Origin of the sequence: Neptunomonas sp., assembly GCF_016744175.1 — a bacterium.
In the GTDB taxonomy this organism is placed as follows: Bacteria; Pseudomonadota; Gammaproteobacteria; order Pseudomonadales; family Balneatricaceae; genus Neptunomonas.
On sequence record NZ_JADGEV010000003.1, the window covers coordinates 1 to 115,343 of the forward strand.

Annotated in this window: 99 protein-coding genes and 1 pseudogene (1 of these 100 running past the window's edge); 59 read left to right on the plus strand and 41 right to left on the minus strand. The window is 43.3% G+C overall.

The window, feature by feature from the left end:
- From QZZ55_RS01785 to QZZ55_RS01815, 7 genes are all read left to right on the plus strand, one after another.
- A partial coding sequence (locus QZZ55_RS01785) for a hypothetical protein (protein ID WP_293264689.1) occupies positions 1-370 on the plus strand: 370 nt, incomplete at its 5' end.
- A 114-nt stretch (positions 371-484) separates the two neighbouring features.
- Positions 485-901 carry a GFA family protein gene (locus tag QZZ55_RS01790; RefSeq protein WP_293264691.1) on the plus strand — a complete coding sequence of 139 codons (417 nt, stop codon included), beginning with the start codon at positions 485-487 and terminating at the stop codon, positions 899-901.
- Positions 902-1,038: 137 nt separating this feature from the next.
- Positions 1,039-1,962, plus strand: a complete 924-nt coding sequence (locus QZZ55_RS01795) for a DMT family transporter (protein WP_293264693.1) — start codon at positions 1,039-1,041, stop codon at positions 1,960-1,962.
- A gap of 274 nt (positions 1,963-2,236) precedes the next feature.
- Positions 2,237-3,262 (plus strand): HD-GYP domain-containing protein, encoded by a 1,026-nt coding sequence (locus QZZ55_RS01800; protein ID WP_293264695.1) that lies wholly within the window; start codon positions 2,237-2,239, stop codon positions 3,260-3,262.
- Positions 3,263-3,558: 296 nt separating this feature from the next.
- Positions 3,559-5,190 (plus strand): methyl-accepting chemotaxis protein, encoded by a 1,632-nt coding sequence (locus QZZ55_RS01805; protein WP_293264697.1) that lies wholly within the window; start codon positions 3,559-3,561, stop codon positions 5,188-5,190.
- Between the two features lie 269 nt (positions 5,191-5,459).
- Positions 5,460-6,389, plus strand: a complete 930-nt coding sequence (locus QZZ55_RS01810; protein WP_293264699.1) for a DMT family transporter — start codon at positions 5,460-5,462, stop codon at positions 6,387-6,389.
- Positions 6,390-6,841: 452 nt separating this feature from the next.
- On the plus strand, positions 6,842-7,681 hold the full coding sequence (locus tag QZZ55_RS01815) for an SPFH domain-containing protein (RefSeq protein WP_293264701.1): 840 nt from the start codon (positions 6,842-6,844) through the stop codon (positions 7,679-7,681).
- 151 nt (positions 7,682-7,832) lie between these two features.
- Here QZZ55_RS01815 and QZZ55_RS01820 read toward each other — a convergent pair whose 3' ends face one another.
- Positions 7,833-9,560 (minus strand): bifunctional protein tyrosine phosphatase family protein/NAD(P)/FAD-dependent oxidoreductase, encoded by a 1,728-nt coding sequence (locus QZZ55_RS01820; RefSeq protein ID WP_293264703.1) that lies wholly within the window; start codon positions 9,558-9,560, stop codon positions 7,833-7,835.
- A 45-nt stretch (positions 9,561-9,605) separates the two neighbouring features.
- Complete coding sequence (locus tag QZZ55_RS01825; protein WP_293264705.1) at positions 9,606-10,469, minus strand: MBL fold metallo-hydrolase; 864 nt, start codon at positions 10,467-10,469, stop codon at positions 9,606-9,608.
- Positions 10,470-10,772: 303 nt separating this feature from the next.
- Here QZZ55_RS01825 and QZZ55_RS01830 point away from each other — a divergent pair, with 303 nt between their 5' ends.
- From QZZ55_RS01830 to QZZ55_RS01860, 7 genes are all read left to right on the plus strand, one after another.
- Positions 10,773-11,711: a MoxR family ATPase gene (locus QZZ55_RS01830; protein ID WP_366512294.1), complete on the plus strand. Its 939-nt coding sequence runs from the start codon at positions 10,773-10,775 to the stop codon at positions 11,709-11,711.
- A 24-nt stretch (positions 11,712-11,735) separates the two neighbouring features.
- Positions 11,736-13,118 carry a VWA domain-containing protein gene (locus QZZ55_RS01835; RefSeq protein ID WP_293264709.1) on the plus strand — a complete coding sequence of 461 codons (1,383 nt, stop codon included), beginning with the start codon at positions 11,736-11,738 and terminating at the stop codon, positions 13,116-13,118.
- Positions 13,119-13,646: 528 nt separating this feature from the next.
- Entirely contained in the window at positions 13,647-14,390 is a 744-nt protein-coding gene (locus QZZ55_RS01840; RefSeq protein WP_293264711.1) for a transporter substrate-binding domain-containing protein, read from the plus strand.
- 46 nt (positions 14,391-14,436) lie between these two features.
- Complete coding sequence (locus tag QZZ55_RS01845; protein WP_293264713.1) at positions 14,437-16,857, plus strand: GGDEF and EAL domain-containing protein; 2,421 nt, start codon at positions 14,437-14,439, stop codon at positions 16,855-16,857.
- 131 nt (positions 16,858-16,988) lie between these two features.
- A complete protein-coding gene (locus QZZ55_RS01850; protein ID WP_293264715.1) occupies positions 16,989-17,663 on the plus strand; it encodes a TetR/AcrR family transcriptional regulator in 675 nt (224 codons plus the stop codon).
- Positions 17,660-18,763, plus strand: a complete 1,104-nt coding sequence (locus QZZ55_RS01855) for an efflux RND transporter periplasmic adaptor subunit (RefSeq protein WP_293264717.1) — start codon at positions 17,660-17,662, stop codon at positions 18,761-18,763. The genes QZZ55_RS01850 and QZZ55_RS01855 overlap by 4 nt, the downstream gene beginning before the upstream one ends.
- Before the next feature lie 3 nt (positions 18,764-18,766).
- Complete coding sequence (locus QZZ55_RS01860; protein WP_293264719.1) at positions 18,767-21,898, plus strand: efflux RND transporter permease subunit; 3,132 nt, start codon at positions 18,767-18,769, stop codon at positions 21,896-21,898.
- 54 nt (positions 21,899-21,952) lie between these two features.
- On the opposite strand, the gene QZZ55_RS01865 is transcribed toward QZZ55_RS01860, so the two are convergent.
- Complete coding sequence (locus QZZ55_RS01865) at positions 21,953-22,795, minus strand: LysR family transcriptional regulator (protein WP_293264721.1); 843 nt, start codon at positions 22,793-22,795, stop codon at positions 21,953-21,955.
- 103 nt (positions 22,796-22,898) lie between these two features.
- Between QZZ55_RS01865 and QZZ55_RS01870 the strand changes: the two genes are divergently transcribed.
- The 5 genes from QZZ55_RS01870 (at position 22,899) to QZZ55_RS01890 (ending at position 27,721) form a co-directional block, all read left to right on the plus strand.
- Positions 22,899-24,098: a YbfB/YjiJ family MFS transporter gene (locus QZZ55_RS01870; protein WP_293264723.1), complete on the plus strand. Its 1,200-nt coding sequence runs from the start codon at positions 22,899-22,901 to the stop codon at positions 24,096-24,098.
- A 192-nt stretch (positions 24,099-24,290) separates the two neighbouring features.
- Positions 24,291-25,364: a low specificity L-threonine aldolase gene (locus QZZ55_RS01875; RefSeq protein ID WP_293264725.1), complete on the plus strand. Its 1,074-nt coding sequence runs from the start codon at positions 24,291-24,293 to the stop codon at positions 25,362-25,364.
- Positions 25,365-25,442: 78 nt separating this feature from the next.
- A complete protein-coding gene (locus tag QZZ55_RS01880) occupies positions 25,443-26,252 on the plus strand; it encodes an AraC family transcriptional regulator (protein WP_293264727.1) in 810 nt (269 codons plus the stop codon).
- A 149-nt stretch (positions 26,253-26,401) separates the two neighbouring features.
- On the plus strand, positions 26,402-27,121 hold the full coding sequence (locus QZZ55_RS01885; protein WP_293264729.1) for a UTRA domain-containing protein: 720 nt from the start codon (positions 26,402-26,404) through the stop codon (positions 27,119-27,121).
- Positions 27,122-27,721, plus strand: coding sequence for an ABC transporter six-transmembrane domain-containing protein (locus tag QZZ55_RS01890; RefSeq protein WP_293264731.1), 600 nt, complete (start codon positions 27,122-27,124; stop codon positions 27,719-27,721).
- Positions 27,722-27,802: 81 nt separating this feature from the next.
- Here QZZ55_RS01890 and QZZ55_RS01895 read toward each other — a convergent pair whose 3' ends face one another.
- Entirely contained in the window at positions 27,803-28,675 is an 873-nt protein-coding gene (locus QZZ55_RS01895) for a phytanoyl-CoA dioxygenase family protein (protein ID WP_293264733.1), read from the minus strand.
- Between the two features lie 30 nt (positions 28,676-28,705).
- Positions 28,706-29,257 carry an HD domain-containing protein gene (locus QZZ55_RS01900; protein WP_293264735.1) on the minus strand — a complete coding sequence of 184 codons (552 nt, stop codon included), beginning with the start codon at positions 29,255-29,257 and terminating at the stop codon, positions 28,706-28,708.
- A 194-nt stretch (positions 29,258-29,451) separates the two neighbouring features.
- On the opposite strand from QZZ55_RS01900, the gene QZZ55_RS01905 reads away from it, so the two are divergent.
- On the plus strand, positions 29,452-30,111 hold the full coding sequence (locus QZZ55_RS01905) for a glutathione S-transferase family protein (protein WP_293264737.1): 660 nt from the start codon (positions 29,452-29,454) through the stop codon (positions 30,109-30,111).
- 58 nt (positions 30,112-30,169) lie between these two features.
- On the opposite strand, the gene QZZ55_RS01910 is transcribed toward QZZ55_RS01905, so the two are convergent.
- From QZZ55_RS01910 to QZZ55_RS01920, 3 genes are read right to left on the minus strand one after another with little or no spacing between them, the layout of a single operon-like run.
- Positions 30,170-30,841: a haloacid dehalogenase type II gene (locus tag QZZ55_RS01910; protein WP_293264739.1), complete on the minus strand. Its 672-nt coding sequence runs from the start codon at positions 30,839-30,841 to the stop codon at positions 30,170-30,172.
- A 13-nt stretch (positions 30,842-30,854) separates the two neighbouring features.
- On the minus strand, positions 30,855-31,208 hold the full coding sequence (locus tag QZZ55_RS01915) for a YkgJ family cysteine cluster protein (RefSeq protein ID WP_293264741.1): 354 nt from the start codon (positions 31,206-31,208) through the stop codon (positions 30,855-30,857).
- A 31-nt stretch (positions 31,209-31,239) separates the two neighbouring features.
- Positions 31,240-32,979, minus strand: coding sequence for an ABC transporter transmembrane domain-containing protein (locus tag QZZ55_RS01920; RefSeq protein ID WP_293264941.1), 1,740 nt, complete (start codon positions 32,977-32,979; stop codon positions 31,240-31,242).
- Between the two features lie 118 nt (positions 32,980-33,097).
- Between QZZ55_RS01920 and QZZ55_RS01925 the strand changes: the two genes are divergently transcribed.
- The gene (locus tag QZZ55_RS01925; protein WP_293264743.1) at positions 33,098-34,855 is read left to right on the plus strand and encodes a M10 family metallopeptidase C-terminal domain-containing protein; all 1,758 of its coding nucleotides are present in this window, start codon (positions 33,098-33,100) and stop codon (positions 34,853-34,855) included.
- Between the two features lie 62 nt (positions 34,856-34,917).
- A complete protein-coding gene (locus QZZ55_RS01930; RefSeq protein WP_293264745.1) occupies positions 34,918-35,664 on the plus strand; it encodes a sulfite exporter TauE/SafE family protein in 747 nt (248 codons plus the stop codon).
- Here QZZ55_RS01930 and QZZ55_RS01935 read toward each other — a convergent pair.
- Positions 35,661-36,548 (minus strand): LysR family transcriptional regulator, encoded by an 888-nt coding sequence (locus tag QZZ55_RS01935; protein ID WP_293264747.1) that lies wholly within the window; start codon positions 36,546-36,548, stop codon positions 35,661-35,663. The two genes, QZZ55_RS01930 and QZZ55_RS01935, sit on opposite strands and share 4 nt — an antisense overlap.
- A gap of 129 nt (positions 36,549-36,677) precedes the next feature.
- Between QZZ55_RS01935 and QZZ55_RS01940 the strand changes: the two genes are divergently transcribed.
- A complete protein-coding gene (locus QZZ55_RS01940; protein ID WP_293264749.1) occupies positions 36,678-37,565 on the plus strand; it encodes a DMT family transporter in 888 nt (295 codons plus the stop codon).
- Here QZZ55_RS01940 and QZZ55_RS01945 read toward each other — a convergent pair.
- The gene (locus tag QZZ55_RS01945; protein WP_293264751.1) at positions 37,552-38,061 is read right to left on the minus strand and encodes an HPP family protein; all 510 of its coding nucleotides are present in this window, start codon (positions 38,059-38,061) and stop codon (positions 37,552-37,554) included. The two genes, QZZ55_RS01940 and QZZ55_RS01945, sit on opposite strands and share 14 nt — an antisense overlap.
- Positions 38,062-38,221: 160 nt before the next feature.
- Between QZZ55_RS01945 and QZZ55_RS01950 the strand changes: the two genes are divergently transcribed.
- On the plus strand, positions 38,222-38,794 hold the full coding sequence (locus QZZ55_RS01950) for a TetR/AcrR family transcriptional regulator (protein ID WP_293264753.1): 573 nt from the start codon (positions 38,222-38,224) through the stop codon (positions 38,792-38,794).
- On the opposite strand, the gene QZZ55_RS01955 is transcribed toward QZZ55_RS01950, so the two are convergent.
- Positions 38,795-39,184, minus strand: coding sequence for a DUF6858 family protein (locus QZZ55_RS01955; RefSeq protein WP_293264755.1), 390 nt, complete (start codon positions 39,182-39,184; stop codon positions 38,795-38,797).
- Between the two features lie 104 nt (positions 39,185-39,288).
- Positions 39,289-40,278 (minus strand): AraC family transcriptional regulator, encoded by a 990-nt coding sequence (locus tag QZZ55_RS01960; protein WP_293264757.1) that lies wholly within the window; start codon positions 40,276-40,278, stop codon positions 39,289-39,291.
- Between the two features lie 123 nt (positions 40,279-40,401).
- Here QZZ55_RS01960 and QZZ55_RS01965 point away from each other — a divergent pair, with 123 nt between their 5' ends.
- The 3 genes from QZZ55_RS01965 to nrtS are packed head-to-tail and all read left to right on the plus strand — an operon-like array spanning position 40,402 to position 42,393.
- Positions 40,402-40,689, plus strand: coding sequence for a glutaredoxin (locus tag QZZ55_RS01965; RefSeq protein WP_293264759.1), 288 nt, complete (start codon positions 40,402-40,404; stop codon positions 40,687-40,689).
- Positions 40,690-40,744: 55 nt separating this feature from the next.
- On the plus strand, positions 40,745-42,187 hold the full coding sequence (locus QZZ55_RS01970) for a dihydrolipoyl dehydrogenase (protein WP_293264761.1): 1,443 nt from the start codon (positions 40,745-40,747) through the stop codon (positions 42,185-42,187).
- A gap of 2 nt (positions 42,188-42,189) precedes the next feature.
- Positions 42,190-42,393 carry a nitrate/nitrite transporter NrtS gene (gene nrtS / locus QZZ55_RS01975; protein ID WP_293264763.1) on the plus strand — a complete coding sequence of 68 codons (204 nt, stop codon included), beginning with the start codon at positions 42,190-42,192 and terminating at the stop codon, positions 42,391-42,393.
- 41 nt (positions 42,394-42,434) lie between these two features.
- On the opposite strand, the gene hmpA is transcribed toward nrtS, so the two are convergent.
- Positions 42,435-43,637, minus strand: a complete 1,203-nt coding sequence (gene hmpA / locus QZZ55_RS01980; protein WP_293264765.1) for an NO-inducible flavohemoprotein — start codon at positions 43,635-43,637, stop codon at positions 42,435-42,437.
- Between the two features lie 199 nt (positions 43,638-43,836).
- On the opposite strand from hmpA, the gene QZZ55_RS01985 reads away from it, so the two are divergent.
- Positions 43,837-44,073 carry a hypothetical protein gene (locus QZZ55_RS01985; RefSeq protein WP_293264767.1) on the plus strand — a complete coding sequence of 79 codons (237 nt, stop codon included), beginning with the start codon at positions 43,837-43,839 and terminating at the stop codon, positions 44,071-44,073.
- 1 nt (position 44,074) lies between these two features.
- Here the strand turns inward: QZZ55_RS01985 and QZZ55_RS01990 are convergent, their stop codons facing one another.
- The 13 genes from QZZ55_RS01990 to QZZ55_RS02050 form a co-directional block, all read right to left on the minus strand.
- Positions 44,075-44,938, minus strand: coding sequence for a prepilin-type N-terminal cleavage/methylation domain-containing protein (locus QZZ55_RS01990; RefSeq protein ID WP_293264769.1), 864 nt, complete (start codon positions 44,936-44,938; stop codon positions 44,075-44,077).
- The gene (locus QZZ55_RS01995; protein WP_293264771.1) at positions 44,935-45,630 is read right to left on the minus strand and encodes a prepilin-type N-terminal cleavage/methylation domain-containing protein; all 696 of its coding nucleotides are present in this window, start codon (positions 45,628-45,630) and stop codon (positions 44,935-44,937) included. Before QZZ55_RS01995 ends, QZZ55_RS01990 begins: the two co-directional genes overlap by 4 nt.
- Positions 45,627-46,970: an ATPase, T2SS/T4P/T4SS family gene (locus QZZ55_RS02000; protein ID WP_293264773.1), complete on the minus strand. Its 1,344-nt coding sequence runs from the start codon at positions 46,968-46,970 to the stop codon at positions 45,627-45,629. Before QZZ55_RS02000 ends, QZZ55_RS01995 begins: the two co-directional genes overlap by 4 nt.
- Positions 46,971-46,980: 10 nt before the next feature.
- A complete protein-coding gene (locus QZZ55_RS02005; RefSeq protein ID WP_293264775.1) occupies positions 46,981-48,210 on the minus strand; it encodes a type II secretion system F family protein in 1,230 nt (409 codons plus the stop codon).
- 102 nt (positions 48,211-48,312) lie between these two features.
- On the minus strand, positions 48,313-49,917 hold the full coding sequence (locus tag QZZ55_RS02010) for a GspE/PulE family protein (RefSeq protein ID WP_293264777.1): 1,605 nt from the start codon (positions 49,915-49,917) through the stop codon (positions 48,313-48,315).
- Positions 49,918-49,919: 2 nt separating this feature from the next.
- On the minus strand, positions 49,920-50,990 hold the full coding sequence (locus QZZ55_RS02015; protein WP_293264779.1) for a PilT/PilU family type 4a pilus ATPase: 1,071 nt from the start codon (positions 50,988-50,990) through the stop codon (positions 49,920-49,922).
- A gap of 10 nt (positions 50,991-51,000) precedes the next feature.
- Positions 51,001-51,630 carry a hypothetical protein gene (locus QZZ55_RS02020; protein WP_293264781.1) on the minus strand — a complete coding sequence of 210 codons (630 nt, stop codon included), beginning with the start codon at positions 51,628-51,630 and terminating at the stop codon, positions 51,001-51,003.
- Entirely contained in the window at positions 51,611-53,608 is a 1,998-nt protein-coding gene (locus QZZ55_RS02025) for a hypothetical protein (protein WP_293264783.1), read from the minus strand. Before QZZ55_RS02025 ends, QZZ55_RS02020 begins: the two co-directional genes overlap by 20 nt.
- Positions 53,609-53,619: 11 nt before the next feature.
- The gene (locus QZZ55_RS02030) at positions 53,620-54,129 is read right to left on the minus strand and encodes a hypothetical protein (protein WP_293264785.1); all 510 of its coding nucleotides are present in this window, start codon (positions 54,127-54,129) and stop codon (positions 53,620-53,622) included.
- 87 nt (positions 54,130-54,216) lie between these two features.
- On the minus strand, positions 54,217-55,254 hold the full coding sequence (locus tag QZZ55_RS02035; protein WP_293264787.1) for a prepilin-type N-terminal cleavage/methylation domain-containing protein: 1,038 nt from the start codon (positions 55,252-55,254) through the stop codon (positions 54,217-54,219).
- A gap of 193 nt (positions 55,255-55,447) precedes the next feature.
- Entirely contained in the window at positions 55,448-55,711 is a 264-nt protein-coding gene (locus tag QZZ55_RS02040) for a hypothetical protein (protein WP_293264789.1), read from the minus strand.
- Positions 55,712-55,799: 88 nt separating this feature from the next.
- Positions 55,800-57,995: a hypothetical protein gene (locus QZZ55_RS02045; protein WP_293264791.1), complete on the minus strand. Its 2,196-nt coding sequence runs from the start codon at positions 57,993-57,995 to the stop codon at positions 55,800-55,802.
- 2 nt (positions 57,996-57,997) lie between these two features.
- A complete protein-coding gene (locus QZZ55_RS02050) occupies positions 57,998-58,549 on the minus strand; it encodes a hypothetical protein (protein ID WP_293264793.1) in 552 nt (183 codons plus the stop codon).
- Positions 58,550-58,671: 122 nt separating this feature from the next.
- On the opposite strand from QZZ55_RS02050, the gene QZZ55_RS02055 reads away from it, so the two are divergent.
- The 6 genes from QZZ55_RS02055 to QZZ55_RS02080 all read left to right on the plus strand — a co-directional run bounded on the left by QZZ55_RS02055 (position 58,672) and on the right by QZZ55_RS02080 (position 65,625).
- Positions 58,672-58,860 carry a hypothetical protein gene (locus tag QZZ55_RS02055; protein WP_293264795.1) on the plus strand — a complete coding sequence of 63 codons (189 nt, stop codon included), beginning with the start codon at positions 58,672-58,674 and terminating at the stop codon, positions 58,858-58,860.
- Positions 58,861-58,958: 98 nt separating this feature from the next.
- Entirely contained in the window at positions 58,959-60,482 is a 1,524-nt protein-coding gene (locus QZZ55_RS02060) for a di-heme oxidoredictase family protein (RefSeq protein ID WP_293264797.1), read from the plus strand.
- A gap of 60 nt (positions 60,483-60,542) precedes the next feature.
- The gene (locus QZZ55_RS02065; protein WP_293264799.1) at positions 60,543-61,490 is read left to right on the plus strand and encodes an AAA family ATPase; all 948 of its coding nucleotides are present in this window, start codon (positions 60,543-60,545) and stop codon (positions 61,488-61,490) included.
- On the plus strand, positions 61,487-62,353 hold the full coding sequence (locus QZZ55_RS02070; RefSeq protein ID WP_293264801.1) for a DUF58 domain-containing protein: 867 nt from the start codon (positions 61,487-61,489) through the stop codon (positions 62,351-62,353). Before QZZ55_RS02065 ends, QZZ55_RS02070 begins: the two co-directional genes overlap by 4 nt.
- Positions 62,350-64,446, plus strand: coding sequence for a DUF3488 and transglutaminase-like domain-containing protein (locus QZZ55_RS02075; protein ID WP_293264803.1), 2,097 nt, complete (start codon positions 62,350-62,352; stop codon positions 64,444-64,446). Before QZZ55_RS02070 ends, QZZ55_RS02075 begins: the two co-directional genes overlap by 4 nt.
- 3 nt (positions 64,447-64,449) lie before the next feature.
- Positions 64,450-65,625 carry an FTR1 family protein gene (locus tag QZZ55_RS02080; protein ID WP_293264805.1) on the plus strand — a complete coding sequence of 392 codons (1,176 nt, stop codon included), beginning with the start codon at positions 64,450-64,452 and terminating at the stop codon, positions 65,623-65,625.
- A 170-nt stretch (positions 65,626-65,795) separates the two neighbouring features.
- On the opposite strand, the gene QZZ55_RS02085 is transcribed toward QZZ55_RS02080, so the two are convergent.
- Together QZZ55_RS02085 and QZZ55_RS02090 are read right to left on the minus strand one after the other, a co-directional pair.
- The gene (locus QZZ55_RS02085; RefSeq protein WP_293264807.1) at positions 65,796-67,463 is read right to left on the minus strand and encodes a BCCT family transporter; all 1,668 of its coding nucleotides are present in this window, start codon (positions 67,461-67,463) and stop codon (positions 65,796-65,798) included.
- A gap of 487 nt (positions 67,464-67,950) precedes the next feature.
- Positions 67,951-68,081 (minus strand): annotated as a pseudogene (locus tag QZZ55_RS02090) (glyoxalase); the annotation flags it as partial.
- Positions 68,082-68,802: 721 nt separating this feature from the next.
- On the opposite strand from QZZ55_RS02090, the gene QZZ55_RS02095 reads away from it, so the two are divergent.
- From QZZ55_RS02095 to QZZ55_RS02110, 4 genes are all read left to right on the plus strand, one after another.
- Positions 68,803-69,294 (plus strand): metal-dependent hydrolase, encoded by a 492-nt coding sequence (locus QZZ55_RS02095; RefSeq protein ID WP_293264809.1) that lies wholly within the window; start codon positions 68,803-68,805, stop codon positions 69,292-69,294.
- A 45-nt stretch (positions 69,295-69,339) separates the two neighbouring features.
- The gene (locus QZZ55_RS02100) at positions 69,340-69,669 is read left to right on the plus strand and encodes a phosphotyrosine protein phosphatase (protein ID WP_293264811.1); all 330 of its coding nucleotides are present in this window, start codon (positions 69,340-69,342) and stop codon (positions 69,667-69,669) included.
- An 84-nt stretch (positions 69,670-69,753) separates the two neighbouring features.
- The gene (locus QZZ55_RS02105; protein WP_293264813.1) at positions 69,754-70,350 is read left to right on the plus strand and encodes a GNAT family N-acetyltransferase; all 597 of its coding nucleotides are present in this window, start codon (positions 69,754-69,756) and stop codon (positions 70,348-70,350) included.
- A gap of 409 nt (positions 70,351-70,759) precedes the next feature.
- A complete protein-coding gene (locus tag QZZ55_RS02110) occupies positions 70,760-71,110 on the plus strand; it encodes a RidA family protein (protein WP_293264815.1) in 351 nt (116 codons plus the stop codon).
- Positions 71,111-71,157: 47 nt separating this feature from the next.
- On the opposite strand, the gene QZZ55_RS02115 is transcribed toward QZZ55_RS02110, so the two are convergent.
- From QZZ55_RS02115 to QZZ55_RS02125, 3 genes are read right to left on the minus strand one after another with little or no spacing between them, the layout of a single operon-like run.
- The gene (locus QZZ55_RS02115) at positions 71,158-71,832 is read right to left on the minus strand and encodes an ATP-binding cassette domain-containing protein (protein ID WP_293264817.1); all 675 of its coding nucleotides are present in this window, start codon (positions 71,830-71,832) and stop codon (positions 71,158-71,160) included.
- The gene (locus QZZ55_RS02120) at positions 71,825-72,586 is read right to left on the minus strand and encodes an ABC transporter permease (protein ID WP_293264819.1); all 762 of its coding nucleotides are present in this window, start codon (positions 72,584-72,586) and stop codon (positions 71,825-71,827) included. Before QZZ55_RS02120 ends, QZZ55_RS02115 begins: the two co-directional genes overlap by 8 nt.
- Positions 72,583-73,593 carry an ABC transporter substrate-binding protein gene (locus QZZ55_RS02125; RefSeq protein ID WP_293264821.1) on the minus strand — a complete coding sequence of 337 codons (1,011 nt, stop codon included), beginning with the start codon at positions 73,591-73,593 and terminating at the stop codon, positions 72,583-72,585. The genes QZZ55_RS02120 and QZZ55_RS02125 overlap by 4 nt, the downstream gene beginning before the upstream one ends.
- Before the next feature lie 227 nt (positions 73,594-73,820).
- Between QZZ55_RS02125 and QZZ55_RS02130 the strand changes: the two genes are divergently transcribed.
- From QZZ55_RS02130 to QZZ55_RS02140, 3 genes are all read left to right on the plus strand, one after another.
- Positions 73,821-74,225, plus strand: coding sequence for a GFA family protein (locus QZZ55_RS02130; protein ID WP_293264823.1), 405 nt, complete (start codon positions 73,821-73,823; stop codon positions 74,223-74,225).
- Positions 74,226-74,408: 183 nt separating this feature from the next.
- Complete coding sequence (locus QZZ55_RS02135) at positions 74,409-74,852, plus strand: hypothetical protein (protein WP_293264824.1); 444 nt, start codon at positions 74,409-74,411, stop codon at positions 74,850-74,852.
- 145 nt (positions 74,853-74,997) lie between these two features.
- Positions 74,998-75,720, plus strand: coding sequence for a transporter substrate-binding domain-containing protein (locus tag QZZ55_RS02140; RefSeq protein WP_293264825.1), 723 nt, complete (start codon positions 74,998-75,000; stop codon positions 75,718-75,720).
- Between the two features lie 67 nt (positions 75,721-75,787).
- Here the strand turns inward: QZZ55_RS02140 and QZZ55_RS02145 are convergent, their stop codons facing one another.
- The gene (locus QZZ55_RS02145) at positions 75,788-76,189 is read right to left on the minus strand and encodes a YbaN family protein (RefSeq protein ID WP_293264827.1); all 402 of its coding nucleotides are present in this window, start codon (positions 76,187-76,189) and stop codon (positions 75,788-75,790) included.
- A 226-nt stretch (positions 76,190-76,415) separates the two neighbouring features.
- Between QZZ55_RS02145 and QZZ55_RS02150 the strand changes: the two genes are divergently transcribed.
- Genes QZZ55_RS02150 through glcF form a run of 3 tightly spaced genes read left to right on the plus strand, consistent with a single transcriptional unit; the run spans position 76,416 to position 80,216 of the window.
- Positions 76,416-77,882 carry an FAD-linked oxidase C-terminal domain-containing protein gene (locus QZZ55_RS02150; RefSeq protein WP_293264829.1) on the plus strand — a complete coding sequence of 489 codons (1,467 nt, stop codon included), beginning with the start codon at positions 76,416-76,418 and terminating at the stop codon, positions 77,880-77,882.
- Positions 77,875-78,978, plus strand: a complete 1,104-nt coding sequence (gene glcE, locus QZZ55_RS02155; RefSeq protein WP_293264831.1) for a glycolate oxidase subunit GlcE — start codon at positions 77,875-77,877, stop codon at positions 78,976-78,978. The genes QZZ55_RS02150 and glcE overlap by 8 nt, the downstream gene beginning before the upstream one ends.
- Before the next feature lie 11 nt (positions 78,979-78,989).
- Positions 78,990-80,216: a glycolate oxidase subunit GlcF gene (glcF, locus tag QZZ55_RS02160; RefSeq protein WP_293264833.1), complete on the plus strand. Its 1,227-nt coding sequence runs from the start codon at positions 78,990-78,992 to the stop codon at positions 80,214-80,216.
- A gap of 72 nt (positions 80,217-80,288) precedes the next feature.
- Here glcF and lysA read toward each other — a convergent pair whose 3' ends face one another.
- From lysA to QZZ55_RS02185, 5 genes are read right to left on the minus strand one after another with little or no spacing between them, the layout of a single operon-like run.
- Positions 80,289-81,740: a diaminopimelate decarboxylase gene (lysA, locus tag QZZ55_RS02165; protein WP_293264835.1), complete on the minus strand. Its 1,452-nt coding sequence runs from the start codon at positions 81,738-81,740 to the stop codon at positions 80,289-80,291.
- A gap of 41 nt (positions 81,741-81,781) precedes the next feature.
- Positions 81,782-82,564: an ATP-binding cassette domain-containing protein gene (locus tag QZZ55_RS02170; protein WP_293264837.1), complete on the minus strand. Its 783-nt coding sequence runs from the start codon at positions 82,562-82,564 to the stop codon at positions 81,782-81,784.
- Complete coding sequence (locus tag QZZ55_RS02175; RefSeq protein WP_293264839.1) at positions 82,554-83,303, minus strand: ABC transporter permease; 750 nt, start codon at positions 83,301-83,303, stop codon at positions 82,554-82,556. Before QZZ55_RS02175 ends, QZZ55_RS02170 begins: the two co-directional genes overlap by 11 nt.
- A 21-nt stretch (positions 83,304-83,324) precedes the next feature.
- Positions 83,325-84,038 carry an ABC transporter permease subunit gene (locus tag QZZ55_RS02180; RefSeq protein ID WP_293264841.1) on the minus strand — a complete coding sequence of 238 codons (714 nt, stop codon included), beginning with the start codon at positions 84,036-84,038 and terminating at the stop codon, positions 83,325-83,327.
- A gap of 39 nt (positions 84,039-84,077) precedes the next feature.
- The gene (locus QZZ55_RS02185; protein WP_293264843.1) at positions 84,078-84,866 is read right to left on the minus strand and encodes an ABC transporter substrate-binding protein; all 789 of its coding nucleotides are present in this window, start codon (positions 84,864-84,866) and stop codon (positions 84,078-84,080) included.
- A gap of 188 nt (positions 84,867-85,054) precedes the next feature.
- Here QZZ55_RS02185 and QZZ55_RS02190 point away from each other — a divergent pair, with 188 nt between their 5' ends.
- On the plus strand, positions 85,055-86,005 hold the full coding sequence (locus QZZ55_RS02190) for a LysR family transcriptional regulator (protein WP_293264845.1): 951 nt from the start codon (positions 85,055-85,057) through the stop codon (positions 86,003-86,005).
- 95 nt (positions 86,006-86,100) lie between these two features.
- Here QZZ55_RS02190 and QZZ55_RS02195 read toward each other — a convergent pair whose 3' ends face one another.
- Positions 86,101-87,594, minus strand: coding sequence for an aldehyde dehydrogenase family protein (locus QZZ55_RS02195; protein ID WP_293264847.1), 1,494 nt, complete (start codon positions 87,592-87,594; stop codon positions 86,101-86,103).
- A 412-nt stretch (positions 87,595-88,006) separates the two neighbouring features.
- On the opposite strand from QZZ55_RS02195, the gene peaA (QZZ55_RS02200) reads away from it, so the two are divergent.
- The 7 genes from peaA (QZZ55_RS02200) to QZZ55_RS02230 all read left to right on the plus strand — a co-directional run bounded on the left by peaA (QZZ55_RS02200) (position 88,007) and on the right by QZZ55_RS02230 (position 97,790).
- Positions 88,007-89,599, plus strand: a complete 1,593-nt coding sequence (peaA, locus tag QZZ55_RS02200; RefSeq protein ID WP_293264849.1) for a quinohemoprotein amine dehydrogenase subunit alpha — start codon at positions 88,007-88,009, stop codon at positions 89,597-89,599.
- Positions 89,600-89,654: 55 nt separating this feature from the next.
- On the plus strand, positions 89,655-91,085 hold the full coding sequence (gene peaB, locus QZZ55_RS02205) for a quinohemoprotein amine dehydrogenase maturation protein (protein WP_293264851.1): 1,431 nt from the start codon (positions 89,655-89,657) through the stop codon (positions 91,083-91,085).
- Position 91,086: 1 nt separating this feature from the next.
- On the plus strand, positions 91,087-91,413 hold the full coding sequence (qhpC, locus tag QZZ55_RS02210; protein WP_028469489.1) for a quinohemoprotein amine dehydrogenase subunit gamma: 327 nt from the start codon (positions 91,087-91,089) through the stop codon (positions 91,411-91,413).
- A 16-nt stretch (positions 91,414-91,429) separates the two neighbouring features.
- Positions 91,430-92,569, plus strand: coding sequence for a quinohemoprotein amine dehydrogenase subunit beta (gene peaD / locus QZZ55_RS02215; protein WP_293264857.1), 1,140 nt, complete (start codon positions 91,430-91,432; stop codon positions 92,567-92,569).
- A 307-nt stretch (positions 92,570-92,876) separates the two neighbouring features.
- Positions 92,877-94,811 carry a sigma-54-dependent Fis family transcriptional regulator gene (locus QZZ55_RS02220; RefSeq protein WP_293264859.1) on the plus strand — a complete coding sequence of 645 codons (1,935 nt, stop codon included), beginning with the start codon at positions 92,877-92,879 and terminating at the stop codon, positions 94,809-94,811.
- A 166-nt stretch (positions 94,812-94,977) separates the two neighbouring features.
- The gene (locus QZZ55_RS02225) at positions 94,978-96,300 is read left to right on the plus strand and encodes a hypothetical protein (RefSeq protein ID WP_293264861.1); all 1,323 of its coding nucleotides are present in this window, start codon (positions 94,978-94,980) and stop codon (positions 96,298-96,300) included.
- A 77-nt stretch (positions 96,301-96,377) separates the two neighbouring features.
- On the plus strand, positions 96,378-97,790 hold the full coding sequence (locus tag QZZ55_RS02230) for an aldehyde dehydrogenase family protein (RefSeq protein WP_293264863.1): 1,413 nt from the start codon (positions 96,378-96,380) through the stop codon (positions 97,788-97,790).
- 88 nt (positions 97,791-97,878) lie between these two features.
- On the opposite strand, the gene QZZ55_RS02235 is transcribed toward QZZ55_RS02230, so the two are convergent.
- A complete protein-coding gene (locus tag QZZ55_RS02235) occupies positions 97,879-104,235 on the minus strand; it encodes an AAA family ATPase (RefSeq protein WP_293264865.1) in 6,357 nt (2,118 codons plus the stop codon).
- Between the two features lie 2 nt (positions 104,236-104,237).
- The gene (locus QZZ55_RS02240) at positions 104,238-104,963 is read right to left on the minus strand and encodes a response regulator (RefSeq protein ID WP_293264867.1); all 726 of its coding nucleotides are present in this window, start codon (positions 104,961-104,963) and stop codon (positions 104,238-104,240) included.
- A gap of 292 nt (positions 104,964-105,255) precedes the next feature.
- Here QZZ55_RS02240 and peaA (QZZ55_RS02245) point away from each other — a divergent pair, with 292 nt between their 5' ends.
- From peaA (QZZ55_RS02245) to QZZ55_RS02275, 7 genes are all read left to right on the plus strand, one after another.
- Entirely contained in the window at positions 105,256-106,842 is a 1,587-nt protein-coding gene (gene peaA / locus QZZ55_RS02245) for a quinohemoprotein amine dehydrogenase subunit alpha (protein WP_293264869.1), read from the plus strand.
- 78 nt (positions 106,843-106,920) lie between these two features.
- Positions 106,921-108,366: a quinohemoprotein amine dehydrogenase maturation protein gene (gene peaB, locus QZZ55_RS02250; protein WP_293264871.1), complete on the plus strand. Its 1,446-nt coding sequence runs from the start codon at positions 106,921-106,923 to the stop codon at positions 108,364-108,366.
- Positions 108,367-108,693 carry a quinohemoprotein amine dehydrogenase subunit gamma gene (qhpC, locus tag QZZ55_RS02255; RefSeq protein ID WP_293264873.1) on the plus strand — a complete coding sequence of 109 codons (327 nt, stop codon included), beginning with the start codon at positions 108,367-108,369 and terminating at the stop codon, positions 108,691-108,693.
- An 11-nt stretch (positions 108,694-108,704) separates the two neighbouring features.
- Positions 108,705-109,841, plus strand: a complete 1,137-nt coding sequence (peaD, locus tag QZZ55_RS02260; protein WP_293264875.1) for a quinohemoprotein amine dehydrogenase subunit beta — start codon at positions 108,705-108,707, stop codon at positions 109,839-109,841.
- A gap of 141 nt (positions 109,842-109,982) precedes the next feature.
- Positions 109,983-111,707, plus strand: coding sequence for an ABC transporter ATP-binding protein (locus tag QZZ55_RS02265; protein ID WP_293264877.1), 1,725 nt, complete (start codon positions 109,983-109,985; stop codon positions 111,705-111,707).
- Positions 111,704-112,432, plus strand: coding sequence for a S8 family serine peptidase (locus QZZ55_RS02270; protein WP_293264879.1), 729 nt, complete (start codon positions 111,704-111,706; stop codon positions 112,430-112,432). Before QZZ55_RS02265 ends, QZZ55_RS02270 begins: the two co-directional genes overlap by 4 nt.
- A gap of 79 nt (positions 112,433-112,511) precedes the next feature.
- A complete protein-coding gene (locus QZZ55_RS02275; RefSeq protein ID WP_293264881.1) occupies positions 112,512-113,879 on the plus strand; it encodes an FAD-dependent oxidoreductase in 1,368 nt (455 codons plus the stop codon).
- A gap of 96 nt (positions 113,880-113,975) precedes the next feature.
- Here QZZ55_RS02275 and QZZ55_RS02280 read toward each other — a convergent pair whose 3' ends face one another.
- Positions 113,976-115,343: the 3' portion of a di-heme oxidoredictase family protein gene (locus QZZ55_RS02280; protein ID WP_293264883.1), read on the minus strand. The gene runs 144 nt beyond the window's last position; 1,368 of the gene's 1,512 nt are visible here — the last part of the coding sequence; the start codon falls outside the window, past its right edge — the gene reads right to left on this strand; it ends in the stop codon at positions 113,976-113,978.

Sequence of the window (115,343 nt, forward strand, 5' to 3'; positions counted from 1 at the left end):
TTGGCTTGGTGTGTTAAAGCCTCTTGGGCTTAGCCCTGTAAATGACTTAGTTACTAATACAGTCTTTTGGCTTACTCCTGAAACTTTCATTCCATTTTTGGGGTGTTGGGAAGTTATTATTGGTGTCTGTTTAATTATTAAACCCTTCATTCGTATTGCATTGACGCTTTTATTTCTTCAATTATTTGGCACAATGCTTCCTTTAGTTATTGTTCCTGAGGTTTGTTTTGTTAAATCTCCATTTATTTTAACTCTAGAGGGACAATATATAATTAAAAATATAATTATACTAAGTGCAGCTATTGTTGTTGGCGGGGGGTTAAGTAAAGAAAAATCAGAATCTGCTGAGAAAGGGGTTAGAAACATATGACAAGGATAACAGACGGAAAAATCATAGTAGGATTTTGTTTGCTGCCCATTATTAAAGTAATAATTTTACCTCTTAATGAGGTGTTTTATACCTATAAAATAGAGTGTCATTAAAATGTCTTATTCAGAAGCAAGCTGTCTTTGTGGTGCTGTAGAAATCGTTGCTGAAGACGTTAATCCTAAGTTTACAGTGTGTCATTGCCAGTCATGCAGAACATGGGGCGGTGCTCCATTCTTTGCTGTTAAATGTGGTACAAAAGTAAAAATAAAAGGTGATGACAAGATCAAAATGTACGAATCATCATCATGGGCATCTCGTGGATTTTGTACGGAATGTGGAACTCATCTTTTCTATAAATTTAGAGCAACAGGCGAATATAATATGCCTGTAGGCCTGTTTCCAAACGTGGAAGGGTTGGAAATGGATATGCAGTATTTTAGTGATATGCGACCTAGTTATTACTGCTTTTCAAATGAAACAAAAGAAATGACTACTGCTGAAATAATGGCTTATTTTGCCGCTGAATTATAGCCAACAATACTACAACCTGCTAAATAGCTGATGATTAAAAGCATTAAGAAAATGAGAGCGCAAGAATCGGATTGTTTGTATTTTAAACTTTATCTAAGCTGGATTCACCATACATAAACACAAGAGTGCTACCCACTATGACTTCATCTATAAACACCTCAATGGGCCTTCGTGAGTGGGCGATGCTTATCGTATTGTCTGTACTGTGGGGAGGATCATTTTTCTTTGTGGGTGTTGCGGTTACTGACTTGCCTCCATTGACAATTGTTCTGCTCAGGGTAGGGCTAGCAGCCATCGCATTATGGAGTATTGCTCTGATCATGGGGTTACGTCCTCCAAAGAGCGTAGGGGTTTGGGTTGCATTTTTGGGAATGGGGCTGCTAAACAATGTTATCCCCTTCGTTCTTATCGTGTGGGGGCAAACTCAAATCGCATCTGGTCTGGCATCGATTCTTAATGCTGCCACCCCTATATTTGCCGTTGTTGTTGCAGGAATATTGCTACCCGACGAACGTGCTACTCCATTGAAACTTGCAGGTGTAGCAGTCGGTTTTATTGGCGTCGTTGTCATGATCGGGCTGCCAGCACTCGGTGGCGTTGATAGCTTGCTTGCGCAGGTAGCGATTATTGCAGCGACCTTGTCTTATGCATTTGCAGGCGTATATGGTCGTCGGTTCAAAGTAATGGCTATAAACCCCATTATTACGGCAGCGGGACAGGTGACTGCTTCGGCACTTGTATTGACCCCTATCACTTTAATGGTAGATGGGCCTCTTGATGTAGCAGGGCCCAGCATGGGCACGTGGGCTGCTATTGTTGGACTTGCTGTTCTCTCTACCGCTGTTGCCTACGTTCTTTATTTCAAAATATTAGAACGGGCAGGGGCGACTAACTTGTTACTAGTCACATTGTTGGTTCCTATCTCGGCGATATTGCTGGGCTCACTGTTCCTCAACGAGTCATTGGAGCTTGTCCACCTTGTGGGAATGGCACTTATTGCGCTGGGCTTGTCCGCTATTGACGGGCGAATGTGGAAACGCCTAATACATACGAAAGCTTAAGGAGTTGAGTATGAACAGAACAGACTTCGAAGATAAGGAGGCCAGGGATACTGATGATTGCTTTAGATGAAAATCTCTACTTTAGGCGTGGTTGTTTAACTGGCGTATTGAAAAGAAATAAAATGATTTGAATCGTATTAACTCAAAAATATTGATATTGGTCGTACTAAAGCATTTAAAATAGTGCTTCTATTTACTCTTTTATGCACTAATACGATATCTGTGCTACATATTAACTGTTGCTTATATTAAGTTTCAAGTTGAGTGGGTACGTATGGATGTTTCAGTAGACTTAATAAAGATTGGAGACTACGTTCGTTTGGGGGAGAGCCAGAGTAAGGGGTGGAAAGCTCATCCCTTTCCAAAAAATAACTTCCTGATATCAAATCAGGAACAGGTTGAGATAGTAAAAGGGTTATTTGATACCGTTGTTATTGACTGTCTTAAAAGCACTGAAAGACAAAAGGAATTGCAACAGAGCGCTAATTTCATAAGCGAAAAAGAAGAAACGTTACAAACTCAACCCTCATCTGAATGGGAGCAATTAAATTCTCCAACTGAGAAGTTATCCCAAGCACTTAACTGTACTTTACCAGCCAAAGAAAAAGCAGGGATGGTTGTTGAACATAGTGCTGAATTGATATCGCAATTACTTTCAACCCAGTTAACAAACGACTCTGTTAAGGGAACAGTCGTCGCTCTTAAAGGAATGGTAGGGAATCTCATTTCTGACCCAGAGCTATCAGATGAACTTCTAAAAATCACCTCTCATGACTATTACACTTACACTCATTCTGTAAGCGTAGGCTTCAAGGCAATGGTCTTTGCTAAACATTACTTAGGTACTACGGATCAAACCCTCCTTAAAGAGCTAGGCGTTGGTTTTTTTCTGCATGATGCAGGTAAGGCAGGCGTTGATCCTGATATATTGAATAAGCCCGGAAAGCTTAGTGCAAGCGAGTGGAGTATTATGCGAAACCACCCTGAAATGGGCGTTAAGCAATTAGCACAAGCGAACTCGTTGAGCGAAGAAATAGAAATTATCGTAGTGCAGCATCATGAAAAGTTAGATGGTTCAGGTTACCCCTATGGACTTAAAGGCAAAGAATTTCACGTGTTCGGACAGATATGTGCTTTGGCTGATATCTATGATGCGTTAACGGCTAAGCGTTCATACAAAGAAGGAATGACTAGCTTTAATGCACTGCTCATTATGCAACAAAAGATGGCTCATCACTTTGATGCGAAAGTACTTAGCTCCTTTATAAAACTATTTTGTGAAGCCCCTAAAGCTAATTAATTATACGTAATGGACCACTAAGAGGCGTTAGTGAAGCTTGTCTACTGTTTATTTTATGATCTGCATCAACATATCTGAATTTGGTTGTTAGGTATTCCTACGTACTACAGAGTGTGTTCTATACTCCTGCACCATAAGGCTTAGCTCAATGAATTTTTTGGTTTTACGAGACCATTTTTAATCACTCTCATTGATCAGGCTTTCCCTTAAGACATATTTTCTTACAGATTTGTAGGCCGTTGCAGGCATTTTTATACCTGTGATTGTTGAAGTTTTTCTATTTAAGGAGTAGTTGAGTGAGTGGAATACTAGGACAAATTCGTGTCCGAACTAAAATGCTACTGATGGTGCTAGTATCGATTTTTAGCCTAATGGGAATCGAGGCTCTCTCTCTCAATCAACTGTGGTATGACCTTAATGAAGAGCGCAAGGTAATGCTCCACGATCTTACCGATACTGCTTTTTCTTTGGTCCAGCGTCAACAGAAATTAGTCCAGTCAGGTAGTAAATCGGAAGAGGCTGGGATGGAAGAGGCATTGGCAAATCTACGTTCTTTACGTTACGCCAACGATGAGTACTTTTTTGTACTCGACACAAACCACAAATTGCTGATGCACCCAAACAAGAAAATTGATGGTACTAATGTCGCTTCTTTAGCTGATCCTAAGGGTACGCTGTTGATGCAGGAATTGGTCAGCGCAGCAAAAGCCAAAGGCGAGGGGTTTGTGAAGTACTACTGGAGCCGCTCCGCTAATTCAGAACCGGTACCTAAATTGTCATACGCACGCTATCAACCAGAATGGAAATGGGTTATAGCAACCGGTGTCTACACCGATGATATTCTTGAGGGCTTTTGGGATGAATTTTGGCACGCGGTTGGGTCATTGTTTGCTGTTTTGGCTGTTGTAGGGACCATGTCAGTGTTAATCACCCGTGCGATGGTTAATCCAGTCGAAGCCCTGACGAACGTATTGACAAAAACTTCAAAAACTCATGACTTAACGTTACGTGCTGATGCATCCAATAGAGATGAGTTTGGCCAAATGGGGCATGCTTTTAATGAGATGATGACCAGCTTCCATGATCTAATCTTAGAGCTAACCTCTGCTACATCACAAGTAGCCAGTTCAGCGGCAGAGCTGTCGACCACTACTGAGCAAACAAGTAAAGGGATGGCGCAGCAGCAAGATGAGACTACCTTGGTAGCAACGGCGATGACCGAGATGAATGCCACGGTCCATGAAGTAACACAGAATACACAGAAAACGGCTAATGCAGCACATGAAGCGGCCAATGCATCACGTGTAGGCAAGGATGTTGTTGATGAGTCGATTACTGCGGTGAAAGCCCTCTCTGATCGCTTGTCAAACTCAGCAGAGCTGACCCAAACGCTAGAAGCGGAAAGCGCTAACATAGCTGATATATTGGGAGTGATAAACAATATAGCAGCACAAACTAATCTCTTGGCTCTTAATGCTGCCATAGAAGCAGCCCGTGCAGGCGACCAAGGCAGGGGGTTTGCGGTAGTAGCGGATGAAGTACGCTCTTTATCCAGCCGAACAGCCGAATCTACCCAAAAAATCGCAGTGGTCATTGATCGCTTGCAGGCTAAAACCAAAGAAGCTGTTAATGCCATGACGACAAGTAGTACAGAAGCCGATGAAGTGGTTGAGCAAACGATGAAAGCAGGTGTCTCCTTGAGTCACATTTCTACAGCCATTTCTCAGATTGATACAATGAGCATTCAGATTGCTAGTGCCTCGGAAGAGCAGAGTGCTGTAGCTGAGGATATTAATCGGAACGTTGTGAGTATAAGTAGTGTGTCCGAGGAAAGCGCTTTAGGCGCCAGACAGATAGCTCAGTCTTGTGACGAACTAGCGCGTCTGGCTGAACATCTCAAAGAGGTATCTGAGCGCTTTACCGTTTAGTCATAATCCCACGGTTTATGAAAAAGGGGCTTTTTAGCCCCTTTCTTGTTTCTCTTCCCTCTTAAAACCACTTCTATAGATAGGCCCTAGATCAGTTTTTGATTGGCTCCTTACTCCGTGTCGTAAAAGTAAAGAAAATATGTGGATTTTTTCGAAAGTTCAGTTAGCTGAGCAACTTGTGTAAACCATTGCTTTTTTAGCTTATGTTGGTCAGGGTTCTCGTAAGATATGGTGCTAATGAGTAAGTTGTTTATAAGGATAGGGTAGTTATGGATTCACGTAAAAATATTGATGGAATGGCGATTGGCATCGTTACAGTCGTCAGTCTGATCTGGGGTTTGCAACAAGTCTTTGTAAAAGCTGTTGCTACTGAGATGTCTCCTGTATTACAGATAGCACTAAGGTCAGGTATTGCAACGGTACTTTTGGCTATTGTGATGGTCTATCGAAAGGAGGAGTTAATAAGCCGCGATACTTGGAAGGCCGGGTTGCTGGCTGGCATGCTGTTCGCGCTTGAGTTCTTTTTTGTGGGCGAAGGGCTTCGTAATACCACGGCTTCTCATATGGTTATTTTTCTTTATAGTGCGCCGATATTTGTGGCGCTGAGTTTGCATTTTAAATTCACGTCAGAACAGCTTAAACCGCTACAGTGGGTAGGTATTTTTACGGCGTTTTCAGGTATTGCGCTGACATTTTTATGGAGAGATGCTCAGGACATTAGTGCTACAGCAAGCAATATGCTTTGGGGAGACTTTCTTGCACTACTAGCAGCAATTTCTTGGGCTGCCACAACAGTACTGGTACGTAGTTCAAGCCTGGCCAGAGCACCTGCAACTCAAACGTTGTTATATCAATTAATTGTGTGTTTCATACTGGTTCTTTGTGCAGCGATTGTTATGGGTCAGACTGAGTACACTCTCACGACAGCAGTAGTCAGTAATCTTGCTTTTCAAGGAGTGGTTGTATCTTTTGTAAGCCTACTTCTGTGGTTTTGGTTGCTTCGACAGTATTCTGCATCACAGCTAGGAGTTTTTACGTTTATGACTCCGTTGTTTGGTATCGCGTTCAGTGTATGGATATTGGATGAGCCCCTTGAATCCGGTTTTATTTTTGGAGCTGTATTGGTGATGATGGGCATCTTGATGGTTAATGGGCATAGCGGAATTCAGAGAAAGCTTAAGTTGGTTTTTCAGAAATAAACTTGCAACGCAGTAATGAATATTAATCATGCTTAATAATTTCATCACCTCGTCATTTCACATAAAAAGAGGGCAGAAATTTTAAAGATAGAAAAATTAAGCCCATTACAGATTTTGAGCAGAGTTCGGTCATTGATTAACGGCTAGAGTTGACTCAAATAATGAAATTATCTAGAGTTAAAAAAAGAAAATAAATTACTAAGTTATTGATATTTCTGACTAAAAATCTATGATGTTTAAAATAGGGATTGATTGTATTGGGCAGCGGACTGGCTCTTGTTTGCAAAATTCATGTCTGTATAAATCCACTTACCTCTTTGAAGTTTAATAAATTAAGACTTATGCAGTGTTCACTTGGAACCCCAATAGGACGCCAAAGTGATAGTAAGGCATAGGATTTAAAGTAAGCGGTTAAACCCCAAACTAACATATGAATAACATAAGGACATTAAATGTTTCAAAGGAAGTCATCGGCATTCGGAAGCCTATTTGGACTTATATCAATAGGAGTTATTGTCGCATTATCGTTAACAGCATGCTCAAACCCAAATACACCTGCTGGGCATGAAGGTTATGTTTATGAGAAACCGAGAATTTTCGGTACAGGCGGGTATCGAGCTACATTAAAGGGTCCTCAAAATTATGGTGTTTCACTGTGGCGAAATCAGATCATTAATATTGATATGCGTCCGAACACATACACAGAAAGTTTTAAAATTCTTGCCAATGATGATCTAAATATTAGCTTTAATTTTCATTGCGTTATATCTATACGTCCAGATACAGTCAAATTCGTTGTAGAAAACTATGGAGGAGACAAGTGGTATCAAAGGATTGTACGAGAAACTTTTAGAACTTATGTTCGTAGCTCAGTTCAAAAGTACAACAGTCGCGACCTTAAAGCTAATCGTGAAAAGATTTCGGAAGAAGTTACTAGTAAACTTCAAAATTATTTGAAAGACACACCTTTCAGTGTCACTAAAGTAGTTGTAGGAAACATTAACTATCCTGAGATAGTTGCAAATGCTGTTGAGAAAAAACTTGCAGCACAACAGCTCCTTTCAGAGAAAGAAACACAAAAGGAAATTGCCCGTAAAGATGCTGAGATTCGTGTTGAAGAAGCAAAAGGTATAGCTCAAGCACAAAAAATAATTAACACTACATTAACAACCAACTACCTTCAGCATGAAGCAATCAATGCACAGTTAAAAATGGCTGAATCACCTAATCATACAACTGTTTACATACCGGTTGGTACAAATGGGATACCTTTGATAAAAGGTACAAAGTGAATTTAATAAGTATATATAGGCGCACTAGGAACGGAGCGCCTTATGAAAGCTTAGGTAAGGTATTAATAACCGTAGTAGGTTATTAATACCACGCCATGTGAGTGCTAAATAATAGAACTTTCTGCATAGTGTTTGAGCGTTTTCAGTCCGATTATTTTTCTTGAAAGTCGCAGGCTTCAGCTGCTTCATGCTGAGCAGGTTGGTGGGGTAGTATTTCGGGCTTGGCCAGCCATTCTCTTCCTTTTAGCATGGCATTCCAGTAAAGCCATGGAAGCATTTTTTCTTTAAGGAGCCATGCAAGGCGGGTTGGTTCCGTGCCTTTGACCAACCATTGTGGAAAGCTGGGTTGAAGCTTGCCTGCGTACCCAAATTCAGCAAGTATAATTTTGCCGCGCTCGACAGTGAGTGGACATGAACCGTAACCATCATAAATTGCTTTAGCTGGTTTTCCTTTCAGAGCACTTATTACATTCTCAGCAATGACAGGCGCTTGTTTTCTTATAGCTGCTGCTGTTTTTGCATTAGGCGTACTACTGGCATCGCCAAGTCCAAAAATATCGCCATAGCCGTTGTGTTGTAGTGTTTCAGGGTTTAGATCAACCCACCCTGCAGCATCAGCAAGCTGGCTTTCACTGATGAGTTTAGGAGCTCTCTGAGGTGGGCATACATGGAGCATATCAAAAGGTTTTTCTATTTGGCTGACCTTGCCCTCACTATCACTTACTTCAAAAAGGGCTGTTTTACTGGGTCCATCTACTTGAATTAAGTTTTGCTGAAACTTAAGATTGATATCGTACTTTTTGACATATTCCATCAATGCAGGAACATAGTCAGCAACGCCAAATAATGCAGCACCTGCTGTGTGAAATTCAACGTCAATATTGGCTAAAGCACCTGATCTATTCCAGTGATCACAAGAAAGGTACATGGCTTTTTGTGGGGCACCTGCACACTTGATTGGCATAGGAGGCTGAGTAAAAATAGCACGCCCTTTTTGTAAGCTTTGCACGAGCTCCCATGTGTAAGGAGCAAGATCGAAGAGGTAGTTTGAAGTAACACCGTTGTGGCCTAGCGTATCCTTCAATCCGGGGATGGCTTCCCAATTAAGTGCTAAGCCTGGAGCAACCACTAGAATACGATAATGAATAGCTTCGCCATCTTCTAGAATAACTTGTTGATTCTCTGGTTTGAACCCGGCAGCTGCACAGTGATACCAGTGTGCTTTTTCTGGCATCACATCTTCCATTTTCCGTACGGTATCACCCCGGTTAAATACTCCTCCGCCGACCAGTGTCCATCCTGGTTGATAGTAATGTTCTGAACGTGGTTCAATGATAGCAATATCTAAATCGGGTGCTCTTTTTAGTAGGCTCCCTGCTACGGCTTGCCCTCCCGCTCCTCCACCGAGAATGAGAACGTCATGCCGCTTAGTGACGTCAGATGACGTTGGCTGGCTTGGTTGGTTAAGTGCTTTGAGACGATTGTGTTGGGTGCTGAGGTCATATCCTGCAGATAATGACGCTTTAAGAATGGCTTCGGCATCAAGTCTAGGAGCCTCAGCTAACGCCCATAATAAAGTGCTTCGGGTGCCTGAGCGACAGTAGGCTAGTGCAGGGCCTTGACACTCATTTATTAGCTTCCTAAAGGTATTCGCATCTTCATCGGTGATTTTTCCTGAAATAACAGGTTGGTAATGCCACTGCAAACCATGTCGTTCTGCTGCCGTGCGAATATCGTTGTTATCTGGTTGGTCGTAGCTTTCTTGGTCAGGGCGGTTGCAAATAATAGTCTTAAAACCCAAAGATGCAGCCAAGCCAACATCAGTAGTACTGATTTGTGAGCTGACACTCAGAAACGGAGTTAATTGACGTACATCCATGAGACTTATCCTATTATTGTTATCGTAAGTTTAAGAGCGTATTGGTTAGAACAGATTAATAGGCACTTTCAGGTACACCTGATCATTTTCTTCTGCGGGGGGCATCTTTCCTGCTCTCATATTGACTTGTACTGAAGGGAGAATCAGCTGCGGCATTGATAACGTAGCATCTCGCTCTGTTCTCATTTTTACGAACTCGTCTTCACTGATACCATCGCGAACATGGATGTTTTCAGCCCTCTCTTCTTGTACGGACGTTTCATTGGCAAATACATCACGCCCTAATGCTTTGTAGTCATGGCACATGAAAAGACGGGTTTCAGGTGCGAGGGCGAAGATACGTTTTATTGATTGGTATAATGTTCGCGGATCTCCACCGGGAAAGTCACATCGAGCAGTACCAAAATCAGGCATAAATAATGTGTCGCCCACAAAAACAGCATCTTCAAATACATATGTTATGCATGCAGGCGTATGTCCTGGCGTATGCATGGCAACACCTGTCAGGGTGCCAATTTGAATGGTATCTCCTTCGTTAAAAAGGACATCAAACTGACTACCATCTCGCACGAATGTTGTATCAGCATTGAAAGCTGTACCAAAGGTGTCTTGTATCACCGTAATATTGGCACCAATGCCTAATTTGGCACCTGTTTTTTCTTTTAAGTAGGGCGCTGCGGATAAATGATCTGCATGAACATGGGTTTCAAGAACCCACTCTACATTCAGCGAATTATTGTTAACAAACTGTAAAATTTTATCTGCAGATTCTGTGCGGGTGCGGCCTGATGGGTAGTCAAAATTTAATACCGAATCAATGATTGCACAGTTTTTAGAGTTAGGGTCTTGAACAATATAGCTGTAGGTAAATGTAGGTTCATCAAAGAAGGCGGTAACAAGAGGAGACATACTATGACCTTATATTTCTTATTGGTATATACTTATTCTTAAAAGAAATATACTAATCTAAATAATGACTCCTGCCAATACGTTCTTAGAGCTACTTAGGTAGGGGGTTACAAATGTCAGCATTTGGCTTATTACTTTGTAAATACATAAGAGTGTTTAAGCAGAGTAAGATTTATTAGGCTTTACATACGGTATGGAAGCGCATGGTTGCTATGTACATTTGGGTGTTACCGTAAACCTTTTAATCTTCTGATGGACAGTTCTACAATATTCTAAACATGAAAAAAGAGGCCGCTGGTGATCATCCGTAATCAGGAAAAAATCAACTCACCCGAGACAATCAAGCAACAGTTTGAAGCATTGGGCTATATCTGTAGCGATGCTATTGCTACCTCCGTCTACCTGGCTTGTCATCTCCAAAAACCTATATTAGTTGAAGGGCCACCGGGTGTTGGTAAAACCGAACTTGCTAAGAAAACGTCTGAGTTATTATCAGCGCCACTTATTCGTATGCAGTGTTATGAAGGGCTCGATGAGTCTAAAGCGCTTTACGAATGGAAGTACGGTAAACAGCTACTTTATACGCAGCTATTAAAAGACCAGCTGGGTGATGTGATGCGAGGAGCGAAAGGGCTTGATGAATCCGTATCTCGTTTGCATCAGTTTGGAGATATTTTCTATTCTGATGAATTTCTCGAACCTCGACCGCTGTTGCAGGCCTTAAGGTCAGAAGGTGGTGCTGTTCTTTTAATCGATGAGATTGATAAAGCAGATCAGGAATTCGAAGCTTTCCTATTGGAACTCCTTTCCGATTATCAAATATCTATACCAGAATTAGGAACGGTCAAAGCAAAGTCCAAGCCCATTGTTCTGTTAACAAGTAATAACACCCGGGAACTTGGCGATGCTCTAAAACGACGTTGCTTACATCTATATATTCCTTTCCCTTCAAAAGCTATTGAGCAAAAGATCATTAGCGCTCAGGTTCCTGAACTAAACGACAAGCTTAGGCAGCAGTTAGTTGCTTTTATAGGCGAACTACGAGATATGTCGCTTAAAAAAGTGCCTGCCGTTAGTGAAACAATAGACTGGGCTAGGGCTTTGTTACTCTTGAATGTTGAGAGTTTGGATCATGAATGGATAAAAACTACGCTCAACCTGTTGCTAAAATTTCAGGATGACATAGAAGCTGTAGAGCCCGAGATCGACAATCTGCTAAAGGCAGCCACTAAGGAAAGTTAAACGATCGGAGGGTTGAAAGTAATCATGCAAAAAGTACTGGGCGATTTTATTCACGCGTTGCGACACGCAGGCTTGCCGATTTCATCAGCGGAAACGTTGGATGCATTAAGAGCTGCTCAACTGGTCGGTATTGATAATGCTCCATTGCTCAAGCATTCGCTTGGGATGACACTGACCAAATGTTTACAGCATCGCTTAACCTATGATCAGGTTTTTGATCAATACTTTAACAGCTATGATCAATTTAAAGAGGCAAGTTCCTCTGAAGAGACCATAAAGGCGTTAGAAGAGAAACGACAAACATCTAACAACATAGATGAAGAGCTGATAAATGCGTATGGGACTAGTTTTCAATCCCCCTTGGCTCAGCAGTTAATGGATAACGACATGTCGTCTGTGCAGGTAATGATTACCAGTGCTGCAACGGCTTCAGGTGCTAGGGAGATAGCCTTTGTTACCCAGATACCCATGGTTACTTATCGAATTATGCAGACTTTGGGTAATGGCGAGCTTCAACAGGAGCTCGCTGTGCTCGCCAGCAGCGATGAAAATAGTGCTGAGGTACAGCTGCTGCGTCAGCGAAGATTACTGCTGCAGCAGCAGGTACGAGATTATGTTGAACAGCAGTATTTGATATTCAATCAAAACGAGCCAAATAAACTACGAGAAAGTAATCTTCAAAAAATCAATTTGACCAGTGTAGATCACCGTAATTACAAGCTTATGGGTGAGCTAGTGCGTAAAGCGGCTAAGCAGCTTGCTAGTATGCACAGTCGTAGAAGGCGTATTACTAAGCGTGGTTTGCTTGATGTTAGGCGAACTATTGCCGCAAACGCTGCTTATGATGGTTTTTTGTTCCATACAAAGTGGAAATCTACTCGAGTAGATCGTCCCAAAGTTATGGTGATATGTGATGTCAGTGGTTCTGTCAGTGAGGTTGCAAGATTCTTGATGCTCTTTTTGTATTGCTTACAAGACGTGCTGCCGAAAGTCCGCTCTTTTGTTTTTTCGTCTAACATGGCGGAAGTTACTGAACTCTTTGAGCAACGAGGCATGGACCAAGCGTTGGCAGAAGTTATGCTCAAGTGGGCTAATTTACCGAGTGATTATGGTAAGGCTTTAGCAGATTTCACCAGTATAGCTCTTGATGATATTGATAACCGAACGACTGTCATTATGTTAGGAGACGCCAGAAACAATAATGAAGACGGCAATGTATCTGTCTGGGAAGAGATATATCGGCGAAGTCAGAGAGTTTTGTGGCTAAATCCTGAAGGGGAGTTCAGTTGGGATAGCGCTGATTCCATTATGAGTGAGTATGCTCCCTATTGTACCCATGTTGAAACGTGTAACTCACTTCGAGACCTTAATAGAGTTTTAGGGTCTGTATTAAAACATTCGAACTAGTGCGCGTGAGAGCCTTAGAAGAAGTACTCATTACTGCTTTATAGCTTGTATAAATTGGCCGCTCGAAATTGAATTGTGGCGTTGTTTGTACCTTCCATCCTCTATTTGTATTCAGGTATTAATTCTGGTTGTTTGGCTATCTTAGCCCCAAGAACTCTCATCCATAAGCTACAGAACAATACAATGATTCCCGTAATGATAATCCGTACTCAACTGCATTCTTGATTGTGTGATGTGGATTTTAATGTGTATTAAACAAAGGGTTAATTTCTAGTACTAAAGATCATTCACATCGGTGACTGTATGGTTTTTAAGTATGACGAAAGCTGTTGTTACTAATGCCGAAAGGAGATGTTCTTTTAGTGGATGTAAATAGCTGTGTAACGATCACTGGTTGAAAAACAACCAAATAGTGGTTGATTTTTGTGTAAAAAAGTAAAAAATGGTCTTTAATTATAATAGTATAATGCTAATTGTTTATTGCTATAACATGATAGCGCGTTCCGCGATATTTTAGAGGGATCTGAAGTGAGTTTATGCATACAAAGGTTTTTTATTGTTATTTTGTCGTTACTGCCTTTTTCAGCATTGGCAGAGCAGACGCCAATTGAACTGTTTGCATTTGATTATCCCCCTTATACCATTGTTAATGAACAGTCTCAGGTTAGCGGTATTGATGTCGATGTTGTCACTGCCGCGTTTAGTAGCGTAGGGGTTAGTATTGTATTCAAGACGGCGCCTTGGAAAAGGATTTTAAAAAATCTTGAGCATGGTTATATCGCAGGCTATACGAGCTGTGCACGACGACCAGAAAGGGAACCTTACATTTTGTTTAGCGATAAGGTTAGTGAAGCTAATCAGGTAGCCGTAGTGGCAACCAAAACAGATGTAAGAAAATTAACAAATTTGATGGACTTACAGCACTACAAAGTTACGGCAATTGATGGCTGGGCGATTCAAAAAGAGCTAACAAAAAAAGGTATTAAGCATATAAAAGCACCCGATATGGATAGTGCTATTCGATCCGTTGTATTCAGAGACATCGATGCACTTTATATTGGTGAATTAACTGCACTGTACCGTGCTCAGCAGCTAGGTTTAGAGGATAAGATAAAAACTAAGCGATTTGCTGATAAACAAAGCGCCACATTTTACCTGTGCTTAAGCAAGCTCTATCCAGGTAACCCTGAACTCTTACAGCAGTTTAATACCGGTTTAAAACGCATCAAAAAATCTGGTGAGTTTGATGCGATTTACAACAAGTATTTATAGGGAAACCTCATGACCCGTATCATTGCTGTTATTCATACCCTTTCTTATGGCGCTTAATTTCCGACATAAAATTGCGTTTAAGCAAGCCAGATCAGTCTTACTGATTTCGCTACTATTGGGGTTGATTTCGGCGGGTGGGCAGATATTTCTGGACTATAAGCAGGAACAGTTACATTTAGTCAGTGGCCTTGATCGTATTATTTTGTTACATAAGGCGACCGCTGTTCGGGCGATATATAACCTTGATGTTACGCAGGCGAAGGAGGTTACTAATACACTCATATCGTACCCAGAAATTTACCGTGCTAGATTGATCGATGACTTTTCTGAGGTACTAGCCGAACACTCTAGAGAGCAAGCAGAGCAAACAATGCTGTCATTGGTTGGTGAATATTTTTTCAAGGTAAACACCTTAATAGAAACGGATCTTAGAGTAGAGGAACAGAAGGGGCAAGCAGCCAAGTTGATCATTGATTTGGATGCAGCTTATATCGCCAGTAACTTTGCCCTTCGAGCAGTCACTAGCCTATCTTTGGGGTTGCTACATAATATAATTCTTGCCTGTATATTTCTGATGCTTTTCTATCGTTATTTGTCAAAACCTATGATGGATATTGCTAAATGGGTCAATCAGCTTCGAAATAGCGATGGTGAAACATCACTCCCTTACACTGAGCCCGATGAGATGGGTGATTTAGTATCTAGTTTTGCTAGCCTATGGCAAGAGCGAAAGGTGGTAGCTGATCAGCTAAATGACACTATTCAAAATTTATCAAAGAGTGAGTACTTTTCTCGTTCACTGATGGAGAATGCGGGCGATGCAATGTTTCTCTGCCTTCTTGACAGCACTATTGTGCAAACCAACAATCAGGCTGTTGAAACGCTTGGTGTTACCCGCGATACCCTAGAAGGGCGCAAGCTAGCAGATTTTAGTCAAAACTACTCTTGTGTAGGGCTTCAGAATCTATTTATCAGTATTGATGCTAAGCAAGCGAGTACTTTTGAGGATGTGCAAATGGGTAAGCATCGTCGGTTTCCCATTGAAGCTCGATGTATAAAGCTAACATTACAGGACACTGGTTATATTTTGATTCTTGCTAGAGATATAACAGTACGTAAAGAAGCTGAGCGTCAAATCTATAATCTAGCATTTTTTGATACGTTGACCGGGTTAGCCAACAGACGATTATTTCTAGATCGTCTGACCTCTTCTTTAGAGCTCCATCAAACCAATCATAACTATGGTGCGGTGTTGTATCTGGACTTGGATCGATTCAAAACAATTAATGATTCTTTGGGGCATGGCATTGGCGACAAGCTATTATGTGAGATATCTCAGCGTTTGGTAAGAATATTACCCGGGGAAAGTACTTGCGCACGCTTTGGGGGTGATGAGTTTGTAGTTCTACTTCCTGAAACAGGAAATTCACTAGAAATATGTGCTGAAATTACTGCGGGCGTAGCGCTTAAAATACTTGATGAAATGACGGTGTCGTTTGATATTGATGGTCATCTTCTTTATTGCACAACAAGTGTTGGTATAGCGGTATTCCCAACGACAGAAAGTGATGGGGCTCTGGAGATTCTGCGACATGCTGATACTGCTCTCTATCGAGCCAAAGCGCTGGGACGAAACGGCTTCCAATTTTTTGATCCTGAAATGCAGTCCTCGGCACAAGAACGCTTAGAGATTGAAAAAGGCCTGCATCAGGCTTTGGACAATAATGAGCTTGAGCTCTGGTATCAGCCTCAGGTCGGGGTTGAGCAGCAAATAATTGGAGCTGAGGCTCTCCTTCGTTGGCTCCATCCGGAAAAAGGCATTATCTTGCCTGGCGATTTTATTTCTATTGCTGAAGACAGCGGACAAATAATTGAGATTGGTAATAGAGTACTTTCACAGGGGTTGCAGCAACTTTCAATGTGGGTGGAACAAGGGCTACCTAAATCCTTTCGTCGTTTAGCTATTAACATTAGTCCTTTGCAGTTTATGCAGGTTGATTTTGTTGATCGTGTTTTTAGGTTGATGGATGAAACTCAGGTCCCAGGCCATATGTTAGAGTTGGAGATAACTGAGAACATGTTGCTGAATAATTTCGATATTGCTAGCAACAAAATGAAGTCACTTAAGCAAAGAGGGATTTCATTTGCGATTGATGATTTCGGAACGGGTTATTCGTCACTAAAGTATCTACGTCACTTACCGCTGGATGTTTTAAAGATCGACCGCTCGTTCGTTAAAGATCTAACACCTTCTTCGCAAGAAGCCGCTATTGTGCAAGTTATTATCGCGACCGCAGACAGGTTAGATCTTGCCGTCATTGCTGAGGGAGTTGAAACCCTTGAGGAGCGAGAAACGCTGCTTGAGCTTGGTTGTTATATTTTTCAAGGGTACCTCTATTCTAAACCGGTGCCTGCAGCAGAATTGTCCTGCCTTTTTCAACGCGAAGTTAACGCTGTTGAAGTCTAAAAACGTTACGTATGGCTAGAGAATACGAATTCAAATAAAGGTTAATTTTAGAGTTAAAATTTCTTTTATTGTTTTTTGTGACTATCGGTCATAAAATGACTATCGGTTTCTTTTTGGTGTGAACTTAGCTGATGAACGATCGTAAAGTAAGGGAGTTTGAACGCCGTGAGCGAGATATTCTTGATAGCACATTAGAGCTTTTATCAGGCGAGCATTGGGAAACGCTAAGCGTAGATAAAATTGCTCGACATACGGGTATTGGCAAAGGGACTGTCTACAAGCACTTTGAATGTAAAGATGACATCTATGCGCATCTGCTCTTGGATGATTGCCAGTTGATGCTAACTAGGTTCCAACATTTTGCGGCAGATGAGTGTTTAACTGGGGTGCAACAAATGCGTGGCATGCTGCTATATGCGTTTAAATTTCACCGAGATAACGTCGTGTATCAGCATATGTATATGTATTTTAAGCAAAAGTCTTTTCGGGAACGCATAAGTACTAATTACCTTCAGAGATTAGATAGCTGTGATGAGTATTTTACAGAGGCGTTTGGAAAAGCTGTTTGTAAAGGAATTGCAGAAGGTGAAGTGAATCCCGATATGCCTCAAGAAGTAATGATGGCAGGCATGAGCGCTACTTATGAAGGCGCTATGGTGGCTTTGCAAGAAGGTGGTAGCTGTAAGCAACAACCGTTAGAAACAACGGAACAAAAAGATACTTATATTAATCATGTGGTTGACTATATGATCGCCGCGCTTACCCGCCAGTCTGATCGGCTCGCGGAAGAACAGGGAAAAAGATGAATAAGTCAGTATTAATGGCAGTTGCTATCGTTATCGTAATGGCTGTTTGGATGGCGTCGGGCATGAGAGGAGAAACAACTCATGCTCCTGTAGAAGAGGCATCCTCTGAAGACCAGTCATTAATGAAAGTTAAGGTGAAAAACTCTAGTGCCAATAAAGTACAGCAGTTTGTACGAGTGCAAGGGCATGTAGAAGCTAAGCGAACCATTGAGATTAAAGTTGAAATCGATGGCCGTGTTGCTGCTTTAACTGCTAATGAAGGGCAGCGTTTGCAAGCCGGAGATAAATTACTGCAAATATCTCCTGATTACCGTTCAGCACAACTGGCAGAAGCAAGAGCACTACTGAAGCAACGAAAAAGTGATTTAGCAGCGAGCCTTAAATTAAAAAAACGAGGTTTGCAATCCGAGAGTCGAGTGTTTGCTGATCAGGCGGCGGTACAGGCTGCTGGAGCACAACTGGCTAGGGTTCAGCACGAGCTACGTGAGACACGGGTAACCGCTCCTTTCGACGGTGTACTGAATAAGCGAATGGTTGAATTAGGAGACTACATGCAAGCAGGTGATGTGCTGGGAGAGCTTGTAGACGATGGGACAGTTAAAGTAACCGGTCAAGTCCCGCAGCACAGCGTTGGACGCTTGGAAGAAAATCAACCTGTAGATGTGGTACTGAGTAACGGCCAAGAAATGACAGGTGAGTTAAGTTTTATTTCGCCGGTTGCTGATTCGGTCACGAGAAGTTACCGGGTTGAGGTTCAGATACCTAACCCACAACACCTACGAATTATTGGTCTGTCTGCCACTCTACTATTGCCGGCGGGAGAAGAGTTAGGGCACTTGCTGCCAGGCTCCGTGTTAGGCCTAAATGAGGCGGGTAACCTGCAGGTAAAATTAGTTAATGATAAAAACCGGGTTGTTGATGTGGTTGTTGAAATAATCCGTACTGATACTACGGGGTTCTGGCTCACAGGTTTGGATAAAGAAATTCGTATCATTACTATTGGGCAAGACTTTGTTGCTACTGGTGAGGAGGTCGAACCCATTAGCGATATTGATTTGACAATCAAGCACGTTAGTAATGTATCAGTGCAGGAGGATTGATCAATGATTGCTGCCCTTGTTGCCGCGGCGATAGACCGAAGTCGCACTAGCATTCTAATTCTGATGTTTTTTCTGGTTGGTGGTTTGGCCGCATTTCAGAGTATTCCTAAAGAAGCAGACCCTGATGTCGCAATTCCCATTATGTATGTTTCTATCGCATATGAGGGTATATCACCTGATGATGCCGTACGCTTATTAGTCCGACCTATGGAGAAAGAACTTAAGTCTATAGAAGGCATTAAAGAGATGCGTTCAGTGGGTTCAGAAGGCCATGCCTCGGTTACTCTTGAATTTGATGCTGGGTTTGATAGCGACGCTGCATTGCAAGATGTGCGTGAAAAAGTTGATATTGCTAAGGGTAAGTTACCTTCTGGTGCAGAAGAGCCACAAATACATGAAGTAAATGTAGCCTTGTTTCCTGTGTTGAATATTGCAATCTCTGGTGCTGTACCTGAACGTCTTAAGTTAAAAGTTGCTAAAGATCTGAAAGATGAAATCGAAGGTGTTACTGGTGTACTGGAAGTGGATATTGGAGGTGAGCGCGAAGAGTTGATGGAAATCATCATTGAACCTCAACTTCTTGAAAGCTACCAGTTGGACTTTGAAACTGTTCTAGATACAGTGGCGCGGAATAATCAGCTAGTAGCAGCAGGTGCTGTTGATACTGGAAACGGACGCCAAGTATTGAAAGTTCCCGGTGTTGTTGCTGAGTTAGAAGATATGCTCAACATGCCGGTAAAATCGGTAAATGGTACGGTTGTTACTGTAGGCGATATTGCAAAAATTCGTAAAACTTACAAAGATCCGGAAGGTTTTGCTCGTGTGGGTGGCGGTGATGCCATGGTGCTGGAGGTTAAGAAAAAAGTCGGCGCTAATATTATCGATACTATCGAAACGGTACAGCGTATTGTTGCAGAGCGTAGCAAGTTGTGGCCACAAGGTCTGCAGTATTCCTATATTCTGGATCAATCTACTCAGATTAAAAGTATGCTTAGGGACCTAATGAATAATGTCCTAAGTGGCATTGTTTTGGTAATGGTTGTGGTACTGGCGGCTATGGGGTTACGCACTTCATTATTAGTAGGGTTGGCAATTCCCGGCTCATTTCTTGCGAGTATCATGGTCCTAAATTTAATGGGCTTTACTCTTAATATAGTTGTCTTATTCAGTCTGATTCTAGTGGTTGGAATGTTAGTAGACGGTGCTATTGTTGTGGCAGAGCTAGCCGAACGGCGCATGAGCCAAGGGCTAAGTGCCCGAGAATCTTTTCGCTACGCTGCGTCGCGTATGGCTTGGCCCGTTATTGCTGGTACGGCAACAACCTTAGTCGTGTTTATGCCATTGATGTTTTGGCCGGGTGTTATCGGTGAATTCATGAAGTATTTACCTGCTACCGTAGTGGTTTGTCTTACCGCGTCCCTATTTATGGCGCTAATTTTCTTGCCAGTTTTAGGCGCAGTTAGTGCTCGACGAAAGCAAACTGTTAATAATACCAGTGATGAATATGCTCTGCCGCAGACGGCAGTTAATCGAGCATATACAAAGCTCATGGCAAAGTTACTGCATTATCCAATCCTAGTTTTTTTAGCGGTCCTGGTTATGATTGGCGGCAGTTATGCCTCCTACACTGTGTTTGGCAAAGGTGTTGAGTTTTTCCCAGATGTTGAGCCAGAAATGGTTTTAATTAATTTGCATGCTAGGGGAGATTTATCAATACATGAAAAAGATGTGTTGTTAAAACAAGTAGAAGAGCGAGTGATGGGAGTCGCTGGTTTTAAGTCGATATATGCTCGAAGCTTCAACCAGCCACCCAGTGATGTTGCTGAAGATGTCGTGGGTGTGATTCAGTTTCAATTGGATGACTGGGATAAGCGCGAAAAAGCTGATGATATTCTTACAATGATGCGTGAAAGAACAGCCGATTTACCTGGAATAAAAGTTGAAACCCGTAAAGCTGCCGGTGGCCCGAATGCGGGTAAACCAATCAAATTGCTAGTCAGTGGTTACGACAGCAAGGTGCTATATAACACTGTTGGTGACATCCGCCAGATGATGGAGGAGATTGGTGGTTTTTCAGGTACAGAAGATGATCGGCCACTGCCGGGTATTGAGTGGCGTATTTTAGTCGATCGAGAAGAAGCAGGTCGTTATGGTGCAAGTATTGCTTTGGTTGGCCAAGCAGTACGCTTGGTCACGAATGGCATTAAGGTGACAGATTATCGCCCGGAAACATCGGATGATGAAGTCGATATTATGATCCGTTTTCCAAAAGATAAGCGTAACCTAGATCAGTTGATGCAGATGCAACTCAATACCCGATTGGGTATGGTGCCTATGTCGAATTTTGTTGAGCTTAAGCCTGCACCCAAAACGGGATCTTTAAAGCGCGTTGATAGCCGTCGGGCGATTACTATTCAGGCTGATGCGAAAGAAGGTCAATTAGTAAATGATCTTGTTGTTGCTATGCAAGACAGACTCGCTAAGCATGAATTTGACCCTCAGATTCGTTTGACATTCAAAGGTGAAGATGAACAGCAGAAAGAAACAGGAGAGTTTCTAGCCAGCGCATTTGGTACAGCACTATTTCTGATGGCTCTCATTTTGGTGACGCAGTTCAATAGCTTATATCAAGCAGGATTGGTGTTATCAGCGATTGTATTTTCGACTGCGGGAGTACTCATTGGTTTGATGGTAACGGGGCAACCATTTGGTATTGTTATGGTAGGCGTTGGGATCATTGCTCTGGCAGGGATTGTAGTCAATAACAATATTGTACTTATTGACTGTTATAATGATCTGCGTAAGCAAGGCAGGTCACCTTATGATGCTGCACTACAGACCGGTAGTTTGCGTTTGCGGCCGGTAATACTAACGGCGGTGACAACAGTACTGGGGCTATTGCCGATGGTACTTGCGATGAATATTGATTTGCTTAATCGTGATATTAGTTTTGGTGCCCCATCTACGCAATGGTGGACACAACTGTCCAGCGCTATTGCAGGTGGCCTATCGTTTGCCACAATATTGACGCTGTTCTTGACGCCTTGCTTGTTAGTGTTGGGAGAGCGACAGTGGTTTCGCCGTAAGCAACTTGAACAACCATTAGACATTATTGCTGTGGAACCTGAGTCCTAATAACGTAAGTTATTATAGGTTCTAGAAGTACTGCCATAAAGTGAAAATGGCATGTTAGGTTTCAACGGCTGAAAATACTTCTGCTAATGAATGGATGCCCTTTATTAAAGGGTTATCCGTTCTATGGATGAGAGAAATATTAAGTACAGTTTGGCCCACGCTTATGTTCTGTACTGCAAGAGAGTTTTCGTAACGGCTGTTTTCAACCATATTTTTACCAATGACTGTATAGCCTAAACCCGCTGCTATACAGCCCAGTACACCATCAAGACTACTCATTGACATGGTTTCTTCGTGGCTTCTTCCCATGTTTTGCTGCCAAGCTAGTGCGCATTTTCGATAAGCACATCCATCTTCACGGATAAATAGAACGGGTGCATATTGTTTATCAATTGGCTCAACTATTACTAGCTCTTCATCAATAATCGGGATGGAATGAAGGTGTTGATGAGTTACATTTCCACCAACAAAAGCACAATCCACCTTGTTATTAACAACGGCCGTTGCTAGCTCCGCGCTGGTCGCAGTGTGCAATTTAGGGGAAATTTCATCACTCGTTTTTCTCAATTTTTTCAATGCTTGGGGTAAGTGAACGGCGGCAAAGGTTTCAGGAGTGCCGATGCGTAATTCATAGGCTCCTTTATTCTGGTTAATAGCAGCAATAGCTTGATACTCCAGCTGAAGTATTTTGCAGGCATATTCATATAAAAGCCTGCCTGCCGGTGTTTGTTCTAGTTTGCGGCCATTTAGCTGAAAAAGCTTTACACCAAGCTCACTCTCAAATTTTTGAATACGAATAGAAATATTTGATTGCACGGTATGCAAAGCCAGGGAAGCACCTTTAATTCCACCTTCGTCAACGACTGCTTTGAATGTTTTGAGGCTTAATATTTCCATACACTTCTCAATTATTAAACTAATACATCTGAAAAATTCAATTTTTTTAGACTATCAGATGGCATATGTTAGCACTATAGAAAATTGTGCAGCAGGAGGATTTATGCAAAAGAGCCTTACCAAAACAAAGGTATACCTAGCAGGGATATGTAGTCTGATCGTTACTGTGGGTGTGGCACGATTTTCATATACTCCTCTGTTACCTATTATGCAGGCAGAAACGGGTCTAACAGAGTCGGTAGGTGGTTGGTTGGCTACGGCAAATTTTCTGGGTTATATGTGCGGTGTCATCCTGGCTGCTAGCTTAAATAACCTCAATTCTAAATATATGCTGTATCGACTTTATCTATTACTTACGGTGCTAAGTACAGCGGCGATGATGCTTACAACGGATACAGTTATTTGGTCAATTTTACGTTTTTTTGCAGGAATCTGTTCATCAGCAGGCTTATTACTCGCATCAGGTTTGATACTGAAATGGCTAGTACATAATAATTACCGCGCTGAGTTGGGTATTCATTTTTCAGGAGTTGGAATCAGTATTATTATTACGGCTTTATTAGTTGAGTGCTTGTTAAGCTTTTCTTTTAATTGGCAGTTTCAGTGGGTTGCCTTTGCCGTACTTGCGCTGATTTTTAGTATTCCTGCTTGGTTGTGGATGCCGCATCCTGAGCATAGCCAGCCATTAGAAGGTGCTAAAGTCATCAAGGACAGGCCTCCTGGAAAAGTGTTTATTATGATAATGCTAGGGGCTTACTTTTGTGCAGGGTATGGCTATGTCGTTAGTAGCACCTTTATTGTTGACATTATAGAAGGCCTACCTGCTCTACAAGGAAAAGGGCAGTGGATATTTGTGTTGATTGGATTAGCCGCCACGCCGGCTGCATTATTATGGGATCTTATAGCAAGAAAGTTGGGTTATCTAAAGAGCTTATTTTTAGCGTATATCTTACAAGCTGTTGGCATTATTTTGCCTGCCTTCAGCGATCAGATGGCCATTATGGTATTAAGTGCTCTATTGTATGGAGGGACATTTATTGCATGTGTCAGTTTGGTGCTTAGTATGGCAGGAAAGTTCTTTCCCAGTAATCCATCAAAATTTATGGGAAAGATGACGCTAGCGTATGGGGTTGCTCAAATTGTAGCTCCTACCTGGACAGGCATTCTTGCTCAGTCGTACGGTAACTATAATCTTGGATTGTATCTGTCCGCTATTGTTATGTGTTTGGGAGCATTAATGTTAATGGTACTGATGAGAATTGAATCAAAGAACAGCCAAGAATGTAGCCCAAGCACTGGGTGATAGGCAGTGGGGCTTAGGTAGGTAGTTTTATGCTAGGTTTTATCCATTCATTATTTAAAGGTCGGTAAATAACTGAGCTTACGATATTGCTCACTGTTCTTTACTGCAATATTTTACAATCCAGATGGTTCTTAAATATGGATACTGCTGCTTAAACAAATGTTGTTTTAGACGTATTCAGGAGCGCCACACGTGAAAGCATGTAATCAGATAACTGAAAAATTGCCAGGCCTTAACGGTGGATTTACAAGTGATAATGTCGCAGGCGCCTCTGTAGAAGTGCTTAAAGCGATCGTTTCATGCAGTACAGGTGCGGCGCAGCCGTATGGTGCTGATGAACATACAGTCAACGTCGAGAAACGCCTAGCTGAAATTTTTGAGTGTGATTTAAGCGTTTTTCTTGTTCCCACCGGCTCTGCTGCGAATGGTCTTAGTTTAGCGGCACTTAATCCGCCCTGGGGCTCTATCCTATGTCATGCTGATAGCCATATAAACAATGATGAATGTGGTGCTCCTGAGTTTTTCAGTGCAGGAGCTAAGCTAGTGGCCGTGTCTGGTGATAATGCCAAGCTGAACTTGCAGGCGCTGCGTGTAGCTGCATTGCATAAAGTAGGCGATGTTCACTCAGTGCAGCCCACGAGTGTCAGTATTACTCAAGCGACCGAAACGGGCAGTGTTTATACGCTACAAGAGATCCAAAATATTAGTCAAGTTTGCCGTGAAACTGATCTTAAATTACACATGGATGGTGCGCGTTTTGCTAACGCACTCGTCTCGCTCAATTGCACCCCTGCGGAGATGACTTGGAAAGCTGGGGTTGATGTACTGTCGTTTGGCGCTACCAAAAACGGAGTTTTGGCCGCGGAAGCTGTAGTGTTGTTTGACCAAAGCTATGCTGGCGAACTTGCGTTTCGTCGTAAACGTGGTGGTCATCTATTTTCAAAAATGCGTATTCTCTCTGCTCAAATAGAGGCTTATTTGGCAAATGACTTGTGGATTAAAAATGCCCGTCATGCCAATGCAATGGCTACACGTTTATCGCAGGGGCTCAGCGTAATTAATGAGATTGAGCTGTTTGGTGTGGTTGAAGCCAATATCATTTTTTGTCGTTTTCCAAAGCACGTTATTGAAGGGTTGCTAGCGCAGGGTTTTCGTTTTTATCATGATCGCTGGGGGCCCGGTGTGGTAAGGTTGGTCACATCATTTGCTACTGAAAAAGAGGAAGTTGATGCGTTTATTCAATCCTCGCGACAGCTTTGCCAGTAAGGTATTTGCACAGTTTTTTGGAAAAAGTGAACGTGATAACTATTCACTAGAAAGTTAGAAAAAGTATGTGGAGGGTCTGTGAAGGATAGTATTCAATATCACCGAGTAGCAGACACCTCTGATCTGATTCTGAGTGAAGGGTTTTATTCGGAATTTGAGTTTCGTCCTCATTATCACTTGGATTACCACATAGGGCTTGTCGTAGAGGGTGTTCAAAAGCAGCGATTTAAAGGTCAGAGCGTTTTATTGGGGCCAGGTAGAATCTCTGTTATGCCTCCCGGTGAGATTCATGACGGCTTTGGTCATGAGCAAAGTGAGTATTGCATGCGTACATTTCGCATAGCTCCTGCTTTGCTGAACGAGTATTTTGATGAGCTTACGGGAAAAGAAACTGATCCGTTTTTTGCGGGTGCAATGGTGGAGAATGAACGGTTAGCAGCCAGCCTAGTGAAGCTATACGACAATATTCAAAGAGTTGATGATCTAACGACATTACCGGTAGAGGAGACGTGGTTTAAATTATGTGAGCCTCTATTTTCACAACTTAACGCTGTAACGCCGTTGCCAGTTTTAGGGGGATTGTCATTACATCAGTTGCAGATCGTGAAAGAGTATTGCTATGAAAACCTTAGCTGTAAAATCAGTTTGGGGCACTTGGCGGCACTGTGCGATATTAGCCGCTATCAATTCTTGCGTCGTTTTGAGCAGAGTGTAGGGGTGACTCCACATAACTGGCTGACGCAGCTGCGTTTGGAAAAAGCCTGTTTATTGTTACGCAAATCGGGCCAAAAATTGGCTCATGTAGCAGTCACTGTTGGTTTTTATGATCAGAGCCATTTTATCCATGCTTTTCGCAAGTGGTACGGAATAAATCCTTCAAAATATTGAATCCTTTAAAAGACTAGCCCTTCCAATTAAGCTTTAATCAAAAGCAGCTAACGTTATTAATTTTGTATCTCTAGAATGCCTACGCTTTTCATTGGTTAGGAGAGAGAGTAGGATTCTGAATTCAAATATCTGAGCTAGGAACTGGGCCAATGCAACGCAGTGACACGCCTGTATATCTACAGGTACGGGACCAGCTCTGGCAGTGGATTCAGAAAAATCAGTTAGGTAGCCAGGAGAGATTGCCTGCTGAGCGTGAATTGGCAAAACATTTTAATACCACTCGGGTGACTATTCGTCAGGCTTTAGGTCAACTGGAAGCGGAGGGGAGAATTTTTCGCTCTAACAGGCGTGGCTGGTATATAACCCCACGACGTCTGACATATGACCCCAGCTTAGATATCGGTTTTTACAATAACGTGACAGAGCAGGGGCTTACTCCTGGGACCGAAACGCTCAGTAAATTTCTCATTGAAGTACCGGACTGGTTGACTGAAATTAGTGGCTTAGCAGAAGGCTCTTCTATTTATTATGTATTACGGAGGCGTTCTATTGATCATCGTTGTGTTGTTGTTGAGCATAACTACATCAATCCTAAAAGCTGTCCGGGATTACTTGATCAAGATACGGACCTTTCTATCTGGCAGTTATTGCGGGAGAAGTACAACCTTGTCCCTGGGCAGCGAAACATCGAGATATTCCCTCAGGCTCTAACGGGAGATGAGGCCGACGCTCTGGGAGTCAATTCCGGTAGTGCTGGTCTTTATATGCAACGTCTCACATTAGATAAGAGCGGCGTATTTCTTGAATACGACCGAGAATATTGGTTGCATGATGCACTAAAGGTTATTGTTCAGGTAAATGAAAAATGAATGCATTCACTTGGGTTAGAGTTTGATCAGCGTAATGTATCTCTAAATGTGTCTATACGTAGTGCGAGGCTCGACATGTCACGAGAACTCGTCAGCTTTCTAGAGGATGATGTTCCCGAGTTGATCACCGGTATCACTCAAGTCATTATTTCATTGGTAATATTGGCGTCTTTCGGGTCAATACTTGCCATGAATGCTGCGGGTATGACACTGATAATGTTACTACTCTATAGTTTTTATCATCACTCATTTTTACGACTCAATCAGGCATTAAATAACCAGACTGAACGTCAAGTAACCTTGCTCGCTCGTGGAAATCATGCATGTTTGGGTAAACATCTCAACCTATTGTTTCGCTGGGAAGTGAAGCTCTCTGATCGGGAAGCGGTTCTGTATGGCCTGATTTTTTTATCGGTCACTGGTTTTATCGTTGCCAATCTATGGTTGGCAGCAGTTATACCCAACATATCTGCCGGTACTATTTTTACTATTGTTACTTACTCATGGGAGTTTGTGCAGGCTGCTTTGGTGTTACCCATGGCGCTACAAGGATTAACTCGTTTGTATGAGATAACCAAACGAATTAATGGTGATAAGTAACGTGGTTATGATATTTTTGAAAGAGCACCTGTTAGCATTAAATAAGTGCTCTGGATTTGGGTTTCCCATAAAAGGATCGTGTTAGAGCACGCTTTTCCTATGAGCAGTAGGTGTTGCAATATGAAATTTTGGGTTGTCGAATTCTTGGTGTTTCATGGTGTAGTAGGCTTCATAAAAATCTCCATCAATGAGTGGATTAAAAGTGAAAAACATCGCTCTGCGTGTGAGTAGAGAATCATTTTTCTTGGAACAGTGAGGCACATATGAATCGAACAAGACGACATCACCCGCCTTTGCAGTGATGGGCACCCAGTTTATCTGGTCACAAATTTCTTGTCGGATGTTACCGTGTGCTTTTCCTCCTTCATAACTTGGTAACACGGGTAAATCGCCAACTGGAGTAGTGACTCTACGAGTTCTTAAGCTAGCTAGTTCATGCTGGTAATTCTCAGGAAAAAATAGGCAGCCATTCTCCATAGTTGCATCGTCTAAGAAGATCGCAGCCGTCACATGATATGCCGGTGCGAACTGATCATATGCAATAATATCTTGGTGCGGCTCAAATGCACCGCCACCCGGATTCTTGGCATTGCATTTGTCTTTGAATAAAACAAAATCAGTGCCTGTCAATTTATGAATCATCTGTTGTAGTTTGGGGATTATAATATCCCTAACAGGTTGACTATAGCCTTTAATGTATTCGTACCGACAGACCTTCTGATCATTATCAAACTCAGGAACTGCTATCAGTTCAGATAGATTTTCTCGATAGAAATCACTTAGGTTTTGATTATCATCCTTTACTGCTTTTAGTAGCTCTTGCGATCGCTTATTAAGCGCTTGGCTTACTTGTTCTAGGGTGGCTGTATCTGTATGGCTAAGCGCTTGCGGAAGCACAATAAAGCCTTGCTGAATAAAGCGTTCTTTTAATTCGTTAATATTAGTATTGTTCATTATTGTCTCGTCATCCTAATTGGCGTTGACCTATAAAACGTCACATTCGGCTTTAATAAAGGAAGCGTTAAGGTGGGGTAAGTAAGTATCAAATGATTGTTGACTCAACTCCTGTATTTTACCTTCATCATCCCAGCGACGAAGCTTAAGCGATTGTTTTGCATAGCTTTCGTTAATAAACTGATGTTTTTCTATGTCGTTCATTAAACCACCTTGGTGATTAAAAGAGTCCAGAGATGCTGCGGATAAACTGTCTAGGTAGCCAGGTTCTACACTGCATAAATAACGTTTAGCTTGAGCATGTAAGCGAATGGGCTCGGTAACACTGGGTCCAAAATGTTTACTTAAAAAAATAGCACCTACGGAATCATGCTTATAGTTTCCATAAGCAATATCAGTGGTTGATATTAAGTGCCCTATATCATGTAGCAGTGCCGCACAGATTAGGTCATCTGATTCTTGAGCCAGAATGGCTAGTTCAGCGCACTGCACGGCATGTTCTGTTTGAGTTATATCCTCACCGTAGGAGTGGTGACCTTGTGCGGCAAAAAGTTGGCTGATTTGTTGAATAAAAGGATGCATTGTTTTGTTCTCATTTTTTAAAATACGACTGGTATATACCAGATGAGTGTGCAGTATTATTGTTACATTTCTATTAAGAAAACAAGTTAGCGGACAGCATTTCTGAGAAGGTCGCTATAATGAAATGCTTGGATTGCAGAACCCCGAGTAAATAAAGAAGAAAAACATCTTTCGTTTCACAAAGGATAATGAAAATGGTACTAAAATTATTCCATTGTCATGAAGCTCGCTCGATGCGTTCTTTATGGTTAATTCATGAACTCAAACTTGATGTTGAGGTAGAAACTTTTTCGTTTGGACGTGCTTTACGAACTGATGATTATTTAAGCCACCATCCGCTTGGGCGAGTGCCTTGTTTGGTCGATGGAGAGTTAACATTATTTGAGAGTGGTGCAATCGCAGAATACCTTTGTGAAACTTACGACAGTGGTTCGTTATGGCGAGGGCTCGGGCATAAAGAACGGCCCGAGTGGCTACAGTGGGTACATTATGCAGAAACGATTACTGTGCATGCAGCAAGTTTGACTCAGCAAGCTATTGCTATCAGTGATCCGCTTTTGCGTTCAGCTACCGTGCAAAAATTAGAAACTCGACGTTTAGAGAAAGCGATAGAAGTTCTGGAAAGACAACTTCAAGATCGTGATTATTTACTGGCTAGCGGGTTTTCTGCTGCAGATGTAGGTGTTGGATACAGCCTTCATGTAGGACGTTTATTTACAGATATCGAAGCCTTTCCCAAGGTAGCCGCTTATTATCAGCGCTTATCAAGCAGGGAGGCATTCAAGCAGTCTCTTCCTGCGGCAGATGCTAAGAATAAAATTTATACTCAAAGTAACTATTGGCTTACTAGTTGATAGTCACATGTTGTTGGCGTAATGAATGTTTCTGGTGATCAATGAAAAAGCTGAGTGGTTAAGTGTTGAACTGCTCAGCTAATTCAAGGAGATCTGTTACGACGATATCTGGCTTAATATCCCATGGATCAAATATCTTAGTAGCGTCTCTTTGAATCCACGCTGCTTTCATTCCCGCAGCCTTTGCACCGATCACATCCCAAGGGTTGCTTGAGACCATCCAACAGCTATCAATGTCAGATTTTGTTTTACGCATAAGATGCTTATAAACAAGAGGGCTTGGTTTAAAGGTCTTTATGTCATCCACACTAATAACATCATCTAGCTGCGATAAAATTCCTGATGTGGTCATCAGTGCGCGCACGGCAACCTCAGGACCATTAGAAAATGCTGCTAGGGTATGGCCTTGTTTTCTTAATGATATGAGCCCTGGAATTACGTCAGAAAACGCTTCCAGGTTACTGAACTCAGCTAGGAGCTGTTGTTGGGCTTTTTCAGATAAGTCGATGTTAAATACCATCATGCAATAACGTAATGCTTGATGCGTGCATACTCCAAAGTTTTCGTATTGCTCCATTAATCCACGTCGAAATGCATACTCTACTTTTTTGTCATGCCATAACTGACCAAACTCTTTTCCTCTGTCGCCAATGAGCGCTTCTAAATGGGAACCCATGTCCACTGGGTCTACTAGCGTCCCGTAAACATCAAATCCAATTGTCTGCGGCATGAGAGAACTCCTTTTATAACAAAACTTGACGTGTTTCTTTATGAAACTTCAGTACTTGGCGCTCTATCTTTGGATCAGTCATCTGTGTTGGCGCGCAAGAATTTGGGCATGGCAAACTTGGGGTTGTGCCGAATAGCCTGCAAATTAAAGGGCGTTCATCATAAACTTCACAGCCATTCTTACCCAAATAAGGGCAATTGAATTCGGCCAGCGCTTCATCATGCTCCGCATCGCTTTTCATCGGTAAGCGAGATACCTCTTCAGACGATGCTGTTACGGGCCCACAACAATCATGGCATCCGGGCTTGCAGGCGAATGATGGAATGGATTCACGAAAAACCTTAATTTTTTGACTGTTGTTTATCATCGGCAATTCCCGCGATTATTGAGTACGCATTTTATAGCTCTTTAAACTGTCTTGCTGCTAATTTTGAATAAAGGTCTGATTGGAGTAATAAGTCTGCATGTTTTCCTTGTGCAACGACTTGGCCATTATTCATTACGGCAATATTATCAGCATGAATGATGGTTGATAAACGATGGGCAATAATCACAGTAGTACGCCCTTGCATTAAATTATGTAGCGCCATTTGAATAGCGCCTTCACTCTCGGAATCGAGTGCGCTGGTGGCTTCATCAAGCAATAATATTCGAGGATTCTTCAAGATTGCCCGGGCGATAGTGATACGCTGCTTCTGCCCCCCGGATAATCTCACCCCTTTTTCGCCTAAATCGCTATAGTATTGATTGGGCAGTTGTTCGATAAAGTCGTGAATGTGAGCGGCTTTAGCGGCAGCGATAACCTCTTCTTCAGAGGCATTTTGTTTACCGTAGCGGATGTTTTCCAACACATTGCTGGTAAACAGCGCAGGCTGTTGTGCAACCACTGCCATCTGTTGGCGTAATTGGTGTGGATCGAGTTGGCGAAGGTCAGTTGTATCAAAGCATATCTGGCCAAGGCTTGGGTCGTAAAAGCGCAATAGTAATTCGAATACAGTCGATTTCCCCGCACCTGATGGCCCTACTAACGCGGTGACTTTACCTTCAGGTATCGTTAGGCTGAAGTCGGATAAGGCGGGTTTATCTGGGCGAGAAGGGTAGTTAAAAGTGACATTTTGTAAGTCTAAGCTGGCTTTTAAGTGCTGCGCATCTTGCGGGCTTTCTGGGGCTAGTATTTCGTTTTTTGCATGCAGCAATTCCATTAATCGCTCGGTAGCACCGACAGCTCGTTGAAGCTCGCCGTAGACTTCGGATAATGTGCCAGTACCCATTGCCACAATAAGCGCATAAAACACAAATGCGCCAAGTTCTCCGCCAGTCATTACACCAGAAATAACATCGTAGCCGCCTACCCATAGCATGCCAGATAATGCGCCGAACACTAATATAATCACGGTTGCCATTAACAGTGCACGCTGGCTAATACGATGCTTAGCAATACTGAAAGCGTTATCGACTTCTTTAGCAAAGCTGGTACTTTCGTAACTTTCTTGGTTATAGCTTTGTACGGTTTTTATCTGTTGAATGGCTTCGCCAGCATAAGTGCCAACGTCAGCAATCGAGTCTTGGCTCTTTCTGGCAAGCTGCCTTACACGGCGCCCAAATAGCAATATGGGTAATAAGATAAGGGGAACACCGGCTACGATAATCAGGCTAAGCTTTACATTGGTAATAAAAAGCATCACTAAAGCGCCGCTTGTGGTGACTATACTGCGTAATGCCATTGAAAAAGAGCTACCGATGATGGACTGGAGTAGCGTGGTGTCGGTAGTGAGGCGCGACATGATCTCGCCACTGCGATTCTTTTCAAAGTAACTCGTATGTAAATTGATGATGTTATCAAATACAGCTTGGCGAATATCGGCAGTTACTCGCTCGCCTAACCATGAAACGAGATAAAAACGAATGAAGGTGCCAAATGCCATTAATAACGACATCCCTATTAGTATGAAAATAGATTGATTTAGCTGCTCAATTGAGCCAGCAATAAAACCATTATCTATTACAAGCTTCACTCCCTGACCAATCGCCAGTGTAACCCCCGCCGTGCACAATAAAGCGATCATGGCACCTATCCAGTATTTTCGGTAGGGCAGCATAAATTGAACAAGTTGTATGAGAGTGGAGAATTTTTTCACGGGATTCAAGGTAGTTCCTTTTAGTGAGCGAGCAAATGTCAGTATTTTATTACCCTTATGACCTTTATCGTACTATTGTAGTCATAGAGCAAGTGCATAAATTGTAAAGAGAATTATTGTGGCAGACATCCCTACGACTTATCTGGATTCATTTGGTTTGGGTACACGCTGGACCGGAAATGAAATTACGTACAGTTTTCCTACGGTAACAAGCCAATGGGCATATACCGGCGAGCCTGATGACCGGCGCTATGCTCTCTTTAATGAAAAGCAAGCTGCAGCATTTACACAGGCTATCGCAGTATGGGGTGATGTGCTTGATGTCGATTTTGCACTTGTCATTGAGCCTAATCAAGAAGGACAGATTCGAGTAGCTTTCACGGGAATGGAGGCGGCTGCTGGCTGGGCGTATTACCCCTCTGCATCTAATCAGCCGATAGCGGGTGATATTTGGATCGACTCTGATTCAATCAATAGCACCTTTGCTAAAGGTAGCTATGAATTTCGAGTCTTGGTGCACGAAATTGGCCATGCAATCGGTTTAGGTCATCCGGATACGTTACCCGCAGGTAAGGACTCAATGCTTCATAGCATCATGTCTACTAGCGACAGTCGATTAAATCAAAGCTTGATAGTTGAGGCTAAAACTGACCCGTTTGGTACTCTATCTTGGGAAACACGCACCGTATACACGCCAATGCCAATGTTGTTCGATATTGCAGCGGCACAAGCATTGTATGGAGCTAATACAAGTACTCGGGCGGGTGATACGGTTTACACCTGGTCTGATGGAATGGTTTTTCACCAATCGATTTGGGATGCAGGAGGCGTGGATACCTTAGATGCTTCGTCACAATCTAATGCAAGCATCATAAATTTAAATGCAGGTACTTTTTCTTCTATCGGGCATTATACAGCAGAAGAGTATTTGCAATCGCTGAGTGCTAAGTACGCATCTCATGCGGGTTATATCCAAGGAACATTACGCGACTTTATTACGACTTACGGTGATCGTTTTTATACAGGTGATAATAACCTATCTATCGCATACGGTGTTGAGATTGAAAATGCGCTAGGTGGAAACGGTGATGATACGCTGATAGGAAATGCATTAGACAATGTTCTGGTTGGGGGGAAAGGAAGTGACCAAATAGATGGGCAGTCGGGTTCAGATACCGCTATTTATGATGGACTATTAAGTGACTATCAAATTGATAAAGTAGCGGACCAAATTTTCGTAAATAGCTTGTTAACCGATGAAGGAATAGATCAGTTAACAAACATTGAATGGTTGGCTTTTGCTGATGGTGTGATTAGTACCTCAGAAGCCCTTGGGTTGACAGTTTCTGATACCGTTGCCGCTCCTATTAACCGCTCTCAAGAAATAGACACTCCATTAGAAGGGAATTCTAATCATATTAATTATTTTTACTTAGAAATCGACTCCCCATTTTCAACAGACATCTCTGCTAGTTATGTTACCAGAGCAATGAGTGCTCAAGCAGGACAAGACTATATTCACACCAGTGGTGTCGTCAGTATAAGTGCAGGACAGACATCGGCGGTGGTTGGTATTGAGATTGTTGCCGATAAGGTAGTAGAGGCCATGGAAGAGTTTGCTCTTGTGCTCTTTAACCCAGTAAATGTTTCCTTTGGCTCAGCTAATGCTGAGCTTGTGATTACACGTAGTATTTCTGACGATGATGTCTTGTATTTGCCTTCAGCGGGAGAGGATAACTATTGGAGTAATGCAGTAACACGTAAAGGTGAGATCTCTTACACAGGTACTGACCAGTGGGGGCAAGAGATAAATGACACGGTGACACTTGTAGGTGCCGCACCACAGGATGACCAGCTTTTTTGGTCTGCTGGTTAAAGCAATTTTCTATTTTCTCTTATCATTCGTGAATGAGTTTTTGTGATTACTAGCGTTGTAATATGTTTGACGTTTTAACTATCTCTCTTATTTTTGTCACGTTTCTTATCGCTGGCACAGTGAAAGGTATAACCGGCTTAGGTCTTCCTACGGTAAGTCTTGCACTATTGACTGTCGCTATTGATATGCCGACAGCCATGGCTTTGCTGTTGATACCTTCTTTTTTTACCAATGTATGGCAGGCCTTTGTTGGAGGTCATGCAACAGAGGCGTTGTTGCGAGTATGGCCATTTTTATTTATGGCAACTGTAATGGTGTGGTTGGGTGGTCTGCTGCTGAGTCAGATAGAGATGACTCTTTTATCAATGTTACTTGGCGGATTATTGATTGCATACTCAGTGGTGAATCTAGCCGGTTTTAAATTTGCCATGAGTAAACGGCAAGAAGTGTGGGTTGGCCCATTGATGGGGGCTTTGAACGGTATACTCACGGGTATGACGGGCTCTTTTGTAATTCCTGGTGTTATGTACTTGCAAGCGATTGGATTAACGCGCGATGTATTAATTCAAGCGATGGGAATGTTGTTTACCACGTCGACAGTTGCACTGGCGGTATCAATGAAAGGTAATGGTCTCTTATCTGGTGAGTTAGGTATGTATTCAGCGTTAGCGTTAATGCCTGCCATTATTGGAATGATATTGGGTAAGAAGGTACGCATAAACTTATCTGAGCAGCTCTTTAAACGCGTACTTTTCATCTCTCTTTTTCTTTTGGGCGCGTATATACTCATGAGTGCCATCACTCGCTAAAACCACTCAGCCAGCCTTTTTGATAATGTTCTTGCCGCAGACGTGGCAGGCTCTGATTCGCGAACGAGTGCAGACCAACTTAGGTCAAGCCTACTTTTGCTGACCTGAATAACTGAAACATTTTCGTTTTTAATAGCTGACTGAATCGCCCAGCGTGAAAGAATACTCACGCCAAATCCTGCTGATATTAGCTCAATAATGGCGTCTGTTACCTCAACAATAGTTACCAAATGAGGTGCAGTGCCAGAAGGGCGAATAAAACGTTCATATTCAAATCCCGGTTGGGCGGATTTACTATAAGTGAGGTACTGTTCGCTTTCTAAATCAGCTGCTTCAATATAAGGTTTTGTTACTAGCTCATGAGCTAAGTGAGTGACTAAAACAAGTTCATCTTCAAAGACTGGAATGGAGTCGATGCCCGGCACTATCAAATGCCCGGGTGCTAACACCACATCGACCGCGCCTTCTTGAAGGTTTTGCAAAGGGTATTGGGTTGCGGAGGCAACCAGCTCTAATTGAATGCGGGGTTCCTTTTTCGCCATGTATTTTAAGAAAGAGGGTAACCAGTGGTAGCAGCTATAGGCGGCAACACCAAAACGAACGACGGTAGTCTCATTATCAACCGTTCGCTGAAAATCAAACTCAGCACGTTGAAGAATCGGTATAACTTGGTTTGCCGTTTGTGTCATTGCACGTCCTGCAGATGTCTCTTTGAGTTTGCGTCCTTCTCTTTCAAATAATAAACCGCCGAGGCGTCTTTCTGCCTCGGCGAGACGGTGACTTAGTGCAGGCTGAGTGATTCCTAACGCATGAGCGGCTTGCCTTAATGTACCCGATTCGTTAATGGCTTTTAGCATCTCCCAGTGTCTGATATCTAATCTCATGTATTACCCTCATAAAAAACTGCCTTATACATGCATAGTATTAATCAATATATAGAATTATTCATTATTTTGTTAATCAGTTGATGGTTATTCTTCCTGCCTAACGAAAGGAATAAAGTTAACGTGATAATGAAACCAATGATAAATGGCCAGTATTTAGTGCTTATGGCTGCTTTTTTTTATGGGCTAAATCCATTTTTTGCACAACTTCTATTTAAAGAAGGTTTTGGTGCTGAGATGGTCAGTTTGTACCGATTTATTTTGCCTGCGGTATTCTTTTCTTTTTTTCTACGCACACCTCGAGCACACTGGAATGAAGCGCTGCGAACGTTGGTATTGGGGATCGCGAGCGGTATTTCAATTTTTGGTTATTTTCATGCATTGAACACGCTTCCTGCGGCTACTGCTATCCTGATTTACTATACGTATCCCGTGTTTAGTGTATTTATTGGCTGGATTATTTTTAAACGAATTCCATCACAAAATGCTCTGGTTTCGGCGGCGTTGGTTGCTATTGCCGCGTCTTTAACGGTTAGGCCTGAAATCCTTCCTGCTGATTCACTGCTTTCTGTTGCAGCCTGCTTTTTAGCGCCTTTAGTGGTCGCCACTCAAGTGCAGTATCTGTCCAATCCTAAAAGGCGTATTCCTACCATGAATAGAATGGCCTGGATGACGATTGGTCATATAATTGTTCTTCTACCCATAGCTATATGGGCGTCGCCTGTACAAGTATTACCGGTTTCGTTCATCGGTTTATTGTCGATATTAGGCATAGCATTGTTGGCTGCAGCAATTCCTCAGATGCTCTTTATGGTGGGGGCTCCAAGATCATGTGCAGACAAAAATGCATTAACAGGAACGCTTGAGTTAGTCATCGCTTTGCTAACGGGAGCTGTTTTACTCGGTGAAGGCATAGACCGGTTGGAAATGACCGCTATGGTCTTAATTGTCTTAGCCTTGTTTATTAAACAAGTAGAAAACAAGCCCATAGCAGTGGTTGCAGCTACCAATACTTAGGATAGTTTGTGCTTCTGCTAAGGTTGTTATAAAGCAAGGCAACAACCACCAGTATAAGAGAACCACTTAAGGTAGGTAGTAATAAAAACTCCCAACTGGGTTGTAATAAAAATACGATCACAGGGTTTGATCCTGCTGGTGGGTGAACGGTTCTTGTTGCCATCATTACGGCAATAGCTGTACCGGCTGCCAATGCAACAGACCACCATGTTGGCCCGCAAAGCGTTAAAAAGATTAGACCGATCAATGTACTTAAAAAATGCCCACCAATGACATTTCGTGGTTGTGAAAAAGGAGCATCGGGGAACCCAAACACCAACACACAAGAGGCACCGAATGAGCCAAGGACGAGTGCTGCTTCCAAGTTTTCAGCAAGACCTGCCAGTACAGCAATAGCGATGACACCCCCTAAACCTGCGAGCACAATATTCTTTATCGGATGTTTGGGAGGTAACGCCGCACTATCCCCTTTGATTTTTTCTAATAAAGTAAACATATCGTTCTCCATACTGTTGTTGATACTCGGCTTTTACGGTGGGTCTAAAGCTTGTTCTGGTTATCAGAAAATAATAAAGTAGACTAACTTGTCTACTTTATCGAATGGTAGACAAGCCGGTCTACTCGTGTCAATGTTATTTTTTGAGGAATAGTCTTTTATGTCGAGTAAACGCCTTCAGCTTATTAGTACTGCTTTCAGTCTTTTTTATCAAAAGGGTGTTCATGCGGTAGGTATTAACGAAATATTAGCAGAATCTGGTGTGGCAAAAAAAACCTTGTACCACCACTTCACCGGGAAAGAAGAGTTAGTGCTTGCGGTACTGGTTTATCGTGACCAGTGCTTTTGCGACTGGCTTAAAGAAAGGTTAGATTCGGCTGATTCAGGAATGGCAAAAGTTGAAGCGTTATTCGATGCGTTAGACGATTGGTTTAATGATCGGGTTGAGGCTTTGTTCGCCTTTCATGGCTGTTTTTTTATCAATGTAAGTGCTGAGTTTGGTGATCTCACACACCCTTTACATCAACAGTGTGCAAAACATAAGCAAAGTGTTGCTTGCATAATTGAGTCTTTGGTTCGGACAACCCACGTTGATGTATCTCGCATTAGCACTGCTACAGATGCATTGTGTTTATTGAAAGAAGGCGCGATTACATTGGCACATGTTCAGGGAGATCGAAAAGCAGCCATAAAAGCAAAAGAAACAGCAAAGCTGCTTATTCGGTCGTTGTAGTTATTTGCGTAAAGCGCGCGACCACTCTTCCATTGCTTTGTTTGCAAAGGGCATGGGGGCTTCAAGAAAACTGACGATATACTTGTCAGAATACTCTGTTATGCCAAAAGAGCGGGGCCTTACTGCCATCACTAACGCATTAGGCAGTTTGAGGCCAAAGCAAAACACTACGTTTTTTGCAGCCAGAATATCTTCAGATATTTCTCCTTCTTCTAATGCGTCCGTATGCGCATAGTGATCAAAGGTGGCAATGTAACTCGCTTTTGGGTGCTGCTTAACGCAGTCTTCGAAGTAATTGACAACGTCTTCAAATCGGCCAAAGCGACATTCTTCTTTACTGACTTCTAGGAAAAATACAGGATACTTTTCTTGGAACATGGTTTGCTTCATACGTACTGTCCTTAAAACATAATAATATTAGACTGTCCTAATGTTATTATATTTTAAGAGTAACAAACAACATTTATTATGAGTAGATCTTTCCTTGGAAGCTACTAGAGGCTGTGTCGGCGAGCTTGCCCAGGAGGGTGGTTATAATAGTGCTTAAATGCTTTGCTAAAGGCCGCCTCTGATGAATAACCTGCCGTTTCTGCAATGTCAATCATAGCTGTATCTGTCTGTTGAAGCTGGACTTTTGCTTTTTGCATGCGCCAATTGATGAGGTATGTTTTGGGCGGCATACCGACCATTCGAGAGAATTTTTCTGTAAACGACGTTCTTGATAAGGAAACGGCTTCGCCGAGTCGTTCAACGTTCCAGTAGGCTTTCGTTTCTGAATGGATCAAATTTAATGCTGAACCAATTTGCACGTCTGCAAGGGCCGCGATATATCCCACATCACTCGATGAACTTGTCATATAAGTGCGCATTAACTGAATGAACAAGACTTCTGTTAAGCGGTCTACCATCACTGTCGAGCCTGGAGATGGTAGACGGGACTCATTAGCAAGGACAGTGACTAAGGACCTTAACCAAGCAAGTTCGGGTGTTTCAGATGCTTTTATATGAATAAAACATGGCAGATCTTTTACAAAAGGATGGTCCATCGAAGAGTCGTAACTAAACGAGCCACATAATAAGGTGGTGGCTGGGCTTTTCTTTCTTGTACTGGTTTTTATAACACTGATGTTTTCTATACTGTTATCTTCTTCTTTGGGTTGAAATGGATTACTACCATTGAGGATATTTTTAACAACATCGGAGCCTGGCTGTCTTGGACTTTCTGGTGTATCGCTAATCCAATGAGCTCCGCCCGTAGGGAAGGCGACAATGTCTCCTGTTAAGAGCTGCAGTGGTGGGCCTTCTTCTTTTACATGTTGTAACCAGCAAGAATTCTCGACGACGATATGGAACATACCTTGTTGGCTTGCTTCGATCTCCATTCCCCAAGGCGCACTAAAATCACTACAAAAGTAAGTATTGGCGCTAAGGCGAATTGCTTTCAATACATCAGCTAATGCATCCATATTGGCCGTGTTCTCCATATTATCTATACCTTGTAGCCTCGGTGGTCAAAATGACAATTTATTCAGACATTACAGCATATTCTGTTCAAAGTAGAACTGGATAATAGACCTCAATCTAATTAACAAGAACGAGATTCTATTATGGCTACACAAGAAAACATCAAATCACTTTCGCTTTACCATTACCAAAGCTGCCCATTTTGTGCTGCAACTCGCAAAGTAATCCAGCAAACGGGTGTTGAAATTGAACAAAGAGATGTTCAAAGACAACCACAGCATCGGGCAGCACTCATTAAAGGTGGTGGTAAACCACAGGTCCCTTGCTTACTGATTGAAAAAGAGAATGGAAAGCACCTTTGGTTGTATGAATCATCTGATATTAACCACTTCCTTCGTGGTTATGCTCAACAGTCGGCACAAAGTGCTTAATTAATGTTAATACCATCGCTAGAAACAGCTTAAGAGAAAACGAAGGGATTTAATCATGAATAAAAGACACGTTGACGTTGCAATCATAGGTACTGGCACAGCGGGAATGGGGGCATATCGTGCCGCAAGAGAACATACCGATAATCTAGTGCTTATCGAGGGCGCTGAATATGGGACAACGTGCGCACGAGTGGGTTGTATGCCGAGTAAATTATTGATAGCTGCTGCAGAGGCTGCTCATCATTCTCAACATACAGAGCTTTTTGGCATAACTACGGGGCAAGTTAAGGTTGATGGTAAAGCTGTGATGACGAGAATACAGCGTGAGCGTGACCGTTTTGTGGGTTTCGTTCAAGAAGATGTGGACGCATTTGATGCGGCCCATAAAATCAGAGGCTATGCGACGTTTAAAGATGATCATACCTTGATAATCGATGATCATACTGAAATCACAGCAGATCGTATTGTCATTGCAACAGGGTCTACACCTGTCTATCCACCATTATTTGCAGAAGCGGGCGACCGATTACTGACCAATGATGATATTTTTGAGCTGAGCGATTTACCAGAATCCGTTGCTGTATTTGGTCCCGGCGTGATTGGACTAGAGCTAGGGCAAGCACTGAGCCGGTTGGGTGTAAAAGTTAAAGTCTTTGGCCGTGGAGGCTCTGTCGCCACTATTAGTGATCCTGAGATTAGAGAATATGCAGAGAAAACATTTAATGAAGAATTTTACTTAGATACTAAAGCTCAGGTAAGTAATATTCGAAAAAAATACGATGGCGTTGAAGTCGTCTATCTGGATAAATCGGGAGAAGAAGTAACGGAGTTTTTCTCTTACTTATTAGCCGCTACTGGCAGAAAACCTAATGTGGATAAATTGGGATTAGAAAATACGACGGTAAAGCTGGATCAGCGAGGTGTGCCAGTGTTTGATCACTACAGCATGCAGGCGACGCCTGATCATATATTTATTGCTGGCGATGTGAATAACAAACTAACACTTTTGCATGAAGCAGCAGACGAAGGCCGTATTGCTGGAGGCAATGCCGGACGTTATCCCCAGGTACGTGCTGGACGCAGACGAGCTTTCCTTGGTGTTGTTTTCACCGAACCACAAATTGCAAATATAGGCTTAAACCTCACCCAACTAGAGGAACGCTATAAGAATACTTATGCCGTTGGAGAAGTCAGCTTTGAAGGGCAGGGACGTAGCCGAGTAATGGGTAAAAACAAAGGCATAATGAAGGTATACGCTGAACATGGTTCTGGATTATTACTCGGTGCTGAAATGTTTGGCCCAGCAGCAGAGCATATAGGCCATCTACTCGCGTGGGCTTTGCAGCAAAGACTTACTATCAAAGACATGCTTGAGATGCCTTTCTACCACCCAGTTATTGAAGAAGGTTTACGCACAGCGTTAAGGGATTTAAATGCCACACTGAGACTGGGGCCAGAAGCTGTAAAGGGTTGTCTTGACTGTGGTCCGGGAGCGTAAAGATGAGCAGGCTGATGCTGCTCAAAGCGTTTAAAGTTGCTGCATTGGTGGGCACAGTGCTGCTGGTGATTAATCAGTATGATGCGCTCTTAGGGGAGACAGAACTACGAGTGATTCCTGCCTTACTGACGTATTGCGTTCCCTTTGCCGTGTTTTTGGCAGGGCAAGTGTCTAATCGCCAAAATGCATCATCAGGGCAGCGTTAATTTTGCTGCCCTGAGGTACCTGCTAAGTAAACTAATGCTTTTTAGAGCGCTTCGTTCGGTCCAAATATTTCATAATGAAGTTGCTCTTCATTAATGTGGAGTTGTTTTAGTTGTTGGTAAATAGCTTTCATAAAAGGCATGGGCCCACAGAAATAGTACTCGGCTGTTTTGGGGCACAAATCACTTAGCATACCGGTAGTGATGTAACCGGTATGGTCGTAATCTAGGCCTAGTTCCGCATTATCAGTATCTTCGTAGCATACAACTTTTGTTAAATTGGGTAGGTCAGCATTGAGCATATTTAGATGCTCTCTGAATGCATGTGTCGTTTTATTACGCGTGCCATGTAACCAAGTAATGGGGCGTTTATCTCCCCGTTTAACTAAATAATTTAGCATGCTGAGTAAGGGCGTTATACCCACACCACCACTGATCAGCACCAAGGGCTTATCTGTGCTCTTCAAATAAAAGTCACCGCCTGGAACATGTACTTGCAAGGTGTCTCCTACTTTTACATCAGTATGTAAATAGTTAGAGACTAAACCATGAGGTGAGGTTTCATCCGGTGCAGGTTCTTTTTTAACAGAAATTCGATAGTAATCTTTGCTGTATGAATCAGAAAGGCTGTATTGACGCAATTCTGTAAAAGGGAAACGATCAGATTTCACTTCTACGCTTAAGTACTGTCCTGGTTGAAATTCTGGTAATGGTTTTCCATCTAGAGGTGTTAAGTAAAAAGAAGTAATTTCACTGCTTTGATTGACTTTACGATCGACCTTAAACGCTTTAAATCCGTCCCAACCTTTATCAGCGGCGGATTCATAAAGATTTTTTTCTACGCCTATTAAAATGTCTGCTAAACGGCCGTACGCCTCGCTCCATGCGGAGATGACTTCATCAGTTGCTACATCTTCTCCGAGAACTTCTCGAATAGATTTTAGTAAGTTTCTACCGACAATAGGGTAATGCTCTGGTTGTATGTCTAGGCTGAAATGCTTAGCTGCAATGCGCTCAACAACGGACCCTAGTGTTTCCAATTTATCAATATTAGCCGCGTAACCAAGAATAGCCGACGCGAGTGATGATTGTTGTTTTCCGCTGGCCTGATTGGCCATATTAAAAACATGCTTAAGCTGAGGATTTTCTTCAAAAAGTAACGTGTAAAACTGCTTAGTTATAGCGTTACCTTGCGCTGCAATAATAGGGACAGTTTGTTTAACAATGGCGATAGATGATGGAGTCACGGAGGTTCCTTAATGTTGCTTTAATTGATGTTTATTAAATACATTTTATTATAATAATGTTCATAAAGTATATTTTCAATACATTTTATAGGGCTGGCGATTCCTAGATGCATTAAATAAAACCGTGTTGGGAAAGCGTGGGGTTTCGCGTTCTTTGTCTATACTGAAAATGAAATGACATCTTTAGGGGTCAATAGAAATGGAATTTTTACTGATTAAAGTACTGAATTTTTATTCTGGTTACGCACTGGTTCTGGCTTTTATGTTGCAAAGTAGCTGGGTGTTGGCTTTGGGATTTATAGCGGCAGTAGGAGCAACGGTGCTGAGGCAAAATAGGCTAGAGCAACTGGCGCAATCGATGCGCCAGTGTTGTTTACGGTTTCCGACTTGTGGGAAGGCAAAGTACTGCAGATTAAAGCTTGTTAATAAAACCTAGTTTAAGGATCTATCGTAATACTTATCTCAGGGATACCACTATCGAGCAGGCTGTGAACATATACCGCATTCGCTGTATAGGTAAACCCTGTCAATTCTGTTGAACTACAATCTGTTGCTGCTGCTCCTATTTTCTTTTGAACAGTTAGGACAACTTTGCCTCCAAGAGAAGGCGTAATAGATGTTGGAGCTGAGTTTAAATCCACATCAGATGAGAGAGCAGTGCTGGATAAACAAAATTTCCCGTCCAGTTCTCCTGTATTATTTGTGAGATTAAGAGTGATTTCTGCTCCCTCGTAGTGGCTTGCAGGAATGGCTAAATCTTGGTCTTCTTCATAGATAACATCAGCAGGCTCAGATGAGGTTGTCCCACTGGTTTGATCCAGTCCTAAAGAAGCAATAACAATATTGTCACCCGCACTTACACTTCCTCCGCTTGCATTCAAATAAGACAATGCATTGCCCCAACCATCCAGCAAATCGCTATCGGATAGGTATGGCCCTTTCCAGCTAGCTGCTTGGGTTTCCCATGTATTACCTGCGGTTGTGCAGTCACTTGAGGTACTGTTTGATCCATCAGAACAATATTCTTGTTGAGTGAGTTGGATAAGATAAGCGGGTACAGTTTTGGTGTCTGCTATAAAGCCACTAAATATGGGTTGTCCATTTAACGTACGTGATACATCGCCAATGATGGCATAGCGGATTTTTTCCATACGTTGCTGAGTAGTTTCATAGCGTTGCTGGTTGGTTTCGCTCACCATAAAATCAGTCGCTAGTGAGGAGACTAATCCTAGAAGTGCAATCACTACAATCAATTCTAATAAAGTGAAGCCGCGCTCTTGTCGGCGAGTGTTATTGCTCATCCGTTTTTCCTCAAAATAGTGACCAGATCATCTCCGTTATTATAGATACTGTCTTTACCCGCACTGATGAGAGCAATACAGTTATCAGTAACAGCAGGGCAGTCGGGATTGCCAGCTTCAAAGTAATCTAACCGGTATTGGTAGGGCATTCCTGCTGCTGCACGGGGAACCCATTGCCCTTTGTTGTGGATGGCAAAACAGTTATCAGTATTGCTATATTCACGGGCACGTTCATAAGTGTCTTCGAGTGCAATAAAGGTGGAGGTCATATCTACAGAAACGAGGTCGCAATCGCTGCTTAAGGGGGCTCCTTCTGCAAAATGCAGGCGTTGCTGAGATGTTGTTGTTAAGTAAGGCCCGTTCCATCCACGAGCTACATCGGCTTGCCAAGGTAGGATGTCAACGTTACTGCTTTGAGGTGAGCTAAAGAGAAAATCAAAGTTACTGTCATGGGCAACAGAATCTGTTGAGTTAAATACACCCTCTTGTGGAAAGTAGCCTGTATCTTGTTTAAAGCGATAAACTGCATTAGCGATATTGTTCATTTCGACTCTAGCTAATTGGTCACGTGCTTCACCGTCGTAGCTATCAATCGCAGTAACGGCAATGCCGGCCATGGCAGCCAGTACCGATATGACGACTAAAAGCTCTATCAGTGTAAAGCCAGCCTGAGTGTTTTTTCTCGTGTTCATACTAATGCCTCTTCTTCGCTGACATGCTGTTTAGTGGCGTTTATCTGTGGAGAGGGCAGCAGGTGTTCATCGGGTTCTAAAAGCCCGAGTACACGTTCTACTTCTTCTATATCTGTGATACCCGCTTTCACTTTATTTAAAGCGCTGCGGCGAAGGTCTTGAATGTTATTTTTTGTTAAATAATCGGATAACTCCGCATCGCTGGCATCTTCGCCAATAAGCTGTGCGAGATGTTGGGTGATTGGCATTACTTGAAATATACCGATGCGCCCTTTATAGCCTGTGTACTGGCCTTCTGCCTGTGCACGGTAAAGTGTTAAATTAGCCAGTTCATCCTCTCTAAACCCTAACGCTAGGAGTTTGGCTTTTGGAACAATCACTTCTTCGCGTGTTTCAGGGTCTAGCCGTCTGAGTAAGCGCTGGCTAATGATTAACGTAACAGTCGAGGATATGTTGTAAGCATCTATCCCAAGGTTCCTTAAGCGAGGAATGGCTTTGGGGGCGGTAGTGGCGTGCAGTGTAGACAGCACTAAATGCCCGGTGTGGGCTGCTTTAATCGCAGTATCCAGCGTGGTTTGGTCTCGCATCTCACCAAGCATGATGACGTCGGGGTCTTGTCGTAAAATAGTGCGAGCGGCTTCGGCAAAACTGATTCGCTCAGAGATACTGATTTGGTTAATGCCATTTAGGTCAATTTCTACTGGATCTTCAACAGTATAAATAGAGCGAGGCTGGCGGTTAATCTGTTTAATTAAGGTATACAGACTAACGGTTTTTCCACTGCCGGTTGGCCCTGTAACCAACACCATTCCTTGTTGGCGTGCTATAGCACTTTGAACCGCAGGGATTTGGGAACCCTCAAGGCCAAGTAAGTTAAGTTGTAATAGATTTTCAGGAAGGTATAGCAAACGTAATACGATGGTTTCGCCATGCAGGGTTGGAATAACAGAACAACGGAAATCAAACCCACTGCTGTTTTGCTCGCCCAACACCACTTTAAAGCGGCCGCCCTGCGCGATACGCTGCTCGGAGATATCTAATCCAGCAACCACTTTTAAGCGTGCCGACAATAAATGTCCAAAGCCTTTTGGCATGTCTGCTATATCTTGCATTAAGCCATCGGTACGAAAACGAATGCGGTAATGATCTGCGTACGGCTCAAAGTGAATATCCGAGACCCCTTGCTCGATCGCAGTCATCAATGTGCGATTAAGAAATAACGGAGCACTAAGATCATCATGAAGGTCGTTAATATTAGTGTCGTCAGCCAAGCCGTTATTGGTGTTAGTAAACGAGAGCTGGTTTAAATCCGATGGGGTCTTTTTTAGTGATAAATTCATACGTTGGCTCCTAACCTGCTGACACTTGCATCATGGCTTTGAAAAAGCCGATATAAACAAAAGCAACCATGCCACCAACAACGAGTGTCATGGCTGGTTCTATCATGGCGATCATGGCTTTAATGCGTATTTCAGCATTGTGTTGGTAATACTTTCCAATCTCGCTCATTACATGTTCTAGCTCACCACTGCGCTCTCCTATCCCCGTCATGTGTTGCACCATAACGGGTATGTGAGGTTGTTGTAGGCCATAGGTTAGGCTGCGCCCAGTCAAAATATCGCTCCCTGCTTTTTCAAAGCATTGAGCTAGTCGGAGGTTGTTCGTAATGCTGCTCATTACGCGCAGAGATTCAAGTACGGTTAAACCACTGCTGAGCAGCATTGACATTGTCCAGCCTAGCTGTGCCATGCCTGATGTTCGAATGCTTGAACCAATGATTGGCATGCGCAGTAAAACACGGTCAATGACGGCTTTGCCGGGCTGCGTAGTATAGGCAACCAGAATGGCAAGAACTCCCCCCAGTAATGATCCACCCAGCCATGCGCCGTAGTCGATCATCCATGCAGAGGTATCAAGCATGGCTTGTGTGATTGCGGGTAAATTTTGTGATTTACCTTCAAGCATTTTGGCAAATTTAGGCACGATGCCCAGAGCCAGGCCCATAAAAACACCAAAAGCGGCAAGGAACAAAACAGTGGGATAAGCCAAACTAGACATTAGTTGGCGTTTAACAGCAGCATTGCGCTCTAAGTTGTCGGCTAGTCGCTCCAGTGTTGCCTGTAACTCTCCCGACACTTCGGCGGAGGCAATGAGCTTAGATACGACAGGTGGAAAAGCGCTACCTTGCTCTTCCAGTGCTGAGGCAAAGCTGCTTCCGCTACGGATACGAATAAGAACATCTAGCAAGCTATGGCTGAGGGAGCGTTTTTCTGTCATTTCCGCACAGACTTCCAAGCCTTGTGTTAGCGTGTTTCCCGAGCGCAGCATCAAGGCTAGCTGGCGAAACAGTATGACTTTTTCGCTATCAGAGGCGCTAAAATATTGCCCCGGGCTAAGCTTACCCACTATCGCTCCTAATACACTAAAGGGGTTAAGAAAGTTAAGCGGGGGGCTAACATCTAAAATATAAAGAGATTTATTTCGCAGTTGTGTACGGGCCTCGGGTAGCCCCTGTGCGTTTACCTGGCCACTTTGCTTGCGGCCTAGCTGATCTAATGCTGTATAGCGATAGGTATGCATGTTGCTCCTTGGTGTGGCGATATAACATTTTAGTAATAATAGTACTAATGATAATTATTACCATTTAATATTATGTTTTTATCTGTGATTGTTTTTTTAACGTTAGTAGGGCTGGTAGAGCGTGCTTGCTTCTTCTAATGTTGTAATGCCATCCAGAACTTTCTGGCGGGCATCTTCCCACAGAGTGTTAAGTTTTCCGGCCTCTTGTGCGTAGTCAGACATTTTTTGTTCTGAGGCACCTTGGTGTATAAGTTGCTCTAATTGATTATCCATCCACAGTGTTTCGTATATACCGACACGCCCGCTGTAGCCGCTGCCCATACAATGAGAACAGCCTTTTCCTTTGCTAAGTAACAAAGTTGTGCTGTTTGTCGCGAGTAGTTTTTTATCGTTCTCTGTTGCTGGGTAGGTGTAGCAACAATGCTGGCAAATACGTCTCAATAAGCGCTGAGCCAAGACACCCAGCAAGGTGCTGGCAATGAGATATGAAGGGCAGCCGATATCAATCAAGCGGTTTACCGCCGCTATGGCGTTATTGGTGTGAAGGGTCGAGAGCACCATATGGCCTGTCATGGCAGCACGTACAGCAGTTTCGGCGGTTTCACCATCGCGGATTTCACCCACAAGCATTACATCTGGGTCATGGCGTAAAAAAGAGCGTAGAGCTTTGGAAAAACTGACTTTGTCGGCCACTTGCACTTGAGAAATACCCTCGATGACTTGCTCGATAGGGTCTTCAATTGTCATGATATTAAAGCGTGCAGCGTCAAGTTCACGTAAGGATGCATACAGTGTTGTACTTTTACCACTGCCTGTCGGCCCTGAGACCAGTACCATTCCGTAGGGGCGGTGAATCGCTTCGAGCATGGGCTGTAGTAAATGTTGAGGTAGACCAAGTTGCGATAGGGTTGCGTTGGTGGTGCCTTGGCCAAGAATACGTAAGGTCGCTCTTTCACCAAAACGGGTAGGTAGTGTAGCTACGCGTAATTCAACGGGAGCGGTATCTACCCACCCTTCAATGTCATAAGCAAAACCACCATCTTGCGCCATATTTTGCTCGGCTATATCTAGACCTGCTAATACTTTAATACGGCTCATTAATGAATCAGCAAGGGCTTTATCAATAGGGCGGTCGTAGTGTTGTAAACGTCCATCAACACGCATGCGTAGTTGCATACCTGTTTTTAGTGCTTCGAAGTGTAGATCGGTTGCTTGGCGCAAATACGCTTCTTTCATTATCTCGTTAAATATGGATACCGCATTAAAGCTAGAAATATGTTCTTGGTAGTGTTCTCGTAAAAGGGCTTCGATTAACAATGGATTAGCTAAGGCGAGTACACAGGGCTTATTCAACGCACGTTGAGTGATATCTTGCGCTACTTTATCATCAGGGTCGCTACTCAATACTACGAGCTGTTCTCCCATATCTACGGGAATAAATAAGCGTTTGAGTAATATTTGAGCATTTAAGGCATTTAAGTGAGGCGCATTAACCTGTATATCTTCTCGTTCGTAAAACGCTAAGTTACGGCTCTCAGCTAAGGCTCTGTAAAGGGCTGTTTGTGGAAAAAGCCCCTCCTTACAAATTAACTCCAGCAAAGGTAATTGTTGGCGTCGTGATAACATTTTCAAATTAGGTAAGGTATTCGCATCGACTAAACCAACCTGCACTGCCGCATTGATTAAAGTATTATCGTTAACTCGCATGCTTAGGCTCCTCGGATAAGGCTGTCGAAGCTAGTATTATCGCGGCTGAGCGCTTTAGCAGATTCAAGGCTAATCACTTTTTGTTTTACTAAGCGCGCTAATGCTTGGTCGAGTGTCTGCATCCCTTGGCGAGTGCTACTCTCCATGACAGAATAAATTTGTTTGGATTTTGCAGACTCAATTAAATTAGCCACCGCGTTTGTTACCATTAAAATCTCAGCGACAACCGCTCTGCCATTGCCGGTAACTGTGGGTAAAAGGTTTTGAGCAACAACGGCTTTTAATGCATGAGCGATACGCTGGCGCGCAACGGCTTGCTCGTTACCAGGAAAGCTTCCAATAAGACGTTCAACCACGCCAACGGCATCATTTGTGTGAAGGGTTGAAAAAACTAAGTGGCCCGTTTCGGCAGCAGTTAAGGCGGTGCGCATAGTTTCTAAATCACGCATCTCGCCAACCATAATGACATCTGGATCTTCACGTAGTGCTGCTTTTACCGCACTTGCGAAATTAGGGACATCGGTATGTAGCTCGCGCTGGTGGACGATAGAGCGAATGTTGGTATGAACAAACTCAATGGGGTCTTCTACTGTGAGGATATGCTTTTCTTGCTTTTCGTTAATTTCGTTTAAAATAGCGGTAAGGGTTGAGGTTTTGCCAGACCCCGTAGCACCACAGACTAACACTAATCCACTTTTCAAATTGGTTAGATAGTTTATTTGTGGGGGAAGGCCAAGTTCAGGCAGTGTTTTTAAAGAGCCATCTAAATAGCGAATAGCTAAGGCAACAGAGCCTTTTTCGCGATAAAGGTTAATACGAAAACGAAACCCTTGGTCTGTTGTAAACCCCATATCCAATGTCATATGCTCATTGAAAAAGTCTTTATGCAGATCATTCATTAGGCTATCGGCCATACCGACCACTTGGGCTGCATCGTATGAGGGGGTGTCGGTATGCGTTATCTTGCCGTGTATCCTATAAATTGCAGGTAAACCCGCCGAAATGTGAAGGTCAGAAGCACTGATAGTGACACACTGATCCATTAATTGGCGAATATGGTTATGAGCATCCATGACAGGCTTCCTACATTTGTAGTTCAAGGTTGAAAAGCAGCTCATTCGATAGGCTTGGGTCTTCTGAGCGTTCAATAGTGAATTGAGGAGTGAAACTACGGTAGGTAAGGGTGTTTAAGCCCTCAACAAAACTAATAAAGTTATAAAAATTTCCTTGGCCCTGAATTTTAAACAGAGGGCGCTTATCAAATATATCCCGTAAGGCTTGCCCGTTTAACTCGGAAGGTAGCGGTCGGATTTGATCATTGATCACGGATAGCTGTGTGACTTTTATCAGGTGATGGCTCGCTAGCCGTGTCACCTCTAGTTTGAGATTTTCTCTGGGCTCAGGGTTGTCCAGAGGCAAGAGACGCTGGCTAAACTCGATAAGCCGCTGTTCTGCGCTAACAAGTTGTTGTTTAGCATCACTTAGTTGTTTAGGGGTAATGAAGGAGTCGATTTTAGGCGGAGTGTAATTTCCTATGCGTGTTTCAATACGGTTGGCGCGCCGGTCGGCCATTTTTTTGGCTTCAAACATACCTTCCCATAAAAAAGCAGCAGCCAGGCCATAACAGCCAAAGATGCCCAAAAAAGTAATAATAGTAATTTGTTTGCGTTCTTTGGCGGGGAGGCTTAAAAATTTACTCTTCAGCTGTAGCATGTGAGCCCTCCTCGGTCAGTAATTGTTCACGCTGGTTGAGGGAGCCCAATAAACGTTTGGTGAGACCGGGCTTAAAGTCGAGCGTTATATTTAAGAGGTAATCGTCGTTATCACTTTGTGGCAATGACGAGTTCGCTACTTGGTAGTGAACAGGGCGCACCCAACGAGTTAAGGCATCAACATACTCTTGGCCAGAGGTGGGGGAGCTGACCTCCGCTATAATAAATAAACGGTCTTGTTTTTTCTCAATACTGCGTAGTGCTACATCAGGGGTGACTCCCAGAGTAATGGCTTTGAGAAGGGGGGGGAGGTTGGCAGCTCTATGGCTACGGTCCATTTCAAGCCGTTTGAGCAACTGTGTTAAGGTAGCTGTTTCTTGTGTGGTGTTATTCATACTGTCGCGTGTTTTTAGGCTTTCGTTGTAAATAGCTTGTAGCTGTTTTTTAACTTTCGATTCTTTTTCGAATTTAGCGTTCAAGTCACTAAGGCGTTTTGTTTGTACTTGGGTGTTCCATTGCATCCACCCCAAGAAACTGAACATACCTATTACAAGAACAGCCGTAGCAGAGATTGCTAAATTGCGTGGTTTTATCGCTTTCTGCCACAGTGCTTCTTTATGCTCTTTCGCCCCTATCGGGCTAACACGGCTCGCGGGTAATAGTTGCAAAAAGTGGCTAGCAGCTCCAATAACGCCGTGTAATAAATCCTCATGTAACCCCAAAGGCAATGGTGCTATTGGCTTGGGCGCCGATACATGTTGAATTTCTATATGTAGGGCGTCAGATAACGGTTGTAACAATGATGAGAGGTTATTATGCTTGGCTCCGCTGATATAAAGGCGGCTAATATCACTGGGTAAAATGCCGATTAAATCAAGACACTCATCTACGCTGGGCAAGGTGCCGGCTTGTCGACCTACGGCTTGAAAACTCGTAATGACTTTTTGCGTACCACTGAGCAGTGCTAATTGCTCTTGATGAATCTCAAAGAGCCATTGCTGAGCGTTGTCATGTTCTACGTTAAGGTTGGCAAACGAGCTTCCTAAGGTGGGGTAGAAAGCCTCTAAGTGAATATGATTGAGGTTAAATGCGCCCAGCCAGCGTTGGTGAACCGTTTTGCTCATACCACTCACTAGCCAGGCATGGCTGCTGTTACTGTCGTCTTCTTGGCTTAGTAGTGTTTCATCGCTCAGTGAGCTGCGTTCGGCTTCGGCTGATTTCCAGCCATAAACGAGGTCATCATCAACAGCAACGAGCTTACCTTGTAGCGCAAAGCACTCTTCTAATTGGTCACGGTTAATAAAACCCAGTTGTACCGATAAATCACCAAATCTTGTTAGTGATTGAGGCCCGCCCTGTGTTTGACGAACCTCTAATTCGACCAATACTTCCTCACGTTGCTCCGAGGTTAAATAGCCTCGCTCGACCAGCATTGAACCTATCATCCAATGCTTATTCTGTTGAGTAATCGAGCCCTCTAACTCCCAGTGGATTAGCTCCTGCATTTGCTCATCACCTCGGGGGCGAAGAGGGCTAACCGGAAGCTCGACAATAGCTGAAATAACAGAAGGTGTTAACAGGATTGCGCGCTTGGGAAGGCGTTTTTGAGTTGCACTTAATTGTGCTAATACATCAGCAATCGCACGGGTAAAATCAACCGTACGGGAGTGAGCAACCGCACTAATCACTGCTTGGCCCTTTTGCTGTTGAATTAGTGCCCCTCTTAGGCCAAAACTGCCGGCCTGAAATGCCAACAGTGTGGAGTGATTCCGATGAAGTGAGGGAAGTGAGAAGCGCTTTTTAAGTGTTAAGCCTGCCGCTGCAAGCTCTGGGTCAGAGTGTGCGCTGCTGCCTTTTAAAGGAGCACTGTTGCTTTCGTTACCTGAAAAGACAAAGGGGTTAGATAACTCACCCGCTTCATCCGTTGTGTGTTCAAGTGTGTCAGGTAGCGCTGGTTTATTTCGTTTCCAAAAACTCATAATAGAGAGGCCTATTGCTGAGTCATTGAGGAGGCCCCAATAACAACTAAGCGAGGCCCTTTTGCATAATTGTAAATATGTATGGCGTAAATGTGGCTTTTTTGTGGGAGTTTAATATTTTGTGCGGCTATTGCTTTTAATTGCTCGGCTGCTACAGAAGAGACATATACAGCAATGACCCGCTCATCATCAGTTTGTAAAAAGGCACTGTGGTCAACCGTCGGCAGGGGAGCATCGCTTTGCCATAAAGAGAGGGCATCATAAACAAGTGAAAACTTCCCAGGCTTAGGTGGCTGTAGAAGAGTTGCATCAAACTGAACGGCGCTGGGCGGCAGCATGACGCGTTTTTTAGCAGCAATCATGTCTAAAGGGATTTGATTTTTGTCGATAAAGTTGTCGAGCTTTATCGTCTCAAATTTCTTAACTGAGTTGCTATCGGTATGTGAAGCATCTTCTGCAATAACTGTTGAAGATAGGGTTAGCAGTAAACTCAGTGATAACAAAATGCGTGAATAAAGCATAAAAGAAACTCGCATAATAAAGAGAGGGTCGACTGGGAACCAGCCGACCCGATTGGGTGATATTCGCACTAACTAATGGAGAGGTTATTAGATAGTGTTACGAGTACCGTCCCATTCACCCAACTCTTCTTCTTTGGTATCGCCAGCGCCGTCAACGATAGCCGTCAGCACTACTTGGTCTGCTGATTCCCACGTTGCACCACCTGCCAGTACAGTCCCGATGTTAAATAAACCAACAAAGCGATTGTATTCAGTTGCAGAAACATGACGGTATACCGGTACAGAGGTCATACCACCTAAATCATTAGCGTTGAATAATGTAGATGATGGACCCATACCAACAGCCATTAGTAAAGGCGCGCCGTCTACAGCAGTAACAAGTATTGATCCATCAGTGGTAACAGCCGTCGCGTCAAATGTTTGACCTGCTTGCCCAAGAACACGCTCGTAACCACCTGTCCAAACGGCTACTTTTGGAAGTGCTGTGAACTGGAAGCCATCAGTAACAGCGTCTTGGTCTGCAATTGGGAAGGTATAGCCACATCCGTTAGCTGCAGGAGACATGAAGATGTTACCGGGAACAACAGCGTTACCACGAGAACCAATAAGAGCCGCAACGTCTGAACAATCTCCAGCATCAGCAGGGTCAAATGTAGCGTCTACGTTTACATAACGTAGTGCATCGATTCCGCCTGAGTTTAGTGTTTCAGCTGCATCAGCTTGTAAATCAAGTAGAGCAACATCTTCTATTGCTGAAACAGTTAAGCGAGCCGCACCTGTTGAGCCATCTGTAGCAGCCGTCGTTTGAATAAGAGAGTCGAAGTTTGTAGGCAGAGTGTTCTTGTTCAATACACGGAAAGTACGAATACCTTTGTTAAGCTCATCCATCATTGCAACGTGAGCAGCAGCAGATGCACGGGCATCAGTATCCTGTAGGGCGATAGTTGCTGTACCAGCGATTGCCGCAAGAATTGACACAACTACTAATAGTTCGAGTAATGTGAAACCGCCTTGCTTAGATTTTAGTTTTTTAGCTTGCGTACGTAGCTTAGCGTCTTGGATGTCGTTTACTTCTACTGTGCTGAATTTTTTAACAAGTTCTAGAGCTTTAATGTTGGAAAACATGTGTGAATCCTAAAGTTTAAAATCAAATTGGAGACCGTTGACATAAGCGCAGATTCCCCCCGCGGGAACTGTGACAACTTAACCAGTACGATTTAAACGCTTCCTTTGGTTGTCAGCACTGCTGGCGACCGGTTCGGCTGCAATCCTTTGCAGCCTACTTCCTCTTTTGTCCTCCTTGGACAATAAGAGCCTTTTAGGTTAATAAGTCACGTTTTAGCAGATGCTTAAATGCAGACTCATTAACCAATGCTTGGTCACAATCCAAGACAAAGCGATGTTGCTTGCCGCAATGGATAATGATTTCTTTCTGGCCGCGACGTAAGATTTTCATTTCTAATCTAATGTCGCCATAACCATCATGGCTAAATACTTCGCCATACAGCTCTATTAATTTCCCTAGTACTTCTTTATGTTTTTCCAGCTCAACTGGGGCTATAGATGTTGCTGTATGAGTCATTGTTTTAACCTTGAATCTTAATGAGATTGATTATCATTACTTTGGCGGCTCGTGTCAATATGCAAATGAGATTTATTTGCATTAATTTCTAATATTTTTTATGTGATTGATTAAAAGGCTGTTTTGAGGCGAAAAAGAGATAGCTGCTATCGGGTTGATTGCTATTTTTGTTTTCAAATGGCCCTAGGGTTGAGCGCTCGCGAGCGATGCTTACCCATTGCCCGGGGATTTTTTTGCTAATGGTAAAAGGGGTCTGTGATAGGTTTTGTATGCGTACAACGGTTAAGTAAATACCGTTGCTTTTATATGCAGCAACAGGCCAGCTGTGCATTTTTTTGTTTAGAAAAACTTTAGGCAGTTTTATCTGCTTTACCGGGAGCGTTTTTATAATGTCGGTGGTGGTTGGCTTGTTGTGTAAAACACGAGCTGCATAGCGGTTTAGGCGCATTAAATGACTCATGTTAACGGGAGGAGAGGCTTCCGGCTTTACTGATGTGGCGGTATCTTCGTGGCGAGCAAAGTCTATTTCTTCAAGCTCACGAGATTTTTTGGCCGCGTCTTCTGGTGTTGCAATAATGTGTGGGGTGATAAGCATTATGTATTGCGCGTCTGACTTTACTTCTTTTTTAGTACGAAATAGCTCACCCAAAAGAGGGATGTCACCTAAAACAGGGATGGTTGATTTGGTGTCGCTATCCACTTGATTAATCATGCCGCCTAAAGCAATGGTGTGGCCATCTTTGGCAACAACAATGGTTTTAAGTGTGGATTCTTCAACGGTATCGAGCTTTACTGAGTCGATCTGGCCTGTTGTGGGGTTGAAAAAAGGGAAGTCCATCCCTTGTTTTTTGAGTGCGGATGTCGATTGGAGTATATCGATAGTGACGGTGCCATCATCGTTTACACTAGGAAGTAGTGCGAGGGTGTTGCCTATTTTTCGTACCTCTGTTTCTAGTTGGGTATCAGTTGATGTGGTAACGCTAGCGATCCCATTATTGTTAGAGGTAGTGCTGCCGCCATCAAGCCCGACTGCAATGACCTGATCTTCACCAATAAATAAACGTGAAGGGCGGTTGTTAGATGCTAATAAAATAGGTTTGGCAATGACTTCTGCTATGTTCTTCTCTTCGAGTAATTCAATTTTGGCATTAACGTATTTGCTGTAATACTCATAGAAGCCACCAGTTAAGCCGTTAAAGCCTGTTTTGGTTACAGATGAGCCTGCAAGTTGATGTGCAAGTTGTTGAACCCTGTTTAATGATAAATCTTCCAGTTCAATGGTGGCGGTTCCATCGGCTACTTCTTGTAATGTGCTGCCGCTTTTGTAATTAGCATTGGACGTGTTTAGGGCACTGTTGTAGCTAATATCAAAATCTTGGCTGAAATTTTCGCCTTGGCTGATGCGTAATATTTTAGTTTCTAGTAATACTTGCGGCGTAGGTTTATCACTTTTTTTAATCAAATCCTCAATATCGCTTAAGGCCTGTTCGTCGCTGGTACGAACAAACATTAAGTTATGAATTCGGTTGGTTGCGATAAAAATAGGTGTTTTTATGCCGATTTTCTTGCCATTACCATCGGCGTTAACTTGAGTGGTGTTAAGCATTCGCATCTGGGTGGTACTAAGTTTGGTGTTTGTGCTAACCGAAGCTTGAATGTTGTCGTCGCTTTGTAGGGTTGTTATTTCACCGCTGCTTTCGCCGCTGTAGTTGTTGTTTCCGCTATTGTTATTGCCGTTGTCGCGGCTGTTATTGTTGGTAATGTTTACGCGATTATTGTTTTGCCCAGAACTGGAAGACGTTTGCTCATCTATAGATTTTAAGTAATCAGAAGGGATACCGCTAAAATCATCCAAATCTTCTTGTAGTTTTAAGGTGACGCGATCACCGAAGAGGCTCTGAATGGTTAGTGCTGTCGCTGTTACGTTTTGGTGCTTGAGGGTAAAGGAGCGAATAATATCATCACGATAGATGACAATGTCTTCCTGGTATTGTTTTTCAGTCATGATCAAATAACTGTTATTGCTTTTGCTGTAGCGGTACCAAAGCCCTGATACCCGAGAAATCATCTCCACGGCATGCTTGAGTTTAATATTTTGCAGTAATAAATCGACGGTGGCATTACTTGCCTCACGTGTCACTGCGATGTTGGCGCCGCTTAGTGTGGCGAGTATGCGTGCGGCATCACGGATGTTGGCTTCTTTGAACTCTACGCGAGTGATTGTGATCGCATTAGCGGGTTGCCAGCAAAGAAGTAGGGCGATTATCAATAGTTTCTTAAACATGTTTACTGCACCACCATTTGTTGGCCATAGCTGCCAGTTTCGACAATTAAATTCAGTTCGTTAATTTCTAAGATGTGTAAAACGGCGCCAGATGAGGCTATTTGTTGCAAGCCAATCTTGTCGCCTTTTTTAACAACAAATGTTCCAAGGTTTTCAATTTCTAGTAAGGCCATTTTTTTACCTTGGCTTTGTGTTACTCCACGAAAATTCATTTTTGGAAGGCTGCTATGCATTTTCTTAAACGGCACGCTTTCGGGGGTGTTTTGAGGAAGTGTGCTTGGTGTAAAGTAATCTGTGTTTGAAATGTGAGCACTGGGTAATTTTGCAAAAGGTTGTTGAGGGTTCTTTTTGCGGTTTTTGAGCTGCTTGTCCAGTTGCCTGTTTAATTCACTATAGTAAGCATCCAGCATGGGGATCAGGTTCTCTGTAGAGGATCTTTCTGCAAGACGTGCTGCCGTTTTTGGTGAATCTGTATTCTCGGCTCCTTGGCAGGCAACACTCAGCATGAGGGCGGTGATTGCGACAAGTGGTTGCCCTGTAAGTCGTTTAAACAAAATTAACCTCAACTTTTATACTGCTAAATAAGATCTGTTTGAATATTCTACATCGATATAGTAAATTGTATCAATAATGAGATACATTATCATTATCATTTATATTGTTTTGGAGAATGCTAATGCGTCGCTTGATAACAGTCTTGTTGTCAATCTGGATAGCCGGCTGTGCTTCGGTTGAAACAGCTGGGAATAAAGAGACAGCCAGCACCTATGTTGTTAATGGGCATAAAGCTAGCCAAGAGCTGGAGCTTTACGTTTACCCTCAAGATTCAACAAGTGAAGGGTATGTGCTGCGCTTAAATTACTAATGTAACTACTGTGTTGTGTCAGCGTCCGTGGGGGATGTGATAACAGCACAGTATGAAATGCATCGACAGATTTCAAATTAATCTATACGGAGTTTTAAATGAGTACCTCGCTGGCTGTTAGTCACACCCCCACGGATCAATTACCTGATGCGCCCAAAAATACGTGGCTGTTGCGTACAGGGTTAATAGCTCTTGTTGCTTGCTCAGGTGTTTTTGCTTACACATTTTATGAGTCACGTATTAAGCCTCTGGATGGTTACGGTGATGATTGGAAGCCCATTGATGTTTTAAAAAGTAAGCCAGCTAAAGCACTATCGGGCGGTGATTTAACGCACTTCATGTTTGGCGATATCTCTTTTGAAACGGAAGCACATAACTTGCCTTGGCAGTTGTCTGCTCTGTTTGATGCAGGCGATGGTGTATTTGAAAGACCTTTTACTGAAGCATTAGCTTCTGGATATAGGGCCGATGCCGATGGCGTTGGGCCTGTTTTTAATATGGCGTCTTGTGAGGGCTGCCATGTTGCGGATGGCCGTGCTGCGCCGCCCACCATCCCTGGGCAAGCATTAGAGGGGTTGTTGTTTCGTGTTTCAGTTCCAGGAACTGATGCCAATGGCGGGCCTAAGCCGCACCCAGTGTATGGAGGGCAGCTAGCTGATAAGGCTATTGATGGCCATCAATCAGAAATTAGCTATCAAATCGATTTTGAATTGGTCACGGGTCAGTATGCGGACGGCACACCTTATGAGCTAGAAAAGCCAATTTATAGCTTTCCTGATCAGAATTATGGTCCGTTAGGTAAAGAGGCTATGGTTTCTCCCCGAATAGCACCTGTCATGATTGGCATGGGGTTATTGGATGCAGTGACAGATGCAGATATTTTATCGCGAGCAGATGAACACGATACTGATGGCGACGGAATTTCTGGTAAGGCAAACCGTGTCTGGAGTGTCGAGAACAAAGATTACCGCGTTGGTAAATATGGCTGGAAAGCTGAAACACCCACCTTATCACACCAAGCAATGGATGCAGCCATCAATGACATGGGGATTACTAACCCATTATTTCCACAAGAGAATTGCACCCCTTCACAATCCGTTTGCCAGCAAGCATTATCGGGCACCACTGATGCGCCTGTTGAGCTGACAGAGACTCAGATGAATGAGGTAGTAACTTACCTGGAGTTTTTGGCGGTGCCGGGGCGTGACTACTTGGACAACCCCGAGGTGCAGTTAGGAGAGAATCTTTTTAATGCGATTGGTTGTGAATCTTGCCATCGCAGTGAGTTTACAACAGGTGAAGAGCAGCGCCAAAAGCGTCTTCATAACCAAGATATTCGCCCTTATACCGATCTTTTATTACACGATATGGGGCCTAATCTAGCTGACCATCGTCCTTCCTTTTCTGCAACAGGTTATGAGTGGAGAACGGCTCCGTTATGGGGCATTGGCATGGTTGAACGTGTTAATGGACATACGCGGTTTATGCACGATGGCCGTGCTCGCAACATGGAAGAAGCCATTTTATGGCATGGGGGAGAAGCAGAAACAGCTAAGCAGCGCTTTACGGCGTTGCCCAAAGCTGAGCGTGAATCCCTGTTGAAATTCCTCAAATCTCTTTGATCTATTTAGCACCTTTGTCATAACAAAACACAAAGGTGTTTTTCTATAAGGAAACATACAATGACGGCTGCATTTAGCCCTATAAACCTGCAAGTTCGTGAAGAGCTTCAGGCTGCATATCAACAAATTAACCAGCTAGTGCTAGGTAAAGATCACCAAGTAAAGTTGGCCCTAAGCGGTTTATTAGCCGGTGGGCATATTTTGCTTGAAGACATACCGGGAATGGGGAAGACCGTCTTTTCTCACGCACTGGCAATAACTTTAGGCATGAATTACAAAAGAGTACAGTTTACAAATGACTTACTCCCCGCGGATTTACTTGGCGCCTCTATTTATGAGCGTGAAAGTGGAACATTTCGCTTTGTACAAGGACCTATTTTCTGTGAATTATTATTAGCAGATGAAATAAACAGAGCCACACCTAAAACACAAAGTGCATTGTTAGAAGCGATGGAAGAAAAGCAGGTGAGCTTAGAAGGTGAAACGCGTCCACTACCTATGCCTTTTTTCGTGATAGCCACACAAAATCCTGTTGAGCAACTGGGTACATCTCCTTTACCGGAATCCCAGTTGGATAGGTTTTTACTGCGTTTGCAAATGGGATATCCAACGAAAGAAGCTGAGCTGGCACTTTTTTCAGGTGAGAGCCGCCGAGAGATGATGTTATCACTAAAGCCGGCCATCAGCCGTGAGGCGCTCTTGGAGGCTCAGCAGAGTGCCACACGTGTTAAATCCAGTGATAGCGCATTATCTTATTTGTATGAGTTATTAAAGTTTAGCCGAGATAGTGGCTTGTTTGTTAATGGTCTATCTACGCGCGCAGGCTTAGGTGTTCTTCATGCTGCTAAAGCGTGGGCCTGGCTTAGCCAAGATGAGCACTTGCTGCCTGGACATATCCAAAATGTTTTTCCTTATGTGGTGGGGCATCGTTTGCAGTTACTGGCCGGTGCTAATGACCCGATGAGTAATGGTCAGTTGATATTGGATAGTGTGGCTGTGCCTCGATGAATAAGAGATTGAGTATTCGGCTATCAATATCAGGCGTTGTTCTGATTATTACCTTGTTTCTAATACAGTTATTAGCCATTAATTACAGTAATAACTTATTGTTTACCTTTGGGTTTTTGCTGATATCAATTTTATTGATTAGTTTCTGGTTTGGACTGCGAAACATGAAGGTGATCAATGGAAGTTGTCAGCATACTGAACCTGTGCATGTAGGGCAACCGCTCATATTTCGTCTGATTCTTAATGAAGAAAAAGGTTTAACGCGTTATCAATTAAGGATAGAAGGTGCTGATGAGGACAGTGATTTAGCGGCTTCTTCTCAGCAAGAATACAGTTTGCAGCAGTTGGCAAATGTTAGAGGGCTTGTTCCATCGACTGAGGCTGTATTAGTAAGTGACTGGCCACTGGGTTTTTTTGTTTTCCGAAGGACTCTTTGCACTTTACCTGAGGTGTTTGTATATCCGGCTACAGGTTTGCGGCTTCCTTTAAAAACAATGATGAGTGATGCTCAGGCGCAGCATCATGATGCGGTAGATTCTCTTGCTGGGCTGCGTACATACCAGCCAGGAGACAATATGCGTCGTATTCATTGGCGAGCACTTGCACGTAATGAGCAATTGCAAGTGCGTGAGTTTGAAGGTGAAGAGGGCGACCCTTCTGGTTGGCTGCTGTGGGATGACACGTCTGATTTGTCATATGAAGAGCGTATCTGTTGTTTGACAGATTGGGTGCTTGAATCTTACCGGCAAGATAAAATTTTTGGTTTAAGGCTTCCTAGCACAGAAGTGCTTCCTGAGTTTGGAGTCAAACAGCGCCATTTGTGCTTGTCTGAGTTGGCTAAAATGCCGGAGTTGGCAGCATGAAAATGTTAAGTTTGACGCTGAATAAATCATCCTTTATAGGGCTTGCTGCTTTTCAAATTTATGCACTGTTGCCGCTACTTCCCAGTTTGGTATGGATTCAATCGCTTCTTGTGTTGGCGCCTTTCCTACTGGGTATCTGGCATAAATCTTATAAGCATATTAATAGCTTTGTGCTTCTTGGGTTGGCTGCTTGGGCTGGCTCTGTATATGTTAGTCAGCATGGTTGGTTCAGTAGTAATGCTTTGATAAGTGGCATGCTGTTAGTGCTTAGTTTTAAGTGGTTAGAGGCTAAAAGCCATCAAGAGTATCAGTTGTTAGCCACGATTGGGTTAATCCCGGTAGCGTTAAGTAGCCTCTATTTTACAGGGCTGGTTGCGCTTCTTTATTTAGTGTTAGGTGTGTTGTTTTACTTGGTTGTATTGTTGGGATGGAAGGCGCATGTTCGCTTTAAGACAGCGTTATATGGAGCTACAAGATTCCTGATGTTTTCTTTACCTATGGTCGCTCTTTTATTTGTGACCGTCCCTCGTATACAGGGACCTCTGTGGGATTTAGGGATTGTATTGGGTTTGCCTATTGAACTCATGATAGACCATGAGCAACGCCAGAAAGGGTTAACTGCAAAATTACAAGCGGGACAAATAAGCCGGCTAAAGAAAAGCGACCAGCCAGTGTTAGTGGCTGAGTTTGATGGCGTTGTTCCTTACAAAAGTAAGTTGTATTGGCGTGGGCCTGTTTATTCAAAATTTGATGGTATTGACTGGAGTCTTCCTAAGGGGTGGGGGAATCGTAGTAAGTTGCTGTCTCGTGCGTTTCGAAACCAAGATGAGCTGTTGCGCATTATGTCAACGAAGGACCAAATGGTTAGCTATGAAGCGCGTATTTCTGCTCATGGTGAGCGTTATATGTATGCATTGGACTTTCCCGTTGGGCGTAGCGCAGAAACCTTTATCTCCTCCGACTTTCAGGTGCTTGGTATTCGGCCTCTGAATCACGAATTTAATTACCAGCAGAAAGCTTATTTACAGTACCAAGGCGGGCGAGAGCTTAAAAGCTCTGAGCTGGTCCGCTATTTAGAATTACCTGTCCAATCCAACCCACAGCTACAAGCGTGGGGGCGCGACCTTGCTAAGCAATGGCCTCAGGCGAGTGATCGGATACATGCTTTAAGAGTGCACTTAGCAGAGGGTGGCTACCAGATCACTCAAACACCGGATATAGCAGTAAGTAGGCATAGCCTAGATGAGTTTTTCTTTTTAGGTAAAGCGGGTGGTGTTGAGCACTTGGCCTCATCAACGGCTGTGGTGTTACGTGCTGCCGGGGTGCCAACAAGACTTGTCGCGGGTTACAGAGGCGGAAGCCTCATTGCATTGACAAATTTTGTTGTTGTCAGGCAAGCAAATGCCCATGTATGGGTTGAGGCTTGGTTGGCTGATACTGGCTGGCAGCGCATAGAAGCGTTGGATTTTGTACTTCCTCTCGAGCCTGAAGCCACTAAAAAAGCTGGGGCTACTGCGTTAAAAGCACCAGAGAAAGCGCCCAAAAAGTCTCCGGCTTTAGCAGCAGATAAGCCTGTTAAAAAAATCAATAAAACGGACACATCTAAGCAAAAAGAAAGCGAAAAACTTCAGGCTATTTCTGGTTTTCGCTGGTTAAAATCACTAAGCCAGGGGATGGAGAACTGGGTACTTAACTACAACCCTGAACGGCAAGTTGAACTGATGAAAAAATCAGGCATACGTAAAGTAGATTGGAAATCGCTCGTGGCGGTTAGTTTGTTGGCTTTGTTATTAGTTATGGTGATTTACGGTGTTGCAATAAATCTTAGGCGACCAAAAAAAGAGCCGTTATTAGCAGCATTTTTGCATTTGAATAAAGGCCTTAAAAAGCGTCATTGGCAATGCTTACCTGAAGAGTGTCCTAGTCAATGGTTAGGACGTTTACGTCCTTTGGCGGATGAGCTATATCCCGCATGCGAGGTTGTGATTCAGCAATATATCCACCTTAGATACGAGCAAACCCTCGAAGCTGATAAGGCTCAGGCTATTAAGAATTTGCTTCGTGATATTAAACGCTTAACAGGAATGCTATAAATTATGAAATCGCAATTATTAGTAGGGATTCTACTGTTGATATTAAGCCAGTTTAGTATGGCTTCACAGGACTATCCTCAAGTGATGGCTCAGGTTCTTAGCAAAGGTGATGTGTTGGCGCAGGAATACCAGCCCGAGCAAGCATTAAGATTTGGTAGTGGTTTTTCTGACTTATACTTCGGTGGTTTTGAGGGAGAAGGTCTTGAGTTTGCAGTAGGGCAAGCTGATGCAGAAAAAATGGTCGCAATAGAGTTATCTTTTAGTCAGCTAATAAACGCGGCAGTATCCGGTCAGCCTACTGAAAAGGTACAGGCCTTATGGGAAGGATTGCGTTTGAAGCTAGATAGCGCGCCAATGATTGCAGGAGAAGTGGCCACTTATACTGAGTTATTCATTCAATCTTTATTGATTTTGTTACGAGAGGGCGTAGAGGCACTTCTCGTGATTGCTGCACTAATTGCTTATCTGCGTAAAGCTGGCGCGGCCGACCGTATACCGCTAATTTGGGCGGGTGCTGGTGTTGCTATTATTGCGAGCTTTATAACCGCATGGATCTTTCAATCATTACTTAAAAACAGCGGCTCATCTCGTGAATTTATTGAAGGCTTTAGCTTGCTCGTTGCTGCCGTTTTACTGAGTTATATGAGTGTATGGCTCTTTGCACGACGAGAGATGCAGCAGTGGCAGGGCTTTATTCATAATAAGATGGGCCAAGCGTTAGATCAGAAGCGCTTATCAGCGATTGTCATCGTTTCTTTTTTTGCTGTGTATCGTGAAGGCGCAGAGACAATCTTGTTCTATCAGGTACTCTACTCAGATACCGCATCAAGAATTGAGCCTCTTTTATTAGGGGCAGGTGTTGCAGCGCTCGCTTTGGGGCTTATCTATGTTGCTATATTCCTATTATCGCTTAAGCTGCCGCTTAAGCAGTTTTTCTCGGGAACCGCGGCGCTACTATTTGCCTTATCTGTTATTTTTGTGGGTAAAGCTGCATTGGAGCTACAAGTAGCTGGGTTTATTTCTGCCACCGCTATCAGTTATGTGCCTTTTATTTCTTGGTTGGGTTTATTTCCTACAGTTGAGTCTGTTGGGCTTCAGTTGCTGTTTATTGTGATACCTATTATGGGCTTTGTTGTTAAAAAGAAGCTAACTTATAGAGCGGCTGGAGCTGTGCTGTAGTTGGCTTTAGGCTTTTGGTATACACCTTCAGAGCTTTGGGGTAAGCGTTTGCTAAGAGTACATGACGTTAACGCTGCATGAAAATAATGCTCAAAATATACCTATTGCGTAAAATATAAAGCCCAGACCTTAGGGCTGGGCTACGCAGGTAAGTTATTTAGAACATTTCGTTAGCCTGAAACTGCTGCTACTGCTTGTGTTTCAGCTACTGTCTTTATACCTTGTTTCTCTCTAATGCCATCACGATATACCGCTTTTATAAGAGAAAAGCACATCAGCACCATAACTACAGAAAACGGCAACGCGCCTATGACCATCGCAGTTTGAATCGCTTTAAGCCCACCAACAAGAAGTAGCGCTGCTACTAGCGCTCCTAGGGCTACACCCCAAAAAATAATATGTGGACGTGCTTTCGGTCCTTCGTCCCCAGCTGCATTAATAGTATTGATTACTAAAACCGCCGAATCAGCTGTAGTAACAAGATAGGTCAGTAATAGAATAACGATCATAATTGCCATCAGCCAGCCTAACATTGGCGAAAGCATGAATTCAGTCATAGCAAAGATTTTATCGCCATCAGGAACAGATGCTATTACACCATTAGCAGCACCGTTCAATTCTAAATCTATTGCAGTACCTCCGGCCCAAGCAAACCAGATAAAACACATGACAGAAGGGACAATCATTGCTCCAAATACGAATTCACGAATGGTTCTGCCTTTAGATATTCTGGCTAGAAACATGCCAACAAAGGGGGCAAACGCAACCCACCAGGCCCAGTAGAATACAGACCAAGCACCTTGCCATCCTGATAGCTTATCGCCAACATTGGTCCCATCAGCACTCCAAACTTGAAACATTAGTTCAGGCAACGCTACAGCGTAATCTATAGTACCCATGACTATTGCTTCCAAACCGAACCAAGTCGACCCGAAAATAATAAAAAAACTTAATAGAAGGATACTAAGCACCATATTGATGTTGGAGAGCCACTTGATACCTTTACCAACACCAGACAGCGCTGAAAGTGTAGATGCGCCCATAATTATGACAATAGCAACAATAATACCGGCAGATGATGCCGTACCCTGTTCATTCACTAACCACTCGCCTATACCTATTCTAGTTAACCCTGCAACGAATTGGTCAACACCAAAACCTAATGCTTGAGCAACACCCAATATAGTCGCAACAACCGCAACAACGTCAATGGCATGACCTAAGGGACCAGATAAATGTTTTCCAAATAAAGGTGTCAGTGCAGAGCGGATGGTTAAAGGTAGTGAGCGTCTATAACTAAAGAATGCAAGCGCCAGACCGACTATCGCATAACAAGCCCAAGCACCAAGCCCCCAGTGAAGATAGGACCACTTATAAGCACTACGGATATTGTCTGCAGCTCCGCCAGTTGTGAGGCCCTGAATAACTTCAGGATTGTTGCCAAAGTGATAGACAGGCTCCGCCACAGCCCAAGTCAGCATGCCGACACCTATGCCAGCGCCAAACATCATGGAAAACCAAGAGAAATTTGAAAACTCAGGTTTATCACCTTCTTTCCCTAAATTTAACCTTCCAGCTGATCGCCAGAGCGCCATTAAGCTACAGACAAGCACAAAAAGAGCAACAACCCAGATATACCAAGTAGCAAAGTTACCTAAGATAAAGGTATTAAACTGATTCAGAATTGAACCCGATTGTTCAGGAAACGCGACTGCCCAGATTACTAAGCCGCCAATGAGAAATTTTGCAGTGATGGTTACATCACGACTGAAGCCTTTGTAAAACCCGCTTTTTGCTGTGCGGATTGGCAGCTCCATTAACGAGGGAGGTATAGCCATTGCGTATTTCCTATTTAGTTATCAAGTTACTTATTTTTATTAAAATGAAACTATTATTATCTATTTCATTAAATAGTGATTTATATTAACATAATTTCACGCTACGGGTAAAATTTGGAAAATTCAACATTTTTGTGAATATTAATCGTGGTAAGGGCCTTCAAGTCAGTAGCAGTCTATAACCTTACATACGCTCCTATAATGCTTAGATAAATAGAAATAACGTAACACTTAAATGCCACTAGAAAAGTGCTCCAAATGAGTTACTAAAGTAGAGAGATTTGAACAGCATCCTTGTCAGAAAAGCGGAGAAGTAGGCTTGGTTTTCAGTTGAAGGGGGCAGGAAGAAGGAGTTGAAGCTCTATACTTAGGAATTAGTGTTACAGGTATAAAAAACAGTCCGTGTTTTTTTGATGGAGTCGAATCAGAGCAATTAAATACTTATATTGCACTTTAAATTGTTGTTTCTAATATATTTTATGCTTCTTTAGTACGCGCTCTCGCTATAAGTGAGCTCATAACTGTGGCTGTGAATTTTTAGAATATGCCAAACGGATCTTCCATACAAATCATGCGGTAGGGCTTAGAGTCTGGATAGTAATAGTGTGGTTTTCTCATTCACTCTTGATGCCTTTACCTTATCTTTAGTGTGTTTAGTTCAGGCTGCAAAGTAATATTAACGGAGAGTGACATGGAAATTTCGGCGGCTAATAAGGGAGTAGTTAATTCGTCTGGAGAGACTCAATAGAGTACTAAAAAAAATTCTGGAGCGGGGAAATCAAATCAGACACTTGAAGTTAATTTAAAAAACTTACTTCAGCGCAGCATGATGAAAAGCGGTTGGCACTACAACAAAAAATTGTAATTTCTGAAGTAGCTGGGTTTATTTCCTACAGTGAGTCTGTTGGGCTTCAGTTGCTGTTTATTGTGATACCCATTATGGGCTTTGTTGTTAAAAAGAAGCTAACATTTAAAGCTGTAGTGGCAGCGTCGTAGTGACATGTTAAAGGGCTGCTCCTAGACTGAAAATTGCGATTCTGTATGCAGAGTATAGTTGTTAATATTCTTATTAAATACTGTGTTCTGCATCGTTGTTAGAGATTGATTATTAAAGTAAAACTGGGGTAACTCGTTGATATTTAATATGAACGGTTTATTCTAATAAAAATGGGGATAAATACAGTTAGGGCATGGAGGCTTCTTTTGTAGATAAACGCTACTCGCCTGACCTCTTCACCTTATTAGTGTATCCATCTATGTACCGTAAGTCTTAACATCTGTTCCCTTATAAAGGGAGGTAAAGATTGATAAGAGCTCGGCATTTATAATGAGAGGTTTTATGTTTATTGCACACCTTCCTTCTGGATACATATTGTCGAAATACATTCTGAAACAATTTAAGAGTGTGGCAACTACTCCCCTCGTTCTTATTGTTGGTGCAATCGGTGCAATCGCTCCAGATTTTGATATGGCTTATTTTTATCTAATTGACCATCAGCAGACTCATCATCATAAGTACATAAGCCATTGGCCAATACTATGGTTTAGCTTGGTTTTTGCTTTTAGTTTGGGTTTCTGTTTTGCCAAACAATCAAAACTTGTATTTCTTGCCTTGGTGTTTAGCTTAGGAGGTGTATTACATATAGTACTTGATAGCTTCGTAGGTGATATTTGGTGGTTTTCTCCTTTTATTGATAAGCCTTATGCTTTATTTTATGTACCAGCGCGCTTCCAGCCATGGTGGTTGAATTTCATTATTCATTGGTCTTTTATCATGGAGCTTATTATCTGTGCATGGGCCTGGCTCATATACCGAAATGGCTCTAATTAAACACCGAAAACAATTTCATGATGACATACCAACTGAGATAATAATGTGAAGAATATACTCTTTATATGTAGCCGCAACCAATGGCGTAGCCCTACGGGAGAACAGGTTTGGAAGAATCACCCCGAGCTTAATGTTAGATCAGCAGGCACAAGTCCTAAGGCAAAAAGGACGGTAAGCATCAAAGATATTCAATGGTCAGATGTTATTTTTGTGATGGAAAAAAAGCATAAAAGTAGGCTTAAAGCTGAGTTTGCGACGCTACTTAACTATAAAGATATTCAAATATTAGATATTCCTGATGATTATCAATATATGGATAGAGAGTTAGTTGAAATAATGGAGCAGAGCGTGGGCCATTACTTAGAGATTTCCTAATGATTATTCGTATCGATGCAGTAAGACGAGGCAAAGAAAAGCGTGTGCTGTGTACGAATGTTAATTTAAGAAACAGGTACTTTTATGGATATTTCGATTAGAAAAGGTTGCCCCTTAGAGAAAATCGAATCGGTTGTGCGGCTTTATGAAGAGGCTTTTGGTGCCAAATTTTCATGTGCTATACCTGATAAAGCAAAACGAATAGCAATACTTTCAAAGAGCTTGGTTCCCGAGTTCTCATATGTGGCATTTATGGGTGATGAAGTCGTCGGGTTGGCTGGGTTTCAAGTGCATGATGGTTCTTTAACCGGCGGTATGAATTTGAACACGTTACAGCAAGAGCTTGGCATATTTCATGGGCTTTGGGCTGGCTTGGTATTTAGTCTTTTTGAGCGTAAACCTAAATCGCAAGAGTTGGTCATGGATGGCATTGTGGTTGATGGAAGCTACAGAGGAAGTGGAATAGGTTCTGATCTGTTAAATAGTATTATTATTCATGCTCAGGAAAACCACTTTAAAACTATTAGGTTAGATGTTATTGATAGCAATCCTAGAGCTAGAAAATTATATGAATCAAAGGGTTTTGTTGCAGTTAAAACAGAATATTTTCCTTATTTAAAATGGTTAATAGGTTTTTCTGGTTCAACAACTATGGTTCTTGATGTGATTGGGTTATCTTAACTCGTATAAAGAAGTGATGAAAATACTCCACACCTTACTGCTTTTAACTCACGCGTTTTCAACACAGCCATTCGATAAGCCGGGTTGGTCTTAAATCAGCGCCAATGATATCCATATTTAGTAGATGATTGATATTGTAAGACTAAGAAGTTTTCAGAGTAAACCAATACTTTTGTTTCTAAAGAAAAGCGGCTGGCATTACAACAAAATAGCATGACTACAACTGCTGAAGTGGCTGAGTCTAAATTTGTGAGGAAAACTGAAAAGTAATGGAACTGCGCGCCTAACAGCATTTAATATTTTACTTATGTCATTGTTGTTGATGGGTTGTGTTCCGAAGGCGTTACTCATGTGTAAATGTTAGTTAACAAATGATTGTACCGGTCGTTAGCAGTTAGGAGTAACAATAATGATAGAGAGAAAAAGTGGGAGTTATGATGGTCGTAGCAAATCATCTGCATATAAAGATTTGGTCTGGACTGTTGCTACATCTTCGGATACCTCAGTGAGTATTGAGAAACAGACACAGCTTACTTTAGATACCATTCAAGCTAACTTAGTTGAGCTTAACTCAGACAAAAGCAAGATAGTTTCAGCTCAAGTTTATATTGCTAATATGGCTGATAAACAGCTGATGGATTCAGTTTGGAAAAACTGGTTAGGTGACAACTCTGAACATTGGCCTCAACGAGCTTGTTTGGGTGTAAACCTTGAAGGTAATGTTTTAATTGAAGTTACCGTTACCGCAATACGAAAGTAAAGTACGCTAAAAAATATTGAGCTATTAGGTCCTTATGTTTAGTGTATTTAATGTTTGAGTAAGGCCTCAAGCTCTGCATGAGAGACCTTATCTATTGAGTTACTATAGATGACCTCGGCGGGTGTATTACCCAAAACAGACACCGTATCACCCAACTCAAGTGCTTCATCCAAATTATGAGTAACATAAATCATACTGCGTGTTGGATGATCGCACACCAAACGTTTAATTAGCTTCCTCATTTCTCTCGCAGTGGGTAGGTCTAGTGAGGTTAAAGGTTCATCCATCAATACCACTTCAGGCTTTAATAATAAGCAACGAGCTAGTGCTGCGCGCCTTGCCATGCCTAATGAAATTTTAGAGGGATAGTAGTTAGCATAACCTTGCAGCCGAACCTCATCTAGCATATGCAATACCATCTCTTTATCAGGCTCAACTAACTGTAAGTTCTGCATAATAGTGCGCCAAGGTAAAAGCCGTGGCTGTTGAAATAGGTAGCCTATGTCGGGATCTTGTTGTAGCCATAGGTAGTGGCTCTTGCTTTTAGTACTTGGCGCTATGTTTTCTTGTTGTAATCCTGCCATCATGTTAAGTAGCGATGTTTTGCCGCTACCGGAGGGGCCCAGCAAGCAGTGAGTCTCACCTGGATTAAGTTTTATGTTAAGTGCAGCAAGAATTTTTTGATCGGATAGGTCTAGCCCTTTGACAGAGAACTCAAACATATCCGCACCCTTTTTGCCAGCGTGATGCATTGCGATCTAATGGTTGTAATATGAACCACTCAACCAATTGCACAATAAGGATAAAAGCAAAGCTGTAAGCAAGGATGGTGGCTACGTCGAACAACTGAAAAGCCAAATGTAACTGAAAACCCACCCCGTCAGACCGGCCCAGCAGTTCAACAACAAGGACTATTTTCCAAATCAACGCTAAGCCGCTGCGGGTAGCAACCATGATATAGGGAAACAATTGAGGCCACCATAAATGTAGAAGTTTCTGACGAAAGCTAAACTCATACATTATCGACATTTCCTCAAGCTCATGATCAAACATGCGGCCTCCCTCACGTAGGGTTACAGCAACATTAGGTAGTTTGTTAATAATAACGGCTGCTACAGCAGCTACTTCTATAAGGCCGCACCAAATATAGAGCAGGATAATCACGACGAGCGCGGGAATATTTAGCAATATAATGAGCAAGGGATCTAACACACGGTTTACCAACCTAAACCGTCCCATTAATACGCCAAGTAGTCCGCCTATGGCCATAGCAAAAATAAAGCTGATAAGAACACGCCTAAGTGTCACCGTTAAGCTTTCAAGTAGCCGTTGCTCGTGCCACTCTTTACTTAATGATAAGAAAACTTCGGCTGGTGCTGGGAATAGGGAGCTGGATACCATCGTGGCAACTACCCACCAAATAGATAGCAAACAAGCAAACGCTATTACCTGATCACCCATCCTGCCTATTTTCATTTGCTACCCTTATCAACAAGAGCACCTTGAAAAGGTTCCTTATGGAAAAGTTGAGGATCAAGGGTTAATTCTGTTGGGTAAGGTTTAAGGCCATCAATGATATTGTAGAAATTAACCGCATCTTCTATCTGTTGTTGATCAAGCTCATCAGGAATGCCGGCTTTATAACCTGCTACTAGGGCCTGATAGATCTTATCGTTTTCAGATTTCATAAGTGGGCGCAACGTAATCCAAGCATCGTCGTTAACGGCGAGCTGCGCTTTAGCCGCCTTAACAGAGTTATAGAACGCTGTAACAAGGTCTGGATGTTGGTCTCCCAGCTTAGCTTTATATAAATAACCCAACATAGGTACATTACTTTTTAGGCCGAGATCTCGCATGATGGTTTTAAGACTGTAGAGTTTTTGGTATCCCTCAGCTTCAAGACGAGCACCGTAATGCCAAAAGGTGACGAGTATATCGAGCTGGCCATTTTTCATGGCTTGGCTTAATAAAGGTGGAGCTCCGAACTGTATTTTTGCTTCTTTTTGAAGGTCTAACCCTTCTTTTTTTGCTGCTGCACGCATGAGAGCCCAGCCTTTATTCATAGGGCCTCCTGCTATACCTACTCGCTTATCTTTTAAGCTCGAGTAACTTGAAATATTGCGGCCTTGTGCTGTGATAATGCTACCAACTTGTTTAGAAAAAGGTATAAAACGTAAATTAGCTCCTTTGTGATTTCGTTCAGAAGCCCAAAGCCAATCAGAGACGATAAAGTCCGTATTACCCGCGGTAATAGCGATACGAGCGGCCGGTAAACTAGCCACTTGGTCGATGACTAAATCGTAGCCATTTTTATGATCAAGCTGTGCCTGTTTAATATGTTGTAGTTCCCAGTTAACGGTTCCCCATGCAATAACGGTAACTTTCAGTGTGGGTAGTGGTGTTTTAACTACTTCTTGAGCGCTTAGCAGAGCAGAAAAAAATAATAAAATGCTAGAAAAGAAAAGTGATAAGAATGTTTGCATTAGGCACTCATTATTTTAGATAGTAGATGTGGTAAAACCCTATACCAACATAGGCTGCTGTTTCATTAGCCAACATGGTACTTTGGTGCCTTTTTTATTGCTGGGTGGTGGCCTTTAGGCTAAGGCTTGTGCTGCAGGAGGCAACGTTTAATCAGTGTGAAGTTGCTGTTATCAGTTACTAATTACCAGTTTTTGAAAAATACGGTTTTGATATTTAGGGGGGAGATGTGTTGATTACAGGTGAGTGCTTTTGTGGTGAAGTGATGTATCAAGTTGATGGGAAACTACGTGATGCGCGGTCGTGCCATTGCTCTAGGTGCAGAAAAGCATTTAGCTCACAAGCATCTGCATATGCGCTAGTAGAGCCTGGCCAGTTCAGTTGGGTGTCTGGAGAAGAGCTCCTCACTTCTTATGTCGGTCAGCATGGTTTTGGTCTGCAGTTTTGTAAAGTGTGTGGCTCTACTGTCTCTGGTATTTATAACGGTCACGTTCATGGCATTACACTAGGTTGTGTGAATGGAGATCCCGACATTGAGCTTGGTATGCACATCTATGTTGGTTCTAAAGCATCATGGGAAAAGATTCCTGAGGGTATCCCACATTATCTAAAAGGGTCCCCCGCTGATGCTTAACTCTTTCCCTCTTTGCTTTTGACTTTTCCTAGTAGTTAATTGAGACCGTGGTGCACGTAATCAAAAAGCCCACGTGGTTTTATCGGTTTCTCGTTAGAATTGGTTGATACTTATTACCTTTTTGGTACTTTTTTATAATTATGTAGGTATTAGTCTTTAATGAAGTATCTATGAGGGTTCATCATGGTTTTTCAGCGTAGCCGTACGGCTGTCTATCGCTATTTAGGTAAACGCTTAGAAATGGCGTTGGGACTGGGTCTCATTTTAGTTGTCACGGTAATTGAAAATATATTATCTAGCACAATAGCCGTTACTATTTTTGTTGCGGTGCTGCTTGTGAGGCTTCCCAGTGTTAAGAAGGGTTTTGAAGAGTTTAGCTATACCTTGCTAACTATCGATAAAGATACGCTCACTGTTACGACTAAGCAGGGTGATACGCAATATCAGCTCGATGATTTCAAAATCATGTTATATAAGAAGCGTGCTAAGGCGATCACTGTCTTTGTGCTAATGAGTGAAAACGACGGTGTTAAGTTTGAGTACTATCAACAGATGAATGAGCTCTTTGATACTTTAAGCGAGAGCGTTATGTTGCGAAAAGAGATTCCGTGGTGGCAACGCTTGTAAAGCTTGCTGATAGTAAGCTTTTTTTGTGCATTTTTTTATCTCTGCTAATCTTAATTCATATGATGTTTTCTTATGGGTACAGCATTTTTCTGTGATCATTTTATGGTGATTACTATTCAATGTTTGCTGGCTTTCGGGTGATCAGATGAAGTTGTTTTCAAATGTCAAAAAAAAATGTTTTTCTCTTCTAATTGGATTACTTGTATTAATAGCATTGCCTCTACAAGCTCAGGAACGTTTTGTCTTTTCAGCGATGATAGACTCTCAGGTGATGGATACTGCTGAAATAGTCATCAAAGAAGCTTATCAAAGGCTCGGTATAGATGTTGACGTCAGTAAATTTCCGGGGAGAAGGTCGATGGCGACTTCAAACAGTGGAGAAACAGACGGAGAGCTGGCCCGCATCATTCATATAGATAAAGAATTTAAGAACCTAATAAGGGTTCCTGTCCCTGTCTACACCATGGAAAGTGTAGCTGCTACAAAAAATACTGAGCTATTGCGCTGGAAGGCGGAACACCTGACGCAGTACAAAGTAGGCAGAGTGAGTGGTGTTATTTGGTCAGAAAAACTGACAAGGGAAATGAACACAGTGGTTGCTGATGACTACAAGGCTCTTCTTAATATGATGTTCTATGGCAGAATGGATATCGTTCTGGGTGCTCGTGCGTCCCTGTTAAGTAAGTCCAAAGAATTAAATTTGAAAGGGGTTAAAATTTTAGAGCCTCCAATTAATGAAGTTAGCGTCTATCATTACTTGCACAAAAAACATATTGATTTTGTACCTAAAGTGGCAAAGGTTTTACAGGAAATGACACAGGAAGGACGAATAAAGCAGATAAAAGAAGACGTCGTGCTTGCCTTTTAAATAACAGATCTCTTGTTACTAGTAACAAGTTAAAGGTGCTTTATTATTCAATAATTACAAAGCTTCTTTATTGATTTTTGGCGGGTGGTGTTTCTTTAATGCGCCATAGAAAGAATAATAAAATGGTGGCGCAGCTCACCAACATGAGTTGTAAATAAGGGCGGTCAGACAATATTAGTATTGATATTGAGAAAGTAATAATAATCATAACAGTGGAGCGTTTTTTTGTTTGACGCGACATGCGATGAGTTGATTCCCATTCTTTCAGCGCAGGGCCAAACCAGCGGTTATTCAATAGCATCTGATGAAAGCGTGGTGAGCTTTTGGCAAAACAACCGAGGGCGAGAATAAGGAAGGGCGTGGTAGGCAATATAGGCAAGACAACGCCGATGGTCCCTAGCGCAATAAAAAACCAACCGCAGCCAATCATTAAGCCTTTCTTTACACCAACACGGGTTATTTTGTTCAACTCAGCAAGCCTGTATCAATTTCTTTATCTATTATAGTGCTAAAGCCTAGCACAGATAGTGGTCCCTTTACCTAGCAGCGTGGTTTGCTTTCAATTTTACTATTAACACACAAGGTAAAAGTGCTGTTACCTAAAAATAATGTGCCATCGGTGTCTGTCACGTTATAAGATTCAGTATAAGCCAGTCTCTTATTGTGTATATGTAGTGCTATGCCGGAGCCGTTTGATGAGTACGACAAACAAGCTAAGTAAAGATGAATTGTGTCAGCTGTTTTGTGAATTTATTGCACCACAGAATGTAATTGCAGATGAGGAAACTCTCAAACCTTATGAGTGTGATGGTTTGTCGATGTATTGCGAGATGCCATTAATTGTTGTATTGCCAGAAACAGTAGAGCAGGTACAAGAAGTGCTACGTGTTTGCCATCGGTTTGGTATTCCTTTAGTTGCGCGTGGTGCGGGCACCGGCCTGTGTGCTGGAGCAATGCCAAATGCTGAGGGCGTTGTTCTCTCGTTAGCCAAGTTTAAGAATATTCTAGAGGTAAATCCGCAAACTCGTACGGCAAGATTGCAGCCTGGTGTGCGTAACTTGGCCATTAGTGAGGCGGCAGCTGAATTTGGCTTGTATTACGGGCCTGATCCTTCCTCCCAAATAGCCTGTACGATTGGTGGTAACGTTGCTGAAAACTCAGGTGGTGTGCATTGTCTCAAATACGGCCTTACGGTACACAATGTTTTGAGCGTGGAAATGCTTACCGTTGAAGGTGAGAGGGTTACGTTAGGCAACGATGGGTTGGATAGTTGTGGGTTAGATCTACTAGCGCTGATCAATGGTTCCGAAGGTTTACTGGGCGTGGTTACCGAGATTCAGGTTAAATTGCTGCCCATACCTGAAAAAGCCCGCGTGGTGATGGCTGGATTTGATAATGTTCAACAAGCAGGAGATTCAGTCGGGGGCATTATTGCCAGTGGTATTATCCCCGCGGGGCTGGAGATGATGGACTCTTATGCCATCTCGGCAGCGGAAGACTTTGCTAAGGCTGGTTATCCCAAAGACGCTAAAGCCTTGTTGTTGTGTGAAGTGGATGGCACAGCTGAAGAAGTACAAGAGCATATAGAGCAAGTTGAAAAGCTATTCCACTCCTTTGGTGCTACGTCGGTTAGGACATCGCAAACAGAAGCCGAGCGTGCGTTGCTGTGGAAAGGACGTAAATCAGCTTTCCCTGCAGTCGGTCGTATTTCACCTGATTATTACTGTATGGATGGTACTATTCCTCGTGGCCAACTGGCGCATGTATTAACTGAAATGCAGCGTTTGTCAGACTACTATCAGTTACGTGTGGCGAATGTTTTTCATGCGGGTGATGGTAATTTGCACCCCTTAATATTGTTCGATGCAAACGTCCCTGGTGAGTTTGATAAAACTGAAGAATTTGGTGGCAAGATACTCGAACTATGTGTTGCCGTTGGGGGCTGTATTACCGGTGAACATGGCGTAGGAATAGAAAAAATTCGCCAGATGTCGGTGCAATTTACCGAATTAGAGTTATTACAGTTTAATGCGATTAAAGATGCTTTTGACCCTGTGGGAACATTGAACCCAGGTAAAGGAGTACCGACGTTACGCCGCTGCCAAGAGTACCGTTCAATAGAGCCTAAGGCTAGAAATAAGGAGGGCGTTGCTCATGGCTGATCTTTCAGCAGACATACAACAGCAAGTGCTTGCTGCGCGTAATGATAAGCAGGTGTTAAATATTGTGGGTGGCGCAAGTAAGTCCTTTATGGGACGCGAGGCTGTGGGTGAGCGGCTGGATGTTTCTGGGCATAGTGGGATCGTAAATTACCAGCCTGTCGAACTAGTTCTGACTGCCAGAGCAGGAACTCAGTTAACCGAGATTGAAGCAGCGTTAGCGCAGAACAACCAAATGCTAGCGTTTGAGCCGCCGCGCTTTTCAGGTGTTGCCACTATTGGTGGTACTCTCGCTTGCAATCAATCAGGCCCCGGCCGACCTTGGACAGGCTCAGTACGTGATCATGTATTGGGGGTTCGGTTAATTAATGGGCTTGGAGAGCATTTGAGATTTGGTGGCCAAGTGATGAAAAACGTCGCCGGTTATGATGTCTCACGCTTACAAGCAGGCGCGATGGGTTCGTTAGGTGTTATTACAGAAATTAGTTTAAAAGTACTACCAAAACCAGCGGCAAGGTGCACTATTGTTTGGGATATGGGGGCTCAGGACGCTATCAATTTCATGAATCAACTTGCGGCACGCCCTAAGCCCTTGAGCGCTGCATGCTGGTTGCAGGGGCGTTTATATGTACGCTTATCCGGCGCGTTTTCAGCGGTAGAGGCTACTGTAAAAGAATGGAAAGGCATTGAGTTGGAGCATAGGCATGCAGATGAATTTTGGCGGCAACTAGGTCAGCAAGAGCTTTCCTTTTTTGAAATATCCTCTTCTGTAAGGCAGGGCTCGTCTATCGGAAATGTTGATATGCCGTTATGGCGTTTTTCGGTTAATTCAGCAGCCAGTATTCCATCGCTTGATGAACACTGCATCATTGACTGGGGTGGATCACAGCGCTGGCTGCGTGGCGAGCAAGATAAATTGCATATGGAGTCACTGGCGGCAAGTGCTGGAGGCCAGGTCTGCCTTTATGCTGGCGGGGACCGTCGTTCTGAAGTGATGCATACAACACCAGCAGTACTTCAGATAATCCAGAAGCGGATTAAAGCATCGTTTGACCCTGATGGTATTTTTAATCCCGGACGTTTGTATAACTGGATGTAGAGCAGGCTTTTATGAAAACGGACTTAATTCCACATTATCAAGATTCACCGCAGGGACAAGATGCTGAAAAGATTCTTAGAAGTTGTGTGCACTGCGGATTTTGTAACGCGACTTGCCCGACTTACCAAGAACTCAATGATGAGCGAGATGGCCCGCGTGGGCGTATTTATCTTATCAAGCAACTGCTTGAGGGTGGTGAGGTTACTGAGAAAACGCGTACGCATTTAGACCGCTGCTTAACGTGCCGTAGTTGTGAAACTACCTGTCCTTCAGGTGTGCAATATGGCCGCTTAATAGATTTTGGTCGTGCTGAAGTCGAGAAAAAACTTGAGCGCCCGTTTAATCAAAAGCTCATGCGTTGGGCGCTTCGACAGGTATTACCTTATTCACAGCGATTTGGCCCATTACTAAAAGTAGGGCAGTCTCTTAGACCGATCATGCCCGAAGTCGTTAAAACCAAAATACCACCTAAGCGAGAGGTTAGTAGCCCTTGGCCTGCGAAGCGCCACGCCCGAGTTATGCTGGCATTAGCTGGATGCGCACAACCCAGTACAACTCCAAATACCAATGTATCTACCGCACGTGTACTCGATAAATTAGGAATTACGCTGGTGGAGGAGCCTAAAGCTGGTTGCTGTGGTGCGGTTAGCTATCATCTTGGTGCACATGATGAAGGTTTAGACTTTATGCGGCGTAATATCGATGCTTGGTGGCCAGCAGTAGAGGCCGGCGTTGAAGCTATCGTGATGACGGCATCTGGCTGCGGTGCAATGCTACAAGATTATGGTTATGCATTAAGGCATGATGCTAATTATGCTGAAAAAGCATTAAAAATTAGCGAGTTGACCAAAGATGTTAGTGAGATACTGCAAGCAGAAGATTTAACCCTGCTCTCTGTTATCAATACTGCGGGAAGTAACTCTTCCGGTAAAGTAGCAGTACATTGCCCGTGCACGCTACAGCACGCGATGCAGCAAGGCGATGCAGTTGAAAGTATTCTTGGAAAAGTGGGTATTGAACTGGTTCGCACAAAAGATAAACACCTTTGCTGTGGTTCAGCCGGAACTTATTCAATCTTACAGCCTGAAATGAGCCAAAAACTATTAAGTAATAAGTTAGCAGCCTTAACGGGAGAGCAGCCAGATCGCATCGTGACCTCAAATGTTGGTTGCCAGCTGCATCTAGAGTCAAAAGCCTCAGTGCCTGTGCAACATTGGATTGAGTTACTGGATCGCTAAGGCGCGTAGAAAGCTCTTTATTATAGGCCCACAGGTAATTTGATCTGTGGGCTTATAGTTTTTAGAACTGTTTTATGAGACGTCGTACGTCAATAAGTCTTCATATTGTGCGCGCCTGCGAATGAGCCGACTTTCTTGGTTTTCATTTAGCATAACGGCGGCAGCGGATTGGCGACCACAATACTCGTTCATCATTTCTAAGGCATAAGCGCCAGTGTCTAATAATGCAATAACATCACCCACTTGAGTGTCGGCGGGTAGCTCACGCATATTTGGTTGGCGTACTAATATTTTTTTTAGTACTTCCTGGTGAGCTTCTAAGGAAGGTTCGGTTTGCAGGAGAGACTTTACTGATCCTTCGCCTTCAATATCATAGTAGGTATCGCTGCTATCACATAAAGGTCCCACCATACGACATAGTTTGGTGTCTGTATCATTAGTGCGTGATGCATTTATCATGTGAAAATACCAGCCATTGTAAATATCAAACAACACGCTATAACCCGCATCTAAATAATATACGGGGTGCTGGTTTCGGGTTTTTTCTGCTTCGATACGTGTCAGCATGATGGCGGTATCGCTTACCATACTGCGGCCAGGCTCAACAATAATTTCGATTTCACAGCCCAGAGCTTCTGTAATGGGTTTGATTAAAATTTCGGATAAAACGCTAAAATCAATTTGTGTGCGGTAGTTCTGTTTGTAATGCTCTGAAACGGTGTTCAGGTTGTCTTGGTGACTAGTATAGTTTTTAGGGTAACCTCCGCCTAAGTTAATATGCTCTAAAGGGTAGGGCAGTAATAAGCGTATCTCGTGAGCGTATGCAATCAGAAAATCCGCTTCTGCTTGAAATGCGCTGATCTCATTTACTTGTGTTCCAATATGAGCATGTATGCCACACATCTTTAATGATTCGGGATGACGATTGATAAGCTGGATAGCATGCAATTGTTCATCGCGAGTCATACCGAATTTAGAAGCGGATGTTCCTGTTTCCCAGCCTGCTGTTGCCCCACCCTTTATTTCTGGAATGATACGTAGTGCAACATTGGCTCGTTTGTTAAGTGATAAGGCCGTATTTAGAATACGTTGCAGTTCTGATAGAGAATCAACATTTATTGCTTTAATCCCTGCATTTATTACTTCACGTAGTTCGTTATGCTGTTTAGCGACGCCATTAAATACCATGTCTTTCGGTAAATAACCTGCGGCAGATGCTTTGAAAAATTCACCCCCAGAGTTTACTTCGATAGATAAGCCTGCCTCTTTAAATACTTTTAAAACAGAAAGATTGGCGCAAGCTTTACTGGCGAAACAAACACGTGTTTTTTCGTGTACTTGACGAAAACTACTTAAAATATCTAAGGCATTCCCTCGTAACTTATTTTCTGAGTAGACAAATAAAGGAGAGCCGTATCTTTTAATCAAATGATTTACATTAACACCATCAATCATTAACACATTATCTTCACTATTAAGATGATGCTGTCTTTCCCATGGATGCAAAGCAACGGCCTGGTTCATAATATGTTCTCGTATTCGTAGAAGTGAAATGGCTGCATAAATTAGTACTGTGTTGATAAAAAACGTTGTAGATGCTCGGATTTTGGGGCGTTAAATAATTGCTCAGGAGGGCCTTGTTCTTCTATTTTTCCTTGGTGCAGAAAAATTACGTGAGATGAAACGTCACGAGCAAAGCGCATTTCATGAGTCACCATAATCATAGTGCGTCCTTCTTCGGCAAGTTCGCGAATAACCAGTAGCACCTCGTTTACAAGTTCTGGGTCTAGTGCTGAAGTCGGTTCATCAAAAAGCATGACGTCAGGCTCCATAGCTAAGGCTCTAGCAATAGCAACCCTCTGTTTTTGGCCACCAGAAAGGTGGTCCGGATACATGTGAGATTTTTCTAGCATGCCAACACGGCTTAGTAGTGCTTTGGCTTGTATTTCTACCGAGTCACGGTTGCGTTTGAGTACAGTGCATGGGCCGAGCATGACATTTTCCAAAACACTCATGTGAGACCATAGGTTGAACGACTGAAAAACCATACCTAAACGTGAACGAATACGTTCAATTTGGCTTTGAAGATTTTTGCTGTTTCCCTGCTCTACGCCTTGAGAAAGCTCTAGCTGTTCACCATGTACTCTGATTCTTCCAGCATTAGGAAACTCTAATAAATTCATACAGCGTAAAAAGGTACTTTTGCCAGAACCACTTGATCCAATAATACTGATGACATCATGTTTTTTAGCAGTGAGGGACACGCCTTTAAGCACTTTTATATCGCCAAAGGATTTATGTAGTTCTTCTACGTGCAGTGCGGGCTCGGACTGTAAGCTAGTTGACATGGCATGTTTCCTTGGGGGGATTGAGGGCTTTGGGTGCTGGCAGGTGCTTGTTATTAACGGGATAATACATGTGGCGGGTTAGTCGTTTTTCTAATAACCGCCATGCGAAAACAAACAAGGTGGTAATCATTAAGTAAATGATTGCTGCCCAGAAATAAACTGATATGTCGAATGTTTGCGAGAAAACACGGCGGGTATGCCCCATAACATCCATCAGCGTTATAACACTGGCAATAGCACTCCCTTTAAGCATGAGAATGATCTCGTTACCGAGTGCTGGTAACGCAATTCTATAGGTATGCGGAAGGATTATTGTTCGATAGAGCAGCGTACGCTTCATACCCAGAGCAACACCTGCTTCGATTTCGCCGTAGGGAACTGCTTGTAATCCACCTCGTAATATTTCTAGCTGGTAAGCTGTTGAGTTCAAAGCAAAAGTGAAAAGTGCGCAATAAAATGGGTCTCTAAAAAACCACCAAACCCCTAGGTCGGTTAACTCTTCACGAAACTGGCCCGAACCGTAATAAATCAAAAACAGTTGTGCTAATAAGGGAGTTCCGCGAAAGAAAGAAACAAACAGCCTTATTGGCCATTGGAATGCTTTGTTTTTACTTCGACGCAAAATAGCTAATGGGAGTGACAGCAAACCTGCAATAACAACTGATATAAAGGTCAGTTTTAAGGTCATGGACATTCCATCAAGTAACTTTGGCCAATAGTCGATGAGTACTTCAAACATGGGTGGATGATCCTCGTTTAATCATGAGGTTCGTATTCCTCGATTTGCTCTCTTTTCCAGTCGAGCTATGCACCATTCAAAAAAGATGCAAATGGCCCAGTAGGTTAAACAAACGGTGAGGAAAAAGAGGAAAGGCTTTTTGGTGGAACCCACTGCAATATTGGCCATTCGCATGAGGTCGTTTAATGCAATTACAGAGACTAAGGCAGTGTCTTTAAGCAAGTTGATCCATAGATTGCCTAATCCGGGTAACGCTAAACGCAGCATTTGTGGAAGCTCAATAAGGCGAAATATTTGTAATTGACTCATGCCGGTGGCAAGGGCTGCTTCTCGTTGCCCTTTGTCTAGTGCTTGCCATGCACCACGTAATACTTCGCCAGAGTAGCCCCCAAATACCAACCCAAGCGCAATAATTCCTGCTACAAAAGGGCTTAATTCAAAGAAACCAGCATCGGGGTTTAGCCACTTTATTATTTTATTAAGTAGCAGCCCTACACCATGGTAGATAATAAATAAGGTTAGTAGCTCAGGAAGCCCCCGAATCATTGTTGTGAAAGTAAATGCGATTAAGCGTGGGTAGGTTTTTTTTGCCACTGAAGCGGCGGCGACACTAAAGCCTAAAAACAACCCGATAGGTAAGGTGATGAGGGCTAGCGACAGGGTAATACCCAATCCACTAGCTAGTTCGTCTCCCCAACCGTTTTTACCGAAACTAAGGTACTCAAACCACTCCATAAGGCATCCTCGGAGTTAAGACATTATGAGTTTTGTGTTTTATTTCAGTGTGAGAATGTTCACTGAGAAAAACTTATCGTTAATGGCTTTGTAGGTTCCGTCAGCAACGATTTCGTCCAGAGCTTCGTTTAGTTTTTGGCGTAAAGCATCATCTTCCTGGCGCAATGCTATACCAACGCCATCACCCACATATTTTGGATCAGTAATCGGTGTGCCTACTATTTTACAGCAGCTGCCATCTTCAGATTTTTGAGTCCAGTCGAGCATTGGAATCATGTCACCTACCTGTGCATCAATACGCCCTGAAATTAAATCTAGATTAACGGCATCCTGGGTGGGGTATAAGCGGATGTCAGAATCTGGGTAGGCTGCAGAAAGGAACTCTCCTTGCGTTGTTGAGCCCTGTGCCCCTATTGACTTACCTGCGAGTGCTTTAGGGGAAAAATCAGTAATTTTTGATGATTTCTCTGTCACAAAAGTCATTGCTGATTTTTGATATGGCTGGGTGAAATCAACCTTTTGTTTGCGCTTATCAGTAATAAACATTGAGGCAATAATGACGTCGTATTTACCGGCCAGTAATGCGGGGATAATGCCATCCCAATCCTGTGCAACGAAACTGCACTTTGCTTTGATCTTGTCACAAAGCGCTTTACCAATCTCGATATCAAAACCCGCTAATTCACCGTCTGAAGTGAAATAGTTAAATGGAGGGTAGGCTCCTTCAGTCCCTATACGAAGTGTGGTTGCTTCTTCTGCGTGTAAGGCTGAAAAAGGCGTCGCTGTGAAAATGATAGATAGTGCCAACGAACATAGGTTTTTATTCATTTTATTTTCCCTTGGAGTCTGGCTCCGCTCATAGATGGCAGCCCTGAAAAGTCAATTTTTTTGCTAAGACAATTCAGGTGCAACAAGGACAGTGTCTGGAATGTTCTCATATTTGTAAAATGTATTATTTTTATGCTATTCATAGGCTGTTGCTATGTGTTGGTTGTGCTTATTTGAGGTATGAAAAAATGTTGTCACCACGAGAGCGCTTACTACGTAATCTGGACTGGAATCTCCTGTATACCTTTCTTGTTATCGTTGAAGAGAGCAGTATTACAGGTGCTGCACGCAAATTATCACTGAGCCAACCGAGTGTTAGTAATGCTTTGAAGAGGCTAGAAGAGCATCTTGGCATGAGGCTTATTGTGCGAAAGAAAGGTGTCTTTTCCTTGACGTACCAAGGACTGCGTATGTATGAATACGCCTCATCAGCGAGCAGTATTATTTCTCATATGGCAGAGCAGTTTGCAGAGGAAGAGGGCTCGGTGCAGGGGGAAGTAAACATACAGATAGCAAGCCATATTCATTGCCCTGCTTTTGATCAAACACTAGCACAATACCATGCGCAATACCCAAAAGTGCTTTTAAGTATTAATGCCCAGCCCAGTGCTGACATTGTTAGTGCTGTAGCAGAAGGTGAGTTGCATATTGGCTTAAGCAATAAAAAGATAGCGCATACGGGGCTTCGTTTTGATTTGTTGGGATATGAGCAAATGGCTTTTTACTGCGGAGGCACTCATCCGCTGTTTGGCAAAAAGAAACTCAGTTTAGATGACCTGAGTGGGTTGTCTTATGTGTCATTTGAAAGTGATCAGCCAGGGGAGGGCTTAAATGATGTGTCAAAGTTACGCGCCGAAAACGAGTGCTGGGGAAAGCTAGTCGCAGTGTCATCAAATGAAGAAGAAGTGCGGCGATTAATTCTTGCTGGTGTTGGGTTTGGTGCATTAACTGTGGAAGGCGCAAAGCCTTTTGTTGAACAAAAAATGCTATATCAGTTACCGCCTTATGAGCAATTGCCTATAAACGATGTGTATTTGGTGACGCCGGAGAATATCCCTTTGACGGAGGTTGAGTTTTTATTTGTATCTATGCTGAGAGAGGTTTCCTTAGGAGCGATACGTGAAACCTACTTCCAGTAGATAATAGCCTGCATGGCAGGGAGGCCACATAGCGTGATCCCTGCCGTGCTTGAAGCTCTTTATCTAAGTAAAACCTTAAGTAATACTTGAGTGAATTAAAGGTGAATAAGCACCGATTTAAGTTCAGTGTAATGCTCAATGACTGCTGATCCCATCTCCCTTCCTAAGCCTGACTGTTTATAGCCTCCAAAAGGAAGTGCTGAATCAAGTGCCGTATGGCAGTTCACCCACACACTACCGGATTTGATCCGTGGAATCATGCGGTGTACTTGAGATAAGTTATTTGACCAGATACTCGCGCCTAATCCATAGTCTGAGTCATTGGCTGCCTTGATGACTTCCTCTATATCATCAAATGGCCTAGCAACTAAGACCGGGCCGAATATCTCTTCTTGCACCAGTTTTGAGTTTTGTTCAAGGTCGACCATAACTGTTGGTTTTACAAAATACCCGGGGCGATCGGCTACACCTCCGCCGGCAGTAATGGTTGCGCCATCTTGGCGTCCTTGTTCAATGTAACCATTTACTCGGTCATATTGCTTAGCTGAAACAAGCGGCCCCATTTGTGAACTAGGATCTAAACCATGGCCGAGTGTGATGCTGTTGGCGATATCGGAAATGTCAGCCACAACATTTTCAAAGTGTTTTTTGTGTACATAAAGACGCGAACCTGCACAACATACTTGCCCTTGGTTAAAGAAAATGGCGTTAGCTGCACCTTGTGCAGCCATATTAAGATCCGCATCTTCTAGAACGATAGTGGGAGATTTTCCACCAAGTTCTAGGGTAACGCGTGTCATGCTGTCCATAGCTGCTTTACCTATCATTTTTCCGATAGGGGTAGACCCAGTAAATGTCAGTTTATCAACATCAGGGTGAGAAGATAACGCCGCGCCAGCTTCATGTCCGTAGCCTGTCACAACATTTAAAACACCGGCAGGGTAACCGGCCTCCATTACTAGCTCAGCTAAACGTAGTGCCGTAAGAGATGTATCCTCCGCAGGTTTTAAAACGACAGTACAGCCCGTCGCTAAAGCAGGGCCTAGTTTCCAGCAGGATAATAACAACGGGAAATTCCATGCGACAATTGCACCTACAACACCGACCGCTTCACGACGGGTATATCCATGAAATTGTGAGCCCGGCATAAAGGGAACCGAAACATCAACTGTGCTTCCTTCTATTTTTGTAGCAAAACCGGCCATATAACGAAGAAAATCAATCGCTAAACGAATATCCACAGCTTTTGCAATCGCAGCACTTTTACCATTATCTATCGATTCGATTTCAGATAACTCATCACTATTGGCTTCCATAAGGTCAGCTAAGCGCCATAACAAACGTTCTCTATCTGACGGAAGGGCACGACTCCAATCAGAATCTTCAAAGGTTTGGCGTGCTACGGCAACCGCTCTATTAATATCTTCTTGGCCGCCGGCTTGTATGGTGGTGATTTTTTCAGCAATGGCTGGGTTGTATACATCAATAGTTTGCTCTGAAGCGCAGGCTACCGATTCGCCATTGATGAACAGCTTATGGTTTCTGTTAATAAAGTCATGGGTTGCTGCGCTGGGGTTATATGTAGTCATAACAAGCCTTTTTATTGTTGTTTGATGTTGTCTAGAAGCAGCAAAGGCTGTGCCATCTTAATAAAAGCTTATTTAAGTCTTTGTAATAAAAGAACTTTATGATTTCTCATAACATGAATTTAAGATTTACACTTTGTTGCAGAGTGCGACAACTGTTTTGTGGGCTTTGTGTGGCTTACTGAAGCAGGAGCACCGTTTGGACTGGTTTGTAGCAAGGTGTATCAGATTTGCACAGGTGTCTCATTTTAAAACAGTTTTAGTGACTATGTTTTTAGATACGAAAGTACATGTTTGTGTTGTAACTTTTTGTTAATAAAGGACTTAACGGATAATGGCACACCATATGCTTTGCCTTGAGTGTGAAACAAATAAATCCATCTTAAAATAATCATAATAATCAGGAGGTCTTGTTTTGAAAAAGACACCCCCTATCGTTTCTTTAATGAGCGGGCTGTTAACAGCAGCTTCACTTTCATTTATTCCGTCGGCAAGCGCCGCTGATGCACAGAATATCGTTCAACAAAAATGTTTGGCCTGTCATGTTGAGGAAGGAAAAACTTCATGGAGCCGTATTAGTCATCAGCGAAAAACCCCCGAAGGCTGGTTGATGAGTATTGCGCGCATGCAAATTATGCATGGGCTAAAAATCAGTGATGATGAGCGTCACACCTTGGTTAAATACTTAGCAGACCGCCAAGGTTTAGCGCCTTCTGAAACTGAAGGGGCACGCTATGCACTAGAGCGCCGTTTAAATACATCTGAAAGTTTCGAATCACAATCATTTACAGAAACCTGCGCGCGTTGCCACTCTGGAGCACGAGTTTTGTTACAACGTCGTCCTGCTAGTGAGTGGGAGCACTTAGTACACTTTCATTTAGGGCAATGGCCAACGACTGAATATCAGGCTATGGCACGCGACCGTGACTGGCTGGATTTGGCATTGAACGAAATGGTACCCGAGTTAGCTGCAATGTTGCCACTACAAAGTAAGTCTTGGGACCAGTGGCAGAAAAGTGTGAAGCCTGTCGTGGCTGGAAGCTGGACGTTCGCAGGGAAGATGCCGGGCAAAGGTGAAATGCACGGTGTTATGCAAGTAGTCGAAGACAATAAAGATCAGTTTAGCATTACGCTGACAGGCCAATATGCTGATGGCAGCGCTTTTAAAGGTACAGGCGAGGCGATTCTTTATACTGGCTATGAGTGGCGAGCTAACTTGACGGTAGATGGAATATCGATGAGACAGGTCTTCTCTACAGCAAAAACAGGAGAGATGCAGGGCCGGATGTTCGAGCGTGAACATGATGAACGTGGGTTTGATTTTTCTGCTCTCAAGCAGGGCAGCACTCAGTCTTCTGTTATAGCCATTCAGCCTGAATATATAAAAGTGGGTGACACCGTTGAATTATCAATTGTTGGAACTGGTTTGCAGGGTGATGTGGTATTAGCCGAGGGGTTAACTCTGCTCAAAGATGTTACTTCTGATCAAAACAAACGTGTATTGCAAGTTAAAGCGAGCAACTCAATAGCAACGGGACCCAAGACAATCCGTATTGGTAAGGCTACTGCAGACATAACGGTGTATGACCACGTAGCAAGCCTTAAAGTTGTTCCTGCATTTCAGGTTGCGCGTGTCGGTGGCAATGATAGCTCTACTCCAAAAATAGAAGCGGCTTTTGAGGCAGAAGCGTGGGCTGCTGGGACTGATGGTTTAGCAGGTACAGAAGATGATGTGCGAATTGGCTTTATGCCAGCGACATGGTCTGTGGAACCGTTTGATGCAACTTCGGCGGCAGATAATGATGTTCACTTTAGTGGACGAATGAACGCTGCTTCTGGTGTATTTACTCCGGCTTTGGCTGGACCAAACCCAGAGCGCCGTATGAGCACTAATAATGCTGGCAATCTCAAAGTTATCGCTCAGGTTAATGATGAAGGTAAATCAGTAACGGCTGATGGGCAGCTCATCGTAACTATACAGCGTTGGAATAACCCTCCCATTCCGTAATGTTCAGCTCGCGAGTAGAAGACACATAAAAATAAGTAAAACGAGGAACTGAATCATGAGTGCTGTACTTAACATAGTTGAGAACAATCTACATGAAGTTCGGGTGAGCGAACGGCAAATGATGTTTCATATCCCGACTAATTCGTTATTTGAGTTGGACTCGATGACACAAGATGTTTTTGGATTGTTGCGTAGCGGGAGCTTGTCGGTTGAAGAGATTAGCCAGCAGCTTATTAGCCGCTATAGCAGCGGCGATGTTCATGAGTTAGTGCATAATCTATGTGCATTAGAAGTCGTGAGTGATGGCTCGGGTTTGACGCCTGAAATTAGTGCTAAAACAGTGGATAGATTTCCGTTAACAACGGTAGTACTGAATGTTAATACGGGTTGTAATCTCAGCTGCACTTACTGTTACAAAGAGGACTTAGATAAGCCTTCAGCGGGCAAAAAAATGGATTTTGAAACAGCTAAAGCATCTGTTGAAATGCTGCTAAAAGAATCACCGGATGAAGAGACCTACACGGTTGTGTTCTTTGGTGGTGAGCCTATGAGTAATCTGCCGCTTATCAAAGAGATGGTCGCTTATTGTGAGCAACGCTTTGCAGAGGCGGGCAAGCGTGTCAATTTTGTAACGACGACCAACGCCACCTTACTTAATGAAGACCTAGTGGACTGGCTTGATCAACACCGCTTTGGTATTTCAATCAGTATGGATGGCCCTGAAGCGATACATGATAAAAATCGTATCACTGTGGGTGGGCAAGGTACTTATGCTGTTGTTAGGCGTAAAGCCGAAATGCTGTTGTCACGTTACCGTTCACGCCCAGTGGGTGCACGCGTCACGTTAACAAAAGGCGTAACAGATGTTGAAGCAATTTGGGATCATCTATTTAACGATCTGGGTTTTTCTGAAGTGGGTTTTGCGCCAGTAACATCGGGTGATATGTCTGAATTTAACCTTTCTGATGAAGAGGTTAAACAGGTCTTCGATAACATGAAAGCGCTGGGGCAACGTTATTTAGAAGCAGCATTGCAGAATCGTAATATAGGTTTTAGCAATATGCATCAGATGATAACGGATATCCACGAAGGTAATAAGAAAGCATTGCCATGTGGCGCTGGTTTGAAAATGTTAGCCGTGGATCACAAAGGCGAACTCAACCTATGTCATCGTTTTACCGGATCAGATCTGAATACGTTTGGCGATGTGCATCAAGGTATTGATAAAGAGCGTTTGGGTGGATTTCTTGCAGAGCGCTTGGATCGAACAAATACCGGCTGCGAGACGTGTCATATTAGGAACCTTTGTTCGGGAGGTTGCTATCACGAAAGCTACGCTCGCTATGAAGACCCGACTCGTCCTACTTACCACTACTGCGATTTGATGCGTGAGTGGGTTGATTTTGTCATCGAAACCTATAGCCGCATCATGGCCGAAAATCCGGCCTTTATCGATACATACATTACACCTCGGAGGGCTCTCTGATATGAAATTTCTTAAACCCATCAATAATAAAGCTCAACTGCTTGACCAAGCCGTCACCGATAACCAGGTGGAAGAGGTTGTGGCAATGAGTAGCTTGGCAGGTTGTACTGCGACGACAGACCCAGGTTGGGAGATCGATGCATTCGGTTCGGTTACATCACTTTGTCAGCCCATGGAGTCAGACCTTTATGGCTGTGCCGATCCTTGCTGGTGGCCTGCTCAGGTTCCAGACATGATGAATACATACCAGGACTGGAACAAAGATGCCCAGAATTCTAAAGATGACTGGCGGAACTTGGGCACTGTTTTCCCCGCAGATAAAAAGTAAAGGCAGGATGAGCATAATGAACATAACAAAAATAAAGCCATCACTGGCTATAAGATTGAATACCGCCTTATTGGCTATAGCAGCAGGTGTCGCACCTTCTTTTGTGCAGGCAGCTGATGCGCCATTGAAGTCTGGTAATGAATACATGGTTGTTGCCAATTACCCCAATCAAATCAATGTTATTGATGTGGTCACTGATAAGTTATTTAAAACGTGCAAAGTACCAGGTGCTTTTGGTCCTGGTGTGATGCAAGTTGCCCCTGATAATAAAACGGCATACATTCTGTCTAATCACTATGAAGATATCTACGGCATTAATTTGGATACATGTGATGTGAGTTTTCATACGCGATTTTCAAGTGACCCGACTGTACGTACAAAATCTATTTTTTCTATGGCAATCAGTCCTGATGGCAAAGAGGTTTATGCAATACATAATCCTACTAAGCTAAATACGGATCATTATCGAATTCAACCAACGCAATTGGCGGTTTATAGTTCTGATGGTGGTCTGGATGCAAAACCTATCCGTACCTTCCCAGTACCGAGGCAAATTACTGTCATGACCACTGGTGCAGATGGGGGGTTGTATATGGCTGGTGCAGATATTTATAAGTTTGATGTACATACGGGTAAATATACAACGGCAATAGCTAGCAGGAATTGGCAGCGTCCACTGTATGCACCACCTGATGTATTGAATGCATGGCCTATTCAGACTCCATCAAAAGATTTTACAATTCTATATACCACGGCAAAATTTCAAGATGACTCGTACAATGTAGATACGGCAGATTGGATTTATGGATTTATGAATGTGAATTTAGAAACCGGAAAAACCCAAACGACTGATTTTGGGCCGATTACTGAGATCTACTTCACCGGCATGATGTCTCCTAAGGACCCTAATATTGTGTTTGGTGTGCTTAATCGCTTGGCTAAATATGATGTTAAGGAGAAAAAGCTGATCAAAGCGGCTGCTCTTGACCATTCTTATTACTGTATTGCTATGAACCATGATGGCAGCAAAATATATCTTGGTGGCACATTTAATGATGTAGCTATTTATGATGCTGACTCATTAGAAAAACTTGGCAATATCCAATTGCCTGGCGGTGATATGGCTATTAGTACGTCTCAAATCTTTATTCGTTAAGTTCTACGTTCACCCTCTGGTTATTCCCCTATTGGAGACCGTATACGGTCTCATAGGGGCTTTTTTCCCGAAGCAATAAAAATGATAGTCGTATTTTTTACATGCTAACTGTGATGATACATTTTTTTTAAGCGCTTAAAGAGAAGAGAGCGTAGCTACTTTAAAACCTCTTCATTAAAGTGGTTACTTTGTCTTTGGTGTATGTGTCGATATTGCATTTTACTTTGTACTCAGTTTAGAGTGATAGGAATAAACGTTTTATACAAAGACATCCAGCCCTATAACAATAATGAAGAGGCCATGTTCTATGTCTTATAAGTTAGAGCAGAGAATTTACAGTGATCCTCTTCATGACGCGCAGCGTGCTCGTGAAAGGCTGCTTTTAGAAGGTGAAGTTCCTAGCGGTTTTTTACGTGCCCAGATTGAAGCATCTTGGCAGCGTAGTATTAAAGCCGGGGTTCGTTTTGAAGATCCTTTAATTACACAAAATAATCCTGCCTGTGATGTTCTTGAACTCAAAGAGAACCATCAAACGCTAATTTCTATGGCTGCTCCTGAGATGGATCATCTTTCTCGACTCTTTAACCGTGATAAAGGTATGGTCATTCTTGCTAATGAGCAGGCTACTATTCTCTCGTTATTAGGTGATAGACGCTCGCTCAAAAATGCAGGGGAGTATGCACTAGATCCTGGAACCTGTTGGTCAGAAGAAACACATGGTACTAATGCACTCGGTACAGCGGTTGTAGATGGTAAGCCTGTAATGATTAACGGTACTGAGCATTTTCTGGATGGCGTGTCTTGTTTCTCTTGTACATCAACACCAATTTCAGGCGTTAATGGTCAATTACTTGGCGTTCTCGATTTAACCACTGAAGCCAATGCTCAGCATATACAAGGTAATATGAGTGCGGTTCAGTTAGCGGCGCGCAATATAGAAAACAGATTATTTATCTCCCACTTTCAAGAACATGTGATTATTGCTTTTCATAGCCGTACTGAGTACCTGCATTCTGCATGGCAAGGGCTAATTGCTATTGATATGGAAGGTAATATTTTGGCGCTGAATGAGCAAGCGTGCCAGTTATTAAGAAAACCACGTGAGAGCTTGCAGCATCAGCCGATCGAGGCCGTTACCGGTCAAGCTCCTACGGCGCTGCTAAATCAGCTGTTACGTAACACCAGTGTGACATTGCAACTTAGAGACGTTGTACTTTACTGTGAGTTATTGCACTTTCCTCGACAATTGAAGGGATTGCCTACTAGAAGTCACTCTTTTACTAATAACGTGAGCAAAGCAAAGCGCCACTTAAATCATCCTTCGTTACAAAAAATAGGTGCAGAACACCCTCGCCTTGCTAAAGCTCTGCGTATGGCTTTAAAAGGTATTGATCATGACTTACCCGTCCTGCTTAATGGAGAAACAGGTACCGGAAAAGAAGTCGTCGCACGCGCCTTACATAATCAGAGTGAGCGTGCGGATAAACCTTTTATTGCAGTGAACTGCGCTGCGATTCCCGAAGGTTTGATTGAGTCAGAACTGTTTGGGTATCGTGAAGGTGCATTTACTGGGTCACGTAAAGGAGGAATGGTAGGGCGTTTCCAACAAGCAAATAGTGGAACTTTATTTTTGGATGAAATTGGTGATATGCCACTTGCTTTGCAAGCGCGTTTATTACGTGTTTTACAAGAACGCAGGGTGGCTCCGTTAGGTGGGGGAGAGGAGGTTGACCTAGATATTGCTCTAATTTGCGCTACGCATCGAGATATCAAAGCGTTAGTCAAAGGTAGTGACTTTCGTGAAGACCTTTACTATCGACTAAATGGGGTTGGGGTACAGCTACCGGCTTTGCGGGATCGATCTGATTTTAATACTTTACTAGCAGATTTGTTAGGCCGCATGGAAGCTTCGCATGTGAAAGTTCATGATGAAGTTCGTGACATGTTTCGCCTGTATGCTTGGCCGGGTAATATTCGCCAGTTAGAGATGGTGATGAAAGCGGCAGTAGCGTTTCTTGACGATGGAGAAATAGAGATAACTATTGATCACTTAACAGATGATTTTATTGATGAGTTAAATGCTAATAGTTCTTCTGGCCGAACCGGAACTATTAAGGTAACTGAGTTAGAACTTATACGTAATACGTTAGAGCAATGCGATGGTAATGTTTCAGCAACGGCCTCTGCTTTAGGAATTAGCCGAGCAACGATTTATCGTAAGTTAAGGGAATATGATGCTTAACAATCATTGATAGTTACATCTCATTACATTTAATAACAACTTCAAACATTTAGCCCAAAGCTGGTTTACACCACAACAGTATGCTTAGCGTTATAAAGTGATTCATTTACTGGAATCATCAATAACTAATAAGAATAACGACTGTTTCCGTGGAGGAACCATCCAGATGAAAACCCCCTTCAAATTTCGTAAACCGTACCTGTTGGGTGCTGCTGTAGCTGCAATGGTGGCGTTGCCTGCTCATGCTTATAATTTGCATACAAGCGATGCAGGTGAGGTGAACCTCGATATTGAAGCCATTCTTGGTACATTTAATAGTGAACAAAGCTATGACGTGACGGGTGCTGCTGTTAATGAAGAAGGAAGCTCAAATTGGCAAGAGGCCTATATCAAGTATGGCCTGAGTGCTACACGTAATCTTGAGCAGGGGGCCACGGTCTACGGTGCGTTGAACTTGACAAGCTCGGGTACGTTTGGAGATGGTGATGCAGGTGGGTTTACCAGTGGTGATGAACGTAAAACGAAGTTAGAGGATGCCTATGTAGGCTGGCGTTCTGGAAACCTTATGCCATCGCTTGGAGAAAATGGGCTAGAGCTATCATTCGGAAGACAAAACCTGTCATTTGGAGATGGCTTTCTGATTAACGGTGATGCTTTGAACTTTGGCGATGCTTTGGGCAAAGATTTCAATCGAGGGGGAGCGTACTGGCTTGCTGCCCGTAAAGCGTTTGATCAAACTGCTGTATTAAGGATTGCGAGTGATAAAGGTATTCGCTCTGATATTTTCTGGATTTCTTCAGATAATAAGGCGCAGGCAGAGACCGAACTAGCAGGTATTAATGTTGAATATAACACCGAAAAAGGCACGTTTGGGGCGATGTATCTTAAAGGCTTAAGTGTTAATGATGCTTTTGGCTACTCACATCGTGACGGACAAGATACATTGAGTTTACGTTTTCAGGGAAACGCCGGTGTTGAAAATCTATTTTTGTCATCTGAGTTTGTAACACAAAAGCAGGGTGACGATTCGAAAAAAGATGGTAATGCATGGTATGTGGAGGCCGGTTGGACATTTTCTGAGGTGCTTTGGTCTCCTAGTGTGAACTACCGTTATAGTACTTTTGAAGAAGGGTTTGATCCGCTGTTCTTTGGTTTCAATCGTGGTTACGGGACGTGGTTCCAAGGGGAGGTGGCCGCTAATTACGCAGGACCTTTTAATAGTGATGCAGATGTTCATCATGTAGCTTTTAAAGTGACACCGACTGAGATGCTTTCAGTCGGTGCTTTATTTTTTGACTTTAGCGATACAGCCAGTGGTAGTGGCGCTTTAGATGGCCAAGAAATTGATATTTATGCTGAGTGGGTAGTCAATGATCACCTGATTATTAGCCCTCTGCTGGGTTTCTATACGCCTGAAAATACAGGCGTTCAAATTGGAAACACTGATACCAATACGTATTTTCAAATGATAGCGATAGTGCCTTTCTAAACGTTAAGAAAGCTCTCATCGCTAAATTCCGGGCTTAATAAGCTCGGTTCTAATTATTTTGATAAGCAGGTTCTTTTATGAAAAATGACTACTCAATGATAATAAATGGGGAAGCAGTAGCAGGTGAAAGTTCACCTTTTACGGTTATAAATCCAGCAACGGCTGAGCGGCTTTCAGAATGCCCTACCGCGTCACTAGAACAGCTTGATAATGCTGTAGATGTTGCAGAGAAAGCATTTGTTAGCTGGCAAAGAACAAGTCATGAAGATCGTCAGGCTATGTTGCATAAAATTGCAGACAAAATTGAAGAGCATGCAGGAGAACTTGCTAACATTATCACCAGCGAACAGGGTAAGCCTCACGCGCTGGCGCAAATGGAGGTTGGAGGAGCTGTAGCCTGGACTCGCTATACGGCTGATTTAGAAATCCCGGTTGAAATCATTGAAGATAGCCCGAATAAGCGAATTGAACTTCACCGTAAGCCCTTAGGTGTGGTTGGGTCAATTTTGCCATGGAACTGGCCGCTAATGATTGCTGTTTGGCATATTATGCCTGCTTTGCGTTCAGGAAATACTATTGTTGTTAAACCTTCTTCTATGACGCCATTTAATACTATGCGGTTGGTTGAACTCATTAACGAAGTTGTTCCGGCGGGTGTTGCTAATATCGTTACTGGCGAAGGTGGCTTAGGACGTGCGATGAGTGGGCATGGGAAAATCCGTAAGATTGTATTCACTGGCTCTACGCCAACAGGGCAAAATATTATGCGTAATGCTGCTGATAACTTGAAGCGTTTAACGCTTGAGTTAGGTGGAAATGATGCTGCAATTATTTTGCCGGGTACGGATGTAAAAGCAATCGCTCAAGGGGTGTTTCAAACCGCATTTTTGAATATGGGGCAAACGTGTGCAGCGTTAAAGCGACTTTATGTACATGAGTCTATTTATGATGATTTAAGCCAGGAGTTAATAGCGATTGCACAGCAACAAGTCGTTGGTGATGGCGCAACACCTGAAGTTACTTTCGGGCCTGTTCAAAATAAAGCCCAATATGATTTAGTGAATGAGCTTATTGCTGATGCAAAAGCGAATGGTGGCGTTGTTCACCCAAGTGCTGCCGTCCCAGAAGGCGCAGGGTATTTTATACCACCAACCATTGTAACTAATGTCACTGACGGTATGCGCGTCGTTGATGAAGAGCAGTTTGGTCCGGTGCTCCCTTTAATTAAATACAGCGATATTGATGATGCAATTGCTCGAGCCAATGCGAGTGAGAATGGGTTAGGTGGCTCGGTATGGGGAGCTGATATCAATCAGGCTCAAGAAGTCGCTTCGCAGCTTGAGTGCGGTACGGCGTGGATAAATGGGCATGCAGAAGTATTACCTCATGCGCCGTTTGGAGGCTGTAAAATGTCTGGATTTGGTGTTGAATTTGGGCTTGAAGGATTGTTGGAGTATACCGTTCCACAGCTTTTAAATATTAACCGCTAATTGTAAAACGCTATAGGTTTACCTTTACCGAATGCCATTAGTATTCTCTCCGTGGCATTTGGTTTTTTTATCACCCCATACCTTTTATCTATGTATTTACATCGCTTTCTTTTTGTTTTTCAAAATAGAGGCCAAGCTCAGTTTTACTGTCGTTATATAAACATTTGGTTTGTTCTGCTAGAACAGACGCATCTCTCGGTAAATCGGCTTGAGCGGCACGCTCTAGTGTTTGGCAGTGTGAATGTAATGCCTCAAAACCAAAGTTTGCAGCCGCGCCAGCGAGTGTGTGTGCAGCAGTGCCCAGTGATGCTAGCTGTTTCTCTTTTGCCGCTTTTTCTATCTCGGGCACTAATGTGCTCGCCATTTGATAAAACTGCTCGATAAGCTTTTGAATACGCTCTGTGCCTAGTAGTTGTTGATGTTGGTCTAGTAGCGTGGTGTTTAGATATTTACCTTGCTTGGTTTGCATATGCTCAGAGTCTAATACTGTGTTGTCGTTTAAGAGTTGTTGCATCGCTTCAAACTGGATAGGTTTTGCAAGGACACCATCCATACCCGCTTGCTTATACTGCTCTATTTCATGCTGGGATACCGATGCAGTTAAAGCAATAATCTTAATGGCGGCATGTTTTGGATTTGGGTGGGAGCGAATTCTTTTTGTTGTGGTAATTCCGTCCATATCGGGTAGATGAATATCCATCAAAATAAGATCATAAAGATGGTCGTTATGCATAGAAAGTGCTGTGAAACCATCTTCAGCAATATTGACATGATGGCCATCGCTTTCGAGTAAGCCTTTGGCCACTTGTTGGTTGACGGGTGTATCTTCAACAAGAAGTATATCCAGTGGCGTTGTGGGGGATATAGCTGTTGTATCTTGAGTCTTTGGCAGTGCTTTACTGTTGCATAAGGGGTACGCTAACTCAAACCAGAAAGTTGATCCTTTGCTTTGTGTACTTGAAAAACCGACATTTCCTCCTTGTTGCTCTACCATTCGCTTGGTAATTGCTAGGCCTAACCCGGTTCCTCCATAGCGACGGGTGATAGTGCTGTCAGCCTGTATGAAGTGCTGAAATATTTTACTTTGGGAGGCTTGTGCGATACCAATGCCAGTATCTTCTACCTCAATTCGCACAGTAATATCGTTGTATGTTTGGCTCAGGTTTATGGCTTTTAAGGTGATGTACCCCTCATGAGTGAATTTTAATGCATTGGAGCAGAGGTTCATGAGTATCTGGGTGAGGGCACGTCGATCACCTACAACAGTTGGAAGCATACGATCAATTTTAGGAACAATTTGTAGTGATTTTTCTTGTGCCAGAGGCATAAATAAACAATATACCTCATCGAGGACATCTTCGATTTTGAAAGGGTTTGTTTCTAATTCTAATTGACCTGATTCGGCTTTAGAGAAGTCGAGAATATCGTTTAAAATTGTTAATAGAGATTGTCCCGCTTTATAAATAGTATCTACTTGCTCAACTTGGGTATGATCTAAGTTACTTTTTTTGAGTAACTGTGTCATTCCTAAAATCCCATTCATGGGTGTGCGTATTTCGTGGCTCATGGTGGCTAAGAAGCGTGACTTTTCTTCATTTTCGGCTTCAGCTTTACTGCGTGCTTGTTCTGCGGCTTCTTTTGCTTTGCGCTCACTAATATCTGTTAAAGATCCTTCGTAATACTCAAGTTCACCCTGCGGGTTATGTACGATGCGAGCAGAAATGGCGACATAAATAGGAAAGCCGGATTTTGTTTGCCAGCGAGTTTCAAAGTTTATGATCTTTTGGTGAGAGCTTAATGTATCCATGAAGGAGCGAAGGTCAGTATCATCAATAAAGCATTGGCTGGCGATATCGGTGATCTCACCAAGAAAAGCATTAGGTGTGGGGTAGCCCAGTAACGCAGCGAGTGCAGGGTTTGCTGAGATAAATCGCCCTTCTGGTGCTGCTCTGAAAATCCCCTCTACTGCGTTCATAAAGAGTGATTTGTAGTTATATTCGGACTTTTCCAAGCTTTGGTATAGCTTTGCATTTTCTATTGAGATAGCGGCCTGCGCCGATAATATTTGAAGTGCTTGTAAGCGGTTCCTGTCAAAAACATCACGACTTTGGCTGTTCTCCAAATAGAGAATGGCGGTGAGTGCTCCGTGATACATGATAGGCATACAGAGCAATGAGAGAGGTTGTTTCTCTTGAATGTAGGTATCTTGTTGGAACATTTCATGCTGGCTGGCATGGCCTAAAACCACATTTTCTTTTGTGCGCGCTACATAATGAATGATGCTGGTTGGCAGTAGGTGTGCACCGTCATCTAGAGGCATAGCGTCATAGTGTTTTGTAGGACCATCGATACCGGCTTCGGCTTCAATAACTAATGTTTGTCGGTTGAGCAATAGGACAGCGCGTTGCGCACCCGCGTTTTCAATAGCGAGCTTAATGAGCCGGCTGAGAAGCGGTTCAAGTACGATCTCATCCGATATGGCCTGTGATGCTTTAATTACTGATGATACATCGTAAACACGGCTTGGCTGTTCTGCAGGTTCGCTAGAAAACGCTGAGTCAGAAAAGTCAGTTTGCTTATGTTGATAGGGGGCTGGGCTGAGGTCACTATATTCAGCTTTTAGCTGCCGTAACTTGTTCTTTGCTCCTAAGCGCTCATAAGCTTGATAAGCCTGAGTTATATAGTGATGAGCAATGCTGTGTTTTCCCCAGCTACGGTAACATTGGCTAGCTAGTTCGTTGCCAATGGCTAAATCCAGATGAAAAGAATTTTTCTGCATTAGCAGAATAGCCTGATCAAAAAGATCAATAGCTTCACTGTAAGATTGCTCGTAAGTGAGCAGTGCAGCTTTTACTAATAATTGGCGGTGTTCATGATTCTGTGGGCATTGTTCAGTCAAATAGTTGCTAGTTTTAAGGTAAGTATTGATCTCCTTAATACGCTGCATTTGCTCAGACTCACGCAAAGAAGGAAGTAACAATATGCTGTTGATAGTATTGATGTAATGTAAAAAAGGTTCGGTATAGGTGCCACTGATATATGGGCTAAATTGACAGGCTTTTTGTCCTAGTTCGTCTGCTCGTTGATGTTTCTTAAAAATGAATGCAAGTAAGGATTGATAGAAAAAATGTAAGCAAATTGCTGTTTTGTGATTATTATCATGATGCTCAATGAGCATTGATTCGGCATCGTAGTACTCGCCATTTAATGTTGGCGGCGCTGTTGGATGTCTCAGTACCTCTACAAACTGCAGTGCCATTAATGAATACTGTAGAGACTGTTTTTGCCCGGTTACTTGTAGTTGCAGAATGTAATCTTGAAGCTTAATAGCAAGTTGATCGAAATTGTCACTTAGTGGCAGGCTGTACTGAATATGTGCAGCTAACGAGTAGGCGCTCCATTCAATGTCTCCGGTTTCTAAGCCGCTATTGTGGGCCTCTAATAATGCTTCAGAGCAAAGTGTAAGTGGTTCTTTATAATGTCGTATATAGGTGTTAAACAGAGACTGAACTTTGTGTTCTATTCGATTGTTATCTGTTTGTTGTGCTAGCTTAATAGCCAACGCGCCTAGGCGGAACCCCTGTTTTATTTGCTGGTATTTACCACAAAGCACACCACCATAACCAGCAAATGCCATGGCTGATTCTGTGCTTAGTCCATAGCGTAATGTTAACTCTACCTCTTTCGCCATCACTAAGGGACGCAGACCCGAGCTTGAAAATTTTACCACGCCAAACATGCTGGTCAGAATAGGCATAGCCGCTAGTGCTTCTGGCTGCTCCATCTTCGGTAAACTTAGAATTTGTTCATCTGAATAGCGATAAAGTCTAACCAATGAGCTGAGTCTAGCGCGATTAATAGCAAATGCTCCTGGAGCATTAGGGAGCGGGAAATTGAGTTGTTTCAACAAGTGTAAGGCAACGGTTAGCGCATCATCAAAATGGTTAGTAGACACCAACGCTTGAATTTGTAACTCCTGAAGCAGCACCTTATCGGTCATCTGATTACAATGAGGGAGCGCAGTATCAACAAGCTGGTGCAGTGTCACGAAGTCTGCTTTGATATAGGCTGCTTCTGCTGCATGTTGGTATAGCGATAAGGCGATGGATGGATGGTTTTCCCAGCAATCATCTGTTAGTAGCTCAATCCCTTTACGAAAATAATCAAAGGCTGATTCAAAAGCAGCAGCCTCTTTTGCCTGTAAGCCTGCCTGCAGATTAAGGCGGGTGAGTTCTACTCTTTCTGTTGCTGTTTCAATTAATACTTGTGCCTGGTTCAGGTGATTAGTCACATCAAAAATACGACGGCCCTGTTCATGGCGAGGTGTTTTTGTTTGTAGTATGTGGCCTATGCGGTAGTGAAGATTGGTAATGTCATCAGCAGGAATTAGAGAGTAGGCGGCTTGTTGAACACGATCATGTACAAAGCGATAGCGTAGCTGTTCTGCCTGTTCTTTATTCTTGGCGTGATGGTTTGCTTCTAATGGAAAGATCAGGCCTTCAGAAATAGCTTGCCATAGATCCGTGGCTGTTTGCTCGGATGATTGTTCACATACCGCAGCAAGAATAGGCAAAGCAACGGGGTTTCCGATACATGCTGCTATTTGTATGACCGACTGTGTTTGGGGCGTCAGGCGGCGGATTTTATCCACCATAAAGCTAATAACGTTATCGGTTATTTCACAGTCACGAATCTCGTCTTCATTCCATGCCCAAAGGCTTCCTTGAAAATGGATAAGGCGTTTTTCATATAAATCGAGTAAAAACTGATTTAAAAAGAATGGGTTGCCTTGGGTTTTCTCAAAACATATTTCAGCCAGTGGTTTGCTCTGCTCTACTGAGTGGCTCAGTGTATCGGCAATTAAAAGCTGAATATCTTCAAGCGTTAACGCTTTTATTTCATATAAAGACAACTCAAGCGGTGAGCTTTTAAGGCGCTGGAGTGATAGTTGAAACGGGTGATGTTTGTTGAACTCGTTATCCCGGTAACTTCCAATAATAAAAAGATGAGGATGTTGCGGGTGATGCGCCAGTTTTTCTAAGAGCGTTAATGAGGATAGGTCGGCCCAATGTAAGTCATCAAAGAAAAGCACTAAGGGGTGTTCTGCTGTAGCAAATACTTTCAGCATCTGGCGGAAAATATGCGAGAAGCGGTGCTGCTCTTCAGATGGTGATAAGCGAGGTGTTTGTGGTTGTTCGCCAATAATGAGTTCAAGTTCAGGGATTAGCTTAAGTAGCACCTCGGCATTGCTGCCAAAGGCTTCTTGGAGGTTTGATCGCCAGTGTTTAATACGTTCGTCTGGTTCTGTTAATAGCTGGCGAATAAGTGTCTGCATTGCCTGATAAATAGCAGTATAAGGTCGGTTTCGATGATATTGATCGAACTTGCCACTGGCGAAGAGGCCATGATGCTGCGAAATATAATGGCGTAATTCATGCACAACACTGGATTTTCCGACGCCCGCATAGCCAGTAATTAAGGCCATTGATTGTTTGCCGGCACTGACATTATCAAAGCAGGTTTTCAATTGGGTAACTGTGGCGGTGCGGCCGTACAGTGTTTGTGGTAGCTCAAATCTCTCTGAAACATCTTGAGAGCCGACGGCAAAATCTTGTAGATTTTTAGAGTGCACTTGTTCCAAACAAGCATTTATATCGTGGCAGAGCCCGTAGCTGGATTGGTAACGTTGTGCTGCATCTTTCGCCATCAGCTTGAAGATAATATTAGATAATACTACGGGTAACTCAGGGTTAAGAAGATGCGGCGCCTTGGGTTGGCGTGCTATGTGACAGTGTAAGAGCTCTTGGTTATTTTGTTGTGTAAAGGGTAGACAGCCGGTAAATATCTCATACAGCGTGATACCCCAGCTGTAGTAATCGGTACGGTAGTCAATGTAACGATTAATACGCCCTGTTTGTTCAGGTGCTATGTAGGATAGGTTGTCTGAATTGGCCTGAGGAGCACTTGATGAGGGGTGCTCCCGGCTGAGTCGGCTGCTCATCGAGAAGTCGATAATATAGGCTTGCTGAGTTGCTGGGTTAATAAGAATATTATCGGGTGTTATCTGTTTGTGAGTAATACGCGCTTCATGTATTTGCCCCAGAGTTTTACTAAGGCTTAGCGCTATTGTTAAGCGTGTTATAAGATCGGGTCTCTCTAACAACAGCCACTCACGTAGGCTAATTGCCGCGTTATCCAAAAAGACAAGGCTGTGGTCTGTTTCAGATTTTAGGCACTCTACTAACGGAATCACTCCGTCAATGCTGAGTTCGCTTAAAATATCAGCTTCATGGAGTAAGCGCCGGTTTGCTGAAAGTGGGTTGGCATGATGGCTGGGTTGTTTAATGACGACCGCTTGATTACTTTCAGATACACCGCGTGAAATTCGGCTGCGTTTACCCTGATGAATCAGCTCCTGCACAAGAGAGATTCCTTTTGAGTGCATACTTAGCGTACCTCACCGGCAAACACATAACCTGCACCGTGTGCAGTCAAAATAAAGTGCGGATTAGACGGGTTATCACCTAATTTTCGTCGTAGCCTCCCAACCATGACATCTACCGAGCGGTCATTGGGTGTCCACTCACGGTCATGGATTGCATCCATTAGCTGATCACGTGACAGTATAGCGCCGGGCGCGTAGAGAAGTGCGCTGAGTAACTTAAACTCACCTTCGGGTAGGCGTTCATCAACACTAGCGGGGGAGGTGAGCAAGCGTTTATTTGCATCTAATACCCAACCTTCAAACGTCCACTTTTGAGTGCTTTCTTGTTGTCGAGCCTGTTGGCTATCTTTAACACGCCATAGTAAGTTCTTTGCCCGTACCAGCAGCTCTCGTGGGTTAAAGGGTTTAGTGACGTAATCGTCTGCTCCCAGTTCTAAACCAACGATGCGGTCAATTTCATCGCCTTTACTGGTCACCAGAATAATGCCTACGCTGGAGACTGAGCGAAGCTCCCGGGTTAGGGTTAGGCCATCTTTACCAGGCAAATTGATATCAAGTAGCACAAGATCAATCTGTTCTTGTTGTACTCGCTCACATAGATTATCTGCTTGTTCTGTCTCACTGACGAAGTAGCCTTCTTTTTCTAGGTAGCTAGAAAGAAGTGATCGTGAGGCAAAATCATCTTCAACAATCAGTATTCTATATTTATGGTTTGTGTGGCTTGTCATAGAGCAGAGTTCATCCAGAGGCTTTGTTTGAGTCTAGCAATGGAGATGAGTAAAGAAAAGCGAGGTCATTTCTTGTCGATTATTTTTATAACTCTTTTATATCAGTAAGTTAATGGCTAATTTCGATGTGTAGTTACATTCAGTTACATTTAACAACAAAAGACTACATATAGCCGGTACTTTATTTACATGGGAAGCGTACTTTATCTAAACCCCATCCTTGATAGCTTAAAGCTTGAGCTGTATGAATGGATAACTATAAAAATATCACCGAAAGCCAGGAGTGATAGTCTTGAAAAAACCAATGATGAAGCGAGCACTATATGTTAGTGGCGCTATAGCTTTTATGGGTCTTTCCAGCGCGGTTGTAGCGGTGGATGGTGAGAGTGTTATAAAAGAAAAATGTTTGCTGTGTCATACCCAGACAGGCAACCCTGAAGCACCATACTCACGCATAAGTCAACAGCGAAAAACGCCTGAAGGCTGGCAGATGACAATTAACCGTATGCAACGCTTGAACGGTTTAGTGATCTCGTCAGATGAAGAGCGAGCGGTGATTAAGTACCTGTCTGATACGCAAGGTTTGGCCCCCTCTGAGTCAGCACCACACCGTTACGTGTTGGAGCAAAAGCCGAATGTGGTAGAAAATGTGGATCCTGCTTATGCCGAGATGTGTGCGCGTTGTCACTCTAATGCACGTTTTGGTTTGCAGCGTCGTACTGAAGATGAGTGGAAGCTGCATGTGAATACTCACATGGCGATAAACCCCACCACTGAGCTGCATGCGCTGGCACGAGATCGCTCTTGGTACGACATTGCTTATAACGATGTTACTCCTAAGTTAGCAGCGGACTATGCCTTTAATGATCCGGCTTGGAAAAAATGGCAGCAGATGCCGAAGCCAACGCTGGCAGGCAGCTGGAGTGTTGCAGGGTTTATAGCAGGCAAGGGTAACTACAGTGCTACGTTGAACATTACTAACGTGTCTAAAGATAATTTCTCGCTCACGATGACCGGTCATTATGCTGACGGTAGCCCTCTGAAAGGAAGTGGTCAGGCGAAGGTGTTTTCCGGTTACGAATGGCGCGCTAGCTTGACGCTTGATGGCGTGAAAATGCGCCAAGTGATGGCCGCTTCAGAAGACGGCTCTACGTTAACCGGTCGCATGTACCAAGCAGCGCATGACGAGATCGGTGGTGAACTGAACGCGATGAATGGTAAAGCCATTGTTGCATTGTCTCCTTCAGCCATTAAGCAAGGTGGACAACAGGAAATCACTATCATTGGCAGTGGCCTCAAAGGTGATATTTCTTTGGGTAAGGGTGTTCAGCTTGTGAAGGTATTGTCACGTGACGCTGACCGTATCGTCGTTTTGGCAAAAGCATCATCGAGTGCATCTGTAGGCTTGCGCAACGTTGCAGTAGGTGCAACTAAAGCAACAGCACAGTTAGCCGTGTATGACAGCATTGCAGCAGTTCAGGTTACGCCAAATGAATCCATAGCACGTATAGGCGGTAACGGCGGTAACTTAGCAAAAGTGCAATCGACTTACCGCGCTTTGGCATTTAGTGCGGGTAGCGATGGAAAGCCAGGCACCGAAGATGATATGCGTTTGGGCTACATGCAAGCTCAATGGTCACTACTGCCATTTGATGAAGTAGCTGAGCATGATAATGATCTGAAATATGCAGGATCAATTGATAGCGACGGTATCTTTACCCCCGGTGATGCTGGCCTGAACCCTGAGCGTAAATTCTCCACCAATAACGTGGGAAATCTGAAAGTGATTGCCAAGGTCGCTGATGGAGATAACAAGGTTGAAGGCGAAGCGCATCTGCTGGTAACCGTGCCTACTTTTATCAAACGAGCCATTCAGTAATTGATCTAGTGATAGCGACTGTTGAAACAAATCGACTGCCAATAACAGCTATAACCAATAAAAAGAAGCGAGGCTGACATGGGATCTTTAACGCTGGTAAAACCAAATTTACATCTGGTAGATGTAGAGGCGCGGCGAATGCTGTTCCATGTACCTACTAGTGGCCTGTTTGAACTGGATGATTTGAGTAGGGAGATGATCGAACTATTCTCAGGTCAGAAGGAGGTTTCTGCCCCACAACTGCGAGAACGGTTTGATGGCCGCTTCAGTGCTGCTGATGTTGTCGATACGTTGGAAGAGTTTAAGACGCTTAAAATCGTAGCGGATGCCGATTTGGTTGCTGCCAACAAGGCGCAGATAAATATCGAGCCGCAGCCAGTGACTCAATTTCCATTGACCACCATCGTATTGAACACAAATACAGGCTGTAACCTGAGCTGTACTTACTGTTACAAAGAAGATCTGACCACCCCATCTAAGGGTGACAAGATGAGCTATGAAACAGCCGTGCAATCGGTAGAGATGATGCTCAAAGAATCTCCTGATCAGCGCCAGTATAACGTTGTGTTTTTTGGAGGTGAGCCACTGAGCAATCTGCCATTAATTCGCAATGTTGTGGCGTACTGTGAAGAGCGCTTTGCTAGCTTAGAAGCCGATGTCAGTTTTACCATGACGACCAATGCCACTTTGCTTAATGAGAAGCTGGTGGACTGGCTGAACGAGCACCGCTTTGGCTTAACCATTTCGATGGACGGACCTAAAGCGATGCATGATAAAAACCGCATCACTGTCGGTGGTCAGGGCACTTATGAAGTCGTTAAAAAGAAAGCACAAATGCTGCTGTCTCGTTATAACGCTCGTCCTGTGGGTTGCCGAGTGACCTTAACTCGCGGCATTACCGATGTTGAAGCGGTTTTTGACCACCTGTATGGCGAGTTAGGTTTCACTGAAGTTGGTTTTGGCCCCGTAACATCAGGTGATATATCCTCGTTTAACCTGACTGGCGACGAGATGGTTGAAGTGTTTGAAGGCATGAAACGCTTAGGCAGAAAGTATCTGGCAGCGGCGCTTGACGGCAAGAATATGGGATTTGGCAATATGCATATGCTGATGACAGATATTCATGAAGGCAACAAGAAACAGCTGCCTTGTGGTGCCGGTGTTGGCTTATTAGCGGTAGATACCAAGGGCGGCATTAATCTTTGTCACCGCTTTACCGGGTCTGATCAGGCTTTGTTTGGCGATGTTAGTGAAGGGCTGGATAAACCTGCGTTAGCAGAGTTTGTTGAAACCCGACTAGATCGCACTGAAACAGGCTGTGAAACCTGTCGTATCCGCAATATTTGTTCTGGCGGTTGCTATCACGAAAGTTACGCAAAATACGGTGATGCGACCGTACCTTCTTACCACTACTGTGACCTGTTACGAGATTGGGTCGACTTCGGTGTAGAAGCGTACACGCGCATCATGCTAGAGAATCCAGGGTTTTTTGAAGCCCATGTCTCTCCAAGAAGGAGTGCTTAAATGAAACACCTTAAATCTTTCAATAAGAAAGCAAAAATGCTCGACCGAACCACTTCACCCAATGAAGTTGAAGAGGTTGTAGCGATGCAGTCTGTGGTGGGTTGTACTTCCACGAATGACCCGGGTTGGGAAGTTGATCCTTTTGGTGGTTTGGGCTCATTGTGCCAGCCAATGGAGTCTGATTTGTATGGTTGTGCTGATGCTTGCTGGTGGCCTGCTCAGGTGCCAGATACGATTAGCCAATACCCAGATTGGTCACAAGATGTGTCCAAAGCCAATGAAGACTGGCGCAAGCTGGACGGCATCTTTCCAGAAGAACAGAAGTAAGGGAGGCGCAGATGAAATTTTTAAAAATGTTAAAAGCGGCAGCGTTGCTGGGCGCTGCGAGTAGTAGCGTATTGTTGTCTGGTTATGCAATAGGTCAAACAGCACAAGTGAATGGAATGAAGGCCGGTGGCCATGAATATCTATTGACGATGAGCCGCCCTAATCAATTGCATGTCATTGATACCGAAACTAAAAAATTGATACGTAGTTGTGATGTGCCTGGTACTTTTGGTGCCGGGGCTGTTTTGCCTTCGCCGGATGGCCGTATCGCTTATGTACTCTCTAATAAAGTAGAAGATGTTTACGGCTTTGATATTACCGATTGCAAAATGGTGTTTTCTGCTAAGCAATCCCAGAACGGAGAGCGGGTTAAAACCTTTGTCTCTTTGGCGATCAGTGGTGATGGAAAAGAGTTGTACACCGTGCAAAACCCGACGCGCAAACTGAATGACCGTTATGAAGTACTAGCGCCTCGCTTGGCGGTGTTTAATACTGAGGATGGACTGGATGCTAAGTCAGTGCGTACCTTCCCCGTTGACCGCCGTATCACTAAGATTATGACCATGAAAAATGGTGAAGTTATTCTGGGTGGTGCAGATATTAAAGCGATTAACCCAGCCAATGGTGAAACTCGAGTGCTGAGTGCTTTGCAGAACTGGGCGCGTGGTGCTGACTGGATACCACCGGATGCTTTTGCAATGTTTACTCAAGGCGAGCATGTGGGCGAATACATCATGCCGTACTTCACGATTAAGTGGAATGGTGATCCCGGTGACATGGAGCAAGCGGAGTTTTGGTGGGGCATGAGCCGCATTGATATAGCAACGGGTGAAGTTGATGAGCGGGAAACTGTGCCATTTGAATTTATCGTGTTCAACTGGATTACTGACCCAGCAGATAGCAATATTCTTTACGGTTCATTTAACCAGCTATCAAAACATGACATTAGCAAAAAGAAGACGATAGCGGTGAAAGATCTAGACCACACTTTCTATAGCATCAATATGGATCGTGATCGGACTATCTATATCGGTGGCACATCCAGTGACATCTCGATCCATAACCCTGATACGTTAGAGAAGATTGGTTCGATTCAGTTGCCGGGAGATATGACGACTTCTGATTTGCGTATTGCACGCTTATTATAGGGCGTGTAACTTAGGGTTAACCCTATTTTAGTTACTGGTCTGATTTAACGTGGCGAGTTTAATAAGGGCTGTCTAATGACAGCCCTTTTGTATTTTGTCGTAATGAAACGGCCTTTTAAATCTGCAGAAAGTGGAGACATCATGTTCAAATGGTTAAGCGCCGCGATTGACGGCCAAGGCCGCGACCGTTTAGAAGATGCATTTCGCTGGCTTTATACTTTTGTAAAACCTCAGACCAAAGCAATAATGGGCCTGATGTTATTGTCGGTATTTGCATCAGGCATGGTGTTATTTCAACCCTGGTTAACAAAAACACTCATCGATGATGGTTTGATAGCCAAAGATTACGGCACGTTAGTGAGCGTTGCTTTATTGATGATCTCGGTGGGTATTGTTAGTACGGCTTTATCTGGTGTGACCCGCTACTTACACACGCGCTTATCTGGTCGGATTCTTTTTGCGCTGCGCGATAATCTTTATCATCACTTACAAACATTGTCGCCAACCTTTTATGGCAAGCGTCGTATCGGTGATCTTCTTTCAAGACTTGACGGTGATGTAGCCGAAATCCAGCGCTTTGCCGTGGACAGTATGTTTTCTGCTGTGAGTAGTGTTTTGGGTTTGGTTGGTTCTGTAGTAATGCTGTTGGCATTATCGTGGAAATTGTCGCTATTAGTTGTGATTATGATTCCACTAGAAGTGCTGTGGCTACGTTGGATGCGCCGCAAAGTTGAAGTAAGGATACGCACTATTCGTGAGCGCTCTGCTGACTTATCGAGCTTTTTGGTAGAGACACTGCCCGCCATGAAATTTATCCAATCGGTTGGTCAAGAGCATCGCGAGCGAGAAAGGCTGAGCAATCTCAATGAGAATTATCTGAGTGATTTACTTAAGTTGCAGGTAACAGAATTTTTTACTCAAGCTATACCGGGCACGCTAACCTCACTAACACGTGCTTCCGCTTTTTTAATTGGTGGTTATTGGGTGATAGAAGGTAACTGGCAGCTAGGCTCATTGATCGCCTTTTCTACTTATTTGGGTATGGCTGTTGGCCCAGTGAATAGTTTATTAGGTTTGTATGTTGCGATTCAGCGAATGAGTGTCAGTTTGGGGCGTGTGAATGAACTGCGGATCGAGCAGCCTGAAATTCCATTTGATGCTGATTGGAAGCCACTACCGGAGAATGTAAAAGGGGAACTTCATTTTCATAACCTTAGTTTCTCTTATCCTGGCCGAGAGCAACTTATTCTATCTGAAGCGTCGGCTAGCTTACCGGCAGGAAGCAAGGTGGCACTGAGTGGCTCCTCTGGTGTTGGTAAATCCACGTTGATCGACTTGATGCAACGCTACTACGACCCTCAATCAGGCAGTATTTTGTTAGACGGCATCGATATTAGAACTATTAACCCGCTTGAACTTCGCAAAACTATTGCGGTAGTAAGCCAAGATATTGTTTTGTTCAGGGGCTCATTACGTGAAAATATCCGTTATGCCAGCCCGCAAGCAAGTGAAGAGCAAGTAGAGGCAGCAGCTGAACAGGCGCAATTGCAGAGCTTAATTGCAGAGTTACCTCAAGGAATCGACAGTATTATTGGGGAGAGGGGGCAGCAGCTTTCTGGTGGGCAGCGACAACGTATAGCTATTGCTCGGGCTTTGCTACAAAACCCAACTATTCTCGTATTAGATGAAGCCACCGCTGCTGTTGATGAAATAACTGAGGCTCAGGTAATTGATGCGGTAGACCAGCTTTTTGCTGGCCGTACACGCATATTAATTAGTCATCGTGCTTCAACACTTGCGGGTGCTGAACAGCGTGTAACTCTTAAAGATGGGAAGCTGATTGTTGGTGAGGAACTCTCAGCATGAGTGAGTCTATTATTGTCAACGAGGGTGCAAGTAATAACGTAGTAGACCGTACTGGCATTCGAGTCGGTATAGTTGATAGCGGTTTTCGTGTAGATCAGCAGGACTGGGTCGAAGATGGCGCTGCATTTATACTGCACGAAGGTGCACTGTGGATGGATGAGCCCAGCGAAGATCCAATCAACCATGGATCGCGATTGTTGGATATTATTCATCACCATGCACCAGAAGCGCTCTTTTATGCAGCGCAGGTTTTCAACCAACGTAACACAACCACAGCAGCACAGGTTGCGGCGGCTATTGATTGGTTAGTTAGTCAGAAGGTACGAGTAATAAATTTAAGTTTAGGTTTACGTGATGATCGCCCCGTTTTAAAAGAAGCCGTTAATAAGGCGTTATCAGCCGGTGTTATTTTGTGCGCATCATCCCCTGCTAGAGGCGATCCGGTATATCCTTCTGCATATGACGGCGTAATACGGATGACCGGAGATGCGCGGTGTGCTTTGAATGAAATATCATGGCTTAATACTCAGTATGCCGATTTTGGTGGACATGTTTTAGGCTTTGACCAGCAACAGCAAACGGCAGGAGCGAGCCTTGGGTGTGCTCATATGACGGGTCACATTACGCAGTTATTACAGGCTTCACCCGATGCAGGTAAAGAGGTGGTCGTTAAAAAGCTGCAACAACAGGCGAGTTATCGTGGGCCAGAACGTCGGGTATCATAAGATAATTATATTCAGAAAGTCGCCTAACTTAATGGGCTCTTAGCTAACATTACCCTTATTCATTAGGAGTTATTTCCATATGGCAGTAGTAGAAACAACCTCCATTGTTATTCTAGGTGCAGGCCCGGCGGGTGGTGCCGTTGCCCTTGGTCTAAAAAAACTGGGTTATACAAATATCACAATAGTTGGCGAACCACGCCCTTTTTGTGCGATGGAAGGTGTTTCTGAGCGTGTTGTGGATGGCTTGCGTGGTGCAGGCTTTAGCCATGCATTAGATAAACTCCCGTCAGCATCAGCACGATTTGTTACTTGGAATGGTGTAACCAGCCAAGCTAATACTGAGCGACTGATTGACCGCGCTGCCTTTGATGCGGCCATATTAATGGATCTTGCGATTCAAGGTATTCATGTTATCCAAGGTCGTGCGGGTGATGTAACGTCTACACTAGCAGGGCATATAATCAGTGTCGATTCATCAGGACAAAACATACAGCTTGGCGCTGACTTTTTGGTAGAGGCCCGTGGCAGAGCTGCCCCTTCAGCTAAACTCAAGCGCTTGCGCGGTGCTGAAACCGTTTCAATCTTGCAGTATTGGGAAGGCGATCAAGGAGAGCGACAGTCTGCGGTACAAAGCTTTGAAGACGGCTGGGCATGGATGGCGGCTGATGAAAAGGGTAGACGATACTTGCAGCTTACTTTTGATGTTGCCTCATCGATACTTCCTGAAAAATCCCGTTTAGCAGAATTTTGCATTGAAAAACTAACAACCTTAGAGCAGGCGCAGCCTTATCTCGCCAATGCGACGTCTACGGGTGAGATACATGCGCGTACCAGCACACCTATTTTATGTCAGGAAGCCGTAGGTGATAACTGGATTAGAGTAGGTGATGCAGCCATGGCCGTTGATCCGTTATCGGGTAATGGCATATTCCAAGCGCTTTCATCATCACTACAAGCGCCTGCTGTGATTAATACACTGCTACGTGAACCTGAAAAAGCGCAATTAGCTCAGAGGTTTCACCAATTACGTGTAACTGAACTTTTCTTTCGTTTTGCCCGCATTGGCCGAGATTTTTATGCCATGGAAGAACAATGGCTGGATCAGACTTTTTGGGCCTCTCGTGCTCAATGGCCTGATAATCAGCCAATGCATCAGCAATCGGATATAACTCAACTGCTCGTAAAAACACTGCCTGTTGTTAATCAAGGATTGATTGAGGCAGTAAATGTGGTTACGTCGCCAGATCAGCCATTAGGCGTGTGGCACCTTAATGGCGTTCCGCTTGCACCTATTGTAAAGGTATATCAAAGTAGCCCTGATGAGTTAGCAGCAATACAAGAACAATGCTTAGCTATGCAGTTAAATGAGCAGCAACAGAGTCAGGTACTGCATTGGTTAGTGGGGCAGGGTGCCTCTTTTAAAAACAAAGAAAATGAATCTTTGTAAATATTGTTAGGTTTTATTACACAATAGCCCCGCTACATTTTACATCGAGTAGCCGGGCTATTGTGAGAGTTACTGTGTTTGAGAGAATAAAGTCCATTACAAATTATTAATAAACTTCAGCAATTTCTCTCGCTCAGTTTTATCTAATTGCATGTAGTTTTGTTTAGTTGCTTCTGCTTCACCCCCGTGCCACAAAATAGCCTCTTGAATATTACGGGCACGACCATCATGCAAAAAATTGGTATGACCGTTGACGGTCTCAGTGACGCCAATACCCCAGAGGGGGGCTGTACGCCATTCTTGAGCAGTGGCTTCAAAGTCAGGTCGGCCCGATAAGCCTTTTCCCATGTCATGCAGTAACAGATCTGAATAGGGACGGATTAGCTGATTTTCTAGCCGAGATATTTCGTGTTCTCCTGTGACTGCTTGTGATTTATGACACCCTGCGCAACCGGTTGAGTGGAATAGCGTTTCACCTTGCTGAACAGTGGGGTCATCCATATTACGCCGATAGACGACGCCTAATAGCTGTAAATAGGTGGTAACATCTTTAAGTTGATCAGGTCGTAATTCAAATTCTTTGCTATCAAAGGTGGCGAGACAATTAAGTTGTTCTGGTTCGCAATTTTGCCGCGATTTATGTGCGAGGTTTTGATCATCATGGCGATAAAGAAATAACTCATTGTTAATCCCCATGTCATTAAAGGCAGCAATGGCAGATTGTTGGCGAATATCAAACGCATTAGCCTTCCAAGAAAAGCGCCCGAGTATTTTTCCACCGCGTTCCAAATCCCATACATAATTAGGGCGCCCTGAAATACCATCCCCATTTTTATCATCTGGGTCGGCCCATTCTAAAATGGTTTTTTCAGGAATAGCTTCAAGTAGACCTAATCCGAATACGGGGGGCGCTAGTCGCATTTCATATTGTGTGTTGTCAGGAAGCGGCCCGTAAGCTAGGTTGCTTAGTAAGAACCTTGGCTTGCGTAGGCTATAACGTTCGCCATCAGGAAAGTGCCCGTAGGTCTCATTCCACTTCACACGGACGGTCGCTTCTGGTTTGACGCCTTCAATCGACCTATCACTGATTTGCGCTCCATAACCAGGAGGCGACAATGGCTCACCATAAGGTCCTATTCCAGGAACAGACACTCGCACAAACCCTCCGATAATGGGCTCATTTTCATCTGTTGGTGGTTGAGCCCGTCCGTCGCCTTGGTGGCAAGACTCACATGAAGTGTTGTTAAATAGCGGGCCTAGGCCGTCGGCATCTCTTCGCCAACCTGATTTAATTGCAGGGGTAAAGGATCTTTCAAAAATACCGTCGCCGCGATCAAAAGCGGCAGATAAACCCCATGACAAATTGGGTGCTTCTTGCTCAAAGGCTTTTTCAGCAGAATGAAAATGCGTTAGATCACCACCGCTGAGACTAGCAGGCAATTCTTTAGATAAATAATCCATTTT

Coding starts and splice junctions, on each gene's coding strand:
- QZZ55_RS02045 (WP_293264791.1), bottom strand. CDS start 57,995: ATGTTTAAGAAACTATTGATAATCGCCCTACTTCTTTGCTGGCAACCC.
- QZZ55_RS01825 (WP_293264705.1), bottom strand. CDS start 10,469: ATGTCTCCTCTTGTTACCGCCTTCTTTGATGAACCTACATTTACCTAC.
- QZZ55_RS02010 (WP_293264777.1), bottom strand. CDS start 49,917: ATGCGAGTTAACGATAATACTTTAATCAATGCGGCAGTGCAGGTTGGT.
- QZZ55_RS01950 (WP_293264753.1), top strand. CDS start 38,222: ATGTCGAGTAAACGCCTTCAGCTTATTAGTACTGCTTTCAGTCTTTTT.
- QZZ55_RS01790 (WP_293264691.1), top strand. CDS start 485: ATGTCTTATTCAGAAGCAAGCTGTCTTTGTGGTGCTGTAGAAATCGTT.
- QZZ55_RS01930 (WP_293264745.1), top strand. CDS start 34,918: ATGTTTGACGTTTTAACTATCTCTCTTATTTTTGTCACGTTTCTTATC.
- QZZ55_RS01915 (WP_293264741.1), bottom strand. CDS start 31,208: ATGATAAACAACAGTCAAAAAATTAAGGTTTTTCGTGAATCCATTCCA.
- QZZ55_RS01940 (WP_293264749.1), top strand. CDS start 36,678: ATGAAACCAATGATAAATGGCCAGTATTTAGTGCTTATGGCTGCTTTT.
- QZZ55_RS01900 (WP_293264735.1), bottom strand. CDS start 29,257: ATGCATCCTTTTATTCAACAAATCAGCCAACTTTTTGCCGCACAAGGT.
- QZZ55_RS02060 (WP_293264797.1), top strand. CDS start 58,959: ATGAGTACCTCGCTGGCTGTTAGTCACACCCCCACGGATCAATTACCT.
- QZZ55_RS01810 (WP_293264699.1), top strand. CDS start 5,460: ATGGATTCACGTAAAAATATTGATGGAATGGCGATTGGCATCGTTACA.
- QZZ55_RS02180 (WP_293264841.1), bottom strand. CDS start 84,038: ATGGAGTGGTTTGAGTACCTTAGTTTCGGTAAAAACGGTTGGGGAGAC.
- QZZ55_RS02140 (WP_293264825.1), top strand. CDS start 74,998: ATGAAGTTGTTTTCAAATGTCAAAAAAAAATGTTTTTCTCTTCTAATT.
- lysA (WP_293264835.1), bottom strand. CDS start 81,740: ATGAACCAGGCCGTTGCTTTGCATCCATGGGAAAGACAGCATCATCTT.
- QZZ55_RS02175 (WP_293264839.1), bottom strand. CDS start 83,303: ATGTTTGAAGTACTCATCGACTATTGGCCAAAGTTACTTGATGGAATG.
- qhpC (WP_028469489.1), top strand. CDS start 91,087: ATGAAATTTCTTAAACCCATCAATAATAAAGCTCAACTGCTTGACCAA.
- QZZ55_RS02275 (WP_293264881.1), top strand. CDS start 112,512: ATGGCAGTAGTAGAAACAACCTCCATTGTTATTCTAGGTGCAGGCCCG.
- QZZ55_RS01910 (WP_293264739.1), bottom strand. CDS start 30,841: ATGCCGCAGACAATTGGATTTGATGTTTACGGGACGCTAGTAGACCCA.
- QZZ55_RS01890 (WP_293264731.1), top strand. CDS start 27,122: ATGCATTCACTTGGGTTAGAGTTTGATCAGCGTAATGTATCTCTAAAT.
- QZZ55_RS02030 (WP_293264785.1), bottom strand. CDS start 54,129: ATGCTTTATTCACGCATTTTGTTATCACTGAGTTTACTGCTAACCCTA.
- QZZ55_RS02190 (WP_293264845.1), top strand. CDS start 85,055: ATGTTGTCACCACGAGAGCGCTTACTACGTAATCTGGACTGGAATCTC.
- QZZ55_RS02040 (WP_293264789.1), bottom strand. CDS start 55,711: ATGACTCATACAGCAACATCTATAGCCCCAGTTGAGCTGGAAAAACAT.
- QZZ55_RS01905 (WP_293264737.1), top strand. CDS start 29,452: ATGGTACTAAAATTATTCCATTGTCATGAAGCTCGCTCGATGCGTTCT.
- QZZ55_RS02235 (WP_293264865.1), bottom strand. CDS start 104,235: ATGCACTCAAAAGGAATCTCTCTTGTGCAGGAGCTGATTCATCAGGGT.
- QZZ55_RS02270 (WP_293264879.1), top strand. CDS start 111,704: ATGAGTGAGTCTATTATTGTCAACGAGGGTGCAAGTAATAACGTAGTA.
- QZZ55_RS02115 (WP_293264817.1), bottom strand. CDS start 71,832: ATGTTTGAGTTCTCTGTCAAAGGGCTAGACCTATCCGATCAAAAAATT.
- QZZ55_RS01800 (WP_293264695.1), top strand. CDS start 2,237: ATGGATGTTTCAGTAGACTTAATAAAGATTGGAGACTACGTTCGTTTG.
- QZZ55_RS02185 (WP_293264843.1), bottom strand. CDS start 84,866: ATGAATAAAAACCTATGTTCGTTGGCACTATCTATCATTTTCACAGCG.
- QZZ55_RS02110 (WP_293264815.1), top strand. CDS start 70,760: ATGATAGAGAGAAAAAGTGGGAGTTATGATGGTCGTAGCAAATCATCT.
- QZZ55_RS01990 (WP_293264769.1), bottom strand. CDS start 44,938: ATGAGCAATAACACTCGCCGACAAGAGCGCGGCTTCACTTTATTAGAA.
- peaD (WP_293264857.1), top strand. CDS start 91,430: ATGAACATAACAAAAATAAAGCCATCACTGGCTATAAGATTGAATACC.
- QZZ55_RS01845 (WP_293264713.1), top strand. CDS start 14,437: ATGGCGCTTAATTTCCGACATAAAATTGCGTTTAAGCAAGCCAGATCA.
- QZZ55_RS02170 (WP_293264837.1), bottom strand. CDS start 82,564: ATGTCAACTAGCTTACAGTCCGAGCCCGCACTGCACGTAGAAGAACTA.
- QZZ55_RS02150 (WP_293264829.1), top strand. CDS start 76,416: ATGAGTACGACAAACAAGCTAAGTAAAGATGAATTGTGTCAGCTGTTT.
- QZZ55_RS02065 (WP_293264799.1), top strand. CDS start 60,543: ATGACGGCTGCATTTAGCCCTATAAACCTGCAAGTTCGTGAAGAGCTT.
- glcE (WP_293264831.1), top strand. CDS start 77,875: ATGGCTGATCTTTCAGCAGACATACAACAGCAAGTGCTTGCTGCGCGT.
- QZZ55_RS02095 (WP_293264809.1), top strand. CDS start 68,803: ATGTTTATTGCACACCTTCCTTCTGGATACATATTGTCGAAATACATT.
- QZZ55_RS02230 (WP_293264863.1), top strand. CDS start 96,378: ATGAAAAATGACTACTCAATGATAATAAATGGGGAAGCAGTAGCAGGT.
- QZZ55_RS01860 (WP_293264719.1), top strand. CDS start 18,767: ATGATTGCTGCCCTTGTTGCCGCGGCGATAGACCGAAGTCGCACTAGC.
- QZZ55_RS02055 (WP_293264795.1), top strand. CDS start 58,672: ATGCGTCGCTTGATAACAGTCTTGTTGTCAATCTGGATAGCCGGCTGT.
- QZZ55_RS01865 (WP_293264721.1), bottom strand. CDS start 22,795: ATGGAAATATTAAGCCTCAAAACATTCAAAGCAGTCGTTGACGAAGGT.
- QZZ55_RS01835 (WP_293264709.1), top strand. CDS start 11,736: ATGCAAAAAGTACTGGGCGATTTTATTCACGCGTTGCGACACGCAGGC.
- QZZ55_RS01960 (WP_293264757.1), bottom strand. CDS start 40,278: ATGGAGAACACGGCCAATATGGATGCATTAGCTGATGTATTGAAAGCA.
- QZZ55_RS01820 (WP_293264703.1), bottom strand. CDS start 9,560: ATGGATGTACGTCAATTAACTCCGTTTCTGAGTGTCAGCTCACAAATC.
- QZZ55_RS01885 (WP_293264729.1), top strand. CDS start 26,402: ATGCAACGCAGTGACACGCCTGTATATCTACAGGTACGGGACCAGCTC.
- QZZ55_RS01965 (WP_293264759.1), top strand. CDS start 40,402: ATGGCTACACAAGAAAACATCAAATCACTTTCGCTTTACCATTACCAA.
- QZZ55_RS02085 (WP_293264807.1), bottom strand. CDS start 67,463: ATGGCTATACCTCCCTCGTTAATGGAGCTGCCAATCCGCACAGCAAAA.
- QZZ55_RS01870 (WP_293264723.1), top strand. CDS start 22,899: ATGCAAAAGAGCCTTACCAAAACAAAGGTATACCTAGCAGGGATATGT.
- QZZ55_RS02225 (WP_293264861.1), top strand. CDS start 94,978: ATGAAAACCCCCTTCAAATTTCGTAAACCGTACCTGTTGGGTGCTGCT.
- QZZ55_RS02025 (WP_293264783.1), bottom strand. CDS start 53,608: ATGAGTTTTTGGAAACGAAATAAACCAGCGCTACCTGACACACTTGAA.
- QZZ55_RS02035 (WP_293264787.1), bottom strand. CDS start 55,254: ATGTTTTCCAACATTAAAGCTCTAGAACTTGTTAAAAAATTCAGCACA.
- QZZ55_RS02240 (WP_293264867.1), bottom strand. CDS start 104,963: ATGACAAGCCACACAAACCATAAATATAGAATACTGATTGTTGAAGAT.
- qhpC (WP_293264873.1), top strand. CDS start 108,367: ATGAAACACCTTAAATCTTTCAATAAGAAAGCAAAAATGCTCGACCGA.
- QZZ55_RS01795 (WP_293264693.1), top strand. CDS start 1,039: ATGACTTCATCTATAAACACCTCAATGGGCCTTCGTGAGTGGGCGATG.
- peaB (WP_293264851.1), top strand. CDS start 89,655: ATGAGTGCTGTACTTAACATAGTTGAGAACAATCTACATGAAGTTCGG.
- peaB (WP_293264871.1), top strand. CDS start 106,921: ATGGGATCTTTAACGCTGGTAAAACCAAATTTACATCTGGTAGATGTA.
- QZZ55_RS01945 (WP_293264751.1), bottom strand. CDS start 38,061: ATGTTTACTTTATTAGAAAAAATCAAAGGGGATAGTGCGGCGTTACCT.
- QZZ55_RS01985 (WP_293264767.1), top strand. CDS start 43,837: ATGGAATTTTTACTGATTAAAGTACTGAATTTTTATTCTGGTTACGCA.
- QZZ55_RS02195 (WP_293264847.1), bottom strand. CDS start 87,594: ATGACTACATATAACCCCAGCGCAGCAACCCATGACTTTATTAACAGA.
- nrtS (WP_293264763.1), top strand. CDS start 42,190: ATGAGCAGGCTGATGCTGCTCAAAGCGTTTAAAGTTGCTGCATTGGTG.
- QZZ55_RS01935 (WP_293264747.1), bottom strand. CDS start 36,548: ATGAGATTAGATATCAGACACTGGGAGATGCTAAAAGCCATTAACGAA.
- QZZ55_RS02020 (WP_293264781.1), bottom strand. CDS start 51,630: ATGCTACAGCTGAAGAGTAAATTTTTAAGCCTCCCCGCCAAAGAACGC.
- QZZ55_RS02070 (WP_293264801.1), top strand. CDS start 61,487: ATGAATAAGAGATTGAGTATTCGGCTATCAATATCAGGCGTTGTTCTG.
- QZZ55_RS02005 (WP_293264775.1), bottom strand. CDS start 48,210: ATGCATACCTATCGCTATACAGCATTAGATCAGCTAGGCCGCAAGCAA.
- peaD (WP_293264875.1), top strand. CDS start 108,705: ATGAAATTTTTAAAAATGTTAAAAGCGGCAGCGTTGCTGGGCGCTGCG.
- QZZ55_RS02135 (WP_293264824.1), top strand. CDS start 74,409: ATGGTTTTTCAGCGTAGCCGTACGGCTGTCTATCGCTATTTAGGTAAA.
- QZZ55_RS01850 (WP_293264715.1), top strand. CDS start 16,989: ATGAACGATCGTAAAGTAAGGGAGTTTGAACGCCGTGAGCGAGATATT.
- QZZ55_RS02125 (WP_293264821.1), bottom strand. CDS start 73,593: ATGCAAACATTCTTATCACTTTTCTTTTCTAGCATTTTATTATTTTTT.
- QZZ55_RS02105 (WP_293264813.1), top strand. CDS start 69,754: ATGGATATTTCGATTAGAAAAGGTTGCCCCTTAGAGAAAATCGAATCG.
- glcF (WP_293264833.1), top strand. CDS start 78,990: ATGAAAACGGACTTAATTCCACATTATCAAGATTCACCGCAGGGACAA.
- QZZ55_RS02080 (WP_293264805.1), top strand. CDS start 64,450: ATGAAATCGCAATTATTAGTAGGGATTCTACTGTTGATATTAAGCCAG.
- QZZ55_RS02015 (WP_293264779.1), bottom strand. CDS start 50,990: ATGGATGCTCATAACCATATTCGCCAATTAATGGATCAGTGTGTCACT.
- QZZ55_RS01955 (WP_293264755.1), bottom strand. CDS start 39,184: ATGAAGCAAACCATGTTCCAAGAAAAGTATCCTGTATTTTTCCTAGAA.
- QZZ55_RS01815 (WP_293264701.1), top strand. CDS start 6,842: ATGTTTCAAAGGAAGTCATCGGCATTCGGAAGCCTATTTGGACTTATA.
- QZZ55_RS02075 (WP_293264803.1), top strand. CDS start 62,350: ATGAAAATGTTAAGTTTGACGCTGAATAAATCATCCTTTATAGGGCTT.
- QZZ55_RS01895 (WP_293264733.1), bottom strand. CDS start 28,675: ATGAACAATACTAATATTAACGAATTAAAAGAACGCTTTATTCAGCAA.
- QZZ55_RS02265 (WP_293264877.1), top strand. CDS start 109,983: ATGTTCAAATGGTTAAGCGCCGCGATTGACGGCCAAGGCCGCGACCGT.
- QZZ55_RS02220 (WP_293264859.1), top strand. CDS start 92,877: ATGTCTTATAAGTTAGAGCAGAGAATTTACAGTGATCCTCTTCATGAC.
- QZZ55_RS01970 (WP_293264761.1), top strand. CDS start 40,745: ATGAATAAAAGACACGTTGACGTTGCAATCATAGGTACTGGCACAGCG.
- QZZ55_RS02120 (WP_293264819.1), bottom strand. CDS start 72,586: ATGAAAATAGGCAGGATGGGTGATCAGGTAATAGCGTTTGCTTGTTTG.
- QZZ55_RS02000 (WP_293264773.1), bottom strand. CDS start 46,970: ATGAATTTATCACTAAAAAAGACCCCATCGGATTTAAACCAGCTCTCG.
- QZZ55_RS01855 (WP_293264717.1), top strand. CDS start 17,660: ATGAATAAGTCAGTATTAATGGCAGTTGCTATCGTTATCGTAATGGCT.
- QZZ55_RS01995 (WP_293264771.1), bottom strand. CDS start 45,630: ATGAACACGAGAAAAAACACTCAGGCTGGCTTTACACTGATAGAGCTT.